Annotated in this window: 107 protein-coding genes, 1 tRNA gene and 3 pseudogenes (1 of these 111 running past the window's edge); 64 read left to right on the top strand and 47 right to left on the bottom strand. The window is 38.2% G+C overall.

The window, feature by feature from the left end:
- The 4 genes from dnaB to rpsF all read right to left on the bottom strand — a co-directional run.
- Window positions 1-1,117 carry the 5' portion of a replicative DNA helicase gene (gene dnaB / locus AC1M9J_RS00555; protein WP_481951682.1) on the bottom strand. Its footprint begins 329 nt before the window's first position, so the window shows 1,117 of its 1,446 coding nt (coding positions 1-1,117); it begins with the start codon at window positions 1,115-1,117; the stop codon falls past the left edge of the window.
- A gap of 203 nt (window positions 1,118-1,320) precedes the next feature.
- Window positions 1,321-1,767 (bottom strand): 50S ribosomal protein L9, encoded by a 447-nt coding sequence (rplI, locus tag AC1M9J_RS00550; protein WP_035267617.1) that lies wholly within the window; start codon window positions 1,765-1,767, stop codon window positions 1,321-1,323.
- Window positions 1,768-1,776: 9 nt separating this feature from the next.
- On the bottom strand, window positions 1,777-2,004 hold the full coding sequence (gene rpsR, locus AC1M9J_RS00545; protein WP_004719336.1) for a 30S ribosomal protein S18: 228 nt from the start codon (window positions 2,002-2,004) through the stop codon (window positions 1,777-1,779).
- A gap of 11 nt (window positions 2,005-2,015) precedes the next feature.
- Entirely contained in the window at window positions 2,016-2,402 is a 387-nt protein-coding gene (gene rpsF / locus AC1M9J_RS00540) for a 30S ribosomal protein S6 (RefSeq protein ID WP_035267614.1), read from the bottom strand.
- Window positions 2,403-2,655: 253 nt separating this feature from the next.
- On the opposite strand from rpsF, the gene AC1M9J_RS00535 reads away from it, so the two are divergent.
- Window positions 2,656-4,674, top strand: coding sequence for a prolyl oligopeptidase family serine peptidase (locus AC1M9J_RS00535; protein ID WP_481951681.1), 2,019 nt, complete (start codon window positions 2,656-2,658; stop codon window positions 4,672-4,674).
- A 138-nt stretch (window positions 4,675-4,812) separates the two neighbouring features.
- Here AC1M9J_RS00535 and cyoE read toward each other — a convergent pair whose 3' ends face one another.
- The 7 genes from cyoE to ppsA form a co-directional block, all read right to left on the bottom strand.
- Entirely contained in the window at window positions 4,813-5,691 is an 879-nt protein-coding gene (gene cyoE, locus AC1M9J_RS00530) for a heme o synthase (protein WP_035267056.1), read from the bottom strand.
- A 10-nt stretch (window positions 5,692-5,701) separates the two neighbouring features.
- Complete coding sequence (gene cyoD / locus AC1M9J_RS00525; RefSeq protein ID WP_171076771.1) at window positions 5,702-6,034, bottom strand: cytochrome o ubiquinol oxidase subunit IV; 333 nt, start codon at window positions 6,032-6,034, stop codon at window positions 5,702-5,704.
- The gene (gene cyoC / locus AC1M9J_RS00520) at window positions 6,031-6,648 is read right to left on the bottom strand and encodes a cytochrome o ubiquinol oxidase subunit III (protein WP_035267060.1); all 618 of its coding nucleotides are present in this window, start codon (window positions 6,646-6,648) and stop codon (window positions 6,031-6,033) included. Before cyoC ends, cyoD begins: the two co-directional genes overlap by 4 nt.
- Before the next feature lie 4 nt (window positions 6,649-6,652).
- Window positions 6,653-8,641, bottom strand: a complete 1,989-nt coding sequence (gene cyoB / locus AC1M9J_RS00515; protein ID WP_035267062.1) for a cytochrome o ubiquinol oxidase subunit I — start codon at window positions 8,639-8,641, stop codon at window positions 6,653-6,655.
- Window positions 8,642-8,644: 3 nt separating this feature from the next.
- Window positions 8,645-9,709 (bottom strand): ubiquinol oxidase subunit II, encoded by a 1,065-nt coding sequence (gene cyoA, locus AC1M9J_RS00510; RefSeq protein WP_035267063.1) that lies wholly within the window; start codon window positions 9,707-9,709, stop codon window positions 8,645-8,647.
- Window positions 9,710-9,998: 289 nt separating this feature from the next.
- Window positions 9,999-10,760 (bottom strand): RDD family protein, encoded by a 762-nt coding sequence (locus tag AC1M9J_RS00505; RefSeq protein WP_481951680.1) that lies wholly within the window; start codon window positions 10,758-10,760, stop codon window positions 9,999-10,001.
- 81 nt (window positions 10,761-10,841) lie between these two features.
- Window positions 10,842-13,220 carry a phosphoenolpyruvate synthase gene (ppsA, locus tag AC1M9J_RS00500; protein WP_035267067.1) on the bottom strand — a complete coding sequence of 793 codons (2,379 nt, stop codon included), beginning with the start codon at window positions 13,218-13,220 and terminating at the stop codon, window positions 10,842-10,844.
- Between the two features lie 155 nt (window positions 13,221-13,375).
- Between ppsA and ppsR the strand changes: the two genes are divergently transcribed.
- Complete coding sequence (ppsR, locus tag AC1M9J_RS00495; protein ID WP_035267069.1) at window positions 13,376-14,212, top strand: posphoenolpyruvate synthetase regulatory kinase/phosphorylase PpsR; 837 nt, start codon at window positions 13,376-13,378, stop codon at window positions 14,210-14,212.
- 163 nt (window positions 14,213-14,375) lie between these two features.
- Here ppsR and AC1M9J_RS00490 read toward each other — a convergent pair whose 3' ends face one another.
- The 5 genes from AC1M9J_RS00490 to AC1M9J_RS00470 form a co-directional block, all read right to left on the bottom strand.
- Window positions 14,376-14,936, bottom strand: coding sequence for an NAD(P)/FAD-dependent oxidoreductase (locus AC1M9J_RS00490; RefSeq protein ID WP_481586989.1), 561 nt, complete (start codon window positions 14,934-14,936; stop codon window positions 14,376-14,378).
- Between the two features lie 20 nt (window positions 14,937-14,956).
- Entirely contained in the window at window positions 14,957-15,886 is a 930-nt protein-coding gene (locus AC1M9J_RS00485; protein WP_035267073.1) for a hypothetical protein, read from the bottom strand.
- Window positions 15,887-16,175: 289 nt separating this feature from the next.
- Window positions 16,176-17,180 carry an LLM class flavin-dependent oxidoreductase gene (locus AC1M9J_RS00480; RefSeq protein WP_481608389.1) on the bottom strand — a complete coding sequence of 335 codons (1,005 nt, stop codon included), beginning with the start codon at window positions 17,178-17,180 and terminating at the stop codon, window positions 16,176-16,178.
- A 131-nt stretch (window positions 17,181-17,311) separates the two neighbouring features.
- A complete protein-coding gene (locus AC1M9J_RS00475) occupies window positions 17,312-17,818 on the bottom strand; it encodes a hypothetical protein (protein WP_092766182.1) in 507 nt (168 codons plus the stop codon).
- A 202-nt stretch (window positions 17,819-18,020) separates the two neighbouring features.
- Window positions 18,021-18,449 carry a glycine zipper domain-containing protein gene (locus AC1M9J_RS00470; RefSeq protein WP_481951679.1) on the bottom strand — a complete coding sequence of 143 codons (429 nt, stop codon included), beginning with the start codon at window positions 18,447-18,449 and terminating at the stop codon, window positions 18,021-18,023.
- A 401-nt stretch (window positions 18,450-18,850) separates the two neighbouring features.
- Between AC1M9J_RS00470 and prfA the strand changes: the two genes are divergently transcribed.
- Together prfA and prmC are read left to right on the top strand one after the other, a co-directional pair.
- Window positions 18,851-19,939 carry a peptide chain release factor 1 gene (gene prfA / locus AC1M9J_RS00465; protein WP_035267080.1) on the top strand — a complete coding sequence of 363 codons (1,089 nt, stop codon included), beginning with the start codon at window positions 18,851-18,853 and terminating at the stop codon, window positions 19,937-19,939.
- The gene (prmC, locus tag AC1M9J_RS00460; RefSeq protein WP_481595469.1) at window positions 19,939-20,757 is read left to right on the top strand and encodes a peptide chain release factor N(5)-glutamine methyltransferase; all 819 of its coding nucleotides are present in this window, start codon (window positions 19,939-19,941) and stop codon (window positions 20,755-20,757) included. Before prfA ends, prmC begins: the two co-directional genes overlap by 1 nt.
- A gap of 37 nt (window positions 20,758-20,794) precedes the next feature.
- On the opposite strand, the pseudogene AC1M9J_RS00455 reads toward prmC, so the two are convergent.
- The 3 genes and pseudogenes from AC1M9J_RS00455 to AC1M9J_RS00445 form a co-directional block, all read right to left on the bottom strand.
- A pseudogene (locus AC1M9J_RS00455) lies at window positions 20,795-21,496 on the bottom strand (ABC transporter permease); the annotation flags it as partial.
- Between the two features lie 116 nt (window positions 21,497-21,612).
- Complete coding sequence (locus AC1M9J_RS00450; RefSeq protein WP_481951778.1) at window positions 21,613-22,563, bottom strand: aliphatic sulfonate ABC transporter substrate-binding protein; 951 nt, start codon at window positions 22,561-22,563, stop codon at window positions 21,613-21,615.
- 314 nt (window positions 22,564-22,877) lie between these two features.
- On the bottom strand, window positions 22,878-23,231 hold the full coding sequence (locus AC1M9J_RS00445) for a hypothetical protein (RefSeq protein ID WP_481951678.1): 354 nt from the start codon (window positions 23,229-23,231) through the stop codon (window positions 22,878-22,880).
- A 281-nt stretch (window positions 23,232-23,512) separates the two neighbouring features.
- Between AC1M9J_RS00445 and AC1M9J_RS00440 the strand changes: the two genes are divergently transcribed.
- Window positions 23,513-24,277, top strand: a complete 765-nt coding sequence (locus AC1M9J_RS00440) for a 3-hydroxyacyl-CoA dehydrogenase (RefSeq protein ID WP_481951677.1) — start codon at window positions 23,513-23,515, stop codon at window positions 24,275-24,277.
- 58 nt (window positions 24,278-24,335) lie between these two features.
- Here the strand turns inward: AC1M9J_RS00440 and AC1M9J_RS00435 are convergent, their stop codons facing one another.
- Window positions 24,336-25,262, bottom strand: a complete 927-nt coding sequence (locus AC1M9J_RS00435; protein ID WP_481608391.1) for an N-acetylmuramoyl-L-alanine amidase — start codon at window positions 25,260-25,262, stop codon at window positions 24,336-24,338.
- A gap of 240 nt (window positions 25,263-25,502) precedes the next feature.
- Between AC1M9J_RS00435 and AC1M9J_RS00430 the strand changes: the two genes are divergently transcribed.
- The 5 genes from AC1M9J_RS00430 (at window position 25,503) to AC1M9J_RS00410 (ending at window position 29,227) form a co-directional block, all read left to right on the top strand.
- Window positions 25,503-26,282 (top strand): HesA/MoeB/ThiF family protein, encoded by a 780-nt coding sequence (locus AC1M9J_RS00430; protein WP_481951676.1) that lies wholly within the window; start codon window positions 25,503-25,505, stop codon window positions 26,280-26,282.
- Between the two features lie 39 nt (window positions 26,283-26,321).
- Complete coding sequence (locus AC1M9J_RS00425) at window positions 26,322-27,620, top strand: ABC1 kinase family protein (RefSeq protein ID WP_481591181.1); 1,299 nt, start codon at window positions 26,322-26,324, stop codon at window positions 27,618-27,620.
- A gap of 119 nt (window positions 27,621-27,739) precedes the next feature.
- Window positions 27,740-28,120, top strand: coding sequence for a dihydroneopterin aldolase (gene folB, locus AC1M9J_RS00420; protein WP_481591180.1), 381 nt, complete (start codon window positions 27,740-27,742; stop codon window positions 28,118-28,120).
- A complete protein-coding gene (locus tag AC1M9J_RS00415; protein WP_373683270.1) occupies window positions 28,077-28,532 on the top strand; it encodes a 2-amino-4-hydroxy-6-hydroxymethyldihydropteridine diphosphokinase in 456 nt (151 codons plus the stop codon). Before folB ends, AC1M9J_RS00415 begins: the two co-directional genes overlap by 44 nt.
- A gap of 146 nt (window positions 28,533-28,678) precedes the next feature.
- Entirely contained in the window at window positions 28,679-29,227 is a 549-nt protein-coding gene (locus AC1M9J_RS00410; RefSeq protein ID WP_481951675.1) for a DUF2799 domain-containing protein, read from the top strand.
- Between the two features lie 26 nt (window positions 29,228-29,253).
- On the opposite strand, the gene coq7 is transcribed toward AC1M9J_RS00410, so the two are convergent.
- Together coq7 and AC1M9J_RS00400 are read right to left on the bottom strand one after the other, a co-directional pair.
- On the bottom strand, window positions 29,254-29,889 hold the full coding sequence (gene coq7 / locus AC1M9J_RS00405) for a 2-polyprenyl-3-methyl-6-methoxy-1,4-benzoquinone monooxygenase (RefSeq protein ID WP_481591178.1): 636 nt from the start codon (window positions 29,887-29,889) through the stop codon (window positions 29,254-29,256).
- Between the two features lie 4 nt (window positions 29,890-29,893).
- Entirely contained in the window at window positions 29,894-31,213 is a 1,320-nt protein-coding gene (locus tag AC1M9J_RS00400; protein WP_481595464.1) for an MFS transporter, read from the bottom strand.
- Between the two features lie 176 nt (window positions 31,214-31,389).
- On the opposite strand from AC1M9J_RS00400, the gene AC1M9J_RS00395 reads away from it, so the two are divergent.
- The 10 genes from AC1M9J_RS00395 to gltS all read left to right on the top strand — a co-directional run bounded on the left by AC1M9J_RS00395 (window position 31,390) and on the right by gltS (window position 47,366).
- Window positions 31,390-34,146, top strand: a complete 2,757-nt coding sequence (locus tag AC1M9J_RS00395; RefSeq protein WP_481595463.1) for an autotransporter assembly complex protein TamA — start codon at window positions 31,390-31,392, stop codon at window positions 34,144-34,146.
- Window positions 34,147-34,189: 43 nt separating this feature from the next.
- A complete protein-coding gene (locus AC1M9J_RS00390) occupies window positions 34,190-38,713 on the top strand; it encodes a translocation/assembly module TamB domain-containing protein (protein WP_481595462.1) in 4,524 nt (1,507 codons plus the stop codon).
- A 118-nt stretch (window positions 38,714-38,831) separates the two neighbouring features.
- Window positions 38,832-39,266, top strand: a complete 435-nt coding sequence (locus AC1M9J_RS00385; protein ID WP_481595461.1) for an I78 family peptidase inhibitor — start codon at window positions 38,832-38,834, stop codon at window positions 39,264-39,266.
- Between the two features lie 73 nt (window positions 39,267-39,339).
- Complete coding sequence (locus tag AC1M9J_RS00380) at window positions 39,340-39,717, top strand: hypothetical protein (RefSeq protein ID WP_035267099.1); 378 nt, start codon at window positions 39,340-39,342, stop codon at window positions 39,715-39,717.
- A 142-nt stretch (window positions 39,718-39,859) separates the two neighbouring features.
- Complete coding sequence (locus tag AC1M9J_RS00375; protein WP_481951674.1) at window positions 39,860-40,129, top strand: hypothetical protein; 270 nt, start codon at window positions 39,860-39,862, stop codon at window positions 40,127-40,129.
- A gap of 290 nt (window positions 40,130-40,419) precedes the next feature.
- Window positions 40,420-43,059, top strand: coding sequence for a bifunctional aconitate hydratase 2/2-methylisocitrate dehydratase (locus AC1M9J_RS00370; RefSeq protein ID WP_481951673.1), 2,640 nt, complete (start codon window positions 40,420-40,422; stop codon window positions 43,057-43,059).
- A 121-nt stretch (window positions 43,060-43,180) separates the two neighbouring features.
- Window positions 43,181-45,298, top strand: coding sequence for a hypothetical protein (locus AC1M9J_RS00365; protein WP_481951672.1), 2,118 nt, complete (start codon window positions 43,181-43,183; stop codon window positions 45,296-45,298).
- Window positions 45,291-45,557: a hypothetical protein gene (locus tag AC1M9J_RS00360; protein WP_481606988.1), complete on the top strand. Its 267-nt coding sequence runs from the start codon at window positions 45,291-45,293 to the stop codon at window positions 45,555-45,557. The genes AC1M9J_RS00365 and AC1M9J_RS00360 overlap by 8 nt, the downstream gene beginning before the upstream one ends.
- A gap of 220 nt (window positions 45,558-45,777) precedes the next feature.
- Window positions 45,778-46,020 carry a hypothetical protein gene (locus AC1M9J_RS00355; protein ID WP_481951671.1) on the top strand — a complete coding sequence of 81 codons (243 nt, stop codon included), beginning with the start codon at window positions 45,778-45,780 and terminating at the stop codon, window positions 46,018-46,020.
- Window positions 46,021-46,142: 122 nt separating this feature from the next.
- Window positions 46,143-47,366 carry a sodium/glutamate symporter gene (gltS, locus tag AC1M9J_RS00350; protein ID WP_481587009.1) on the top strand — a complete coding sequence of 408 codons (1,224 nt, stop codon included), beginning with the start codon at window positions 46,143-46,145 and terminating at the stop codon, window positions 47,364-47,366.
- A gap of 49 nt (window positions 47,367-47,415) precedes the next feature.
- Here the strand turns inward: gltS and AC1M9J_RS00345 are convergent, their stop codons facing one another.
- Together AC1M9J_RS00345 and AC1M9J_RS00340 are read right to left on the bottom strand one after the other, a co-directional pair.
- Entirely contained in the window at window positions 47,416-48,267 is an 852-nt protein-coding gene (locus AC1M9J_RS00345; RefSeq protein ID WP_481951670.1) for an alpha/beta hydrolase family protein, read from the bottom strand.
- 120 nt (window positions 48,268-48,387) lie between these two features.
- The gene (locus AC1M9J_RS00340; protein WP_092766204.1) at window positions 48,388-48,840 is read right to left on the bottom strand and encodes a DUF441 domain-containing protein; all 453 of its coding nucleotides are present in this window, start codon (window positions 48,838-48,840) and stop codon (window positions 48,388-48,390) included.
- A gap of 123 nt (window positions 48,841-48,963) precedes the next feature.
- Here AC1M9J_RS00340 and AC1M9J_RS00335 point away from each other — a divergent pair, with 123 nt between their 5' ends.
- Window positions 48,964-49,686, top strand: coding sequence for a pseudouridine synthase (locus AC1M9J_RS00335; RefSeq protein ID WP_481596916.1), 723 nt, complete (start codon window positions 48,964-48,966; stop codon window positions 49,684-49,686).
- 56 nt (window positions 49,687-49,742) lie between these two features.
- Here AC1M9J_RS00335 and AC1M9J_RS00330 read toward each other — a convergent pair whose 3' ends face one another.
- The 3 genes from AC1M9J_RS00330 to AC1M9J_RS00320 all read right to left on the bottom strand — a co-directional run bounded on the left by AC1M9J_RS00330 (window position 49,743) and on the right by AC1M9J_RS00320 (window position 51,640).
- A complete protein-coding gene (locus AC1M9J_RS00330) occupies window positions 49,743-50,186 on the bottom strand; it encodes a GNAT family N-acetyltransferase (RefSeq protein WP_035264628.1) in 444 nt (147 codons plus the stop codon).
- A 121-nt stretch (window positions 50,187-50,307) separates the two neighbouring features.
- Window positions 50,308-50,610 (bottom strand): type II toxin-antitoxin system RelB/DinJ family antitoxin, encoded by a 303-nt coding sequence (locus AC1M9J_RS00325; RefSeq protein WP_092766206.1) that lies wholly within the window; start codon window positions 50,608-50,610, stop codon window positions 50,308-50,310.
- A 106-nt stretch (window positions 50,611-50,716) separates the two neighbouring features.
- On the bottom strand, window positions 50,717-51,640 hold the full coding sequence (locus AC1M9J_RS00320) for an RluA family pseudouridine synthase (RefSeq protein WP_481951669.1): 924 nt from the start codon (window positions 51,638-51,640) through the stop codon (window positions 50,717-50,719).
- A gap of 116 nt (window positions 51,641-51,756) precedes the next feature.
- Between AC1M9J_RS00320 and tsaE the strand changes: the two genes are divergently transcribed.
- The 4 genes from tsaE (at window position 51,757) to hfq (ending at window position 55,738) form a co-directional block, all read left to right on the top strand.
- Window positions 51,757-52,224: a tRNA (adenosine(37)-N6)-threonylcarbamoyltransferase complex ATPase subunit type 1 TsaE gene (gene tsaE / locus AC1M9J_RS00315; RefSeq protein ID WP_481595451.1), complete on the top strand. Its 468-nt coding sequence runs from the start codon at window positions 51,757-51,759 to the stop codon at window positions 52,222-52,224.
- Between the two features lie 8 nt (window positions 52,225-52,232).
- Entirely contained in the window at window positions 52,233-54,185 is a 1,953-nt protein-coding gene (gene mutL / locus AC1M9J_RS00310; protein ID WP_481951668.1) for a DNA mismatch repair endonuclease MutL, read from the top strand.
- 6 nt (window positions 54,186-54,191) lie between these two features.
- Window positions 54,192-55,136, top strand: coding sequence for a tRNA (adenosine(37)-N6)-dimethylallyltransferase MiaA (miaA, locus tag AC1M9J_RS00305; RefSeq protein ID WP_481951667.1), 945 nt, complete (start codon window positions 54,192-54,194; stop codon window positions 55,134-55,136).
- A gap of 89 nt (window positions 55,137-55,225) precedes the next feature.
- Window positions 55,226-55,738: an RNA chaperone Hfq gene (gene hfq / locus AC1M9J_RS00300; protein WP_481951666.1), complete on the top strand. Its 513-nt coding sequence runs from the start codon at window positions 55,226-55,228 to the stop codon at window positions 55,736-55,738.
- Between the two features lie 99 nt (window positions 55,739-55,837).
- Here the strand turns inward: hfq and AC1M9J_RS00295 are convergent, their stop codons facing one another.
- A complete protein-coding gene (locus AC1M9J_RS00295; RefSeq protein WP_481951665.1) occupies window positions 55,838-57,136 on the bottom strand; it encodes a peptidylprolyl isomerase in 1,299 nt (432 codons plus the stop codon).
- Complete coding sequence (locus AC1M9J_RS00290) at window positions 57,136-59,610, bottom strand: LPS-assembly protein LptD (RefSeq protein ID WP_481951664.1); 2,475 nt, start codon at window positions 59,608-59,610, stop codon at window positions 57,136-57,138. Before AC1M9J_RS00290 ends, AC1M9J_RS00295 begins: the two co-directional genes overlap by 1 nt.
- Window positions 59,611-59,729: 119 nt before the next feature.
- On the opposite strand from AC1M9J_RS00290, the gene AC1M9J_RS00285 reads away from it, so the two are divergent.
- The 26 genes from AC1M9J_RS00285 to pyrF all read left to right on the top strand — a co-directional run bounded on the left by AC1M9J_RS00285 (window position 59,730) and on the right by pyrF (window position 80,802).
- Complete coding sequence (locus AC1M9J_RS00285) at window positions 59,730-60,746, top strand: aminoglycoside phosphotransferase family protein (RefSeq protein WP_481611415.1); 1,017 nt, start codon at window positions 59,730-59,732, stop codon at window positions 60,744-60,746.
- Window positions 60,743-61,432 (top strand): N-acetylmuramate alpha-1-phosphate uridylyltransferase MurU, encoded by a 690-nt coding sequence (gene murU / locus AC1M9J_RS00280; protein WP_180027674.1) that lies wholly within the window; start codon window positions 60,743-60,745, stop codon window positions 61,430-61,432. Before AC1M9J_RS00285 ends, murU begins: the two co-directional genes overlap by 4 nt.
- Before the next feature lie 85 nt (window positions 61,433-61,517).
- Window positions 61,518-62,150 carry a 16S rRNA (guanine(527)-N(7))-methyltransferase RsmG gene (gene rsmG, locus AC1M9J_RS00275; RefSeq protein ID WP_481595447.1) on the top strand — a complete coding sequence of 211 codons (633 nt, stop codon included), beginning with the start codon at window positions 61,518-61,520 and terminating at the stop codon, window positions 62,148-62,150.
- 23 nt (window positions 62,151-62,173) lie between these two features.
- Window positions 62,174-62,956, top strand: a complete 783-nt coding sequence (locus tag AC1M9J_RS00270) for a ParA family protein (RefSeq protein ID WP_035264598.1) — start codon at window positions 62,174-62,176, stop codon at window positions 62,954-62,956.
- A complete protein-coding gene (locus AC1M9J_RS00265) occupies window positions 62,953-63,843 on the top strand; it encodes a ParB/RepB/Spo0J family partition protein (RefSeq protein WP_035264597.1) in 891 nt (296 codons plus the stop codon). The genes AC1M9J_RS00270 and AC1M9J_RS00265 overlap by 4 nt, the downstream gene beginning before the upstream one ends.
- A gap of 233 nt (window positions 63,844-64,076) precedes the next feature.
- Complete coding sequence (gene msbA, locus AC1M9J_RS00260) at window positions 64,077-65,801, top strand: lipid A export permease/ATP-binding protein MsbA (RefSeq protein ID WP_035264595.1); 1,725 nt, start codon at window positions 64,077-64,079, stop codon at window positions 65,799-65,801.
- Window positions 65,802-65,804: 3 nt separating this feature from the next.
- Window positions 65,805-66,815: a tetraacyldisaccharide 4'-kinase gene (gene lpxK / locus AC1M9J_RS00255; protein ID WP_481588355.1), complete on the top strand. Its 1,011-nt coding sequence runs from the start codon at window positions 65,805-65,807 to the stop codon at window positions 66,813-66,815.
- Between the two features lie 9 nt (window positions 66,816-66,824).
- Window positions 66,825-67,586: a 3-deoxy-manno-octulosonate cytidylyltransferase gene (gene kdsB, locus AC1M9J_RS00250; protein WP_481591157.1), complete on the top strand. Its 762-nt coding sequence runs from the start codon at window positions 66,825-66,827 to the stop codon at window positions 67,584-67,586.
- A 13-nt stretch (window positions 67,587-67,599) separates the two neighbouring features.
- Window positions 67,600-68,577 carry a DNA polymerase III subunit delta' gene (locus tag AC1M9J_RS00245; RefSeq protein ID WP_481951663.1) on the top strand — a complete coding sequence of 326 codons (978 nt, stop codon included), beginning with the start codon at window positions 67,600-67,602 and terminating at the stop codon, window positions 68,575-68,577.
- Window positions 68,578-68,602: 25 nt separating this feature from the next.
- Window positions 68,603-68,944 carry a PilZ domain-containing protein gene (locus AC1M9J_RS00240; protein ID WP_481587020.1) on the top strand — a complete coding sequence of 114 codons (342 nt, stop codon included), beginning with the start codon at window positions 68,603-68,605 and terminating at the stop codon, window positions 68,942-68,944.
- A 31-nt stretch (window positions 68,945-68,975) separates the two neighbouring features.
- Window positions 68,976-69,749 carry a TatD family hydrolase gene (locus tag AC1M9J_RS00235; RefSeq protein WP_035264578.1) on the top strand — a complete coding sequence of 258 codons (774 nt, stop codon included), beginning with the start codon at window positions 68,976-68,978 and terminating at the stop codon, window positions 69,747-69,749.
- A gap of 45 nt (window positions 69,750-69,794) precedes the next feature.
- A complete protein-coding gene (locus AC1M9J_RS00230) occupies window positions 69,795-70,409 on the top strand; it encodes a TetR/AcrR family transcriptional regulator (protein ID WP_035264575.1) in 615 nt (204 codons plus the stop codon).
- Window position 70,410: 1 nt separating this feature from the next.
- Window positions 70,411-70,971: a pilus assembly FimT family protein gene (locus AC1M9J_RS00225; RefSeq protein ID WP_481951662.1), complete on the top strand. Its 561-nt coding sequence runs from the start codon at window positions 70,411-70,413 to the stop codon at window positions 70,969-70,971.
- Entirely contained in the window at window positions 70,958-71,350 is a 393-nt protein-coding gene (gene gspI / locus AC1M9J_RS00220) for a type II secretion system minor pseudopilin GspI (protein WP_481588351.1), read from the top strand. Before AC1M9J_RS00225 ends, gspI begins: the two co-directional genes overlap by 14 nt.
- The gene (gene gspJ / locus AC1M9J_RS00215) at window positions 71,347-71,994 is read left to right on the top strand and encodes a type II secretion system minor pseudopilin GspJ (RefSeq protein WP_481595443.1); all 648 of its coding nucleotides are present in this window, start codon (window positions 71,347-71,349) and stop codon (window positions 71,992-71,994) included. The genes gspI and gspJ overlap by 4 nt, the downstream gene beginning before the upstream one ends.
- Window positions 71,995-72,009: 15 nt before the next feature.
- Complete coding sequence (gspK, locus tag AC1M9J_RS00210; RefSeq protein ID WP_481595442.1) at window positions 72,010-72,966, top strand: type II secretion system minor pseudopilin GspK; 957 nt, start codon at window positions 72,010-72,012, stop codon at window positions 72,964-72,966.
- A 161-nt stretch (window positions 72,967-73,127) separates the two neighbouring features.
- Window positions 73,128-73,724 (top strand): 6-pyruvoyl trahydropterin synthase family protein, encoded by a 597-nt coding sequence (locus tag AC1M9J_RS00205; protein WP_180027682.1) that lies wholly within the window; start codon window positions 73,128-73,130, stop codon window positions 73,722-73,724.
- A 28-nt stretch (window positions 73,725-73,752) separates the two neighbouring features.
- Window positions 73,753-74,466, top strand: coding sequence for a uracil-DNA glycosylase (ung, locus tag AC1M9J_RS00200; protein ID WP_179998212.1), 714 nt, complete (start codon window positions 73,753-73,755; stop codon window positions 74,464-74,466).
- The gene (locus AC1M9J_RS00195) at window positions 74,463-75,584 is read left to right on the top strand and encodes an enoyl-CoA hydratase/isomerase family protein (RefSeq protein ID WP_481606969.1); all 1,122 of its coding nucleotides are present in this window, start codon (window positions 74,463-74,465) and stop codon (window positions 75,582-75,584) included. Before ung ends, AC1M9J_RS00195 begins: the two co-directional genes overlap by 4 nt.
- A gap of 2 nt (window positions 75,585-75,586) precedes the next feature.
- Window positions 75,587-76,111: a tRNA adenosine(34) deaminase TadA gene (gene tadA / locus AC1M9J_RS00190; protein WP_035264563.1), complete on the top strand. Its 525-nt coding sequence runs from the start codon at window positions 75,587-75,589 to the stop codon at window positions 76,109-76,111.
- Between the two features lie 75 nt (window positions 76,112-76,186).
- The gene (locus AC1M9J_RS00185) at window positions 76,187-76,618 is read left to right on the top strand and encodes an SRPBCC family protein (RefSeq protein WP_180027685.1); all 432 of its coding nucleotides are present in this window, start codon (window positions 76,187-76,189) and stop codon (window positions 76,616-76,618) included.
- A gap of 18 nt (window positions 76,619-76,636) precedes the next feature.
- Window positions 76,637-77,317 carry a (d)CMP kinase gene (gene cmk, locus AC1M9J_RS00180; protein ID WP_481595439.1) on the top strand — a complete coding sequence of 227 codons (681 nt, stop codon included), beginning with the start codon at window positions 76,637-76,639 and terminating at the stop codon, window positions 77,315-77,317.
- Window positions 77,318-77,433: 116 nt separating this feature from the next.
- Window positions 77,434-79,110, top strand: coding sequence for a 30S ribosomal protein S1 (rpsA, locus tag AC1M9J_RS00175; RefSeq protein WP_035264556.1), 1,677 nt, complete (start codon window positions 77,434-77,436; stop codon window positions 79,108-79,110).
- Between the two features lie 162 nt (window positions 79,111-79,272).
- Entirely contained in the window at window positions 79,273-79,578 is a 306-nt protein-coding gene (locus tag AC1M9J_RS00170) for an integration host factor subunit beta (protein WP_035264555.1), read from the top strand.
- A gap of 20 nt (window positions 79,579-79,598) precedes the next feature.
- Window positions 79,599-79,964, top strand: a complete 366-nt coding sequence (locus AC1M9J_RS00165) for a lipopolysaccharide assembly protein LapA domain-containing protein (RefSeq protein ID WP_035264552.1) — start codon at window positions 79,599-79,601, stop codon at window positions 79,962-79,964.
- Window positions 79,965-80,103: 139 nt separating this feature from the next.
- Window positions 80,104-80,802 carry an orotidine-5'-phosphate decarboxylase gene (pyrF, locus tag AC1M9J_RS00160; RefSeq protein ID WP_179998209.1) on the top strand — a complete coding sequence of 233 codons (699 nt, stop codon included), beginning with the start codon at window positions 80,104-80,106 and terminating at the stop codon, window positions 80,800-80,802.
- A 207-nt stretch (window positions 80,803-81,009) separates the two neighbouring features.
- On the opposite strand, the gene dapC is transcribed toward pyrF, so the two are convergent.
- The 5 genes from dapC to AC1M9J_RS00135 form a co-directional block, all read right to left on the bottom strand.
- On the bottom strand, window positions 81,010-82,179 hold the full coding sequence (gene dapC / locus AC1M9J_RS00155; RefSeq protein WP_481951661.1) for a succinyldiaminopimelate transaminase: 1,170 nt from the start codon (window positions 82,177-82,179) through the stop codon (window positions 81,010-81,012).
- 31 nt (window positions 82,180-82,210) lie between these two features.
- Complete coding sequence (gene glnD, locus AC1M9J_RS00150; RefSeq protein ID WP_481951660.1) at window positions 82,211-84,877, bottom strand: [protein-PII] uridylyltransferase; 2,667 nt, start codon at window positions 84,875-84,877, stop codon at window positions 82,211-82,213.
- A 23-nt stretch (window positions 84,878-84,900) separates the two neighbouring features.
- Entirely contained in the window at window positions 84,901-86,118 is a 1,218-nt protein-coding gene (gene purT / locus AC1M9J_RS00145) for a formate-dependent phosphoribosylglycinamide formyltransferase (RefSeq protein ID WP_481951659.1), read from the bottom strand.
- Between the two features lie 185 nt (window positions 86,119-86,303).
- On the bottom strand, window positions 86,304-86,645 hold the full coding sequence (gene ygaH / locus AC1M9J_RS00140) for an L-valine transporter subunit YgaH (protein WP_179998205.1): 342 nt from the start codon (window positions 86,643-86,645) through the stop codon (window positions 86,304-86,306).
- Window positions 86,642-87,370 (bottom strand): AzlC family ABC transporter permease, encoded by a 729-nt coding sequence (locus AC1M9J_RS00135; RefSeq protein WP_180027874.1) that lies wholly within the window; start codon window positions 87,368-87,370, stop codon window positions 86,642-86,644. Before AC1M9J_RS00135 ends, ygaH begins: the two co-directional genes overlap by 4 nt.
- A gap of 125 nt (window positions 87,371-87,495) precedes the next feature.
- Between AC1M9J_RS00135 and AC1M9J_RS00130 the strand changes: the two genes are divergently transcribed.
- Window positions 87,496-87,978, top strand: a complete 483-nt coding sequence (locus AC1M9J_RS00130) for a hypothetical protein (protein ID WP_481951658.1) — start codon at window positions 87,496-87,498, stop codon at window positions 87,976-87,978.
- 66 nt (window positions 87,979-88,044) lie between these two features.
- Here the strand turns inward: AC1M9J_RS00130 and AC1M9J_RS00125 are convergent, their stop codons facing one another.
- Window positions 88,045-88,737 (bottom strand): Crp/Fnr family transcriptional regulator, encoded by a 693-nt coding sequence (locus AC1M9J_RS00125; RefSeq protein WP_035264515.1) that lies wholly within the window; start codon window positions 88,735-88,737, stop codon window positions 88,045-88,047.
- Between the two features lie 100 nt (window positions 88,738-88,837).
- Between AC1M9J_RS00125 and AC1M9J_RS00120 the strand changes: the two genes are divergently transcribed.
- On the top strand, window positions 88,838-89,392 hold the full coding sequence (locus tag AC1M9J_RS00120; RefSeq protein ID WP_481951657.1) for an Mpo1 family 2-hydroxy fatty acid dioxygenase: 555 nt from the start codon (window positions 88,838-88,840) through the stop codon (window positions 89,390-89,392).
- Between the two features lie 59 nt (window positions 89,393-89,451).
- Here the strand turns inward: AC1M9J_RS00120 and ychF are convergent, their stop codons facing one another.
- The 8 genes from ychF to AC1M9J_RS00080 all read right to left on the bottom strand — a co-directional run bounded on the left by ychF (window position 89,452) and on the right by AC1M9J_RS00080 (window position 97,965).
- A complete protein-coding gene (ychF, locus tag AC1M9J_RS00115) occupies window positions 89,452-90,543 on the bottom strand; it encodes a redox-regulated ATPase YchF (protein WP_035264512.1) in 1,092 nt (363 codons plus the stop codon).
- A gap of 123 nt (window positions 90,544-90,666) precedes the next feature.
- Window positions 90,667-91,326: a methionine ABC transporter permease gene (locus AC1M9J_RS00110; RefSeq protein ID WP_092766235.1), complete on the bottom strand. Its 660-nt coding sequence runs from the start codon at window positions 91,324-91,326 to the stop codon at window positions 90,667-90,669.
- Window positions 91,307-92,377 carry a methionine ABC transporter ATP-binding protein gene (locus AC1M9J_RS00105; RefSeq protein WP_481612539.1) on the bottom strand — a complete coding sequence of 357 codons (1,071 nt, stop codon included), beginning with the start codon at window positions 92,375-92,377 and terminating at the stop codon, window positions 91,307-91,309. Before AC1M9J_RS00105 ends, AC1M9J_RS00110 begins: the two co-directional genes overlap by 20 nt.
- Window positions 92,378-92,388: 11 nt before the next feature.
- Window positions 92,389-93,222 carry a MetQ/NlpA family ABC transporter substrate-binding protein gene (locus tag AC1M9J_RS00100; RefSeq protein ID WP_481591139.1) on the bottom strand — a complete coding sequence of 278 codons (834 nt, stop codon included), beginning with the start codon at window positions 93,220-93,222 and terminating at the stop codon, window positions 92,389-92,391.
- Window positions 93,223-93,231: 9 nt separating this feature from the next.
- Window positions 93,232-94,074 carry a MetQ/NlpA family ABC transporter substrate-binding protein gene (locus tag AC1M9J_RS00095; RefSeq protein ID WP_481951656.1) on the bottom strand — a complete coding sequence of 281 codons (843 nt, stop codon included), beginning with the start codon at window positions 94,072-94,074 and terminating at the stop codon, window positions 93,232-93,234.
- Window positions 94,075-94,099: 25 nt separating this feature from the next.
- Window positions 94,100-95,530 (bottom strand): LLM class flavin-dependent oxidoreductase, encoded by a 1,431-nt coding sequence (locus tag AC1M9J_RS00090; RefSeq protein ID WP_481951655.1) that lies wholly within the window; start codon window positions 95,528-95,530, stop codon window positions 94,100-94,102.
- Window positions 95,530-96,753, bottom strand: coding sequence for an SfnB family sulfur acquisition oxidoreductase (locus AC1M9J_RS00085; protein WP_481951654.1), 1,224 nt, complete (start codon window positions 96,751-96,753; stop codon window positions 95,530-95,532). The genes AC1M9J_RS00090 and AC1M9J_RS00085 overlap by 1 nt, the downstream gene beginning before the upstream one ends.
- Before the next feature lie 9 nt (window positions 96,754-96,762).
- Complete coding sequence (locus AC1M9J_RS00080; protein ID WP_481951653.1) at window positions 96,763-97,965, bottom strand: SfnB family sulfur acquisition oxidoreductase; 1,203 nt, start codon at window positions 97,963-97,965, stop codon at window positions 96,763-96,765.
- 373 nt (window positions 97,966-98,338) lie between these two features.
- Here AC1M9J_RS00080 and AC1M9J_RS00075 point away from each other — a divergent pair, with 373 nt between their 5' ends.
- Both AC1M9J_RS00075 and AC1M9J_RS00070 read left to right on the top strand, forming a co-directional pair.
- Window positions 98,339-99,103, top strand: a complete 765-nt coding sequence (locus AC1M9J_RS00075; RefSeq protein ID WP_481587043.1) for a glutathione S-transferase family protein — start codon at window positions 98,339-98,341, stop codon at window positions 99,101-99,103.
- 113 nt (window positions 99,104-99,216) lie between these two features.
- On the top strand, window positions 99,217-99,687 hold the full coding sequence (locus AC1M9J_RS00070; protein WP_035264497.1) for an Lrp/AsnC family transcriptional regulator: 471 nt from the start codon (window positions 99,217-99,219) through the stop codon (window positions 99,685-99,687).
- Between the two features lie 82 nt (window positions 99,688-99,769).
- Here the strand turns inward: AC1M9J_RS00070 and AC1M9J_RS00065 are convergent, their stop codons facing one another.
- Together AC1M9J_RS00065 and AC1M9J_RS00060 are read right to left on the bottom strand one after the other, a co-directional pair.
- The gene (locus tag AC1M9J_RS00065; RefSeq protein WP_035264495.1) at window positions 99,770-100,519 is read right to left on the bottom strand and encodes a YebC/PmpR family DNA-binding transcriptional regulator; all 750 of its coding nucleotides are present in this window, start codon (window positions 100,517-100,519) and stop codon (window positions 99,770-99,772) included.
- 107 nt (window positions 100,520-100,626) lie between these two features.
- Window positions 100,627-101,193 (bottom strand): 1-acyl-sn-glycerol-3-phosphate acyltransferase, encoded by a 567-nt coding sequence (locus AC1M9J_RS00060; RefSeq protein WP_171076734.1) that lies wholly within the window; start codon window positions 101,191-101,193, stop codon window positions 100,627-100,629.
- 328 nt (window positions 101,194-101,521) lie between these two features.
- On the opposite strand from AC1M9J_RS00060, the gene AC1M9J_RS00055 reads away from it, so the two are divergent.
- Window positions 101,522-101,598: transfer RNA gene (locus AC1M9J_RS00055), tRNA-Ile, on the top strand.
- Between the two features lie 175 nt (window positions 101,599-101,773).
- Here the strand turns inward: AC1M9J_RS00055 and AC1M9J_RS00050 are convergent.
- Complete coding sequence (locus AC1M9J_RS00050; RefSeq protein WP_481591135.1) at window positions 101,774-101,986, bottom strand: MerR family transcriptional regulator; 213 nt, start codon at window positions 101,984-101,986, stop codon at window positions 101,774-101,776.
- A gap of 180 nt (window positions 101,987-102,166) precedes the next feature.
- Window positions 102,167-102,595 (bottom strand): hypothetical protein, encoded by a 429-nt coding sequence (locus tag AC1M9J_RS00045; protein WP_481591134.1) that lies wholly within the window; start codon window positions 102,593-102,595, stop codon window positions 102,167-102,169.
- Window positions 102,596-102,731: 136 nt separating this feature from the next.
- On the opposite strand from AC1M9J_RS00045, the gene AC1M9J_RS00040 reads away from it, so the two are divergent.
- From AC1M9J_RS00040 to AC1M9J_RS00005, 8 genes and pseudogenes are all read left to right on the top strand, one after another.
- Entirely contained in the window at window positions 102,732-102,938 is a 207-nt protein-coding gene (locus AC1M9J_RS00040) for a helix-turn-helix domain-containing protein (protein WP_481591133.1), read from the top strand.
- A gap of 400 nt (window positions 102,939-103,338) precedes the next feature.
- Window positions 103,339-107,007, top strand: a complete 3,669-nt coding sequence (locus AC1M9J_RS00035) for a DUF262 domain-containing protein (RefSeq protein WP_481591132.1) — start codon at window positions 103,339-103,341, stop codon at window positions 107,005-107,007.
- A gap of 263 nt (window positions 107,008-107,270) precedes the next feature.
- Window positions 107,271-107,525, top strand: coding sequence for a hypothetical protein (locus tag AC1M9J_RS00030; protein WP_481951652.1), 255 nt, complete (start codon window positions 107,271-107,273; stop codon window positions 107,523-107,525).
- A 76-nt stretch (window positions 107,526-107,601) separates the two neighbouring features.
- Window positions 107,602-108,075: pseudogene (locus tag AC1M9J_RS00025) on the top strand (transposase family protein).
- 505 nt (window positions 108,076-108,580) lie between these two features.
- Window positions 108,581-111,823, top strand: a complete 3,243-nt coding sequence (locus tag AC1M9J_RS00020) for a hypothetical protein (RefSeq protein WP_481951651.1) — start codon at window positions 108,581-108,583, stop codon at window positions 111,821-111,823.
- A gap of 164 nt (window positions 111,824-111,987) precedes the next feature.
- Window positions 111,988-113,121 (top strand): annotated as a pseudogene (locus tag AC1M9J_RS00015) (IS3 family transposase).
- A gap of 646 nt (window positions 113,122-113,767) precedes the next feature.
- Window positions 113,768-114,925, top strand: a complete 1,158-nt coding sequence (locus tag AC1M9J_RS00010) for an amidase (protein WP_481951650.1) — start codon at window positions 113,768-113,770, stop codon at window positions 114,923-114,925.
- Window positions 114,926-115,230: 305 nt separating this feature from the next.
- On the top strand, window positions 115,231-115,343 hold a 113-nt coding region (locus AC1M9J_RS00005; RefSeq protein ID WP_481592536.1), incomplete at its 3' end, for a hypothetical protein.

The following is a 115,343-nucleotide window of genomic DNA, read 5'->3' as shown; positions in this document are numbered from 1 at the left end:
TTCGAGAAATTTCACCAATTTCACCCACACGGTTATCACCCATACCTGGTACTTTCATTAACTGCAGGTAATCGACCATGATGCAACCGAGTTTACCACCGTGTTGTTTGGCTATACGTCTTGCACGTGCGCGCATTTCAGTCGGTGGAAGGGCAGAAGAATCATCAATATAGAGATGCTTCTCTTGCAGTTGAAGAATCGTTCCTGTGACCTTGTTCCATTCTTCGCCATCTAATTTGCCAGATCGTAAATGTCCTTGATGCACTTTACCAAACGAGGAAATTAAACGCATGGCAATAGAGTCAGCAGGCATCTCCATGGAGAATACGAGAGCAGGAAGGTTGCAATTGAATAGCACACTTTCGACTAAATTCATTGCGAAAGTTGTTTTACCCATTGATGGACGGGCAGCAACGACGATCATATCTCCAGCTTGCATACCTGATGTTTTATTATCAAGCTCCACAAATCCTGTGGTCAAACCTGTAATATTCCCATCAAGTTGTGATAATTCGTTGAGTTTATCGAATACATCTGCGACAACGGTATTAATTGCTTTTGGTCCTTGAGCTTTAGCATTGTTATTGTGTTGTTCAGCCAAAGAAAAGATACTGGTCTCAGCTAAATCTAAAATTTCACTGACTTCTCGACCTTTCGTGTCATACGCATTTTGTAGAATTTCATTACCAACTTTGATCATATTTCTCAAAGTTGCAAATTCACGTATTTTATTGGCATAAGTTTCAAGGTTATAAAAGCTTGATGGAGAATCCGCCATCAATTGCATTAAATATTCTTCACCACCAATCGCATCAAGCAGGTTCTGTTTGATTAACCAATCATTGACCAATACGGCATCATAAGGTGAACTTTCTTTAGAAAGCTTTTCAATTGCTCTAAAAATATATTTATGTCGAGTCGCGTAAAAATCATTCTCGGTTAATATATCGCTGACCTGTTCGAATGACTCAGCTACTGTCATGAGTGCGGCAAGAACAGCCTGTTCAATAGCAAGATTGTGCGGAGGCGTACGAAACTCTTTGAGTGCTGAAGATTCACTCTTTAGCAAATCTAACTCAGTGTTATTCGTATTTTTTTTGACAGTCGCCTGAGACATATAAAACCTTGATTTACAATAATTACGAAAATGAATAGGGGAGACTTATCTTAATGCAAAATGCACAAGCAAGACAGTGCAACAAATAATATCGATAACAAATAAAAAACTAAGTCTAAATTTCAGCTTGCTAAATCAAATTTTATAATTATTAGGGATAAAAAAAGAGCATGCTGATGCATGCTCTTTTTCTTTGCATAAAATTACTCAGATACGATAGTAACGAGAACTTCAGCAACAACATCGTGGTGCAATTGGATTGCGATGTTGAATTCGCCAGTGTGACGAAGTGCACCGTTCGGTAAACGAACTTCAGCACGGTCAACTTCAAGACCAGCATTTGTCAACGCGTCAGCGATGTCACGAGTACCGATAGAACCAAATAGTTTACCTTCGTCACCAGCTTTCGCAGTGATTACGATATTTACTTCGTTCAATTGGTCAGCACGTGCTTGAGCAGCAGCTAATACTTCAGCTTCTTGCTTCTCAAGTTCAGCACGACGAGCTTCGAATGCAGCAGTGTTAGCTTCAGTAGCAGCAACTGCTTTACCTTGAGGGATTAAGTAGTTGCGGCCGTAACCAGCTTTAACTGAAACTTTATCACCTAATTTACCAAGGTTCTTAATGCGTTGTAATAAGATAATATCCACAGCTCAACCTCACTTATGATTGTCAGTGTAAGGAATCAACGCTAAGTAGCGAGCTTGTTTGATAGCAAGAGCTAATTGACGTTGGTAACGAGCTTTAGTACCTGTAATACGGCTAGGAACAATCTTGCCGTTTTCAGTGATGTACTGTTTTAAAGTATCGATATCTTTATAGTCGATATATGTAACGTTCTCAGCTGTAAAGCGGCAGAACTTACGACGACGGTAGAAACGTGCCATTGATGTTCTCCTTATGCTTCAGCAGAGTCTTGAGCTTGTTGTGCTTCTTCACGTTGAGCTTTACGCGCACGTTTTTCTTCAGCACTCTTAGCCAATAAAGACTCTTCAGTGATTGCGTTTTCACGACGAATAATAACGTTACGAAGAATAGCATCGTTGTAACGGAATAATTCTTCCAATTCATTAAGCGTAGTTTGGTTACATTCAACGTTCATTAAAATGTAGTGCGCTTTGTGAATTTTGTTAATTGGGTAAGCCAATTGGCGACGGCCCCAATCTTCAAGACGGTGAATTTGACCTTCAGCATCTTTAATGTGAGAGATATAGCGTTCTACCATACCTACCACTTGATCGCTTTGGTCTGGATGTACCAGAATTACGATTTCGTAGTGACGCATTGTCAGCTCCTTACGGTTTTATGCAGCCTCTAACGCATTTGTTAGAAGCAAGGAGTCACAGCTGAATGTAAACAAACAGTGTGTCGCAAAATTTGCGAAGGTTGGATTCTATGTGTTTTGAACCTAAATTTCAAGTCAATGAGTTGAAATACGAAAATTTTCTGCATTACATATATTCAATGACAGTCTGCTAGATCATTACAATGATTCTAAATACAGTGATGTCTAAATAATTTGCTTAAATAAGAACATAATGACTGATCAATTTTTATATCTTGAAGAGATAAACAGCAAAAAATCATTGGATTGGGTACAGAAAGAAAACACATTAACATCAGAAAAATTAACTCAAAATCAATTTTTTAAAGAGACATATGTTGGTTTGGAGAAAGTTTTATTCGAAGCACTAGCACTTCCATACATTTCTAAAATAGGTGCTTATGTTTATAACTTTTGGCAAGACCACATTAATGTACTAGGAGTTTGGCGTAGAGCATTATTGGAAAACTATCAGAAAGAGGATATTCAATGGGAAACGTTGATTGATTTCGATCAGTTAAGTGCCGATGAGGGCGTGAAGTGGTTTTTTGGTGGCGTTGAAAGGCTAGAGATTGATGATCAGTATTGTCTCGTGTACCTATCAGAAAATGGAGCTGATTCAGTTCAAATTCGAGAATTTAATCTTGCTGAAAGAAACTTTGTCGATGGTGGATTTTTTATTGAATCTGCTAAAACACAAGTTCGCTGGATTAGCCAAAATGAAATATATGTGATGACAGACTTCGGAGACGGCAGTTTAACTTTATCTGGTTATCCAAAAATCGTTAAGAGATGGAAAAGAGATACACCGTTAAATGAAGCAAAGACTGTATTTGAAGTTTTTGATCAGGATTTGTCGGCATTTGCATTTCTAGATCATTGTAAGGATTATGAAAGACATGTCTTTACTCGAATCATAAACTTTTACGAGAGTGAGTATTTTGTCGGGGAAGAGCAATTTAAATTAAATGTGCCCAAAGATGCGCGTGTTTCTTTCTACCGTAACTTAATGTTGATTGAGTTGAAATCCCATTGGGATATTTCGGCTGATTATCTAGCGGGTAGTTTAATGTGCATAGATTTTGATGCATTTAAAAATGGAGATCGTGAGTTTGATGTGATTTTCAAGTCTTCTACTTGTAAAACTCTAAGTAATTATACGTTCACTCAGGATTTCCTGATTTTAGACATCATGAAAGATGTGTCCAATTATCTGGAAGTGTATGATATTCAATCAGGGATAAAATTAGTCGACGCAATCTATCCAGATGAGGCATATTCGCAAATAACCATAGATTCAGTCGAAAATTTTAATAACGATGTATTGATATCGATTCAGAGTTTTATAAATCCACCGACACAATATTTGGTTGAACTTGAATCAATGAAAAAACAAAAATTGAAGTCTAAGGCTCATTCAATTGATCAATCACAATATCGAGTTGCGCAACATTTTGCATTGTCAAAAGATGGTACCAAAGTTCCATATTTTCAAATTTCTTTAGAACAATCTCAGTTGAATCACTTACCAGTTTTGATTGAGGGATATGGAGGTTTTGAAGTTTCACTTACACCTAGGTTTTTGGAAAAAGAAATTGAATCGTTAATATCTAAAGGTGTTGTATATGTCATAGCCAATATTAGAGGGGGAAATGAGTATGGCCCTGATTGGCATCAACAAGCATTAAAACATAATCGACATAAGTCATATGAGGATTTTTCTGCAGTTGCACAACACCTTATAGATCGAGGCGTGACTATAAAAGAAAAGCTAGCTGCTATTGGTGGTAGTAATGGTGGATTATTAATGGGGAATATGCTGATGCAATACCCAGATTTATTCAGTGCAATTGTTTGTGAGGTTCCTCTACTCGATATGTTGAGATTTACTCAAATAGGGGCAGGTTATTCGTGGATTGCCGAATACGGAGATCCTTTAGATAGCCAAGATGCAAAATATTTAAAAACCATCTCGCCTTATCATTTGTTGGACGAATATTTTGAAAGTACAGCTAAATTACCCGCTGTGATATTTTATACCACAACTACCGATGATCGAGTTACGCCTGCGCATGCCAGAAAAATGGCGGCTAAAATGAAATCTATGAATATTCCAAATATATATTTTTATGAACAAGTTGATGGTGGGCATAGCATTTTTGCAAATAAGAAACTGAGCGCATTTCATTCAGCTTTAGTCAGTTCATTTTTATTTGAAGTTGGTTTTAGGTGATGAATTAATATTTTCGATTTTAATTAATTTATGGGTATTCAGTGGAAACTAAATAATAAAGAATCCTTTTTTTGTGTTTATTCTTATTTTAAATGAATCTGTATCAAAATAAAAAAAAGATAGAGGCTTCTCTATCTTTTAAAAAATGACAAGATTGTTTATTGGTGCAGTAGCAGTAAAACTAAAGCAAATACTGATAATCGTAATTAGGAGAACAGAGAATAAGAAATATTTCTTTGCCCATAATTGATCATTTTCAGCTTTAAATCCAATGATATTTAAATATAGCCAATAAACTGTCAATACATTGAGAATTATACAATAAAGCCAATTTGCATAGCCAAATACAAATAAAGCGTTCATTGAAATTGCAAATAGCACAATGTAAATCAGCGATTCGATCTTGGTGCGAACAATCGAGCGCGCAACAGGAAGAATCGGAATACCTGCATTTTTATAATCATCAAAACGATAAATTGCAATTCCCCATGAGTGAGGCATTTGCCAAAATGCATAACCCAAGAAAATGAGTAGCGCACCTAAATCGAATTGATTCGCGACCGCTGTATATCCAATGACAGGGGGGGCTGCACCAGAAATACTACCGACCACAGTTTGGTGGATCGTTGTTCGTTTTGTCCATAAGCTGTAAAAACCAACATATACGACAAAACCAATAACAGCGAATAAAAAAGCGTACGCATTTACCCAAAACCATAAAATACCAAAACCGAGTATGCCTAACAGCAAAGCAAAAGCTAATGCAATTTGAACAGAAATGGTTTTCTTAACTAACGCACGATTTTGAGTGCGCTGCATTTTTTGGTCGATGTCTTGATCAATAACGTTATTAACCACACATCCAGATGCAACTACGAGGGTAGTGCCAATGAGGGTAAGAAGCAGGAGAAGGAAATCTACTGAACCTTGGGTAGCTACAAAGTAGCCACCCAAAGTGGTAACAAAGTTACCAAAGAGAATTCCTGGCTTAGTCAGGAATAAGTACTTTTTAAACATGACAATCAGTTTAGATCATCATGTTTGAATGTAAGTAGTTCATGATCCATACAGAACCAACTAAAAGAACAGCAATAGTTAGAATTGTATAGATAAATGCAATCACGTTCCAACGTTGCTCTGAAGATGAGTTCATGTGCAAGAAGTAAACTAATTGTACAAGTACCTGAGCAACAGCTGTAATACCGATAACAGCAATAATTGCACCACGGCTGAAGCTATCAGTATTCATTGCCATGTAGAATGGAACTACAGTCAATAAAACAGAAAGTACAAAACCGATTGTGTATTGCTTTACGTTACCGTGTGATGCACCAGCAGCATTATGATCATGACTCATTATAATACTCCCATTAAGTACACTACGCTGAATACGCAGATCCATACGATGTCAAGGAAGTGCCAGAACAAGCTTAGGCAAGCAAGACGACGAGTATTGATTGTAGTCAAACCATATTTTTTGATTTGAATCATCAACACGATCATCCATACCAAACCAGAAGTAACGTGAATACCGTGCGTACCAACTAAAGTAAAGAACGCAGATAAGAACGCACTAACGCTTGGTCCATGACCAGCATGAACTAAATGATTAAATTCATAAAGTTCCATGCCGATGAAGATTGCACCGAATACAAATGTAACTGCTAACCAAGCTAGAACTTGACCAACATTTTTCTTGTAAGAAGCAAGTACTGCAAAACCAAATGTCACTGATGAAATCAAAAGTGCGAAAGTTTCAGTTAAAACGAAACCTAAAGAATCTGCAAAAAGATCCTTTGCACTTGGAGTGCCAGGTGGAATATGACTGCTTAATACAGCGAACGCGATGAAGAGTGTACCGAATAAAATCAAGTCACTCATCAAGTAAGTCCAAAAACCAAAGACCGTGATGTCTGTATCATCGTGATGATGTTCATCATGCTCGTGGTTTTCGTGATGAAGTACTTCAGCCATATCCTTAGTCCTTCTTCAAGTGTTTTTCGAGTAACGCATAACGTTCGTTTTCAATACGTTCTACTTCAGCAGCTGGAACATAGTAATCCACTTTCTTCGTGAATGAGCTCCAGATAAAGCCGATGATTGCAGAAACGAAAGAAACAATCGCTAACCACCAAATGTGCCAGATAAGTGCAAAGCCCATAACAGTGATGATCAGTGCAATAAGTACACCCGCAGCACGGTTAGTTGGCATATGAACATCTTCATATTTAGCAGGACGTGCGTAAGCTACACCATTTTCTTTGTCAGTCCAAAAGCGGTCGATACCGTTCGCTTGAGGCAATACTGCAAAGTTATAGAATGGAGCTGGAGATGAAGTCGCCCATTCAAGTGTACGTGCATCCCATGGATCGCCTGTAACGTCACGAGTTTGTTCGCGTTGTAAGAAACCAACAATGATTTGCATGATGAAACAAGCAATACCAATTGCGATTAATACAGCACCGAATAATGCGATACCTACATATGGATCCCAGTCTGGATTGTCATACGAGTTTAGACGACGAGTCATACCCATGAAACCTAGGATATACAATGGCATGAACGCGAAGTAGAAACCGAAGAACCAGAACCAGAAGCATGCTTTGCCCCAGAATTCACTTAACTGCCAACCGAACATTTTCGGCCAGTAGAAAGTAATACCAGCAAACATACCAAATACAACACCACCAATAATTACGTTATGGAAGTGAGCGATTAAGAATAGTGAGTTGTGTACAAGGAAGTCCGCAGGTGGAACCGCCATAAGTACACCAGTCAAACCACCGATACCGAAAGTCACTAAGAAGCCAACTGTCCAGTACATTGGTGATGTGAAGGTAATACGACCCTTATACATTGTGAATAACCAAGAGAAGATTTTCACACCTGTAGGAATCGCAATAATCATGGTCATGATACCGAAGAACGCGTTAACGTTGGCACCTGAACCCATTGTAAAGAAGTGGTGTAACCATACTACGAATGCAAGAACTGTAATCGCGATCGTTGCATATACCATTGATTTGTAACCAAACAATGTCTTACGAGAGAATACAGAAGTAATCTCAGAGAATAGACCGAATGCAGGTAGGATCAAGATATAAACTTCTGGGTGACCCCATGTCCAAATCAAGTTTACATACAACATTGGGCTACCACCCATGTCATTTGTAAAGAAGTGGAAACCGAAGTAACGGTCAAGCGTTAACATTGCAATTGTTGCAGTCAACACTGGGAATGATGCGATGATCAATACTGCAGTACATAAAGATGTCCACGTAAAGATCGGCATATCCATAAGACCCATGCCAGGAGCACGCATTTTAATGATGGTAACGAAGAAGTTAACACCAGTAAGAAGTGTACCAAGACCAGAGATCTGAAGTGCCCAGATATAGTAGTCAACACCAACACCAGGAGAGTATTCGATACCTGAAAGAGGAGGGTAAGCCATCCAACCAGTTGCCGCAAACTCACCAAGCGCAAGAGAAACCATCATCAAACCAGCAGCACCAGCGAATAACCAGAAGCTTAAAGAGTTTAATAATGGGAATGCTACGTCACGCGCACCAATTTGTAGTGGAACAGAAATGTTCATCATACCCACTACAAGACCCATCGCTACGAAGAAAATCATGATTACACCATGTGCGGTGAAAATCTGGTCGTAGTGTTCAGGGTGCAGATAGCCTTCGCCGCCGCCTTTTGCAAGGAACAATTGAAGACGCATCATAATCGCATCCGCGAAACCACGTAATAACATGATCACAGAAACGATAAGGTACATAATACCAATTTTTTTATGGTCTACAGATGTGAACCATTCGTTCCACAAGTAGCCCCATTTTTTGAAATAAGTGATGCCAGCAAATACTGCAATACCACCTAAAATCATCATTAACACTGTTACCTGTACGATTGGATCGTACGGGATAGCATCTACACTTAACTTACCTAAGAAGCTCATGTCTTATTCCCCTACAACTGAAGAAGCAGGTTCAGCATTTACATCAGCAACTACAGCATGACCTTCAGCTTTAGCTGAGTGATCTGCACCGTGGTAGTTTGCCATGTATTTGTTGATAATTGATTCAAACAAGCCTTTTTCAACAGAAGAGTAGTAAGTCACAGGATGAGGATGTGCCTTATATGGACCTTCTTTTTGAGCAATTTCAGCTTGTTGCTTCTCTAGATCGGTTTTAGCGTTACGAACCATCGCAGCGATTTGTTTCTCTGAACGGTTACCATCACGCAAGGTTGCAAATTCAGCTTGGTCTAAAACTGTTTTTTGAACAGCTTCAGGGTTAATTGAAGTACCGTTACCAGCTTTTACTGCAGACACCCATTCAGCGAACTTAGCTTCTGAAACAGAATGAGCTTGGAAGCGCATTTGTGTGAAACCATAGCCTGAATAGTTCGAAGAGAAACCACGGTATACACCTTCATTATCAGCAAGGACGTGAAGTTGAGTTTGCATACCCGCCATTGCATAAATCTGACCCGCTAACTGAGGAATGAAGAAAGAGTTCATTGTGAAGTTAGAGGTGATATTGAAATTAATCGGAGTTTTTTCTGGGAAACGAACTTCGTTAACTGTTGCAATTTCTTGTTCAGGGTAAACAAAAACCCATTTAAACTGTTCAGCAATAACTTGAATAGTTAAATGTGATTTCTCTGATTCTAGCGGACGATAAGGGTCATACTTGTGTGAGCCCCACCATGTTAAATACGCTAAAATACCAATAATAATACACGGGATACCCCACACTACGATTTCAATAATAGTAGAGTGTGCCCATGTAGGTTTATAGTCTGCATCTTTATTTGACGCACGATATTTCCAACTAAACCATAAAGCCATCAATGCTGATGGAATTACTACCAATAGCATGAGGTAGATCGCAGTCATCATAAGATCAGACTGACCTTGTGCTACTGGACCTTTTGAGTTTAGAAGTACCATATCACCGCCACACCCTGTTAAGAGCACGGCAAGCGTTGATAAAGACAATACAGCTAAAATTGTTTGTCTCATTTTACAACCTCGGTGAAGAGTCCCATTCCCTAATAAAATTATGGGATAGCGATTATAGTGTCACATGATTGAAAAACAGAAAATTACATTTACTGAATTTCAGTCATATGACACCGCTACGTTGTAGGGCATTATGCCCTATAACGACCAACTAAGCTATATGTAAAGTGCCTTTAAATATAAGGATTAAACCCAATTTGTTTGGTCGGAATTGGTTGAAGAATTGATTACTTTTGATGTGAAAACAGAGGCAAAACAAAGGGGAGCATTTGCTCCCCTAAGATAAAAATTATCGTTTTATGACTTTAGTCTTTGCTAATTTATCGTGCAAAGTTTGTCTTTTTTGACTTAGACCGAAGGCATGATCAATGATGGTAATGAATGGCATAAAGAGTAAATTCAATATAATAAAAATCACACTACGCAATGTGAATGCGCGCATTAAGTTCACTTGCTGTCCATTTTCAGCATCAACAATTTGAATTTTTGCTACTTTTTTACCTAAACTCTGACCACTTTTCGCAATTAAAAATGCTTGAGCAGCTAACATTAATACAATGTAAACCAACATTGCTTGCCAAGCTTCCATTGGAATAAGTGTAAATAACTGTTCCTGTAATTTGATTGCTTGATCTGATGAGCTAGCATTCTTCATTTTTTGCTGAAGCTCAGTCAATTGAGCAACTTGTTCTTCTTGCATAAAGAACGAAGGAATCACCATGGCAGGCAACCAAAGCGCCAGATCAACGAGTTTAGCTAAAAATCGAGATCCAATTGAGGCAAGTTTTTGCTGAGCAGTATTTTTTTGAACATTGACACTCGAAATAGAAGCATTTGGATAGCTTTGTTGCACTGGTGGATTGGGTTGATAGCCTTCAGGTTGGTAATATAATTTTCCTTGAGTGAGTTCACCTAAAGCTTTCCATTCAGTCATACCTTGATGCCAGACCAAGTCTGTGAGTAAAACTTGTTGGCTCGAGAGCATTTGATTTAACTGCTCTACCGTATACGGTCCAGCTTGTTGATTATTTCTCGCCAAGTAAATTTGCATAAACCTAATTTCTCAAAAATTACTAAAAAATAATGGGGTAAAAAAAAGACCCATGAATGGGTCTTTTTTTAACATAGTTTATTAAGCTTGTTTAGTCTTTTCTTCAGATAAGAAGAACCATGTATCTAAAACAGAGTCTGGGTTGAGTGAAACAGATTCGATACCTTGTTCCATTAACCAGCGAGCAAGATCTGGGTGGTCTGATGGTCCTTGACCACAAATACCCACATATTTACCTGCCTTACGACATGCATGAATCGCCATTGAAAGAAGAGCTTTTACTGCTGGATCACGTTCATCAAATAAATGAGAAACGATACCTGAGTCACGGTCAAGCCCAAGCGTTAACTGAGTTAAGTCATTTGAACCGATTGAGAAGCCATCAAAATGCTCTAAGAATTGTTCAGCAAGTAGAGCATTGGTTGGTAATTCACACATCATGATCACTTTAAGACCATTTTCACCACGTTTTAAGCCATTTGCAGCAAGAAGTTCAATAACACGTTTTGCTTCAGCAACTGTGCGGACGAATGGGATCATGATTTGAATGTTAGTTAGACCCATTTCATCACGAACTTTCTTCAATGCACGGCATTCTAATTCGAAGCAGTCACGGAAGTTGTCAGAAACATAACGGCTTGCACCACGGAAGCCCAACATCGGGTTTTCTTCTTCAGGTTCGTATAACTTACCACCGATTAAGTTCGCATATTCATTTGATTTGAAGTCTGACATACGTACGATGACAGGTTTATCAGCAAATGCAGCAGCAAGTGTAGAAATACCTTCAACGAGTTTTTCAACGTAGAACTCGATCGGTGAAGAGTAACCTGCAGTACGGGTCATCACAGCTGCACGTGTTTCGCGAGGTAAGCTGTCAATATTGAGTAATGCTTTAGGGTGAACACCAATCATACGGTTGATGATGAACTCTAGACGTGCAAGACCAATACCTTCGTTTGGAATTTGAGCGAAGTCAAATGCACGATCAGGGTTACCAACGTTCATCATGATTTTGAACGGAAGTGTTGGCATAGATTCAATCGAGTTACGTTGAACTTCGAAATCTAAAGCGCCTTCGTAAATGAAACCTGTATCGCCTTCAGCACATGAAACAGTTACTTCTTGACCATCAACAAGTACTTCTGTTGCGTTACCACATCCAACAATTGCTGGAACACCGAGTTCACGTGCAATAATCGCGGCATGACAAGTACGACCACCACGGTTTGTAACGATCGCAGCAGCACGTTTCATAACTGGTTCCCAATCAGGATCGGTCATGTCAGAAACAAGAACGTCGCCATCTTGGACTTTGTCCATTTCTTTGATTGAATTAACAATACGGACTTTACCAGAACCGATACGTTGACCGATTGAGCGACCTTCACAAAGAACTGTACCTTTTTGTTTTAATAGGTAGCGTTCCATTGTGCCGACATTCTCACGGCTTTTCACAGTTTCAGGACGTGCTTGAACGATGTAAATTTGACCATCATCACCGTCTTTCGCCCATTCGATATCCATTGGCGCACCATAGTGTTGCTCAATGATTAACGCCTGCTTAGCAAGTTCTTGTAATTCTTGATCATTTAAAGCAAATTGTTGGCGTTCAGTTTTTTCAACATCCACAACAACAACTGATTTACCTGCAGAGCCTTCTTCACCATAGATCATTTTTTGGTGTTTAGAGCCGAGGTTACGACGCAATACTGCGTGTTTACCTGCATTTAAAAGTGGCTTAGATAAATAGAATTCATCAGGGTTTACAGCACCCTGTACGACCATTTCGCCTAAACCGTAAGATGCAGTAATGAATACAACGTCACGGAAACCAGATTCAGTGTCCAGTGTAAACATTACACCAGCAGCACCAGTTTCTGAGCGAACCATACGTTGCACACCAGCAGAAAGAGCAACGATGTCATGATCGAAGTTTTGGTGTACACGGTAAGCAATTGCGCGGTCGTTATAAAGTGAAGCAAAAACTTCCTTAATCGCGATTAAGACGTTGTCAATACCGCGGATGTTTAGGAAAGTCTCTTGTTGTCCTGCAAAAGATGCGTCTGGTAAATCTTCTGCAGTCGCAGATGAACGAACGGCAACCGCGATCTCAGGGTTGCCGTTAGAAAGAGTTGCGAATGCATCACGAACTTCTTTTTCAAGTGCTGGAGTAAGCGGAGTATCAACGATCCATTGACGAATTTTAGCACCAGTTTCAGCAAGTGCATTTACGTCGTCAACATTGAGTTGTTTGAGCTCGGCTGAAATTTTGGCATTTAGACCACTTTGCTCAAGGAATTCACGGTAAGCTGCAGCAGTTGTTGCAAAACCACCTGGAACTGATACACCAGCATTTGCTAAATGGCTGATCATTTCGCCTAGAGATGAGTTTTTACCGCCCACGATTTCTACGTCGTGTTTACCTAATTTTTCCAGACCGATTACGCGTGCTTCCAAAGTTGTTACTCCACTTTTGCAGTATTAATCACTATCTTGGCATGATATTTTTCTGTGAAAACTTAGCAAACTTTCATTACTAAGCGACAGTCATGTAAGATCGGTTTACTATAAAGATTATATAGTACTTAGACAAATATTTGAGGATTAATTTAATGGCAGAAAGTAAAGATATTAAACGAAGTGTTTTTTTTATTTCCGATGGTACTGCCATTACGGCTGAAACACTCGGGCATTCTTTATTGGCTCAATTTCCTCATGTCGATTTTGATATTCATATCATCCCGTATATCACTACAGAAGAAGCTGCAATGAACGTCGTTGCAGAGATTAACGCGCGCGCAGAGTCTGATGGCCAACAACCTCTTGTCTTTGATACTCTTGTGGATCCCTATGTTCGGGATATCATCAACACGGCAAATGCGGTTAATTTAGATGTGTTTGAAGGGTTAATTAGTAAGCTATCTGAGGTGCTTGGAACAGCCCCTACAACTTTAGTCGGACAAACGCATGCTGTGACTGATTCTGAGTCTTATAAGGCACGTATTGATGCTGTACATTTCGCGCTGGATAATGATGATGGCGCACGTACAAGACACTATGATAAAGCGGACTTAATTTTGATTGGAGTGTCGCGTTCTGGTAAAACACCAACCTCAATTTATTTGTCATTACAATTTGGTATTCGAGTTGCGAACTATCCGTTAACTGAAGAAGATTTGGATGACAACCGTTTGCCAGCAGTTTTACGTCCACATAAGCATAAATTGTTTGGATTAATGATTGATGCTGATCGTTTGGTGGCAATTCGATCTGAACGCAAAGCCAACAGTCGTTATGCAAGTTTTAGCCAATGTCAGATGGAATTGCGTGCAATCGAAGGTATTTATATTTCTGAAGGGATTAAATATCTAAATGTTTCAGAAATGTCGATTGAAGAAATCTCAACACGAGTATTGCAAATGACAGGCTTGAAACGCCGGATTGGTTAAATCGGTAAATCTAATTTAAAAAAAAGAAGCACTAGCTGTGCTTCTTTTTATTAAGAGATTAATCGTCATAAATACTCATAAAATTCAAAAATTATATAATTCAAGTGTCTATAATTTCATCATAAAATGTAATTTAGAATCGCATTTATCTACTAAATGATGGTTATTTTTCGTACGTTGTAATAATAATATCTACTAAGTGTTCGATTCCTTCCATACTTTGAACGGCATTTTCAGTAATTTTCACGACTGGCCATGTGATCAATTTACAGTTTTCTCGCTGTAAGGCGCTGTAATAATGATCGGATTTAAAAAATATTTTTTGCGACGAAGCTGGATTTGGCATCAATTGTCTTTTTAACCAAGTATCTGAAATCTGAGAATCTAAATATCGTATTGCCAATGTCGTCTTAATTCGCTGATTAAATAATCGTTTATTTTTAGCGATGAGGGGATGAGCAATAATTTTTTGAATCCCTTTTTCTGTGTGTGGCAAAACGAAATGAGGTGTCATTTGAAATACTTTGACGAATAGCGCATTTTGACAAACCACATCTAAATGTGAAACTGACATTTGATTGGCACCAATAATCGCGACCTTTAATCCTGAAAAATCGGTTTGTTTGATGTCCTCAGCTGAGATAATTTTTCCTTTAAAGTTGGAAAAATACTCAGCTTCATTATGAAAGAACGAATCCGTGTGGGCTTTATTCCTTTTTTTCATTTCTGTACCTAATTATTGTTTTAGTGGGTTGCTTTTGGTTCTGCAGTTAATTCATATATCCAAGATGGGATTTTAGGTAAAGATTTTTCTGGAATCTTATCAGTCATTTTTACCATAGTGTCGACAGGGATATGAAACCATTTATTACGTCGGTTCATGGCACTTCGTGCATGGAAGTTAATAATTTGATACCAAGGATTACGACGACCTTCTGCAGTACGTCCACCTATTCGAGCAAATTTGTGCATCGCTGCATAGAGCTTTTCTTCTGGCAGACCTAGTTTAATCACATTATCACGCATTTTATTAATGAGTGGTAAGTAGGCAAGAATACCAAGTAATAAACGTGGATCTACAACTCGCGCTGCCATTTTAGAAAGCTCAATAAAGGTTTTATTGTAGCCTTGATCTTCCATGACACTAAATCCAACACCTAAATGACGAGCTTCATCACCATTAATTAGTTCAAAAGCTTGATGACAAACTGGGTCTTCTACAGTATCCAATAGGAATGTACAAAGTGCGCCATCAAGAGCGACTTCCAGCATCGGAATGACAGCACCTAGAATATAGAAGGGCATTTCATCAGCATAAGTGTCGAGCCATTCGATGATCAGTCTTAAATTTTTATTGGGTTTAGGAATATCGCCTTCAAGCATACCCCATCTTTTCATCAGTGCCATTTCGGCATTGGCGTGACGCTGTTCCTCAGCGTGGAAAATGGCATACATTTCGCGAAGCGTATCTGTCGGTGCTTTTTTTGACATCGCAGAAAATGCACGAGCACCTACATGTTCGATCCACATTAGATCAGCCATAAAATCTTTAAGCTTGGGCCACTGTTCTGCGGTGACTAATTCTTTGCCAGGAGCATCCCAGTCAATATCCGAGAGTGTCCATTGAGTATGTTTTACTTTATCCAACATTTTTTCTAAGTCGATAGAGGCCATGTTATACATCCGTATTTATTTTTTAATCATGAAATTTTATCGCTTAAAAATGTGATGTGTTTTGCAGAAGTGCTTATTTTAGTTTGATATAAAATGCCAAATTTTAAGTATTTGATTATGAATAATTAATATTGTTGGTTAAAAGAATTTTTTCATTGGAATAGTCTTTTAGGGACATTTGATGTCATTTATTGCCAATAGTTGTTTGACAAACTCAAGAAATGAAAGAGTAATTAATTATAGATTTGAAATCAAAACCATTACTCAATCATTTCAGGATTTTTTTGATCTAAGCATTTTGCTTAATTTGCATTAAATACTCAAAGTTTTGAATGCGTTTGTCTGTATCGTAGATATCACAGGTAAAAATAAACTCATCTACATCATAAGGCACCAGTAGTTGTTCAAGACCTTGTTTCACTGTTTCTGGTGATCCGATTTGAGCCATTGCGTAAAAACTGTCAACTGACATCTTTTCTGGAGCAGACCAAATTCCATCCATTGATTTAACTGGAGGTTTGAGTTTTAAGCTTTGCCCACGCATTAAGCCTAATACACGTTGATAAGCGCTAGTAGCCAAGTATTCAGCTTCTTCATCAGTATCAGCTACAACAGTTGGAACGCCCATAGATACATAAGGACGATCCAAATATTCAGAAGGTTCGAAGTTTTCTCTGTAAAGTTGAATCGCTTGACCCAGCATACGAGGGGCAAAGTGAGAAGCAAAAGAATAAGGTAAGCCAAGTTTAGCAGCCAATTGTGCGCTAAATAAGCTAGAACCTAACAGCCATACGGGAACATGTGTTCCTTGACCTGGTGTCGCTTTGATTCTCTGATGTGGCGATGGTTCCCCCAAATAGCTCAAAATTTCGAGCACGTCTTGTGGAAATTGATCTTCAGTCTCTTGACGACCTCGGCGTAAGGCACGCATGGTCAATTGATCTGTACCTGGTGCGCGTCCTAGTCCGAGCTCAACTCGATCAGGATAAAGCGTTGCTAGTGTTCCAAATTGTTCTGCTACAACAAGTGGTGCATGATTAGGCAGCATGATTCCGCCAGAACCTACTTTTAAAGAGGAGGTGTTAGCAAGGATATAGCCTAATAACACAGCTGTAGCTGAGCTAGCGATACCATCCATATTATGGTGCTCTGCAAGCCACAGTCGTTTAAAACCCAATTGTTCGATTTTTTGTGCTAACTCCAAAGCATGCTGTAGTGAAAAAGCAATCGTTTTATCATCACGTACAGGAGCGAGTTCCAATACTGAAAACTCGATATCTTTTAAGCTTCGCATAACTTTCTACTCTTTTGAACACTCATAAAGATGTTAATACGAACTCGAGTATTTGTATATTGAAAAAAAACGATATAAGTGTAAATAAAAAAGCGCTCTAGGTTGAGCGCTTTAATTTTAAGAGTTTGGAATTAGCGTTTACCGTTTTTATACCAGCCTAAATGACGACCATTGTCACTTCTGTAATTACGGTCATTATAACGATAGTTTGAATTGCGATAACCGCTTTCACGGCGATCATAACGATCTCTATAGTCATCTTCGCGACGATCTTCAGCCACTTTTTTACCTAAAACTGAACCACCAGCTGAACCTAATGCAGCCCCAGCATAACCAGCATTTGTTCCGCCCATATTATTACCAACGGTGTAACCACCAGCACCACCTAATGCAGCACCAATTGCAGCAGCATTACGATCTTTTTTGTTCGCTGATGCAGCTGCGCCACCAGCACCACCAATCGCTGATCCGATCATTGCTCCAGTCGAGCCACCCATTTGTTGACCAATCGCAGCACCAACGACTCCACCTAAAGCAGATGTGAGGGCAACTCTAGACGAACTATCAGCATAAGCAGTTGTTGTACTCAAGGCCGCAGTTGCGATCGCAGCAGCAAATAACTTTGAATTGAATTTCATGGGGAACTCCTTGTCGAAGTCTTATATTTGATGGTTTTAATTTAATCCAAATTTCTGCAATCATTTGGGAGAGCAAGTTGCTGGTTTGTATTTTTCTCTCCCTAATTTATCCATAATTAATTTGTTGATAAAAAAAATGCGCCCTAAGGCGCATCGAGGTGAATACAGAGTATTCAAAGGGGAAACGATCAATCAGACTATATTAACGACGGCTACGTTTTTTCTTTTTCCATTTACGATCTTGACGTGAATCATATGCTTTGTCTTTCGCAATTTTGTTACCAAGAGCAGCACCACCAGCAGCACCTAAAGCAGAGCCGATATAACCGCCATTGGTTCCACCCATACTATTACCTACGGTATAACCCGCACCGCCACCTAATGCACCACCAATAGCAGATTCAGTACGGTTACGTTTATTACTAGCAACAGCGGCACCACCAGCACCACCAAGTGCTGCACCTAAAGTTGCACCTGTTGTACCACCCATGTTTTTACCAATTGCTGTACCTGCTACACTACCTAAAGCACTCGCAGCAGCGACACGCGCTGTACTGTCTGCATGTGCAGATACCGTGAACATTGATGCAGTGGCTAAGGTGGCTGACATTAATAGGGTATTCAATTTCATGTGTGACTCCATGTCCTTGTTCGTGGACGAGTAATAATTCGTTGAGCACAATGTAACAAGAATTGAAGCGCTAAATATGTAGAAGTTAACCTAGAGTTTTACATTTTGGTTGCACAATGTTGTTTTTATATTACAGCTGATCATTCAATCTGCATTATTGGGCTGATTAAGAAGAAACTATGGAGAGTTGATTCAGTAAACATTTTTTAAACTTGGCAGTTATGGAGCTAATTTTTGATTATCCATTAATTGGGTGTGACAAGGATCGAACAATGGTTTTGCAAAGTCATTCTATATAAATATGTTAATTGAATGTCAGAGTCGTTAAACTACTCGCAATTTTAGAAATATTAATTTAAGGCAGTCCTTAAGTTAATCCAGTATTAGAGATTTTATTTAACATGAAAGAATCGTTACGTTTACGATTAGACCAACTTTGTGATCGTCATGAAGAATTAGAAGCGCTATTGGCTGATGTTGAAGTCATTTCCGACAATAAGCGTTTCCGTAATTTGTCACGTGAACACAATGATTTGACTGAAATCACCACTGTTTGGAAAAAATATACCCAAGCGGAAGAAGATATTGTAACGGCTGAAGCAATGTTGTCAGATCCTGACTTTAAGGAAATGGCACAAGAAGAAATTAAAGAAAATAAAGCATTAATTGAATCTTTAGAGGCAGAATTGAATATTCTGATGATTCCGAAAGATCCAAATGATGCGAACTCTGCATATCTGGAAGTACGTGCAGGGACAGGTGGCGATGAAGCTGCGATTTTCTCTGGTGATTTATTCCGTATGTACAGTAAATATGCTGAATCACAGGGTTGGCGTGTCGAAATCCTTTCTGAAAATGAAGGTGAACATGGCGGTTACAAAGAAATTATTTGTTTAATTAATGGTGAAGGTGTTTACGGACGCTTAAAATTTGAAAGCGGTGCTCATCGAGTTCAGCGCGTTCCTGCAACTGAATCACAGGGGCGAGTTCATACTTCAGCTTGTACCGTTGCAATTCTTCCTGAAATTGATGTTGATACGACTGTAGATATTAACCCTTCAGACTTGCGTATTGATACTTATCGTGCATCTGGGGCGGGTGGTCAGCACGTCAATAAAACGGATTCTGCTGTACGAATCACGCATATTCCGACAGGTACTGTTGTTGAATGTCAGGAAGAGCGTTCACAACATAAGAACAAAGCAAAGGCAATGGCATTATTGGCATCTCGTCTTGAGAATGCTAAACGTGCAGCAGCTGATGCTGCGACATCTGAAATGCGCCGTGATTTGGTGGGTTCAGGTGATCGTTCAGAACGTATTCGTACCTATAATTATCCTCAGGGTCGTATGACTGATCATCGTATTAACTTAACTTTATATAAGTTGGATGCAGTGATGGAGGGAGATTTGACTGAGCTTTTAGATAGCTTACATCGTGAATATCAAGCGGATCAATTGGCAATGCTTGCACAGCAGAATGGTGGTTAATGAACATTCAACAAGCGCTTGCACTGCGTGGTGAGCCTGAAAGTTATGAGCGTCAAGAAAATGCTTGGTTGCTCGAACATATCACTAAAATCGATTCATTCGATTTGGTGATGAAGAAGGATAAAGAGCTCACTGCAGAACAAGAGCAGGCGTATCGAGAGGCGATTGCTCGGATTGAAGCAGGTGAGCCTTTAGCTTATGTCACAGGTTCGCAACCTTTTTGGACATTGGACTTAAAAGTGACGTCCGATACTTTGGTGCCTAGACCGGACACCGAAGTTTTGGTGGAGACAGTTTTAAAGTTAGAGTTGCCTGAGGATGCGCGCGTTGTAGATTTAGGAACTGGGACAGGCGCCATTGCATTGTCACTCGCTTCAGAACGTCCTAATTGGTCTTTAACAGCAACTGATATTTATGAGCCTACATTGGAAGTCGCTAAATTTAATGCTGAGCAACATGACTTAGATCAGGTTCAATTTGTACTAGGCAGTTGGTTAAAACCGTTTGGGCGTCAATTTTTTGATGTCATTGTATCTAATCCGCCTTATATTGATCCAGCAGATGAACATATGCACAATTTGGCGACCGAGCCTCAACGTGCATTAATCTCTGATAAAAAAGGTTTAGCTGATCTTGAGCAAATTATTTTGCAAGCCAAGAAGCATCTGACTGTTGAAGGTTGGGTGGTACTTGAACATGGATATAATCAAGCAGACGCTGTTCAGCATCTATTCCGTCAAGCAGGGTATAAGAAAGTGAGAACCGTTAAAGATTATGGTGGTAACGATCGCGTGACTTTAGCACAATGGCCTCATTAGAAATAAAAAAGCGACTTTAGGTCGCTTTTTTATTGATTCATCTTTTGATGACATCACGCCATAACAATAATTTTGATTCAAATACTTTCATTATGGTATCCGTGATTTTTCCCAATATTGCCAATAAAATAATAGCAATGATCACAATATCTGGACGCGATGTTTCACGTCCATCACTTAATAAATATCCAATACCTTGCGTTGCTGCAATGAGTTCAGCGGCAATCATGAACATCCAAGCTAAACTCAAACTATTGCGCAAGCCTGTAAGGATAGATGGAGAAGCTGCGGGTAAAACGATTTGGTAGATTTGTTGCCAGCGATTCAGTCTATACACTTGAGCCAACTCAATCAATTTTCGGTCGACACCATGAATACCAGCCACAGTATTGGTATAGGTTGGAAAAAAAGCACCAATCGCAATAAGGGTGATTTTTGAGGATTCATCAATACCAAGCCATAACAAAAGGAGAGGAATCCACGCAAGACTAGGAATTGACTTAATTGCAGAAAAGGTCGGTTCAATAAACTCTTCTGCATGGTGATTGAGTCCTACCAAAACTGCAAAAAATAGTGCTAAGCCACTACCAATAGCAAACCCTAAAAACACTCGCCATGTACTTGCCCAAATATGTTGACCTAAATCATTCTTAGCAAGTTCTTGCAGGGAAACTAATAAGCTACTTGGTGCAGGTAGCAGATAAGGTTCAACTACACCACCTCGAACCAAAATTTCACACAGCAATACCAGTAATACAGGGAGGAAAATACCTTTCAACCATTTATTCCCTTTTGTCGACAGTTGTGAATGGACATCGATATTCCGATGTTCAATCGCTTTTTCACTGATCGCCATTATTTTGTCACCACTTTTTGAGCGAATGAGGCATTAAATAACTGTTGAACAACTTGATTTACATTTGTTCCTTTACGAACTAAGTCTTCTTCAGTCAAGATTTTGCCGGATTTTTGTAGTGCATTAATGTGTTGGGCTGTAGGAATGTTTTGATTAAAGTCAGTACGCTGAAGCTGAAGTTTTGCAACCTCTAAAGGTAGTTTAGCTTCAGTGGCGAGTAACTGCGCCAGTTTATCTGGATTGGCTTTTGCCCATTTACGTGCTTGCTCATACGCTTTAATTACGGCTTCAATTGCTTCTGGGCTAGATTGAGTAAATGGCTCTTTGACGCTTAACACGCTATAACTATTAAAGCCTACATTACGATAAAGCAGTTTTGCACCCGACTGAACTTGAGCTGATGCCATCAAAGGGTCTAAGCCAGCCCAAGCATCCACTTGCTTACGCTCTAACGCCGTTTTGCCATCTGGATGTTGCAAATGAACAAGCTGTACATCTTTTTTATTCAATCCAACGGTATCTAAAGCTTGTAGCGTGAATAAAAATGGGTCAGTTCCTTTTGTTGCGGCAATTTTTTTACCTTTTAGATCTTTTAAGGATTTAATCGGGGAGTCTTTTGGCACGACTAAAGCTGTCCATTCAGGTTGGCTTTGGATATAAACTGTTTTAACAGAGCTACCATTGGCACGACTTAATACAGCGGCAAGACCAGCTGTTGAAGCAAAATTAACACTGCCGCTATTGAGATATTCTAAGGAGCGATTACTGCCTTGACTAAATACCCATTTGATTTTGGTATTGGGTAAAGCCTTTTCTAATAGCTTTTGATTTTTAACCACTAAGCTCGTAGGAGCATAATAGGCATAATCCAGTTTAATTTCCTTAGGAAGTGCGGCATTGGCTCCACTATGAACAACAATAATTGCTAAACCCAACAGCCCTAATTTCAATGGAGATATTGATTTTTTCACTAAAGTACCTGATTTAATTCGCTAAATTTTCGATATAAATAGCCTTTCAGGTGATTTGTGAGAAAAAAGAAAATGAGATATTAAAAGAATAAATTTTGATAAAGTTAAAATTTTGAGTTAACACATTGAAATCAAATCAATATTTTATAAATATTGTGGTTTTGTGAAAATATAGTGATTTATCAGAACTTTATATAAATTAATGCAATGAGATGAAGGTCACATAATTTAATATAGCAAGGCTAAGAGTGAAAATGAGACCAAACCATATCAGTTTGATCTCAATACTTACATTATACGAAATACTCAGTTGAAATATCGCTCACTTCAAGAAGGTCTAATGAGTCTGACTCCAAAGCCAAGCATAGCGCTACTACCTTTAAAGTGTCCGAAATTTTTGAAGCATCTTTTAACGCAATACCAGATTTCAGTTCATTAAGACGCTCAGTTGAAATATCTAATGCAAGTGCAGTTTCACTTGCATCTTGAGTGTCTAGGAATTGATTGATTGCATTTTTTAAATCTATTTCGGATGCATTCAGAATGCTCATTTGAAGCTGCTCTGAAATTTGATCTGAATCTTGATTAAGTGCATGGGTGAAAGTTTGAGCAAAATTTTGCTCTAAGACATCGATCATTTTAAACATGATTGAACCTTTAGGAGATATGGCAAAATGCCGAAATGAATAAGATTAAAATAGTCTAAATATTAGCCGAATTCAAAAGAATGTCGATGACTGCATGGTTTTTAAATCATGTCATTAAGGCAAAAAAAATTGTCATGGGTGATTTATTTTTATATAAAATAAATATTAAATTATATCTATTTTGAATTATTTAGACCAATTGGTCACTGAATAAATTGAATCCGTATTGGAGGAAGATTACCCTAAAGCCAACCTAAAACTAAAAATGGATAATGGGATTTATGAATATTCAAGGAAAAGTGATTGTTGTTACAGGTGGCGCTTCTGGGTTAGGTGCGGCGACAGCAGCTTATCTTCAACAGCAGGGTGCTCGAGTCGTAATTGTTGATATGAATGCATCTTTGGGCGAGCAAACTGGTCAAGAAATTGGTGCAGAATTTATTCAACTAGATGTAACTGATGAAAAAGCAGTTGAATCATTCTTTGCACACATACAAGAAAAATATGGACAATTAAATGGTTTAATCAACTGTGCTGGTATTGCACCATCAGCTAAAGTGCTTGGTCGTGATGGCCTGCATGCCTTAGATATGTTCCAATCAGTACTGAATATCAACGTCAGTGGAACCTTTAATATGTTGCGATATGCTGCGCAATTAATGTCGCAGTATGCGCTTTCGGGGGAAGAGGAAGAACGCGGTGTCATTGTGAACACGGCTTCAGTTGCTGCTTTTGATGGTCAAATTGGTCAGGCTGCATATTCTGCATCTAAGGGCGCTGTTGTTGGTATGACTTTGCCATTGGCGCGTGAGTTAGCACGCGAAAAGATCCGTGTTATGACTATTGCACCTGGGATCATGGAAACTCCGATGCTTAAAGGTCTTCCGCAAAATGTGCAGGATGCATTGGGACAGATGGTTCCATTCCCACCACGTTTAGCTAAACCTGAAGAATTTGCGAAACTGGTTGGACATATCTTTGAAAATTCGTATTTAAATGGTGAAGTGATTCGATTGGATGGCGCAATTCGTATGGCGCCAAAATAATATATGAAAATCAGTTTAGTCTTCACTTAAATAGACGACTAAACTGATCTCAGATGTTTTAGGGTGAAATCGCCGGACGAGCTACATTTCGATACTTCTCAAGTAATGCATCAAGGCGGGCTACAGTTTCAATATCCGCCATACCATCATATTTCTCAGGATAAAAATGCATTTGAAATGCAGATACAACATTTTGAGTGACTTGATCATATTGACCTGTGACAGGAACGTTATAACCGTATAATGCCAATTTGCTTTGTAACGAAGCAATATCATTCTTCCAAGGATGATAGGTACGATAATAATTTACAGTGTCGTTATCGTACCAAGCACCAATGTTATAGTCTTCATATAAACGTTTCCAAGGAAATAGTGGACCTGGATCAAATTTACGACCTGGAGAAATATCACTGTGCCCCAAAATTCGGTCGGGTCTGATCTCGTATTTTTTAGTAATTTTTAAAATAATATCTGCAAGGACTTCGATTTGTTGTTTTGATGAAAATGGATACCATCGACGTTGCATCAAAGGGAGTTGTTCATCGTCTGCAGGGAAACCGAGATTTTCAATTTCAATGCCGATACTTGAGGCATTCAAACTACTGTTGGTCTGCCAAGAACTCGTGCCAGCATGCCAAGCTCTTTTATCATCAGGCACAAGACGGTACACAGTAAATTTACCATTGGTTGGTAATTCGGGTACAAAATAGTGACTACTGGCAGGGAAATTAGGATCTTTAAACAAAGCCAATGTTTCGTCTTTAGATACTGCTGTGTAGTGCAGAATCAAGAACATTTGCCGATTGTCTTGATTGGGTGAAGCATTCTCTTCGTCCAGATCATAAAGCGTGCTTTCTATATATTCTGGTTGGGTATCCGAACCTTGATTGACATATGTAATGTTGGTGATCTTTTCATCTTTACATGCCGTCAGGAATAAACTCGAAACTAATAATGTAGCGAGTGCAAAAATTTTTTTATTCATAAGTATGACTGTCATTTATTGGAGTTAGATGTTTTTAAAATTAATTGCTAGTGAAGCAATTATTGAGATTATGTTTATTAATAGTACAAAATAAAATAAGAAAAATTAAACAAACCTATTCGAATTGTAACAATAAGGTACAGATCTTCTAGGGTAAAAATTATCTTCAGAATTGTATGAATAGACTGCTTATTTATTCGGTATCATAGGCTTATACAAGCATGTAATCAGGGTGTTTAGGTGAGTGATAGCATTGAACTGAGTGATGTTGAGCTACAGTTGTACGCAAGACAAATATTACTAGAGGATTGGGATATTGATGCACAAGAAAGATTAAAGCTGTCCAATGTGCTTATTATTGGTTGTGGTGGAATAGGGTGTTTGACTGCAGAGTTATTGGCGAGAGCAGGCGTGGGTAAATTGACACTCATCGATGCTGATACTGTAGAAATTAGTAATTTACAGCGACAAATTGCCTTTGATCATCATGATGTGGGTTTTTACAAAGCTGAAGTGTTAGCCAAGAAAATTTCTCAAATTAATCCATATATTAAGATTGAATACATCACTTCAAAAATTGATTTTAATAATGCTGCCGCACTGATTACACAGCAAGATCTTGTGTTAGATGGTTGTGATAATTTTGAAACCCGTTATTTAGTCAATCAAATCTGTAAGGATGCGAATGTTCCACTCATCAGTGCATCTGCGATTGGTTTGCAGGGGCAGTTATTTATGGTGGATGGTGAATCAGCGTGTTATGAATGTCTTTTTCCAAAACAAGATCATGCAGATGAGAGTTTGAGGTGTGCAGATTCTGGAGTTTTAGCAACAACTCCTAACGTGATGGCAAGTATGCAAGCACATCATGCGCTATTATATCTGGGGTTAAATTTAACACCATTAAAACAGAAGATCCTTCTATGGAATGGAATGAACATGCAACAGCGAATTTTGAATTTTGACAAGGATAAAGAATGTCAAATCTGTCACAGCAGTCAATCCGCAAAGACAATTTAATTTGCTACACTCAACATATCGAAATTTAATATCGACATTATGAAAAATAATATTTGGTTAGATGGTTTACGCTCAGTGGCCCGTGTAGGTGAAACTGCGGTCATTGCTGCGCGAGCAGGGATTAAATACGCGACAGAAAAACCGAGTAATGCGAAATTAATGCGCGAAACTTTCGAGTCACTTGGTTCAACGTATATTAAGTTGGGACAGTTTATTGCCAGCACGCCTTCATTATTTCCACGTGAATATGTTGAGGAATTTCAAGGGTGTTTAGATCAGACACCTAAACTCCCATTTAGCTATATTGAAAGTGTTTTGAATGCTGAGTTTGACGGTCGCGATTTAGGTGAAATTTTCGCATCTATTGATGAAACGCCATTAGCTTCTGCTTCGATCGCACAAGTGCATGCTGCTAAATTGGTGAGCGGCGAAGATGTCGTGATCAAAGTCCAAAAACCTGGTGTTGAAACCATCCTTTATACGGATTTAAATGTCCTACATTGGGCGACCAAGATTCTAGAGAAGGCAGTTCCTAAAGTTAAATTTGCTTCACTTGCGGATATTGTTGAAGAAATCAAAACACGTATGGTTCGTGAAGTTGATTTTATTGAAGAAGCAAAAAATATTGATGATTTTGTTAATTATCTGCACATTACTCAAAATACCAAAGCGACTGCACCAAAGGTATATCATCAATATTCTACACGCCGTGTTTTGACAATGCAGCGTCTGTATGGCGTGCCGTTGACGGATTTCGATGTGGTTCGTCAAGTTTCCAAAGACCCATCACAGGTTTTGATTACTGCCATGAACACATGGTTTGGTAGTTTGATGATGTGTGAAAGTTTCCATGCAGATTTACATGCTGGCAACCTCATGCTTTTGGATGATGGTCGCATTGGATTCATTGATTTTGGGATTGTGGGACAATTAAAGCCTGAAGTATGGACTGCATGTATTGCTTTCATGGATGCATTGCAAAATACCAATTATCCATTGATGGCAGAAAATATGCTGAAAATGGGCATGACCAATATGCAAATTGATACAACAGTTTTGGCAAACGATTTAGAACGATTATTCAGTGGCGTACTCACCGCTGATCCTCAGCAAATTCTGTCATCTAATCCAGCCGACTTAAATGACATCATGATGGATATGGTGGCTGTAGGTGAGCGTCATGGCATCCGTTTTCCACGGGATTTCGCATTGCTGTTTAAACAAATGCTTTATTTTGATCGTTTTATGAGAATTCTTGCGCCGTACACTGATATTTATGCAGATCAGCGCTTACAAATGGTACAAACAATCGATCCTAATCTTTTGTTGAAACATTAAATCTTAAACAAGTGTTAAAATATCATAGCAAATCCTCAATAGAAGAGGATTTGCTTTTATCGCCTCCCGTCAAGCGTGCTATCACTGTTTGATAGTTTACGAAAAGGTCATGATTGAAGATGGATTCCATATTAATTGAAGGATTGAAAGTTGAAACAGTCATCGGATGTTTTGACTGGGAACGGCAAATCATTCAACCATTATTGCTTGATCTTCATATTGCGACTGATTTAGAGCAGGCATCAAATTCAGATCTTCTCGCTGATACTTTAAATTATGCTGAAATTTGTGAAATCGCGACTCAGACGATTCAAAAAGCTCAACCTGAATTAATTGAATTTGCTGCAAAAATTGTCCTCAAAGCTTTGTTTGAACAATATCCAGCAATTGAGTCTATCCAAATTACTGTGCGTAAGCCTGCTATTATTCCACAAGCTAATTCAGTAGGAATTCGTCTTGAAAGACACCGTAATGATTTACGCGCTAGCATTGGCGAGTAATAGCCAACCGCATAATCATCTGGTGAATGCATTAAAACAAATTGCGTCATTAGGTTGTATTACGCGTTCTCCCATCTATGTCATACCTTGTCGAGATGGTGTTGGACAAGATTATTGGAATGCTGCATGTTTATTAGAATCAAAGCAGCAAGTCAATGAAATTACCAATCTTTTAAAAGCGCTGGAAAAAGCTTCTGGTCGAGTCCGTCCGTCACATGATATCTCTTTGGATGTAGATCTCATTGCATGGGGAAATACGCTCCAAAATATGCAATTTAATCCAAAAAAAATGCCACTAGCCTTAGATGTTAAAATTCCAATGTTTGATATTTGGGAAAATCCATTATTTGAGCATGAAGCTCATCATTTTCCTCAAGTGTCACTAGATGGTTCATTTTCTAAAATAGGATGAGTTTCGCCGAATAGTCCATCGGTAGTATTGATCAAATATGTCTTTGATACGCAAATAGGCTCTGATGTAACAATAATCGGCTTCTTTTGAATGGACTAATTTTTATAATACGGCACTTCAAAATAAATAAGCTCCATATCAAGAAGATGTATAAAATTATTGTGTTAAGCGCAATTTTGGCGTTCCTTTCAGGTTGTGCAACGCTCTCCCCTCAAGAGTGTCGAACTGCTCAATGGTCGGAAATAGGTGAAAAAGATGGAAGCAGTGGTTATTCGAATCGCATTGTTAAACATCAAAAAGCCTGTTCAAAAGTGAATATTGAACCTGATCACAAGTTATATGAAAAAGGTTACCAACTTGGGCTTCGTTCATATTGTCAACCCGAAGTTATTTTCGATGGAGCTTTGGATGGAAGAGGTGGGTATAGGGTTTGTCCATCAGAGTTACATGCCCAATTAGCACCCTTTTATAATGTGGCCGATCAGTACTATCGTTCTAAGAAAGACAAAGATGCTAAAGATAAAGAAATTGAAACTTATCGAGACTACTTACTGGATGACAAAATCACCAAAGAAAAGCGGGAAGAGTATCTTAAGAAAATAAAGTCCTTAAAGCAGGATAAATTGTGGTTAGATTTGAATTTCAATCATGCTGAGCGTGAATTAAATAAGTTTAGACGATTCCATCATCTATAAAAAATGCGGCCCATGAGCCGCGTTTTTTAAATATAATAACTTGTTTTGGTCATGAGTTTGGATATACCCGTCATTGCGATTTTGACCGCAGCTGGTAATTCCACACCACCTGCATTTAGTGCAGTATCTCGATGCTGAAGTTCATCCTGATTCATCTGTGTCAAAATTTGACGTGAGCGGGCATCATGTGGTGGGAGTTGATCGAGATGGTGTTGCAGATGCAGACTTACTTGACGTTCAGTTTCTGCAACGAAGCCTAAACTGTATTTGTCACCAGCAATACCTGCAATCGCACCCATACCAAAAGAAAGACCATACCATACAGGATTAAGTAGACTTGTATGACTATCTAACTCTTTTAAACGATCTTCACACCATGCTAAATGATCTTGTTCTTCAATCGCGGCATGCTCCATTTCACGACGAACATTAGGCAACTTAGCTGTCAATGCTTGACCGTGATAAAGCGCTTGAGCACAGACTTCACCACTGTGATTAACACGCATGAGTCCAGCAACATGCCTTGCTTCGCTCACTGCGAGATGAGTCTCTGCTTGACTTGCTGGATTTTCACGTTGTGAGGTGGTGGTGCCTGGCACCAAACTACGCAGTGCTTGATCAAATGAATGGATAAATTTATCTAGACCTGTGTAGTGACGCATAACCTTAATCCTCTAAATCAATTTGAGCATTTTTTAACATTGGTTTTAAGCGTGTTAATAACCAAATCGTGTACAGAGCACTCAATATCGCTGTAATACTGAATAGAATCTTAATATCAATACTTAAGATACTTAAAATAATAATGGAGAATATAGCAGAAGACACCATGAATACTGCATTCATAATGTTATTAGCAGCCACTACGCGAGCACGATGTGAACACGGTGAATAGGCTTGCATCATGGCATACAGCGGAACAATATAAAAACCACCACTGATCCCCAATAAAGTAACTGCAATCATCACATGATAATAAATCATACCAGAATTAAACATGTCTGATATGCCAATAAAATCGCCAGTCCTTTCAGGAACAAAGGCTAAACTTGCTGCTAAATAGAAGGCGAAAACGGTTAAGCCTACTGCACCAATAGGCACCATTTTAATATTGACCTCTGAGCCACCAATTTTTCGGCATAACAATGAACCTACACCAATACCTACAGAAAAAAAGGTAAGGAGGAGGCTAACCACATTTTCATTGGCATGCAGATTTTGCTGAGTCATTTGAGGAATTTGGGTTAAATAAGTAGCGCCATAAAACCAATACCAAGAATTACCCAATAAAATGGTAAAGATGAGGGGTAAGCTTTTTGCATAACGTATGGTTTGGAAACTGGTTCGAAAGAAATTCCAATCGACATTGATATGATTTTCACGGACTTTTTGTTTGAGAATGAAGCGACTACAAATATAACCAAGTATCGCGATGGTCACGACCGTCAGGCTGATCCAAACTAAGTTGCCTTCAGAGTTTGAAATCACTACACCACCCAAGATCATCCCCATCAATATTGCAATGGAAGTACCTGACTGGAATAAAGCATTACCTGACATCAATTCATTCGGTTTTAATATTTCAGGGAGAATGGCGTATTTAATCGGTCCGAAGAAGGTACTGTGTGTACCCATGAGGAACAATGCAAATAACAATAGCCATAAATTGCCGAGTAAAAATCCAGCAGTACCAATCAGCATAATCAAGATTTCAAGCAATTTGATATTACGAATCAAGAAAGAGCGTTCGTATTTGTCTGCAATTTGTCCTGCAGTCGCTGAAAAAATGAAGTAAGGTAGAATAAAGAGAAGTGCTGCTAGATTATTCAGTGTGCTTACGCTTGCGGTCTGTTGTTGAATCCAACCATAGGTAATGACGAGCAATAAGGATTGTTTAAAGACATTATCGTTTAAGGCCCCAAAAAATTGAGTCAAAAACATAGGTAAAAAACGGCGCGAACTCAGTAGATGCTCTTGTTTTTGCATGACAATTCAGCTTTTTTAAAAATTATTAAGAAATGTGATGATTTAGTAACAATATCGGAAAATCATGTATCATATTTTCATCCTAAAAATTTCGAAAATACTAGAAATTTGATTCAGTTAGCTTGAGTGAAAAATCCGTATTTTCTATTTAAAATATAAAGTATTCAGAGCGCAGTATGCCATCGAAAACACAATTTAAAAAATCATTACTTTCCCAATGTGTACAGCACACATGGATATCAAATGATATCAATAAATGGTTATATGCAAGTGTTTTTTTAGGTGCGCTTTCTTCACCTGTGTTATTTGCAGCTGACACAGTGGTATCAAGTCAGGAGCTTGAGCCTGCGACATCCGTACAAGCCATCGAAAATAATAAACAAAAAATTGAAAACGTTGCGCAGCAACAGGGATTGTCAAAAGAGAAAATTGAAAGTATTGATCAAAAAATAGATCAGTTGAGTGGGCAAGATGATTTTAATAGTTATGAAATGCTTCAGCAGCAAGAGCAATTGAGTCCACAAGAGCAATTCAAGCCGATAGAATTTGATGATTTGGAGTTGCTGCCTGAGGAGAGTGTGGACCCTCGACTTGCCAATGAAATTTTATCAGTCGCTGAAGAAGCCAAGCAGGAAGCGCAAAATTTCAGATCGGGATTGACGACTCCAGCCATTCAAGTACAAGATCTACCTGCGATTGACATTTCAGAGGCTGAGTTAACAAAAGCGCCAGTCAACATTGATCAGTTGATGCAAAATATTCAGTCTGATCGTCAGATTGAGGTGTCTGAAAATGTGGAAGGACGTTCATTATCCGTTCAAACCCAAGAACCTGAAAATAAAGAACCAGAAAAAGTAAATGTGTTTAAACGCATTTTCTACAAAATACGTCCTCCACGTCTTAATCAGCCCGCTGCTGTGCCACGTATTACCGCAGATGTTACGGGCGCACCAAAACCACTCGCGGACAATATCAAAGCAAAGTTATCATCATTCACTGTTGAGTCATTTTCAGATTTCAATGCTGCCGTCCCGCAACTCCGTAATATGACTGTCCAAGCTGCACAAGCCGTAGGTTATTACGATGCTGAATTTAAGTTTGAAAAAGTCAGTGATAACCGAGTAAGTGTCAATGTCACACCTCATAATCCAGTAGTGGTGCGAGAACAAAATATTGAATTTACTGGGCCTGGGCAGAATCTTGCTCAATTGCAAGTGATTCGAGTGCTTCCTGATTTGGAGGTGGGTGATATTTTCGATCATGGTAAATATGAAGCGACAAAAGCTCGAATCATTGAAGCGGCGAATAACAATGGTTTCTTTGATTATTATTGGCGAATGCACGATGTCATGTTGGCCCGCCCTCAAAATCAAGCAGATATAAATTTGAAGATGGAAACAGGTGAACGTTATAAGCTGGATGATGTGCAGTTTAGAATGAGTGATCCATCAAAAAAATTACCGATTCGTGAAGATATTTTAAGAACCTTAGCTCCTTGGCAAGAAGGTGCAGACTTTACCGCATGGCGTGTAAATGTATTAGCCAACAACTTAACCAATTCACGTTATTTTAACTATAGCCTTGTTGACGCTGTTAAACCTGATCCAATTATTAAGCCGCTTGAACTCGCACCTGATTTGCAGGCTTTAGTGGATGAGCAAAAAATTGATAGAAGTTTATTAACAGGTCAAGAAAAGGCTGAACAACAGGCAAGTTCATCAGAAGAAGTCACGCAGAATGTGGCAGATGAAACTCAATTTGCGGGTGGAAATGAACGTCGTACTTTGCAAGAGCGTAATGATGCTGATAATCAAGCGCAAGCCAAGCAGGAAGAAACTGAGCGTTTACAAGCCTTAGCACGTGAAGAGAAAAAAATCCCTGTCATCGTGACATTGAATGCGGATAAATTAAATAGTGTTGAAGCGGGTATTGGTTATGGTACTGATACAGGTGTACGCTTACGAAGTCAGTACCGCCGTTCTATTGTGAATGATCGTGGTCATTCGTTTGATGCAAACTTAGAGTTGTCACAAGTCAGACAATCAATTGATGGTCGTTATAATATTCCATATAAACACCCATTAAATGATTATGTCAGTCTAGTTGGTGGTTACGAGCGTGAAGATCGTGATGAAATTGGGAATGGATTAAATCTCATCGTGGAATCCGCTGTTGCCGGAGCTGACAGAATTATTAAAGGAGCGCGTCGTGATTGGCAGCATATTTTTGGTGTGCGTTATCGTCTAGATCGTATGACGATTGAAGGTGATATTCCTGAGACACTTGACCCAGATACCAATTGGGATGAAATCCCAGAGTTTGTCGTTGCAACGGGTAATGATGAGCAGCAATCTTTATTACTTGGTTATGAAGCCACTAAAGTCACCAGTGATAATCGATTGAATCCGACTAAAGGATTTAAACAAAACTACAAAATCCAATTGGGGAGTGAGAGCCTGCTATCCGATGCTGATATGGCGATTGTAAATGCGAACTGGAAATTTTTATATTCATTAGGCAGTAACAATGATCATCAATTCATTGGTGGGGCAAACCTCGGTTATATCATCACAGAAGATTTTCAAAAAGTGCCCTATAACTTGAGATTCTTTGAAGGGGGTGACCAAAGTCTACGAGGCTTTGACTATAAGAGTTTGTCCCCTGTGGAATTTGGATATAAAGTCGGAGGTCAAGCGCGTGCGATTGGGACTTTAGAGTACAATTACCAATTTAAAGAAGGCTGGCGCGCCGCGTTATTTAGTGATTTTGGTAATGCTTATGATGAAAAATTTACCAATGATACTGAATATAGCATAGGAGCAGGAATCCGCTGGAACTCTCCAATTGGTCCAATTCGTCTAGATGTGGCATCGGGGATATCTGATCCTGGTAAACCTATTCGTCTACATTTCTTTATCGGGCCGCAACTTTAATATTTAAGATAATAAAAGTACTCAAACATTTTTTGGAATAAGTATGGCTGAAGACATCGAGCAGCAACCAGAGCAACAACCTGATCAAAACGTGACGCCACAGCGAAGTTTATTACGCCGTGTATTGCTGATCATTTTATTTATTCTGATCTTTTTTGTGGCTTCGCTTGCCGTAATGTTTTCAACAGACAAAGGCAGTAAATTCTTACTTGACCGTGCTTTGTCCACTCAACAGATTATTCAGTATGAATATGAAGGTGGAAATTTACTTCAAGGCATCATTCTAAAAAATGTATTGGTGACGCTGAAATCAGTTGATGTGAAAATTGATAGAGCTGATGTCACTTTGGGTTGGCGTGCCATATTAGATAAAGAAATTCATTTGAATCGTGCCGATGTCCGAAATTTGCGTGTCATTAACAAGTCACCGCCAAGTGATGAGCCATTTAAGTTTAGTGAAATTAAACTCCCTTTTGTTTTACGTGTTGATCAAGCCGATATCGATCAATTGGTCATTCAGACTTCAAGTTCTAAAGTACAATTTAATGACATTATCCTAAACGAAGCACTATGGTCAGGTACTGAGCTTAAGTTTGAAGATTCACAGTTTGATATGGGTTATTTGTCTGTAAAAAAAGCAACAGGTCAGATGGATTTTAAAGGTAAATATCCGTTAGATGCGCAAGCAGTTGTAAGACTCCCATCTTTAAAGTCGATCAACGTTGAGGATATTTATCTCCATGCAAAAGGCTCTTTAGATACCATTCAAGCGGGCATTGCCACGCGTACCCCTGATTTATTAACAGGTTGGGCAGTGGTACATCCAGTTCGCAAAAATGTACCGATGCAAGGTGCTTTAAACTTTAAAGATTATCACTGGCCTTTAATGCTAGAACAGGAGCTCTTATCTAAACAAGGAGTTGCTAAGTTTTCTGGAGATATCCAACGTTTGAATTTGGATATTAATACCGATATTTCTGGTAAAAATATTCCTCAAGGACAATATACTGCGCTGGCGCATACAGATCTCGTCAATGAATTGAATATTTCAAACCTGAATGGTCAATTGATGAATGGGGCGCTGAATCTTGCGGGTGTCTTAGGATGGAAGGATAAAGTCACTTGGGATGTGCAAGGTCGCTTAGATAAAATCAATCCTAAAGATAAAGTGATTCCACAGGTGGTGCAAGATTTTCTGCCAGAACGTTTGGATGCCAAAATTGCCTCAGCTGGGTCGTTAGAGGAGGGATTAGCTCTCACAGCACTTATTGATTTTGACCAATATGAAACATGGAATTTAAATCTTAATCAAGCTGAACAAAAAAATAATAAACCGAATCCAATGTTGCTAGATGTCGCTTGGAAAAATATTGATCGTGCTGTTCCGTACATTGGTTGGTTAAGTAGTGAATCTGGGGATGTAAAACTTGCTTTAGTTGAAGGTCAACAAAATATTCATGTGGCAACCGTAGTTGGTGCAAATGAAAAAGGAACTTTACCTGCTGGCAAATACAATGCCCAATTAGACCTTAAAGGTAATGATCTTCATGTTCCTTCATTTATCTATCAAGCAGATGGAAAAGGATCTTTACAAGCAAATGCCAAGGTTGAATTACCATCTGATCAAAGACAGTTGAAGTGGAATGCGGTGCTTAATGCAAAAGACTTTAATCCGCAAACCATCAGTTCTGCTGCTCCTGTAAATTTATTAAATGGACAAATTCAAGCGAGTGGCTTTGCTCGACCTAACCAGCAAATTATTCAGTTAAATCAGATCAATCTTTCAGGTCAACTTGCCAATCAAAATCCACCGGAAACAATTAAGCTGACTGGCTCAAGTACAGCAGCCATTCTTCTACATGATGAAAAGTCGGGTGGTGGCTTTAAAGGCTTCGCAGTCAATTATGATGGTGCATTACATGCAAGCCAACTGCCACAAGGGGATGGTCAGCTTAAAATACGTGTAGCAGGCACACCTCAGCGCATCAATATTTCCGAATTTAAACATCATGGTGCTGCGGGTCAGATCAATGCCAATGGTTTAGTCAATTTAGCCAATGGAATCGGATGGGACATTAATGCTTCTTTAATACGCTTTAAGCCTCATTATTTTGTTTCAAGTGTTAAAGGGGAAATTTCAGGTAATGTCAAAACGGATGGTGTTTGGTCAGATCGTTTGAAAAAAATTAATATTGATCGACTCAATCTCGCTGGCATGATCAATAAAAAACCGCTGAGAGCAAAAGGTAATCTTGCTGTAATTCTTAATTCGAATCAGACAGGTTTCTTGCCACAACAGTTTGAAGCCAATAATTTGTATTTGGTGTATGCGCAGAATCAGATTCAAGCCGAAGGGAATGCTCAGAATCTTCGCGTTAAGATTGACGCGCCTGCATTATTTGAGCTTTATCCTGGTTTACGTGGTCGTGCGCAAGGTTTTGTTAATGTGCAGTCTCAACCGAGATTGTCAGCAACTGCGAATGTGAAGGTGAATAACTTTGGTTTCAATGATCTTGTCAGTATCAAATCACTCAACATCCAAGGGGAATTACCAACTTCAGATACAGTGCCTACTGCATTAACTGCAAGAATGGACAGTTTAAGAAGTGGCAATCGTGAGATTCAAAACGCTGAAGTCTCGATTGCTGGCACGCGAAAAGCACATTTATTGAAAGTCCAAGCCGCGAACAAGCTGTCTAAATTTTATGTACAACTGGCAGGTGGATTTAATCCTGCGAATGATTGGTTAGGTCAAATTCAAAAAGGTGACTTTGACTCAGCACGCGCGCATTTAAAACAGGCCCAACCTGCACCTGTGATTTATAATACTGCGAAAACAGAATTATTTGTGGGTGCTCATTGCTGGACCAGTAATCAAAGCCAACTTTGCTTCGATCAGCCCTTACGTGTGAGTAAGACCAAAGGTAGCGCCTCATTTGTGAGTCGGAATTTAGATCTTGGTGACTTTGCCGCATTTATGCCTGAAGGTTTCGCAATTACGGGTAAAATGGATGGTTATGCTAAAGCGTCTTGGGGGCAAGGCATTCAACCAAAAATCGATGCCAAACTTGTTACGCGTAATGGTGTTGTCGGTCTAGCAGCTGCCGATCCAGATGATATCAGCACCACGATGAACTACGATGAAGTAAGTCTTATTGCACGAAGTATTCGTGAAGGATTATTACTTCGTGCTGATTTGAAAGCTCCGAATATTGGGACTGGATATGCAAATGTTGTGGTGAATCCATTTGTTGATTCGAAACCAATGCGTGGTGAAGTTGCTCTGAGTCAAGTACAACTGAAAATTTTAAAACCATTCATTTCGGATGTGCGTAAAATCGATGGTAATTTATCCCTTGCGGGTAAAATCAGTGGGACATTGACTCAACCGTTATTTAACGGCGAAATGCGACTTAAAAATGGTTCAATCAGCATGATTTCGTTACCTGTTAATCTCACGAATATTCAGCTGTATTCATCTATTCGTCAAAACCAAGCGACGATCGATGGCGCTTTCAATAGTGGTCGAGGTGTGGGCAAGTTAACGGGTGATATCGATTGGAAAAATGATCCTAGAATTCGTTTAAAACTCAAAGGTGATAATTTATTTATTCGCCAAGCACCATTAATCACAGCTGTTCTGAACACTGAAATGGATTTAGATGCACGTCCTATCAGTAAGCAGTTAACTTTGAATGGTAAAGTTGAAGTTCCGCGTGCGCTGATTTCAATGCCAGAATCGAGCGCGTCCGTAGTGCCTTTATCAGCCGATGTTCGAGTGGTACGTGAAGGTGATAACCAACTCGCGGTACTTAAGGCTGCAAAGCCATGGGATATCCGCGCTGACTTAGAATTAAATTTAGGAAACCAAGTAATTTTCCAAGGCTTTAATAGTCGTATTCCATTACTTGGGCGAATTTATTTAACGCAACGCGGATTAGAAACTGCCATGCGTGCCAATGGTGCGATTGGTGTAAGTAAACGCGTTACCATTGAAGCTTATGGGCAGTCTTTAGAATTAAGTCGTGCAATTGCACGTTTCAATGGCGCATTGTCCAACCCAACCCTTGAGGTTGAAGCAAGTAAACTCATTTCAGGCAGTACAGTTGGTGTGCGTGTTACTGGAACTGCAAGCAGTCCAAATATCCAAGTCTTTAATGATGCCGGGTTGTCTGAACAAGAAGCAATGAATGCCTTAATTACAGGTCGAATCAATGAAGGTTCAAGTAGCTTGAGTCAAGCAGAAGGCTTTAAGTCAGATGTGAACAATACCATTGCTGCAGCGGGGATTAGCTTAGGGCTTGGTGGTACACGTGCTTTAACCAATCAAATTGGACAGACATTTGGGTTAAGTGGTCTTGCTCTTGATGCGCAAGGAACAGGCGATGACACTCAAGTGAGTGTGACAGGTTATCTGACCCCTGATTTATATATCCGTTATGGTGTTGGTGTCTTTACGCCAGTCAATAAATTGACGCTACGATATCAGATGAACCAAAGACTCTATCTGGAAGCAAGTCAGTCTTTAGAAAAAGCCATTGATATTTTCTACAATTGGAGATTCTAAAAGGTAAAAGGGCTTCAATCGAAGCCCTTTTTAATTCACTGTATAAACCGAAATTAAATTTAAGCCCTATTGTTAAAATGCTAGACTTAAAATTTATCGGACAAGAAAGATTTAAAAAATGAAAACAATTGCAATATTCATCGCGATGATAGCAGCAACACTCATGGCGGGCTGTCAAACCACTCAAACTGAGCAACTTACTCCAAAAATTGGAATGGCTAATCCTGCAAGCAAATTTTGTGTTCAACAAGGTGGAAAATTAGAAATACGTGATGAGGCAAATGGTCAAGTGGGTTATTGCCAGTTGCCAGATGGTGTTGTGGTAGAGGAATGGGAACTATTTAGACATCATCAAAATATTTGCAAGCCTGAAGAAGCGAAAAAATTAGTCGGTATGCATAATCTTGATGATCAACAGATTTTGAATAAAACCAAAGCCAAAATTATTCGCCGTGTCGGACCAAATGATCTGGTTACTATGGATTATCGAAATGATCGTATTACAGTAACCGTGGATGATCAGAATAAAATTATTCGCTCAAGCTGTGGCTAATGAACGAGAAATGTCATTACACGATTTCCTATTCGGTTTAACTCGATTATCATAGCCGCAACAGGAGAGATGTATGAACAAATTCGTGATTCTGGGTGCTGTACTTGGTTCAGCCGTTTTGCTCAGTGCTTGTGAAGAAAAAAAACCACTAACCCCTGAAGAAGTCTGGCATGGTTACTGTACCAGTATTGGTAATGCTGCACGATCTATTTTGCTAGACCGTCAAAATGGTATCGAGAAAACTGCGGCGGTCGAACATGCTTCTAAACTGACCGATCCGACGACGAAGAAATTTGTAGATGCTCAAATTGAGAAGGTCTATGCTTATCCTGCGAATCAATTAGAAGTGGATCGTGATGCACTAATGGCTAAATTCAAAAAAGAAGCAACGGATGAGTGTTTAGCCACTCCTTACGATAAAGATAATCTGCCTGACTACAAACAGTTTTAAGGCGCCACAATAAGATCGACCATAAATAAGAGGGAAGCGTAAGTTTCCCTTTTTTTGTCGAAATTAATTACAAATTTTGATTAGCATTAAAATAGAAAAGCTTATATAAAAATAAGATAAATAAAACAAAAGGAGCGGAACAATGGAAGTGGTCGCATACTTGAATAATGCCGATCTTCTGCTTGAAGATGAGAATGGTGTTGCTGTAATTAATGGCAGCCATTACGTCCTAAGTTTAGGGGATCGAGTCTATCTTAAAAATATGATCAATGAACATGCCAAAATTTATCAGGTACACATTAGTTTTGCCTGTGCCGAACACCGCATGCTACATGATGATGAAATTCTGGTCAGATTCGAAGGAACACGAGAAAGTCTGCAACAATATTTAGATCGCACGACTGTCCACTAAGGTTGAATAGTCAAAAAAGAATTTAAAAGGCAACATCTTGTTGCCTTTTATTTATTTCAGATCCGTAAAAACTTCATGTTAATGTCAGAATTGTTCGATAAAACAACATATTGAGCAATGAGTAATCAGAAGAGAGATCATTTAGTAAGAAAATAATGGTCATCACAAAGAAACACTCTTCTTGCATTAACTTTTAACCGGAATTTTAGTAAAATTTAGCAGTCCATATTATTTGCAGGCTTTATAAGCAGGATATTGCAAGTAATTTTTTAAAGAAGAGGAATAACACCGTGCTAGAAGCTTACCGCCAACACGTTGCAGAACGTGCCGCACTCGGAGTCCCACCGAAGCCACTTGATGACGCTCAAACAGCTGCATTAGTTGAATTATTAAAAAATCCACCAGCTGGCGAAGAAGCATTCTTAGTTGATTTGCTTGAAAACCGTGTTCCAGCAGGTGTTGACCAAGCTGCTTACGTAAAAGCTGCTTTCTTGGCTGCTTTGGCGAAAGGTGAAGCGACTTCTCCATTAGTTTCTAAAGAGCGTGCGGTTTACTTACTAGGTACTATGCTTGGTGGTTACAACGTTGCTCCTTTAGTTGAATTATTAGAAGACGCAGCGCTTGGTGCTTTAGCTGCTGAAGCGCTTAAGAAAACACTTCTTGTTTTCGATGCGTTCCATGACGTTGCTGATAAAGCAAAAGCAGGTAACGAAAACGCGAAAGCTGTTCTTCAATCTTGGGCTGACGCTGAATGGTTCACTAGCCGTAAAGACGTTCCAGAAGAAATCAAACTTACAGTTTTCAAAGTTACTGGCGAAACTAACACTGACGACTTGTCACCTGCACAAGACGCTTGGAGCCGTCCAGACATTCCGTTACACGCGAATGCAATGCTTAAAAACGTACGTGATGGTATTAACCCAGAAGTTCCTGGTGAAGTTGGTCCATTAAGCCAAATCAAAGACTTAATCGCGAAAGGCAACCAAGTTGCTTACGTGGGTGACGTTGTTGGTACAGGTTCTTCTCGTAAATCTGCTACAAACTCTGTGCTTTGGTTCTTTGGTGACGAAATCGCTCACATTCCAAACAAGAAAGAAGGCGGTTACTGCTTAGGTTCTAAGATTGCTCCGATTTTCTTCAACACTATGGAAGACGCAGGTGCGTTACCTGTTGAGATCGACGTTGCAAACATGAACATGGGCGACGAAATCACGTTAAAGATTGACAAAGCGACTGCAAAAGTTACAGCGTTCAAAGATGGCGCTCAAATTGCTGAAGCTGAGTTAAAAACTCCAGTACTTCTAGACGAAGTACGTGCGGGTGGTCGTATTAACTTGATCATTGGTCGTGGCTTGACTACTAAAGCACGTGAAGAATTGGGTCTTCCTGCTTCTGACTTGTTCCGTACTCCAGTTCAACCAGCTGCAACTGGCAAAGGCTTCACGCTTGCTCAGAAGATGGTTGGTCGTGCTTGTGGTCTTCCAGAAGGTCAAGGTGTACTTCCAGGTACTTACTGCGAACCTAAGATGACAACTGTTGGTTCTCAAGATACAACAGGTCCAATGACGCGTGACGAATTGAAAGACTTAGCTTGCTTAGGTTTCTCTGCTGACCTCGTAATGCAATCTTTCTGTCATACTGCTGCGTATCCAAAACCAGTTGACGTTCAAATGCAACATACGCTTCCTGATTTCATCATGAACCGTGGTGGTGTATCACTACGTCCAGGTGACGGTATTATCCACTCTTGGTTAAACCGTATGCTTCTTCCAGATACAGTAGGTACTGGTGGTGACTCGCATACTCGTTTCCCAATCGGTATTTCTTTCCCAGCGGGTTCTGGTCTTGTAGCGTTCGCTGCAGCAACTGGTGTTATGCCACTTGATATGCCTGAATCAGTTCTTGTGAAGTTCAAAGGTAAAATGCAACCTGGTATCACTTTACGTGACCTAGTACATGCGATTCCTTACTACGCAATTAAAGAAGGTGACTTAACTGTAGAGAAGAAAGGTAAGAAAAACATCTTCTCTGGTCGTATCTTAGAGATCGACTTATCAGAAATGGAAACTGACTTAACTGTTGAGCAAGCATTCGAACTATCTGATGCTTCTGCTGAACGCTCTGCTGCTGGTTGTGCGATCACACTTTCTGAAGAGAAAGTTGCTGAATACCTTCGTTCAAACATCACGATGTTGAAGTGGATGATCTCTGAAGGTTATGGCGATGCTCGTACTATGGCGCGCCGTGTTGAGAACATGGAAAAATGGTTAGCTAATCCATCACTTCTTAAAGCTGATGCTGACGCTGAATACACGAAAGTGTATGAAATCGACCTTGCTGACATCAAAGAACCTATCCTTTGCTGCCCGAACGATCCAGATGATGCAAAACTTCTTTCTGACGTTCAAGGCGACAAAATTGATGAAGTATTCATCGGTTCTTGTATGACTAACATCGGTCACTTCCGTGCAGCTGGTAAACTTTTAGACAAAGTACCTGGTGGTTCTTTATCTACTCGTCTTTGGTTAGCTCCTCCAACTCGTATGGACGAACGCCAATTGATGGAAGAAGGTTTCTACAATACTTATGGTAAAGCTGGCGCGCGTACAGAAATGCCAGGTTGTTCATTATGTATGGGTAACCAAGCACGTGTAGCTCCAAATACAACTGTTGTATCTACTTCTACGCGTAACTTCCCGAACCGTTTAGGTCAAGGTGCAAACGTTTACTTGGCTTCTGCTGAGCTTGCATCTGTTGCTGCGGTACTTGGTAAGTTGCCAACTCCTGAAGAATACCAACAGTATGCTGCTCAAATCGACAGCATGTCTGCGGATATCTACAAGTACTTGAACTTCGATCAAATGAACGACTATACAGACGCTGCTAAAGACGTTGATACGAAGAAAATTGCTGCTGCTCAATTGTCTTAATGAGCTAGGGTAAAGAAAAGCCGAAAGGCTTTTCCCTAGCGCAAGAGTAAATCTATGATTTGCTTGAAAATTAAGCGTTAAGCAATATAAGATAAGGGCTGATTTATCAGCCCTTATTTTTATGCAAAATTATTATGAAAATAAATTCGATGCTTTGTTTTTGAATTTTGGTCCAGAACTAGCAAAAGAAAAAATTGTACAAGAACTTTTGTATAAAAGTTCACAACCCAAACATGGAGTTTTTAAAAATAAATTTGATATGTTCTGGCAATCAAGTTTTATTAAATTACTCACTGTTGATGATATAAAAAGTCAAAATTATATTCTCGCATTAAGTCAATATATTCGTTTAAATTCGATTGATAAAAATATTTGTCTAAATTATTTAAAACTTGATGTTCAAAGTTTTATTTTGGCAGTACGTTATTCAGGGATAATACTTCATTCTGCTCATTATTCATGGTGTCTACTAAGGGAAATTGAACAAGAATTTACAAATGAAACCCTTACTAGTTTTTTTCAGACTGTAGAGTATTTACAATCACAATATACGCATCGATTAGAAATTTATGATGATATTAAGAATAGGCTGAATATCGGTCAAATTACAGCTATGGCTTTTGGCAGTTTATATGCTTATGAGTATTTGATTCCAAATCAAGATTACTTTGATTATTTGCCTTATCAATTTGATAGAAATGAAAATAATTCGGCACAAACAGTGTGGAATGCTTTTGATGAAATTGTTAAAACATCAAAAAAAAATACTAAAAAATTATCTGAAGAGTCAATTGCTTTAGCATTAAAAAATAAACTTATGCCTTTGTTGATTGAAGACGGGATGACACCACAGCTTCTACAGCAATATGAATTATATAAAAAACTTGTGGCAATAAAAGTTGAGATTATTAACTACCAAAGAAATGTACTTGAGTCATTTTGTTTTGACGAAGATGTAAATTATAAATTCAAAAATTGTGAACTAATTTATACAAATGCAAAAAAAGATAAAGATGTTTGGTTTAAAAAACACTCTTTATTATTAAATTATTGGCTAAGTATAGGTACTAAAAAACTTTTAAACTCAGATGTTGTGTATAGCATTATAAATACTGGTGAGAATTTAGAAGCTAATGCAATTGCTTTATCAAAAGCATTTGGTATCCAAGAACAATTAGATCACGTCTATGGGATTGTAGACTTCAGTATTAACAATCAAAAACTTGATGCGTATGAAACCATGATTACCATGACTTTATCGCAAGCCCATTATTTAAAAGATCATATTGAAAAATTTATAAGTTTTTTACCTCATTCTCAAAGTAATTTGCAAGCCTTAATGCGACTCACTATGCATGGTTTTATGATCGGTGAAAATAGAATGCCTTTCACATTTGCTAGGCAAGAAGACAAGATTAAAAGAATGTCATCTTGGATAAAAGGTAGTTCAAATTCTGTCAAAAAAAAGAAAATGGAACAAATCTTGAATTTTTGGACTTGTGACTTGTACAGTGAAGATGATTATTCCACATTTCAACAAAAACCATTTTACAAAATTGATGATTTTGTTTTTCAATTTCCATGGCTAACTGCATTTCAAAATGTAAATTCGATGATGATTAATTATGTGCGCAAGCTACATAAAAATCGTTTGGAGCTTAAAAATGAAACAGATAAGATTGAATTAAACTTAGCTGAGAAATTTAAGAATGTTGGATTTAAGGTAATTTGCCAATATCAACCTCTAGATAGAGAAGTTGGCGAAATTGATCTAATCGCAATATATGAAAATTTTGTCATTGTTGCAGAAGTAAAATCAACTTATATTAAAAGTAGTATTCAAGAAATCTATGAATATCGAAACTTCACGTTAAATAAAGCAGCTTATCAACTATCTAAAAAAGTGACCTACATTAGAAATGAATTTTTGAAGCAATATTTTGAAAATTTAGATGATGTAAAAATTCATTCTTGGATTATAGATACAACATTAGAATTTGATCACCAATATTTTGAAAATCATTTAAAAATATCTATGGATGAAATCATTATATCTTTAAATGGAAAGGCTGATTTTATGAACTCCTTCATAGATGATTCATTTGATCTAGAGAAAGAAGCGAATCCTGTTGATGTTGTACAGTTTATTGATGATATTGAGAATGATAGATTTTGGAAAAATCAACTTGGGAATTATGATAATTATATGAATAGTATGCTGAGTAAATTGAATGTTTAAACACCCCCGCTTCCTCTGTATCGGTGGCTTCCTCAACGGAACACAAATTAAAGACCAAGGCGACAGCTTTGTTTGTATGACCAACGGAAAGAATGAAACTTATACGAAGAAGGTCATTTTCCATCAAGAAGCATGGGATCATGACTACTACGTGTTTGAAAACATCACCGACCAACAAGCCAAAGAGTGGGTGTTTCAAAAATATGGAGAAACCGTCATCTACCGAAAAAGAAAGCCCATGAAAAAGCCCCGTAATTAAAAAATTAACGGGGCTAGTCGTACCACTCACGTGATACTCATATAAGGCTCATCTCATACTGCCTGCATTAAAACACATTCAAATAGATTCGTCATGCTGAATCGAATATAAATTCAAATCGACTACTGCGAAAATCTTACAAGCACGTAACCATAAATAAAACAGACAGCAACAATCTAGAAAGGTGAAATAAATAGAATAAGCAAAAAATGAACACAGCATGAATATGAAAAGCCTACTTACATTAAGTTTAATCAGTCTATCGCTCATTGCATGTTCAAGCGTGGAGATTAAAAATTCTGATTCAGAAGAAGACGCACGTTATCAGAGATATAAAGATGAAACAGTAAACATGTCTGAATACGATAAACAGCGCTATTACAATCAGCACCACCTAGGTGTAGTCGAGCCAGATCGAGTTCGCGAATCAATTCGAGAACAAAGAAGAAAACAATCGCAATAAACCAACAGTGCAGTACAAATAAATGTACTGCCTATAAATCATTGAAAAATTACATTTCAGTAGCTGAATAAAGCAATAATCTTTGTGAAAATTGATTAAAATTAAAATATTAGGGAAATACAATGAATTTTGAAGTTGATGCCTTTGGCACCATCGTGATTGCCGTATTTTTTCTATTTATTGGGCGATACCTTGTCAACCGAGTCCAATTCTTTAAAAACTACAATTTACCTGAACCTGTGATTGGCGGTTTGGTCGCAGCAATTACAGCATTCATCTTATTTAAATTCTTTAATATCAGTGCCACATTTGATGCGCAAATTCAAAGCATTTTAATGCTGATGTTCTTTACCTCTGTGGGCTTAGGTGCAGATTTTGTTAAATTAAAAGATGGCGGGAAAGCCCTATTTATATTTTTGTTCTGTGTGATCGGATTTGTGATCGTTCAAAATATTGTTGGGGTGAGTTTAGCGACGGTTTTAGGCTTAGATCCTCTTATTGGTTTAATTGTGGGTTCAATCACCTTAACGGGTGGTCATGGCACGGCAGGTGCATGGGGCCAAGTGCTTGAAACCCAGCATGGCATTCAAGGTGCTATTGTATTGGGTATGGCAAGTGCGACCTTTGGTCTGATCATTGGTGGTATCGTTGGCGGTCCAGTTGCTAAATTTTTAATTAAACGTCATCAACTGGCTAACAAAATTGACAATGATCAAAACGAATCACAATTGGATGATCAGTTAAAATCTGCACCATTTGAATATCCAAAAAAGACACGCTTAATTACTGCAAGTAATGCGGTTTCGACCCTTGGTATGTTTGCACTTTGTATATTCACGGCAAACTTAATGACAGATTTTAGTCAGGGTAAATGGTTTGAGCTTCCAACCTTTGTTTGGGCGCTAGGTTCAGGTGTGATTTTGAGAAATCTGCTTGAACATGTATTCAAAGTAAATATCTTTGATCGTGCGATTGACGTGTTTGGAAATGCATCTTTATCACTTTATTTATCTATGGCATTGTTATCACTACAACTGTGGTTATTAGCAGATTTGGCAGGTCCGTTAGTCACGATTCTGATTGTGCAAATGCTGGTATTGATTTTATACACTGCTTTTGTGACATTTAAGGTGATGGGGAGCAACTACGATGCTGCGGTTTTATCAGCAGGTCATTGTGGTTTTGGTATGGGTGCGACGCCAACGGCTATTGCCAATATTCAAGCAGTAACCAATACCTATGGTCCTTCACACAAAGCATTCTTACTCATTCCACTGACAGGTGCATTTTTCATCGATATTGTAAATGCGATAGTGATCCAGCTCTCCATTGGGATATTGGGATAGAGCAAGTTTAAAAAAACCGCCTTAAAGGCGGTTTTTTACTTATGGAGACTTATATATGCAGTTGAGATTCGATCATCGGCCAAATATTTTGATGCGACTGTTTGAACATCATCATGTGTCCAATCGCTTTATGGCCAAGCTCTTTGGGTTTGAGTTCGATCGCTTCAGTAGGTGCATTAGGATACAAACGAAGTAAATCCTGAACATTTGCTTCGGTTGCAATCTCATCATCACTTGCCCAAATGGCCGTGACAGGAATTCGTATCTCTTTGTGATAATCTTGATCTAGGGTAACCGTTTTGCCAATTGCATTAATAACATAGCCTGGTTGACTACAAAATTGAGCCCAGTCACGTGCAACATCTTTCGGTAGATTTTCCCCCATACCAATGGCTTGGGTAGGGCCGTAACCGAGCATCATACGTGCGAGAGGAAAAATACCTTTAAACATCACAGGGGCAAGTAGTTTCGTACGACCTTTGAGCCCTTTTACATGCCCAGTCGAACCTGCAATTGCAACGACTTTTGCAACTTTATTATGATTTGGGGTAATCCCAATGAGTTGTCCGCCGGCGCTGTGACCAACAAGAATAACTTGCTTGGCATGGGTAAGTTGTAAGAGTTGATCAATCGCAGCGGGAATATCTAACTGTCCCCATTGCACAATACTTGCTTTGGATTGCTTCAATGGGCCATAAAGAGAAGCACCAATACCACTAAAATCAAACACCATTACGGCATAGCCTTGTTGGTTAAGCCATTCGCAAAATCGATGATAAAACTTTTGAGTAATTCCAGTGGCAGGGCACACCAAGACGGGAAGACGCTTTGAATGCTCGGCAGGAAAAAAGGTAGCAGCGAGTTCGTATTGATCCTGACGAATAATTTTAATTTTTTGCATAATTTAAACTGTGCATGTATCCGTAATCAAAATACTTTACTGCAGTTCTAAAAGATCAAACCAACAAATAATGACTGTTGCGTTTGTGAAATGACTGTTCAGTCGTGAAAGCAACCTGTTTCAAGAAGTGCCAATAATAATGGAAAGTATTCCTGCTGCAATTAAAGGTCCAACAGGGACGCCACGTAAAATAGCCACACCTGCTACAGTACCAATCAGAAGTCCAGCGACAATATTTGGCTGATTCGCCATAAGCGTTACGCCACGACCACCTAACCATGCCACCAGTAACCCGATTCCAATAGCTAAAATTGAGTTTAAGCTCAAGAATGATTTGAGGATATCTTTACCCGGAATGGTGCCACTGGCAATTGGCGTGAGTACGCCAATGGTGAGGATAATAATGCCGATATTTAAACCATGCTGTTGAAGCAATGGAAAATACTCGTTTAAAGGGGTGATACGAAAAACAATAAGTACTGCGACTGCAATTGTGACAGCTGTATTTTGACTGAATATTCCACATGCCAATAAAATGATTAGAACGATTAAATTGAGGTCTAATTGAGACATAAAGAAGATCCAGTGCTTATCAGGACAGTACTTGAAAGTTATAATAGTTTAACTGATTTAAAGTCTGCATTCAGATGGCATCCTTTAAATTTCAACGAATATTGTAAGTAATGGAAGTGATTCATGGTTCTGGAAAAAATGTTACAGTCTCAAGGCTTTGGATCACGAAAATATTGTCAACAATTAATTAAAGCTGGTGCAGTGGTCATTGATGGTACTGTGATCACGGACCCGAAATATAAACTGAAGCTTCAAGGTCTTAGCTTCCACGTGTATAACGATGAATATACTTATCGTGAAAAAGTTTATATAGCACTCAATAAACCTGTAGGCTATGAATGCTCGCATCAAGCGACGCATCACTTCAGCGTGTTTGAATTAATCGATGACATATTGTTGCAAAGGGGAGTGCAAACAGTCGGACGTTTAGATCAAGACACGACTGGTATATTGTTACTTACAGATGATGGACAATTTCTGCAAGCGCTGACTCATCCTAAAAAACATGTTCCTAAAGTTTATCAAATGCATACAGCAGATCCAGTCACTGAGCAGCAAATCATTCAATTGGGTCAAGGTGTAGAGCTTCGCAATGAAACAGGATTGTTTCAAGCAACAGACATTCAACTCATAAGCGAACAACACCTACAATTTACAGTGCATCAAGGTGTTTATCATCAAGTTAAACGTATGGTTGCTGCTGTGGGAAATCGTGTTGAATCATTGCATCGACTGCAAATTGGACAATTAAAATTAGATCAGCTTGCTGAAGGTGAATATTGCTATCTCACTGAACAGCAAATACTCGCCGCAAAAAATCAAAGTCCAGATGCTCAACTCCTTTAGATTTAAATCATCAATGCTAAAGACTCTATTCTCAAGACGATATGTTATGTAATGCCTTAAGATAGAAAGCAATGATAGGTTTGGAATTCATTGTCTTTGACGAAGCCCATCTTTTCGTAAAGTTGGTGAGATTGAAAGTTACTTCGTTGTGTTTCTAATGAAATTCGACTGGCTTTTTCGGATTGTGCAAACAAAATTGCAGTGTCAATGAGTTGTTTAGCTGAACCTTGTCTTCTATAAATTGGAGTGACATATACATCATCTAAAATGTAGTAGCTTGAACAAGCATGGGACGAAAAACCTAGATAAAGAATCACGAACCCAGTGATTACATCATTTTTGATGTGAATAAAAATAACACTTTGTTGGTTTTCGAATCGCTGTTTTAGAAAATCATAGGATTGTTGAATATTGGATGATGCACCATAAAACTGTCGGTATTCATCAAAAAGTACAGCGAGTTGATTGAGATCTTCTGTTGTGGCTTTCCGTACTATCACTGTTGAGCTCTCCTCAGATCATTATTTTTAATCTTGTTATGATGAAGAGCTAAACATATTTGCGCAGGGCGCTGTAAATTAAATTGTTTAGAAATACGACAAAGTTAACTTATGTCAAAAATTAATCTTTATCGCTTTCACCCAAAAGTGCATTCAATTCTGCAAAAAAATCGTCGTCATCTAAACTCGAAGTTGTAGTATTGGAATCTTGTTGTTCTTGCTTAAGCTTTTTGAGTTTCAACAATTGATCCATGTTGATCGTTTGATTTTCGATTGCAAAAGGAATGGACTTTGTCAGTACAACTTGTTTGAAAAATAAACGCACTGCTTGCGCTGGTGTAATCCCCAATTGCTTAAAAACTGCAAAGGCTTGTTTTTTTTCTTGTGAGTCAAGTCGGACTTGATAAACTTCTGTTTTTCTCATGAATTAAAACCAAACGACTCTAAATTTAAGTGCTTATTTTAATCTAAGTAAATGTAATTTCAATGTCTGAACGTGAAAATTATATAAATATGTCATTACAATGAATCTACAATGTCAGTGTTTGCGTGCTTTTAAAGTGCATTTCAATATTTAATATCGGATCAATAAATTGAAGCTCATCAGCAAGTAATTGCAACGGAGCACTGAAATCATCCTCAGCTTTATGCGCGATTAGCGGATAAAAAGGATCATTTTTGATTGGAATGTTGAGCGCATTGAGGTGAACGCGGAGTTGATGTTGCTTACCGGTCAGTGGTTTCAAAATATATCGTCCCCACTGTGAATTGTGTTCTATCAGGTCAATTTCAGTGACAGAGTTGGTGACGCCTTCACATACTTTCATTATATAAAATGGATTTCCCTTTTCCATGCGCAATTCAACTGTTCGTGGAAAGACTAATTCTTTTGAGTAAGGTGCGATGGCTTGATATGTTTTGGATACCTTTCGATCTGCAAAAAGTTGTTGATAGACTCCGCGACTTTCGACTTTTTTTGAAAATAAAACAACACCTGCTGTTTCGCGGTCTAAACGATGAATCGGTGTGAGATGAGGATTATCAGTGAACTGCTTTAATCTCACCAATAAGGTTTCTTGAACATATTGACCTGTCGGACTCATGGTTAAAAAATGAGGTTTATCCACCACGAGCAGTTCATCGTTTTCGTATAAAATTTTTTCCTTAAACGGAACATGAATTTCGTTTGCTAAAAAACGATAATAAAAAATATGAGAATTAGGTTGATACGCCGAGTTGATTGAAAGTTTATTGCCATCTGCATTATAAATAAGACCATCTTGAAAACGTTGTTGCCACTCCAGTGCGTCTATATGAGAAAAGGCTTGAATGAGAAAATCATAAATCGTAATTGGGGAGATTTGTAGATTTGGAAGAAATACTTTGCTGGCTGTTACACCATTGATCATCGGTGGCGTAAAACTTGGGGCACTTTCTGAATTTGATTTTGGCATAACAAGACAACAGAATAAAAAAATGATCAGATGAATGAGTTTTTGAACAAGTCTAGATAGGCACTGTTCAGGAGCATGCTATTATACCTCTTCAACAGATGTCTAATGTGATCCAGATGCAATATTCTTTTCAACTCAACTTAAATGATGAAGCAGATACTCAAAAATTAGCTGCATGTTTAGGGCAGTGTATTGAAAAGGGTGTCATATACCTCATTGGAGATTTGGGTGCGGGTAAAACCACCCTGACGCGTTATTGGCTGCAAAATTTAGGTCATCGTGGTGCGGTTAAAAGCCCGACTTATACACTGGTTGAACCCTATAAAATCAATCAGCAGGATGTCTTTCATTTTGATTTGTATCGTTTGAATGATCCTTATGAACTTGAGTTGATGGGTCTTCGTGATTATCTGGATATTGCTGATGCGCTATTCTTGTTTGAATGGCCCTCTAAAGGTGGTGACGAAATTCCAAATGCAGATGTTATCTTGAATATTGAGAAATCTGATGATGAATCAGTACGTCATGTCACGATTTCTTCAAATGATGAAGCTTTACTCGCAAAATTAAAGACACAGTTTTAAATAATTCTATGGCGTATGATCTTAGCTTGAATCGAATTCAAACCTTATCTCCTGCATTAGCAAACCAAATTGCTGCGGGAGAGGTAATTGAACGTCCTGCATCAGTGGTGAAGGAACTTCTAGAAAACTCCATTGATGCAGGTGCGACTGAATTAATCATTCGAGTCGAACAAGGCGGTAGTACGCTGATTGAGATTATCGATAATGGCAAAGGAATTCATCCTGAGGATCTGCCGCTTGCGGTCATGCGTCATGCGACCAGTAAAATTCAAACTGCTGAAGATTTACATGCAATTATGAGCTTAGGTTTTCGCGGAGAAGCCTTGGCTTCCATTGCTGCTGTTTCGCGCTTGACCTTGACCAGTAGTCGTGATGATTCAGGAATTGGTTATCAGGTCGAAGTAAACGGCACGGCCTTTGATCATCAAGAGATTCAAGCTGTTGCTACTCAGCAAGGCACACACATACGTGTACAAGATTTATTTTTTAATGTGCCAGCAAGACGAAAGTTTTTAAAAAAGCCAAATACGGAATTTGGTCACATTGAAGAAATCGTACGGCGCTTAGCCTTAACGCATTTCGATATTCGGATTGTGCTGGAACATAATGGTGCTATTCGTTTAAATTTGCCTGTCGCAGACAGTGGTCAACTCAGATTTCAACGTGTACAGCAGCTTTTAGGTCGACAATTTACGGAAAATGCGTATTGGATCGATGCTGATAGTGTCAATATGCGCTTATCAGGATGGTTAGGTCATCCTTCTGATGCTCGAGCACAAAGTGATTTGCAGTATATGTACGTGAATGGTCGTATCGTAAAAGATAAAACAATCTCTCATGCTTTGCGAATGGCCTATGATGGCATCTTGCATGGGCATCAACATGCAGCTTATTTGTTGTTCTTAGAAGTTGATCCTGAATTTATTGATGTGAATGTGCATCCGACTAAACATGAAATTCGATTTTTGAATCAACGTGAAGTACACGAATTTGTACGTCATTTTGCCAAAGAAACTTTGTCGCAATTTCAAACTGCGACTGCGGATTTAGCCCAGGCTTTAAAGCTTGATCAAGATGTCATCGCACCATCAGTACAGTTACCACGTTATCAAGAGCAATTTAATCTGCATCAAAATGCTCCAGCATCGCCCCCTATGTCCCAGACGTTGCAGGAATCGAGTCATGAGGGCTATTTAACAGATTTTAGTGTTAAACAGCCTCAGTCAGTTCAATATAGTGCGCCGAGCCAGCCTTATTTAAATTCTAATATCAGTAATGCACTCAAATCTTATTTGGCACCTTTGAAAGAAACGTCATCTAATTTTGAAGTTCCTCATGATGCTGAGATAGAATCAACATCGTCTAGAGTTGATGAGTTCCCCTTGGGGATTGCAATTGCACAACTTCATGGAATTTATATTCTGGCGCAAAATTCTGAAGGTTTGATCATTGTGGATATGCATGCTGCGCATGAGCGAATCTTGTTGCAGCAAATGAAATCTGCTTGGGATAAACCTGAATTTTGGACATCACAGCAGTTGCTTATTCCAAAAGTGATTTCAATTACACGCATGCAAGCCACGCGTATCGAAGACCTTAAGCTTCAGTTGGCGCGGCTTGGTTTAGAAATTGATCAATATGGCGATGAGCAAGTGATAGTGCGAGGTGTGCCTGCTATTTTGCACAAAGCTGATTTTAATGCATTAATCCCAGAACTTTTGAATGATCTTGATCCCAATGATGAGGCCAGTGCTTTACAACAAAAAAGAGACCATATCTTGGCAGGGATGGCATGTCATGGCGCAGTGCGTGCGCATCGAATGTTAAGTATTTCTGAAATGAATGCACTGTTGAGGCAGATGGAACAAACTGAGTTTGCAAGTCAATGTAATCATGGACGACCGACTTGGAGAGCTTTTCCACTTAGTCAATTAGATAAATTATTTGCTCGAGGAGAGTAATTGTACATGTCAAATCAAATGCCAGTCATCAACTTAATGGGGCCGACTGCGAGTGGGAAAACTGCTTTGGCATGCGAGCTATATGAGCGCGGTAATTTTGAAATTGTTTCAGTGGATTCTGCGTTAATCTATAAGGACATGGATATCGGTTCGGCAAAGCCATCAAAAGAAGAGCAGGAACGATATCCACATCACTTGATTGATATTATTACACCGCTCGAGGTTTATTCGGCAGCTCAATTCGTTGAAGATGCATCGCTGCTGATTGATGAAATACATTCACGCGGTAAGACCCCAATTTTGGTGGGTGGGACGATGTTGTACTACAAAGCACTGTTGGAAGGCTTGGCAACGAATCTCCCTAATGCTGATGAAAAGGTACGTCAACAAATTGAAAATGAAGCCATGGCATTGGGTTGGGAGAGCGTCTACGAAGAGTTAAAACGTGTCGATCCTATGGCAGGTGAGAAGTTTAAAGTGAGTGATCGTCAGCGTATTATACGCGCGCTAGAGGTCTATCGTCTGACAGGTCGACCTATTACTGAGCTTCAAGCTGAACAGCCTAAAAAACAGCGATATCGTTACAATTTTCATAATTATGCGCTATTACCTGATCGCGTAGAATTACACAAAAGAATTGAACTGCGCCTAAAAATAATGTGGGATATCGGTTTTTTAAATGAGGTGGAGCACCTGATTGAAAAATACGATTTAAACGATAATTTGCCATCGGCGAGATCTGTTGGATATCGCCAAGCTTTAGATTTTCTTAAAAATAGTGATAGAAGTCTCAAATCTAAGCAAGATATGGAAGACAAGTGTTTGTTTGCAACACGACAACTGGCTAAACGTCAATACACTTGGTTACGTTCTTTGCAAGAAGCGCACAGTTTTCAAACTTTTTTGACGATAAAGCAAGCTCAAGAAGACTTGCGAAACTTATATGGATAAAGCAAAATTTACTCACTATCTTTTTTATAAATTTTAATTGAAAAATAAAGATAGTTTTTTTGCGCTGATTTTATTTTTTGGAGTATAACATGTCTAAAGGTCAAACTTTACAAGATCCGTTCTTAAACTCTCTCCGTAAGGAACGTATTCCAGTTTCAATCTTTTTAGTCAACGGTATTAAATTACAAGGTCATATCGAATCATTTGACCAATACGTTGTATTATTAAAAAACACGGTAAGCCAAATGGTTTACAAACACGCTATTTCAACAGTTGTACCTGCACGTAATCCACGTCCTGCTGGTGCTCCTGCTGGCGCTCCTGCTGGTGCTCAAGGTGGCTTCGGTGGTCAACAAGGCGGCTTCGGTGGTCAAGGTGGCTTCGGTGGTCAAGGCGGCTTCGGTGGTCAAGGTGGCTTTGGCGGTCAAGGTGGCTTTGGCGGTCAAGGTGGCTTCGGTGGCGGTCAAGGTTTTGGTGGTCAAGGTGGCTTTGGTGGTCAAGGTGGCTTTGGTGGTCAAGGTGGCTTTGGTGCGACTTCTACACCAAACTTTGATGGCGAAACAAAATTTGATGATGCTCAAGAAGACGAAAACAATCGTTAATTTTTGAGTAATCAAAAAGGCACCTGATGAAGGTGCCTTTTTTATGTGAACAGCCAAAAAATTAAAGCCCCCATAGTGGAGGCTCTTAATTAACAAAAATTAGTTTTGGTTGGGTTGTTTAATTTCAACGTATGTACTTGCGCGAAGCTCTCTTAACCAGCCATCTAACTCTGCATCAAATTGACGGTCACCAAGAATTTGGCGCGCTATGCGTTTTTGCTGTTCCTGAGTCATGTCTTGCTGACGTGCATCAGTAACTTGCAAAATATGCCAACCAAACTGTGTTTCAAAAGGTTCACTGACTTCGCCAATTTTCGCAGTCTGCATTTTTTGATCAAACTCTGGCACCATCATCCCTGGAGAAACCCAACCTAAGCTACCACCATCACGTGCAGAGCCTGGATCATTTGAATAAGTTGCAGCAAGGACTGCAAAATCATCACCTGCCTTTACACGGCTATAGATACTGTCAATAGTGTGTTTTGCATTTTCAGGGCTCACCACTTCAGAAGTCTTAATCAGAATATGGCGAGTTTGGTATTGTGGCACAATTGTCTTTTTCTCATTTGACTTGCGCTCTAAGAGTTTCAACAAGTGGATGCCATCTCGAGCCTGAATTAAATCAGTAGTATTACCTGGTGAAACTAAAGCGATACTCGATGCAAGTTCTTCTGGAATATCTGCGATTGAGCGCGAGCCCATATCTGCACCTTCAACTTTAATTGTAGATGTAGAAAATTGTTTCTGTATTGCGTCTACATTATTGGAAGTCTGAAGTGCATCTTGAACTTGTTGCGCGACTTGAGTGAGTTCTTGTTGAGAGGCTTCACCAGAAATTCTGAAGTGAATCACGTGAGCTTGAGTACCCACAGCAGCTTGACCTTCCGGTGATTTGAGGAAGTTTTCAACATCTTGGTCGCTGATTTTAATGCGTGACATCACTTGTTGTTGACGTAAGCGCTGAATAGCAAGATCATCAGCGACTTTAGCACGTAGGTTTTCATAAGTGCCTGGAGCCATACGGTCAAGCTTTTGCTGGAAGTCTTCTAGGCTATTACTGTTCGACTGGCGAGCAACATTAAGTACAGCATCATTTAAAGTTTTTTCATCAACTTGAATGCCATAGCGTTTTACTTGTTCAAGTTGCGCATTTTGGATGATAAGTTTATTCAGAGCTTGATTTTCAAGTACCTGAAGTGGTGGTACATCCTGTTTTTGAGCTTTAAGCTGATGTTGTAGCTCAGCGACACCTTGTGCAATGTCACTTTTTAAAATGGCGCTTTTGCCAACAATAGCAACGATTTGATCTGATGGGTTTGCATAACTTGACACTGATGCAGAAATAACAAGTGCTAACGCTGAAGCTTTAAAGAGTTGTTTTAAATTTTGCATCTTCATTAATTCGTCCAATTTTGTTTAACTTTATCGAAACCCAAGATTCGATTTTCCAGTAAAGAGCTTAACTTACTGTTTAAGCCACCAAGTCCTTTAAGTGTAAACTCTGCCATTACAGCACGTTTTTGTTTGGTGTCTGGTGCATTAACATCATCTAAGTCATTGTAATAAGAGCGACCATAGACCGAAACACCCCAGCAGCACGACTCATAATTAATCCCTAAAAGGTACTCGCGTGCAACACTGTTGTCTAGATCATATTGCATATGACCCATCAAATTCCAATTACCTTTCACAGGTTGTATAAAGGATGCTGTAACTTGGTCATAGTGGTCTTGACGATCTTCAAGTCGCTTACGATTAAAATAACCAAAGTTGTATAGGTTACCTTGATCACCTGTGTAATACACTTGTAGATCACGTTGAGCATTATCTCCGTTAGACATCCACATTGAGTTTGCATTCACAGTAAAGTTCTGAGAAAGCTGGCTGGCAATGCTGATCACAGGACCAGTTTGACGCTCAGTATTAAATGGGTCATTTTGACTATTATTCAAAGTCACCTTACGGTCTTCAAAATAGTAACTTTGTCCGATGCTGGCACGTAAACGTTCTAATCCGATTGTATCAAAGAGGCTGTAACTTACCCCGAGTGATAAGAAGTTATTATCTTCTAGGCGGTCGTGGCCATAAAAGCGACGTGGATTAAAGAGTTGATCGTAATTCAGGGACGCTGCGGTTGAGTCAAAGTTCGGTGAACTGTTTTGATTTCTGTGTGGTGCATAAGCATAGAATGCACGTGGTGTGATGGTTTGTAAGAATTTTCCATCTTTTTCAAAGATAAGACCTGCATCCAAAGTAAACTCTGGAACTATAACTGCATTGTCTTTGGTATTTTTTCTTTGTTCTTCAGTGATACGATCAATCGTATTTTGATCAAAGAAAGTATTTATAGAGCGAACTGATGCTTGTGGTATAAAGAATGACCACTGATTGCGGAAATTATATCGAGCAGAAAACTCATTATAAAGACGTGTACCACTTGGTTGATAAATGGTGTCCATATTTGAGTTGTCTGAAGCATTTAAGTCATTAATATCTTTTTGGAAATATGCTGTATCGTTATTAAATTCGTATTCCAATCCTTGCGGGTTGCCAGTGATATAATTGACGAGCAATTGCGGTAGTCGCGCATAGGGGCGATCAACATCATCAACATCAGGGTCTAGCGTCTGGAAGTCTTCAACTTTGAGTTGCGCGCGTAACCCTGGAATTCCATTGGCGTAATTAAGATCCCAAGCGCGGCGTTGGTTTAACTCTGTTCTTGTATTCGGATTGCTGTCTAGATCGGCAAAGAAGTCTTTATCAGAAACATAGTTGTATTCTAAATTGGTCGTCCATTGGTCATTGATTTTCCAATTGTGCAAAAGGTGTAAATCTTTACGATCTTCATCATCATATTTACGATCTTGTGCTAAATAACCACCCCAAATACGACCGCCACCATATTGTTCAGTCAGATATCTGAACTCACCCTCAGCCATCAATCCACGACCGCCAATGAAACGTGGGGTTATAGTCGCATCATAATTGGGTGCTAAATTGAGATAAATTGGCGCTTCAAGTTCTAAACCACCATCGTTGGTATAGCCAAAACCTGGGTTTAATAAGCCAGTGGTACGACGATCATCAATAGGGAAATTGAAATATGGAACAGCCAGCACTGGTGTGTTTTTAATATATAGTTTAGTGCCTTTGGTCACGCCACGCCCAGTGTCTTGATTTAACTCAATCGAATTGGCTTGAATCTTCCATGTTGGGCTTTGCTCAGGTGGACACGTGCTATAAGTTGCATTCTGAAGGAGTAAAATATTGGGTGAGGTGCGCTCAATATTTTCTGCACGACCATGCCCATGTGTCGCTTCTGAAATATAAAAGCTGTTATTGAGGCGTCCCGTTTGGGTTTTTAAATTGTAGTCAATTTGATCACTTTGAGCCAATAAACCCGCTTGTGCCAACTGTACATTGCCAGAAGCTTTGGCATGAGTTTGAGTATTGTCAATTTTAATTTTATCCGCACGAACCATACGACCTTGTTGATCGATGATGACATTACCTTCTAATTCTGAATCACCATTTGGATTGTAATATGCACGATCAGCGGTGATGATCGATGTTGCTTGTTCAGGATCAATTGCTTTGGTATCAGGGCTGATTGGTGTCAACCAAGTTTGAGCACAAAATTTCGAGCTTGGGGAGAGCGTGCTACGTTGTTGCGCTTCGGCTGAATTTTTATTGACATAATATTGATCAAAGAAGCGCTGACCAGGGTAGCTTTCTTTAATTGCAGTTTGAAGTGCTTGATTGTCCACCTCAGTTGTACTGTCTTTAGAGTCGGCATAACTTGAGACTGTGCTACCACACAATAAGGTTAAAATAGCAGTCGCCAAAGGGCTGAAAGTAAACTGATGCTTCATTTATATCATTAACCAAGTATGCAAATTGCAATTAATTATTGTCGCATCATAGAGAAAAAACGGATTAGTGGCTACACTTAGCACTTTAAATATTCAGCCTGTACTAGAATTTATAGCAAATGAATACACAACGTGAACAATTGATACATACGTGGGTGCAATCTGTACTTCAATCAGAGCAGTTCGAAATAAAATATTTAGCAGGCGATGCCAGTTTCCGTCGCTATGCGCGAATCACCTTGAATAATAAATCATTTATGTTGATGGATGCACCTCCAGAAAAAGAAGATTGTGTACCTTTTGTGACGATTGACGAATTCTTCGATCGTCATGGTGTTCGTGTTCCACATATTGTTGCAAAGGATTTAGATCAAGGGTTATTGCTTCTAGAAGATTTTGGGGATGAGCTTTTAGCAAACCATTTAAATGATGACACGGTAGATCAGCATTATTTACAGAGTTTTAAACAACTCATTCAATTACAGTCTATTCATGGTGTGGATCAGTTTCCAGAATATAGTTACGAAAAATTAATCAGTGAAATGGAGTTATTCACAGATTGGTTGCTTCCATCATTAAATATTCGATTAAATGCTGATGAACAAGGTTTGATTAAGCGCACTTTTGCGATATTGGCAAATGCGGCTTTAGCTCAACCACAAGTGATTGTTCATCGAGACTTTCACAGTCGTAATCTCATGCTGTTAAGTGATGAGCAAGAGCAAGGTGTAATTGATTTTCAAGATGCGGTAATCGGTGCGGATACCTACGACTTGATTTCAATTACACGTGATGCATACGTGCAATGGCCTCCAGCACGTGTAAAACAATGGTTTAAAACCTTCTATGAATTATTACCAGATGATTCAAAAATTGATCGTGATTTAGAGCGCTTTATTAAAGATGCTGACTTCATGGCGATTCAACGCCATTTAAAGATTTTAGGTATTTTTGTGCGATTGTTTGAACGTGATGGAAAGTCGGGCTATTTAAAAGACTTGCCTCGTGTCATGTGGTATTTACTCGAAGAGTCGAAGCCTTACGCTGAACTCACTCCATTTATTCAATGGGTTGAAGATAAAGTGCTACATGCATTTGAAGCCAAGTATGGTCACTATGAGGTAGTAGCTGCATGAAAGCCATGATTTTAGCAGCGGGTCTGGGTAACCGTATGCGTCCCTTGACGCTTTATAAACCAAAGCCACTGTTGGAAGTGGGTGGAAAGCCTTTAATTGTATGGCATATTGAAAAATTAAAGTCGATTGGTGTTAGTGAAATTATTATTAATTCGGCATGGCTGGCAGACAAATTGATCGGTGCTTTAGGCGATGGTTCTCAGTTTGGTGTGAACATTCGCTGGACGCGTGAAGATGAGGGTTTGGAAACAGCTGGTGGAATCATCAATGCTTTGCCCTTGTTGGGTGAAGAACCATTTATCCTCGTCAATGGGGATGTGTGGACTCAGTTTGATTTTGCTCAGTTGCTTGAGCTTGATTTACAAGAAGATCTGGCACACTTGGTACTTGTACCAAATCCGCTACAACATCCTCAAGGTGATTTCACACTATTAGATGGCCGTGCTTATACTTTTGAGCAAGAAAAAGAGGGCGAAAATCTGACTTATAGTGGTATTGCGGTGATTCATCCTCGTTTATTCGAAGGTCTAGAATGGGGCAAGCGTCCTTTAGCACCTTTGCTTAAAGATGCTATGCACAACCACAGAATTTCTGCTGAAAAAATGGCTGAAACGTGGGTGGATGTGGGTACACCAGAAAGGTTGATGCAGTTAGATCAGCAAATTCGAGAAGGACAATTTAACTAACTGAGTATTCACTAAGCGTTAAATAGTGTTCCACGATGCATAAAACGGTATACTTTGATTAATTTTATTGAGATGTTTACTGTTTATGCATCCTTTTTTTCATGAGTTACAACAAGGTAGTCAAAAACTAGGTTTATCACTCAGTGATGAAGCGTTGAATTTATTATTAAAATATCAAGATGCGCTTGTATTGTGGAATAAGGCGTACAACTTGACCGCAATTCGTGATCCTAAAGAAATGTTAGTTAAACATTTGTTGGATAGCCTCAGTATCTTGAAAGACTTGCCTGAAGGGCGATTGCTTGATATCGGTACCGGTGGTGGTATGCCGGGGATGATCATCGCGCTATGTCAACCTGCGCGAAGCTGTGTGCTTCTGGATTCGAATGGAAAAAAAATTCGTTTTCTCAAGCAGTTTATTGCTGATCTAAAACTAAAAAATGTTGTGGCAGTTCAAACTCGAGTAGAGAAAGAAGAGAGTATTAATGAACTGGGTAAATTCGATGTAATTACCAGTCGTGCTTTCGCCTCACTGACAGATTTTATTACTGCTTCTCGTCCTTTTATGCATAAAAACAGTGTTATTGCTTCTATGAAAGGTTTAATTCCTGCTGAGGAAATTGAAAACCATAAAGATGAGTTGAGTTGCGAAATTATTGAGCTTCACGTTCCTCGTTTAGATGAACAACGTCATTTATTGCTACTTAAACAAATTTAAAAATTCTAGGGATTGGGGTTACCATGGCTCAAATTATTGCTATTGCGAACCAAAAAGGTGGCGTAGGTAAAACCACGACTGCTGTAAATTTGGCTGCATCATTAGCAGTGCTTAAAAAGCGAGTATTGTTGATTGATATGGACTCTCAAGGCAATGCCACTATGGGTTCAGGTATTCAAAAGAATGATCTCTTATACTCAGTAACTGATGTTTTACTGGGTGAAGTGCCAATTGAAACAGCCATCACTAAAGCTGAAGTTGGATATCGCGTACTTGGCTCCAATCGTGATTTAGCAGGTGTTGAATTAGCCATTGCTGAGCAAGACGGTCGTGAATTTATTCTGCGTGATGCGATCCAACAAATTGAAGATAAGTTTGATTACATCATTGTGGATTGTGCACCAAGCTTAAGTTTGATCACGGTAAATGCATTGGCTGCTGTTAAAAGCGTGATCATTCCAATGCAGTGTGAATATTATGCCTTGGAAGGTTTGGCGGATTTAACACAAACGATTGATCGTATTCAACAAGCGTTAAATCCTGATTTAGAAATCATTGGTGTATTGCGTACCATGTACGATGCTCGAAATGCGCTGACACGTGATGTGTCGGATGAGTTGGAGCAGTATTTTGGTAAAAAATTATACGAAACGGTTATTCCTCGAAATGTGCGTTTAGCGGAAGCGCCAGCACATGGGTTGCCGATTATTTATTTTGAAAAAAGTTCTAAGGGTGCAGTGGCTTATTTGAATCTTGCTGCTGAAATGTTAAAAAAAACCAAAGTGAAAAAAGGAAGTAAAGCATGACCGTGAAGAAAAGAGGCTTAGCAAAGGGTCGTGGCTTAGATGCGTTATTGGGCTCTATTCAAAAAGAAAAATTACAATTAGAAGCACAGTCATTAGATCATGGTCAGCTCAAACAGGTAGATGTCAAACTTCTTAAACGTGGTAATTATCAGCCGCGACGCTTTATTCATGAAGAAGACCTTCAGGAATTAGCATCTTCTATCAAAAAGCATGGCATCATGCAGCCGATTGTCATTCGTCCAATTGAGGATGATGTACATCAATATGAAATTATTGCAGGGGAGCGCCGTTGGCGAGCAGCTCAAATCGCTGGACTAAATGAAGTTCCTGCAATTGTTCGTGATTTGTCAGATCAAGTTGCAATTGCGTTGGCATTAATTGAAAACATTCAACGCCAAGATTTAAATCCAATTGATCAAGCTATGGCATTGCAGCGTTTTCATGAAGAGTTTGGATTAAGTCACCAAGAAATTGCTGAAACGGTGGGCAAGGCACGTACTACAGTAAGTAATTTATTGCGCTTATTAAGCTTAGCGGATCCGATTAAAGACCATATCCAACAAGGTCAATTAGATATGGGGCATGCGCGTGCAATATTGACTTTGCGTGCAAAAGACCAAATTGAAATTGCAAAAATTGTCATTGAAAAAAACCTTTCTGTTCGTCAAACAGAACAGTTAGTGCGTGATTTTAATGCACCAAAACAGGATAAGCCAAAACCATCAATTTCAGCTGATTTAGAGCAACTGACTCAGCGTCTTTCTGAACGTTTCAGTGCAGATGTTAAAATTGATCACAATAAGCAAGGTAAAGGTAAGCTTGTGATTCATTACCATTCACTTGATGAGTTAGATGGTATTCTAAATATCTGTTTAGATGAAAAATAATTAATTTAAAAGCAGTAAATGTGATTTATTTAGATGAGTTTGAGATTTAAGTCATTTAGGTCTCAATACTCCAATTGAGCTAAGGTTTACTTTGATCATTCCATACAATCAGGTCATTGATTTTAGAGTGGGGCAGACTTTAGCATTCGATGTTCGAATTATGTATGATTAAATTGCATACGTGCTGAATCTGTTTAGGTGTTTAAGGATACCGTACCAATTAGAGGTTGTGAGTGAAGCAAGATTTTAAAGTTTATATGCGTTTGTTGAGTTACTTAAAACAGTACTGGACGATTGCATTGATTGTTGTATTTGGTTTTGTGCTGAATGCCGCGACTGAAGTTTCTGTTGCGAAATTATTAGAGCATATTATCAATGCCATTCAAGAACAGGATCGAAGTTTCACGAACTTATTCCCATTTTTGGTTGTGGTTTTGATGTTTGTACGAGGAGTGGGGCTATTTCTAGGTGGATACTACACTTCGGTGATTTCTCGAAATCTAATTTTTAATATTCGCCAAGAAGTTTTTGCTAAATTAATGCGATTGCCGTCGCAATATTATTTAGATAACACTAGTGGTCATATTACTGCCAAAATTATGTACAACGTTGAACAGCTGACTGCTGCCTCAACGGAGTCATTAAGAACCTTATTACAACAAGGTTTGATCACCATTGCGCTGTTAGGATATTTGTTCTATTCCAACTGGCGCTTGACTTTATGTATTTTGATTTTTGCGCCATTAATCGGTTTGTTGATTAGAAAAGCTGCTAAACGTATGCGTAAGCTGTCTACTCAAGTGCAAGATACGATGGGTGATGTAAACCATGTAGTGCAAGAAACCGTGAATGGTAATCTGGTTGTTAAAGGGTTTGGTGGACAGGCATACGAGCAAACTCGTTTTAAAGAAACCTCACTCGAAAACTTGCGTCGTGGTTTAAAAATGGTTGCAGTACAACAATTAAATAGTCCTGTTGTACAACTTATTATGGCGATCGCTTTAAGTATTGTGATTTGGATTGCTTTAAGACCTGAGATATTACAGGATACTTCAGCGGGTCAGTTTGTTGCGTATATTACTGCAGCCGGTATGTTGAGTAAGCCGATTAAAGCTTTAACCGATATCAATGAAAAATTACAGCGAGGAATGGCTGCAGCACATTCAGTATTTGAATTATTGGATATGCCTGAAGAAAAAAATGAAGGGCAGTTAAAACCACAACTCAAAGGCAATATTGAATTTAATCAGGCAAATTTAACATATAGCGATGGTTTTCATGCCATTCATGATTTCAATTTAAATGTTAAAGCTGGGCAGACTGTAGCGTTGGTGGGGCGTTCGGGGGCTGGTAAGTCTTCTTTAGTTAACTTATTGGTTCGTTTTCAAGAATTAAGTTCAGGGTCAATCAAATTCGATGGCCATGATATTCAAGATATCGAAGTAACAGCGTTACGCTCACAAGTGGCTATGGTCAATCAGCAAGTCGTGCTGTTTAACCGAACTGTTCGTGAGAATATTGCTTATGGTCAGTTACAAGATGCTTCGGAAGAGCAGATTATTGCTGCTGCGAAAGCTGCTTATGCCCATGACTTTATTATGGCACTGCCTCAAGGCTATGACACACCATTAGGTGCTCAAGGTTTAAATTTATCTGGCGGACAAAGACAGCGTATTGCAATTGCTCGCGCAATCTTAAAAAATGCTCCAATTTTAATTCTTGATGAAGCGACAAGCGCATTAGACAATGAGTCTGAATACTTTATTCAGCGTGCTTTTGATGCAGCTATGCAGGATCGGACAACGATTGTCATTGCACATCGATTATCAACGATTGAGAATGCAGATCTTATTGTGGTAATGGATAAAGGTCGGATATTAGAGCAGGGAACCCATCAGGAATTACTCGATTTGCGTGGTGCATATTTCCAACTGCATCAACGTAATTTTGAGGAATAAGTTATGTCTATTGCGCAGGTCATTCAAAACGCTTGGAATAAGCAATCCAAGTGGTTGATTGTATTGCGACCCCTGTCATTGCTTTATCGATTAGGATTTTTCCTAAACAAAGCCTTGTATCAACGTGGTATAAAACCTATTTATACTGCACCAGTTCCTGTCATGGTCATTGGCAATATAACGGTAGGTGGCAGTGGTAAAACACCGTTATTAATTCAATTGGTTAAATATCTTCAACAAAAAAATATTCGAGTTGGAGTAATTAGTCGAGGCTATGGTGGTAAAGGTCCTTTTCCTGCAAGCGTGAATCTCGATTCTGAGCCAAATGAAGTGGGTGATGAGCCCTGTTTAATTGTGCAATCTACTGGCGTGCCGATGGTCGTAGGTGGGCAACGACAGAAAAGTATAGAGTTACTTCTCTCTCAGCATCAACTTGATTTGATCATAAGTGATGATGGTTTGCAACATTGGGCACTTGATCGTCAATTAGAATGGATTGTGCTGGATAACAATCGTGGTTTGGGCAATCAGAAACTGTTGCCAGAAGGCTTTTTGCGTGAGCCAGTAGCACGGTTATGCAGTGGTACAGTAATTGAGCATGCTGAACAACCAAGTTCAGATCTGTATATGCAATTACAAGTCGCAGCGCCGTACTTGTTAAATCCAGTCGAAGATCAAGTTGAATATTTTGCCACTGATTTGAATTATTATGCGGTCGTAGGTATTGGGTTCCCGCAACGGTTTTATAAAACCCTTGAAAGTATGGGCTTAAAGCATTTTCAGTGTCATGAATTTCCTGATCATTATGATTATCAGATTGATGATTTACAATTTGAAGATTCAAATCCAATCATCACCACTGAAAAAGATGCTGTGAAACTCCTCCCTTTGTTAAAACAACATCCAGAATTTAGTCGTGAAATTTGGGTGGTTCCTGTTGAAGCAGCTTTATCATCAGCTTGTTATGATTTGCTGGATCAACAGCTTGCAAAACTTGGTATCGTAAACACATAAGGAATATCCATGAAACATATTGTAATACCTGCTCGCTTTGCAAGTTCGCGGTTACCTGGAAAACCACTCCTTAAAATACACGGGCGTGAAATGATTTTACGTGTGGTAGATCAGGCGCGAAAAGTGACTGGGTTTGATGATTTATGTGTTGCTACTGACGATCAAAGAATTGTTGATCTTTGTAAGGCAGAACAAATTGATGTTGTGTTGACCAGTGCAGAACACCCTTCTGGAACCGACCGATTGAGTGAAGTTGCACGAATCAAAGGTTGGGCGAGTGAAGATATTATTGTAAATGTGCAAGGTGATGAACCATTATTGCCTGCATCTTTAGTCCAACAGGTTGCTTCTTTGTTAGAGCAAAAGCCTGAATGTTCAATGTCCACTTTGTGTGAAGTGATCCAAGAATTAGAAGAGTTTAAACGCGATAGTATTGTCAAAGTCGTCATGAGTAAGTTCAATGAAGCGCTTTATTTCAGTCGTGCAACCATTCCATATGATCGTGATGGATCAAAGCAACAACCTCAGATACTACATCGAAAAGCCTACCGACATCTTGGTTTATATGCCTATCGAGTGAAGTTGCTACAAGAGTACGTGACATGGGATCAGGGAGATCTCGAGGTTTTAGAAAGCCTTGAGCAACTGCGTGTTTTAGAAAATGGTCATCGAATCGCAATTGATGTGGCAGAGGTGAGCTTACCACCAGGTGTGGATACGCAACAAGATTTAGACCGTCTTAATGCAATGCCTATTTCTCATTTCCAATAGTACAGATTAGTCAATGACTCAGACTCAGCATGTTTATCCTTGGCAACTTAACGTATGGAGCACACTGACTCAGCGGTTTCCTCAAGTAGGTCATGGATTACTTTTTTATGGCAAAAAAGGCTGTGGTAAAGAAGCTTTTACCCAGCAATTTGTTACTTGGCTGCTATGTTTAGATAAGCAGCCAAATCAACCTTGTAGTCAGTGTTCAAGTTGTTTGTGGCTAAAATCAGATACTCATCCAAATTATGTTTACGTCACGACGGATGAGGACAATAAGAAACAAAACGCTAAAATTAAAATTGAGAAAATTCGTGAATTACAGCCATTCGTGCAACAAACCGTCGATGGTTGGCGGGTTATTGTGATCGAACCGGCGGAAGCGCTCAATATCGCATCGTCAAATGCTTTATTGAAAACACTTGAAGAACCAGGTGAGCGTGTTGTGATTATTCTTTTGGCGGATCATTATTTAAAATTACCAGCCACTATACGAAGTCGCCTACAACATTACGCCTTAGATCGGCTGACTGATGATCAAGCCAATGCATATTTGAATGAACATTTGAATGCAGAGCAGCAGACTTTGAGCTCACTGTTGCTTAACCTTTCGAATGGTATGCCTTTAGCTGCTATTGAGTTGGCCTCAAGTGAATGGTTAACTCTGCGAAGTGCGTTTATAAATGATTGGTATCATTTAGTCAGTCAAAAAAATATGCCAATGCAGTACGCCTCTAAATGGAATAAGCAACTCAACTTTTCCGAGTTGATTGTTATGTTTGAGTACTTATTAGCTGATCTTGTTGCCTATAAAATGGAACAAAATGTAAAAAATAGCGATTTAGACTTTAGTTTGTTGGCTGAGCAATATCAATTAGAGCAATTATTTGATATTTATAATGATGTGCATCAAGCAAAACAAATGGTTGAGCAGAATGTTCAATCAAATTTAATTGTTGATCAGCTTTTTATAAAATTAATGAATGTTCAATAATCATGTTTGAATACAGGGGATAGAGATGCAGCCACGTCCGGGCGGTTTATTACAAGTCAATATTAATGATCGCGAAACTCTGCAATCCAGTTATATGCCTTTTGTTGAGGGTGGTGGATTATTTATTCCAACCAAACATCCAGTCAAAATGGGTGAAGAGATTTTTATCTTGGCAACACTTCCTAATCAAACCCAAAAAATACCGATTACGGGTAAGGTGATTTGGATTTCCTATAAGCAATCGGGTATTAAACCACAAGGTTTTGGATTGCAGTTAACTGGAGATAAAGGAGCCTATTACAAAATGGAAGCAGAAAAAATACTCGCTGGAAGTATGTCAACAGCACGCGCAAGCTTTACAATGTAGGCTCTGACTTAAAAAATTAAAAGGTGTCCTTGTGTTTGTAGATACACACTGTCATTTAAACATGCTCAATCTTGAACCTTACGAGGGAAATATCGATTTAGCAATTCAGCAAGCGATTGATGCTGGTGTCACAAAAATGATGGGGATATCGGTTGATTTGGATGATCATATTATTCTGTCAGAAATTGCAGCTCGACACGAAGGAGTGGGTTACAGTGTTGGGGTGCATCCATGTGAAGATCCAGCAGTCATGCAGCGTGCTACTGTTGAAACTTTGGTTGAATTGGCGAGTATAGATAAGGTCTGGGCAATTGGTGAAACGGGTCTAGATTATTATCACAGTACTGAATTTGTTAAAGAACAAAAAGAATGTTTTGCACGACATATTCAAGCTTCACAGATGGTGAAAAAGCCAGTGGTCGTACACACACGCTCATCTAAAAAGGATACGATAGATATTATAAGAGCTGAAAAGTCGACACACGGAATTTTGCATTGTTTTACTGAGGATTGGGATACGGCAAAAGCGGTTCTAGATTGCGGTTATTACATTTCATTTTCAGGAATAGTATCGTTTAAAAATGCTCAGGATTTACGTGATGTGGCCAAGCAAGTTCCATTAGATCGACTATTAATTGAGACTGATAGCCCTTATTTAGCACCAATGCCATATAGAGGAAAGTCTAATGAACCAAAGTATGTCCCATATGTAGCCAAAGCATTAAGTGATGTATATGATAAGTCAGTCGAGGAGATTGCCTTTATTACAACGCAAAATTTCGAGAATCTTCTACGAATGCAGTAAAAATTTAATACGGAAAATAGAAAGAAGAGAGTTTATAGAGTGAAGATGGATCGTCAGGCTCAGTTTAGAGCGAGAGAAGCATTAATATTTCAGGTCGCAGAACAACTTCTTTTGGAAAACGGCGAAGCGGGCATGACATTGGATGCATTGGCCGCTGAGTTAGATTTAGCAAAAGGAACACTCTATAAGCACTTCCAAAGTAAAGATGAATTGTACATGTTGCTCATTATTCGTAATGAGCGCATGTTATTAGAAATGGTTCGAGATACTGAAAAAGGATTTCCTGAACATTTAGCTTTTTTTATGTTGCACCATTTGCATCATCCAGAACGTACTGTACTCTTTCATCAAATTGAAGAGCGATTGTCTACAACCGGTCAAGGTATTAATCATTTGTTTAATGAAATGTATCAGATTCGCAAAAGTAGACTCAGAATTATCATTCGTATGACAGAAAATCATCTAGCATCCATTCAAAGTAAGATGAGTTCTCGGGATTATTTAGCATCCATTTGGTCGATTACTCATGGTGGTGCTGCGATATTAAACTCGAGTTTCTATCAACGCTATTTAGGCTGTCGAGATACGTTAAGGGTTGCTTTAATTGATCAAGCGTTGATGATGCCTAAACAGATTAATTTGACAGAATCAGTGGCCTAATATGCAATCTCTAGATCACCGTCAAGGCGGATTTACTTTAATCGAATTGATGGTGGTCATTGTGATCATCAGCATCATGGCGGCATTGGTGGTGATGAATATTGGTGGGATTGATCAACGTAAGGCAATGCAAGCTAGAGAAGCTTTAATATTAGATTTAAAACGTATTCAACGAGAGGCTGTTGATCAATCGTTAGTGGTTGCATTGGTACCACAATGGAATGGTGATCAGTTTCGCTATACACTTCAAAAATATAATGATTTAACTCGTCCTGAGCAGACGCTTGTATCGAACAATAATCGTCAACCTTCCACTTGGGTTGAAATGCCAGAGTTTTCTGCGAGAGAGCTACCTGCTAAGGTTTCATTTCAGATCGAAAGTAGCGACTATAGTTTTGAAAATGCAACTAATGCAGACTTGATGAATAATAATGCACCGAAATTAATTTGGTTGGGCAATGGCGAGGTTAAACCTGTCACAATTCAAATGTATTATGAACAAAAAGCAATTGGTGATCTTATTCAAATAGATTACTTAGGTAAAATCGATGCGGGCGCTTAAAGGATTTACCTTGATTGAGGTTGTGGTGGCTTTGGCTATTTTCGCTGTAGCAGCAATGTCATTGACGAAGGTAGCTATGCAGTACACACAGGCGACTGCGAATGCAATTTTACGAACAAAAGCACAATTCGTCGCACAAAATGAAGTCGCTGCAATGCAAATTAGTGGTGAATGGTTAGAGGGAACTCAATCGAAGCAAATTACCTCTCAAGGGTTAAGTTGGCAAATTGATAAAAAATCAGAAGCGACTATTAGCCCAGATGTTCAGAAAATAGAAGTGCAAGTGAGTCTATATAACAATGATTTAGGTAAAGTTGAATCAGGTGTCACCACCATGGTGTTTTATAACTATCCTATCAGAGAGCAATCCAACTCATGATCAAGAGTAAACAACAAGGTTTTACCTTGGTAGAGCTTTTGGTTGCCATAGCCATCTTTGCAGTATTGTCTGCTTTAGGATGGAAAATTTTTGATTATTTAAATAAAGTCAAAGATCGCAATGCGGTGCATGAACAGCAACTTCTCAGTTTGCAAGATAGTTATTTACAAATGCAAAGAGATGCTTTGCAAATTGTACCGCTGACTGCAAATATCGCAGGACAAATCCAACCTGCATTTTTACTGGATGATCAGTCTGTACAATTTAGTAAGGCAGGGGTCACAGACCCGCTGAAACAGGGTTTGTCTCCATTTGAGAGAATAGAATATCGTTATAATGCGCAAGATCGAAAAGTTTATCGTTTAAAGTATCCCAATCTGAATGTTCTTCAAACAACTCAACCTTTATCCAGTGCGATCCTAGAAAATGTGGATGATTTTCAAATCACGATTTTGAACCCGAATGAATTGAATTCGTGGCCGGAAGCATCAACAATAAGTTCTAATAGTAATGATGCTCAAGATGGTGTTGCTCGACTATTGCCTAAAGGTATGCGAATTAGATTTAAGCAACAAGATGTTGAATACGAGTGGATTTTCAGTTTGCTTAATACTGACTATTTAAAACCGACATCTAATCAATAATCATTAGGAAAATGCATGAAGCAGCAAAAAGGAATCGCCCTGATTACGATTTTAATGTTAGTCGCTTTGGCAACTATCATTGCTGCCACGATTGCCCATCGTCAATATAATACCAGTGAAAATACGGCCTATGTGATTCGTCAAAACCAAGCACTGTATTATGCAAAAAGTGCTGAAGCTTTTTTCTCAGAATTATTGGTTCAAGATGCTAAATCCAATTCAAAATCAGATAATCTTCTAGAAACTTGGGCTCAACCGATGCCACCATTCCCAATTGATGGTGGTTATGTTGCAGGGCGAATTATTGATGAAACGGGTAAGTTTAATTTAAACAGTTTGGTCAAAGATGATGGTGTGCCGAATGATAATGCGGTGAATTACTTTAAGGGATTATTATCAAAGCTTGGTTTACCAGAAGAATTGAGTGAAGCGGTAATTGATTGGCAAGATCAAGATGATTTGACGATTGGCGCGATGGGGGCAGAGAGTAATTATTATTTAAGTTTAACGCGTCCTTATTTGCCAGCGAATGGTCCTTTTCATAGCGTGGAAGAGTTGAAGCAAGTGCGAGGATTTGAAGGTGATAAGTTTTTATTGATAAAACCTTATGTTACAGCGATACCTTTAAAAGAAATTAAAATTAATATTAATACAGCACCAGCGATGATTATTGCTGCTATAGACCCAAGTTTGGATGTGCAAAATGTACAGCGTGATTTGGATCAGAAAAAAGCCAATGGTGAATTTTTTGAGTCCGTAGATCAGCTATGGGAACTCAACACTCTAAGTCAGTTAAGTGGAGAAGCAAGAAGCACAGCAAAAAATAATTTTGATGTTAAATCTGCATTCTATCGAGCAGATATTGAAATCATGCTATCTGATCGAAAGCGATATTTTTCGAGTTATCTGATGCGTGATGAAGATAAGGTTTATGTCTTCTCAAGAAGTTTGGCACCTCTTCAAACCAATTGATTAAATTGCTAAACTATTAATTTAAACAAATTGAATGATAGCTTTTATTTTTTTTGTTTTTAATACGTTTTGCCAATTGCTTAAAACGTTAAAATTAATGATGAGTTGTGTGAATATGCACTATAATCATTTTAATCCATGATTTTTTATTGCTCTGACATATGTTAATTCGAAAATTATTTAAGTTTGAAAACGCGCATATTGTGCGAAATTGCACATCAGACCGCTGTAAGCGTTCAATTCATGGTCATAGCTATAAAGTCGAATTATTATTGAAAGCCTCAAAGCTAGATCATGGTCAAATGGTCTATGATTTTGGTTTGCTGAAAGGTGTGATCAAAGAACTTTATGATAGTTTTGATCATGCGATTTGTTTTTGGCAAGAGGATTCAGCTGAATATATTCAAGCATGTAAAACTTTTAGTGCGCGTTGGGTTTCATTGCCAGTTTCACCTTCTGCTGAACAATTTTCTCGAATTTTCTTTTATTTGGCAGAACAAGTACTGAAATCAACTATCACGCAAAATGGTGAAGGTGATGTCGAAGTCTATTCAGTGATCGTGCATGAAACTGACACAGGCTATGCGCAAAGTTTTGCTGAAGATATCGTAAATGAACAAATGGGCTTATTGGCGCTTGATCAAATCGTATTCTCAGAACAAATTCAAAATGAATGGTCTGATCCTAAAATGTACGAACAATTGAAACAAGGATTCACTTTTAAGAACCCAAGTGTAGATTTACAAGTAAAACTTTAAAGCTGTGATTGATTTAGGGATGAACACAATGCAACTCACCGAACAAGAATTAAGTCAACTGAATCAAGTTCGGTTAGAGGATGGTTGGAAGTATGCTTTAGCAGATTTTCTGCTCAGCGATAAAATGGATCAGCTGAAAGCTTTTCTCAAATCTGAATTACAGGCGAATAAGGTGATATACCCACCTAATTCCCTTATATTTAATGCGTTCAACACTACACCCTTAGATCGTGTAAAGGTTGTGATTCTCGGTCAAGATCCTTATCACGGTCCAAATCAAGCACATGGATTGAGTTTTTCAGTGCAAAAGGGTGTTGCATTACCGCCGTCTTTGCGTAATATCTATCACGAACTCAGCACTGACCTTGGAATAGCGCCTGCCAAGCATGGTGATTTAACCCAATGGGCTGAAGAGGGTGTCTTGTTGCTGAACAGTGTATTGACTGTTGAAGCGGGCCAGCCGACTTCACACCAAAAGAAAGGTTGGGAAGATTTTACCGATGCTGCGATAGATGTTCTAAATGAGCAACGTGAAAAGATCGTTTTCATTCTTTGGGGTGCGTACGCGCATAAGAAAGGTCAACGAATTGACCAAAATAAGCATTTGGTCTTAAAAGCAGCACATCCATCACCGTTGGCAGCAAACCGAGGTGGTTTTTTTGGGTGTAAAGTTTTTTCAAAAACAAATAATTATCTTAAACAAAATGGCATTGAGCCAATTAAATGGCAGCTGGAAGCATGACAATATCTCCTGAGACGAATCAATATCATCCTGACTTAATTGTTGAAGAAGCACAGAATGGATGGAGAGTGGTTCGATTAAATCGTCCAAAATCTTTACATGCACTTGATGAATCTATTGTGACGGCTTTATTGGCTGTTTTTGAAAAGTTTCATCATGATGATGCCGTTAAAGCGATCTGGTTTGATTCAACAACACCTAAAGCTTTTTGTGCCGGTGGGGATGTGCGCAAACTCCGTCAGTTGGTCATCAATAATGAAGTTGATGCGGCAAATAAATTTTTTGAACAAGAATACGCGCTAGATCTTTTGTTGCATAACTACGCTAAGCCGATAGTCGTTTGGGGTGAAGGTTATGTGATGGGTGGTGGGCTTGGCTTATTTATGGCTGCACCATTCAGACTGGTTACACCTTATTCGCGTCTTGCAATGCCAGAAGTGAATATTGGTTTATATCCAGATGTTGGTGCTAGTCGTTTCTTGGCAGATCGTGGTCCAATTGGTCTATTTACAGGTTTAACTGGATCGATCATGACTGCGGCAGGAGCTTATGGTATCGGTTGGGCGACTCATATTTGTGATGCTCAGCGTGATGTTGTTTTACAAAAGTTGATCAATATCGATTGGGATCATTATCCTGCTGGCGATTTTAGGGCATTAGATGACACTTTAAATAGTTTGCATCGACCAGTTTCTCCAGGGCCACTGCAAATCTCGTTAGATGTGATTCACAGTGTCTGTCGCGGTGCAAACTTTGAAAATGACTACGAAGCAATCATCGGGTTAAGTGATGCACGAAGTGATTGGCTAAGACAAGCCAGTGAAAATCTGGCAAAAGGCTCACCGAGTACGGCTGCGATTACTTGGTTGTTATGGCAATGGGGGCGTCAAGTTCATCCTTGGCAAGAAGTATTTGAACTTGAAACTCAAATTTCTGATTGGAAAATTAGACATCCTGATTTTGTTGAGGGCGTGCGTGCGCGTTTAGTGGATAAAGATTTATCTCCTGAATGGACACCTGCAGAGTCTATGTCCTTAAAAGGAATTTTAGGTGCGCACCCACCAGTTACAAATATCGAGAGCTGGAATAACTTGTTAAAACAGTACGGTATTATCTAATTTTGACTGAAATCCAATTTGATACTGAAGATCTAAAATGGATGCAGCGTGCCTATGAGCAGGCTGCATTCGCAGCTCAATTGGGAGAAATCCCTGTTGGAGCTGTCATTGTGAGTCAGGGAAAAGTGATTGGTGAAGGATATAATCAACCCATCCTGAGTCATGATCCAACTGCTCATGCAGAAGTGGTCGCACTTCGCCAAGCATGTAATCAAATTCAGAACTATCGTCTACCAGAAGATGCAACCCTTTATGTAACCCTTGAGCCATGCACGATGTGTGTGGGGGCTTTAATTCATGCTCGAGTTCACCGTGTTGTATTTGGTACTTTAGAGCCGAAAGCGGGTTCTCTGGTCAGTGCGCGACAGCTATTGAATAATCAAGGTTACTACAACCATATATTTGAATTTGAAGGGGGCTGCATGCAATCAGCGTGTGCTCATCAACTTTCAGAATTTTTTAAATTCAGACGAGAACAAAAAAAACAACAGCGTGTACGACAAAAAATAGAAAATAATCAGGAATGATTGCTATTGTTGATTGTGGAAAAATTGACATAATGTATTGTCAGTATGAAGCGGACTCAATGAAAAGGAATAAAAATGAATTCAATCCAAGTTAAACAAGAATTTAACCAGCCTATAGATCGTGTATTTGAAGTTTTGTCAAAACATGCGACTTATAATGATGTATTTGCACCGATTCAGGTTGTACGCATTAAAGATGCAGCTGATCCGAGTCGTCCTGATGGGATTGGATCAGTACGAAAAATGGGATTAGGCCCAATAAAGCCAATTCAAGAAGAAATTACTGTACTAGAGCCAAATAAGCGTATTGAATACAAAATTATCAAGAATCCATTAATCAAACATCATCTTGGAATTATTGAATTTAAAGAGCTTTCAACAGCTAAAACTTTAGTCACATACACGATCGAATTACAGGCAAGAGCACCATTTGTGAGCAAATTAATTCTTGCACAACTCAAACTTGCTATTACACTTGGTTTTAAGAAATTAGCAAAACGCCTTTAAGGCGAAGTTGGTAAAGTAATGACAATTCAAATTATCACGATCGATGGACCAAGCGGTTCAGGCAAAGGAACTTTGGCAGCAAAATTGGCACAGCATTACCAGTTTCATTTACTAGATTCTGGCGCTTTGTATCGTTTGTTGGGATTGTCATTACATCAGCTGAATTTAATTGATTCAATTCACAATCCAGATGTGTTGGTTAAATGCGTAGAAATAGCGACTCATCTCGATATTCAATTTGTTAGTGATCATTTAAAAACAAAAATTTTACTTAACGGGCATGATGTAACGGATGAAATTCGCACTGAAAAAGTCGGTGAGTTTGCATCCAAGGTTGCAGTTGTACCTGAATTAAGACAGGCATTATTCGAAAGACAACGTGCATTTGCTCAAGCACCAGGTCTTGTTGCCGATGGCCGTGATATGGCGACTTCAATCTTCCCAGAAGCCCAAGCAAAAATATATTTGACGGCTTCTGCTGAGTCTCGTGCTGAGCGACGTGTAAAGCAGTTGCAGGCTATGGGGCAAAATGTTAAAATGAGCGACATTTTATCTAATATCCAAGCACGTGATAAGCGTGATATGGAAAGAACCGTTGCGCCGCTTAAGCCGGCTGAAGGTGCTTACATTATCGATAGTTCAGATCTGGACATTGACGCTGTATTTAACCTGATGACCGCATATATTGATGCGCAATAAGATAAATTAATGAATATTAGTGGAAGCATAGCTTGATCAGTTCTATATGGACTATGTCGATACTTAACTAAACCGGCCTTGTCTGATCCAAGACCGCTGACTTTTCTAGGTATATCATGACCGAATCTTTTGCAGCCCTCTTTGAAGCAAGCGAATTAAACCTCAACGTTGAAAAGGGTGCAGTCATCCAAGGTATCGTTGTTAGCATCGATTCTGACTGGGTAACTGTAGATACTGGCCTTAAATCTGAAGGCGTAGTAGCTCGCTCTGAATTCTTAAACGAACAACGTGAACTTGAAGTTAACGTTGGTGACACAGTTGACGTAGTTGTTGAAGCGCTTGACAACGGTATGGGTCAAACAGTTTTATCACGTGAAAAAGCTAAACGTGCTGAAACTTGGACTAAACTTGAAAAAATCTTTGAAGACGGCGAGATCGTTACTGGTGTTATCTCTGGTAAGGTTAAAGGCGGTTTCACTGTTGACATCGGTCCAGTACGTGCGTTCTTACCAGGTTCTTTGGTAGACACTCGTCCTATCCGTGACACGACTCACCTCGAAGGCAAAGAGTTAGAGTTCAAAGTTATCAAACTTGACGCTAAACGTAACAACGTTGTTGTATCACGTCGTGCTGTTATGGAAGCTGAATCTTCAGCTGACCGTGAAGCTCTTCTATCTCAACTTGAAGAAGGTCAAACAGTTACTGGTACAATCAAAAACCTTACTGACTACGGTGCTTTCGTTGACCTTGGCGGTATTGATGGTCTTCTTCACATCACTGACATGGCTTGGAAACGTATCAAGCATCCATCAGAAGTTGTTGAAGTTGGTCAAGAAGTTACTGTTAAAGTACTTAAATTTGACAAAGAGCGTAACCGTGTATCATTAGGTCTTAAACAACTTGGTGAAGATCCATGGTTAGCGATCATGAACCGTTACCCTAAAGGTTCTATCGTTAAAGCGCGTGTAACTAACTTAACTGATTACGGTTGCTTCGCTGAAATCGCTGAAGGCGTTGAAGGCTTAGTACACGTTTCAGAAATGGACCACACAAACAAAAACATCCACCCATCTAAAGTTGTTCAGATTGGTGATGAAGTTGATGTTATGGTTCTTGAGGTTGATGAAGAGCGTCGTCGTATTTCTCTTGGTATCAAACAAACTCGTGCTAACCCATGGGAAGAGTTTGCTAAGGCTCACGACAAAGGTGAAAAAGTTTCAGGTACAATCAAGTCTATCACTGACTTCGGTATCTTCATCGGTTTACCAGGCGGTATCGATGGTCTAGTTCACTTATCTGACATTTCTTGGAACGAACAAGGCGAAGAAGCGATTCGTCGTTACAAGAAAGGTGACACTGTTGAAGCGGTTATCCTTTCTGTAGACGCTGAAGGCAACCGTATCAGCCTTGGTATCAAGCAAATGAACAGCGATCCGTTCAACGATTTCTTAGCTGCTAACGAACGTGGTGCTCTTGTTAAAGGTACTGTAGTTGCAGTTGATGCTCGTGGCGCAACAATTAAGTTGGCTGACGAAGTTGAAGCTTCTCTTAAAGCTTCAGAAATCAACCGTGACCGCGTTGAAGATGCAACTAAATTCTTAGAAGTTGGTCAAGAAGTTGAAGCTAAGATCATCAATGTTGATCGCAAATCACGCGCAATCAACTTGTCTATCAAAGCGAAAGACGAAGCTGAAGAGAAAGAAGCTGTTGCTAACTTGAAAACGGCTTCTGCAGGTCAAGACAACGGTCCTAAGACAATTGGTGATTTGATCAAAGCTCAAATGAACCACTAAGTCTTTCGTGTTCAATGTATTGTTAATGTAATTTAACTAATACTTTTTACACAAATACTGTAAACGGTAGCGTAGTATTGACTTACTGCGCTACCGTTTTGTATTTAAACAGGTTATTATCTCGCTATGCACAGAGTAGCTTGATAATTAAAGAGGTCGCAGATGACTACTGAAGCACTTAATAAGTCTGACTTAATAGAACGTATTTCTATCAAAAATCCTCATTTGGCTGAGCCATTGGTCGAAGAAGCTGTTAAAATTATGATCGATCAAATGATTGAGTCATTATCAGCTGATAATCGTATTGAAATTCGTGGGTTTGGAAGTTTTGCTTTACATCATCGCGAACCGCGAGTTGGACGTAATCCTAAAACAGGTAAGTCAGTTGAAGTGGCTGCTAAAGCTGTACCTCATTTCAAACCAGGTAAAGCACTAAGAGATGCTGTAAATGAATCAGCAGGAAAATAATAAATTACTCAGGGGTGGTTATGCGTTACGTATTAGTTGCACTGTTAGTTGTAATCTTCGGATATGCATTGGCATTGGTTCTGCAAAATGGTACAGAACTGACTGTTGATCTTCTCTTCACTCAAGTACCGGCAATGAGATTAGGTTTATTGCTTTTGTTGACTTTGGCACTTGGGATCATCGTTGGATTATTACTCGGAGTTCAAGTTTTCCGTGTATTCCAAAATAGTTGGGAAATTAAGCGTCTTCGCAAAGATATTGAATATCTTCGTAAAGAACAAATCCAAAATGCTCAGTTAGCTGCTGCTGAAGCTGCTGCAAATGTACGTCATGAAAAGACAGTACTAGATGTGCATTCAGATCCGCGTAACTCAAATCCGCTGTAATTTATAAATATTTAAAAAACCTCTAAAATTTATTTTAGAGGTTTTTTTTATTGAAAATAAACTGTTGAATTTTAAGCTGAGTTTTTTAAAGTTAATTTTGCAGCTTAAGTTGAACATCTTTATAATGACGCAACTTTAGATGGACGGAAGAACAACCTTGAGTATCATTGTTGCTTTAGATGCAAAAAGCCAATACGACGCATTGAAAATGGCTGAAAATTTGGATCCTAAACTTTGTCGTGTAAAAGTGGGTAAAGAACTTTTTACACATGAAGGTCCGACTGTTGTAAAAGCATTGCATGATCAGGGTTTTGAAGTATTTTTAGATTTAAAATTTCATGATATTCCAAATACTACAGCACAAGCCGTTTGCGCTGCTGCAGATCAAGGGGTATGGATGGTTAATGTTCACGCATCTGGTGGACGAAAAATGATGGAAACTTGTGTAGAAAGATTAAAATCAGGTAACTATCAAACACAGTTGATTGCAGTCACCGTATTAACTTCAATGGGGCGAGAAGATCTACGTGATCTTGGTTTGGATATTGAGCCTTTTGAACATGTAAAACGTCTAGCGACCTTGACTCAAGAAAGTGGCTTGGATGGTGTTGTATGTTCTGCGCAAGAAGCAAAAATGTTACGCGAAACTTTAGGTCAGAACTTTGCTCTCGTCACTCCGGGAATTCGTCCGGAAGGTTCAGCAGCTGATGATCAAAAACGTATTGTTACACCTAAGCAAGCAATGTTAGATGGTTCTACACACTTGGTGATTGGTCGTCCGATTACTAAATCAGAAAATCCAAATCAGACTTTAAGAGACATTTTAGCGACTTTGTAATTTTCCAATTACAGTCATTAAATATTTTAAAACGCCATGAATGTTCATGGCGTTTTTTGACTAGTTTTTAAAATGAATGATGTTTTCAAAGTTAACCTTACATTTTCTTTAGGGGAGCTATAGTCCAATATTTGGACTAGCATTTACTCATCAATAAAATAAATAAGCCCTCTAAAAAGAGGGCTTAAAATTAAAGATCATGCACGATTAGAGAATTGATTTTAAGCGTTTAACAACTTCTTTACATTGGTCTAAATCTGCTACGAGAGCAAGACGAACATGGCTTTCACCTGGGTTTCCTTGTTCAGTATCACGAGATAAATAACGACCCGGTAATACTTTGATATGTGCTTTTTCCATCAGCATTTTGGCAAAAGTTTCATCATTATCGACCTTTAACCAATAATAGAAACCCGCATCAGGCTTTTTCAGTGGTAGCAAATGACCTAATTCTTGTTGGAATAAATCAAATTTAGCACGGTATTGTTTACGGTTTTCTTCAACATGTGCCTCATCATTCCATGCAGCAATCGATGCCAATTGATGTTGTACTGGCATTGCAGCACCGTGGTAAGTGCGGAATTTTAAATAAGGTTTTAATAGACTAGCATCACCTGCAACGAAGCCAGATCGCATACCTGGTAAATTAGAACGTTTAGACAGAGAGTGGAATACGATACAGTTTTTATAGTCATCACGACCTAGTTCAGCACAAACTTCGAGTAATCCTACAGGGGCTTCATCAAACCATAGTTCTGAATAGCATTCATCAGATGCGATGACAAAATTGTATTGATCAGAGAGCGCAATTAATTTTTTGAACTGTTCTTTTGAAAGAACAGCACCTGTCGGATTTCCGGGTGTGCAGACAAAAAGTAAAGCTGTGTTCTCCCATACTTCTGCAGGGACAGTATCGAAGTCACCAAGGTAACCATTTTCTTCAGTACAGTTGATGAAATAAGGTTGAGCGCCAGCGAGTAAAGCTGCACCTTCGTAAATTTGATAAAAGGGATTCGGCATAACTACATAAGGCGCTTCATCACGATTAATCAGCGCTTGTACGAATGAGAAAATTCCTTCACGTGTGCCAGTCACAGGTAAAATATGATCTTCTGCGCTAATAGCATTTAATTTGAAACGGCGTGTGAGCCATTGCGCAATACTTTCACGTAATTCTGGTAAGCCTTTACTGTTTGGGTATGTCGAAAGATGATTGAAGTTATCGACAATAGCTTGTTTTACGAATTCAGGTGCAGGATGTTTTGGCTCACCAATTGACAATGGAATTAACGGAAGATTTGCAGGTTTTACATCCTGAAAAAGTTTATTCAACTTTTCAAATGGATAAGGATGTAATAGGTTTAAACTAGAGTTCATGAAACAGTTACCGTCGGGTTAAATCTAAATTTTAATGATGATTACAGACCTGATTTGAAGCCTCATCTAATGCTGCTTTTAATTGTTCAGCAAAAGCCTGAGCTTCAGTTAAATTCATAGGTTCGCCATTCTTTTTGGTTACAAAGAAAATATCTTCTGCGCGCTCACCCAAGGTGGCGATTTTCGCGGAATGGATATCGAGACCTTGCATCATAAATAAGCCACCGATACGGGCAAGTAATCCAGGCTGATCGAGGGTAGAGATCTCGACCATATTTTGCTGTAGCGCCTCGTTCAACGTAATATCAATTGTGTTTTCGATATCAAAATGACGAAGTTGGCGTGGTATACGGCGTTGCATTAAACCTGGATAATTTTGTGAATCTGTTAATGCGTGCACCAATGATTCTTTTACCGTATTTTCACGTTCTGGATCTGTCACTAATGTGCCAAAACGATCAAGCACCACGTAGGTATCTAAGCTAAAGGATTTAGTTGCTGTAATAATGCGTGCATCTTGTACATCTAGATTCATACGATCTAGAACTGCAACAGTGGTGGCAAAAAGATTAGGTTGATCTTGAGTGTAAATAAAAATCTGCACAGCATCTTGCGCTGATTTACGGTGCGCGCGCATCATCACCAATGGTGCTGAATTATCACCATGATCTAGGATTGCACGTGTATGCCATGCAACTTCATCTGCAGTTTCTTTGAGGAAGTATTCGTCACCAAGTTCTTGCCAAACTTTTTCAACAGCTTCTAAAGCATAATCATTGACAAGTAATTCACTTGCTGCAAATTTGGTATCTTCGATCAGCATTTGGTAATCGACAGGACGTCCCAAACCACTACGAATAACGTCACGAGCATTGGTATATAACTGACGCATGAGCGATGCTCGCCATGTGTTCCAAAGCTTAGGATTGGTTGCGTTAATGTCAGCCACTGTAAGCGTATACAGATAGTCTAAGTGTTCCATATCACCTAGCTTCTCGGCAAAATCTTTTACAACATCTGGATCAGAAATATCTTTTTTCTGCGCAGTCATCGACATCAATAGATGATTTTGGATTAACCACGCAACAAGATTACACTCACGCTCAGTAAAACCGTGCTTGCTACAGAACTCAATGGCATCAACCGCGCCCAATTCACTATGGTCTCCACCACGACCTTTGGCGATATCATGGAACAAAGCAGCGAGGAATACGATGTCTCGGCGCACCAGACGCTGGAATACCGAACTTACGACAGGAAAATCTTTAGCAAATTCTGGCGCTTTAAAACGATTTAAATTACGTAAGAGTAGGAGCGTATGTGCATCTACAGTATAGATATGGAATAAATCGTATTGCATAAGGCCCATGATTTGCCCAAATGCAGGAATATAGTTGCCGAGTACACCATAACGTTTCATCGCAAGCAATGTTTCATATAAGTTATTTGGTGATCGGATGATTGCCATAAACAAGGCTTGATTAACTGGATTGTCTCTATACGCTTGATCAATGCGTTTTGCAGCTAAAGTAAGCAATCGAAGTGTACGAGCTCGAATACCATCAATATCAGGGCGATTTGCTAGGATATAGAAAATCTCAAGGATGGCTGTAGGCTTCTCTGCAAAAATTTTATGGTGTTGAACTGCGAGTTTACCATCCACCAATTTGAAGTTTTCATTCACTTCTTCAATTTTACGCTCATAGTTGGGTAAGCGAGGAGTGATGACTGATTCATTAAAATAGGCGAGTAGCATTTCATTCAGGGTTGAAACCTGCTGAGCTGCTCGATAGTAGCGTTTCATGAACTGTTCAATTGGATAATTGATATGTTCACCTTCGACTTTGTGGTAACCAAATTTTGCTGCGATATCGCGTTGGTAATCAAACAATAGTCGGTTTTCATCACGCTTAGTTAAGCGGTGTAAATGATGACGAATTTCCCAGAGAAAATTCTCAGCATCTTCGAGAACCCCAAGTTCAAACTCAGAAATGAAACCTAAATGTACAAGATCGTATATACGATTTACTCGGAAATGCCGTTTTGCAATCCAACCAATTTGGTTAATGTCTCGAATGCCGCCCGGTGCATTTTTGATATCAGGTTCTAAATTACTTTCAGTGTTGTTGTGCTGAGCGTAGCGTTTGGCTTGTTCTTCCATCTTGGCATCAAAGAAGGTTTTATCCGTCCAAGTTTGTGAAACAACACGACGAGGCCATTTCGCTAAGTGTTCCTTGCCAATAATTAAACGAGACTCAATGAGAGATGTTGCTACAGTTAAGTCATTCATGGCCTGTTCAAAGCACTGTTGAATGGTTCTTACACTTACGCCAGGTTTAAAATTTCCAACATCCCATAGAGAGGAAATAAAAATGGTAATGGCATTTTCTTGTTCTTGTGTAAGATCATCTTCTGAAAGGATCAGAATGTCGACATCAGAGTAGGGCATCATTTCACGACGACCATAACCTCCTACAGCGAACAAGCCCAGATCGGTTTGATCTAACTCAGCATGTTGCCAAAGGAATTTAAGTGCCTCATCAATCAGGTTAGATCGAGTGAGGATGATCTCACGTATCGCCTTACCATTTTCAAACTCATGTTGTAATTGATTTTCAACATCTGAGCGCCATTGATTAATTGCCTTGATGTCGTGATTACTCGAAACATAGTTTGCTAATGGAGACGTATTGATCATGAAATGATGGCCTACCTAATGAATTATTTGTTTTGATTTACAATTACTTTTGAGGCTGCTTCAGTCGCTAATTCGCGTGCAATATCAGTTGTTTCAGCACGTGCAGTTGCGACCCCCATACGGCGACGTTTAAAACCTTCAGGTTTACCAAAAAGACGTAAATCGACATCAGGGTTTTGCATAGCAAGATTTACGCCAGAAAATGACAAATTCGTATCATCAACACCTGCATAGATCACAGCGCTTGCAGCAACACTGTGACGTTGCGTGTTCACTGGAAGACCTAAAATCGCACGGGCATGAAGTTCAAATTCACTTTGATATTGAGATGCAAGTGTGACTAATCCAGTGTCATGTGGACGAGGAGAAACTTCACTGAACCAAACTTGATCACCTTTAACGAATAATTCCACACCAAAAATACCGCAACCGCCGAGCGCTACTGTGACTTTATTGGCAATACGTTTTGCTTCATCAAGGGCAGCTGTGCTCATAGGTTGAGGTTGCCAGCTTTCTACATAGTCACCTGCATCTTGACGGTGTCCAATAGGATCGCAGAAGTGCGTTTCGATTTCTCCTGTTTCAGGATTTTTTGCCCGTACTGTGAGTAATGTAATTTCGAAATCAAAATCAATTTGCGATTCTACGATGACAGTACCTTGATTGACACGACCACCTGTTTGAGCATATTCCCAAGCAGCGTCGACTTCATCAAAAGATTTTACGCGTGATTGTCCTTTACCTGATGATGACATCACAGGTTTTACAAAATTTGGATAGCCAATATCATCACATGCTGCACGGAATGATTCCAAACTATTGGCAAAACGATAAGCCGAGGTTGGTAGCCCTAGTTCCTCAGCTGCGAGGCGACGAATTCCTTCACGATTCATGGTGAGATTCACGGCTTTCGCAGAGGGAATAACTACGGCAGTTTTAGCATCTTCGATTTCCACTAAGACTTCAGTGGCAATGGCTTCAATCTCAGGAACAATTAAATGAGGTTGAACTTGTTCAATCAGTTTTTTTAATTCTTTTGGGTCCGCCATATTCAAAGTGTAGGAATGATGAGCAACTTGCATGGCAGGTGCATTGTCATAGCGATCTGCTGCATGTACTTCTACACCTAATCGTTGTAATGATATTACCACCTCTTTACCCAACTCACCTGAACCCAATAATAGAACTTTAAACGCCGAAGATTGAAGTGGAGTACCGAGTGTAATAAGCATTTGATTCATCCGTGCTTGATATTATGGACTTTTAGCATATCAGAACTAAAACCTCTTGAGCGCGATGAATACAAGAAAAAGCAAGAAATTATTTTGATATCGTTTAATTTTTTTATTGATAAAAATTTATAAGCCTTATCCGAGGATCAGGCTTATAAATTTAGAATCTGAATGAATAATACGCGAGAAATGTTTTAAAGTGGGAAATAGGTATACACCAAACCGTATGTGAGTGCCGCTGTGAGTGTTGCAGGTACAATCTGTTTAAATTTGAAATACAAACCCGAGAGCACAATAAAACCAATTAACATGGCAACGCTCTTATTGGGTGTTTCTAAGAGCGGCGGTAAAGTCGCGACCACGAGCATTGAACTGATTGCTGCAATACCGATAGATCCAAGGGCGATTTTAAGCCAAAGAGCACCGCGTTTCTGGCGACCTTGTTGTAGTTTCTGAATCACAAAAAAAGGACCAAAGCGTGAGGCGAAATTCGCGATGCCGACCAGAATACCGACACAAATAATTTCTAGATTCATGATTGTTCACCTGTGTGCAAAGGATCATGTTGCTTCAGTACATAATGTTTAAACAAACCAGCCAAAATACCAGAGCTTATGCCAATGAATATCGCTGCAGATAAATCGATAAAGTAACACGAAATAGCAGAAACAATAATGGTGATGGTCACGACAAAGGTATGTTTTTTCTCAAATGCAGCCAATAAAAAGCTCAAGAAAAGTGCAGGTAATAGAAAGTCGAGCGCTGCTTGCAAAAATTGGGGGAGATGACTGACTTGATCTGCAAATAAGCCCCCGAGAAAAGATCCAAGTGCCCAAGACAACCAGCTAAACAGACTCAGACCTAACATCCAAGATTCAGACCATTCTTGACGGCGTTGCGAAAGTTTAATCATGCCTGATGCAAAGACTTCGTCGGTCAAGCCCCATGACCAAATTGCTGTTTTTTTCAGATTGAGTTTATCTTGAATTAAGTTTTGTAAAGCAGGGCCATATAACAAATGTCGAATATCAAGTGCTATTACAGTTAAGGCTGTCATCCAGATAGAAGTGCCACTGCCGAGTAAGGCAACCACCAAAAATTGACTGGCACCTGCATACATCGAACAGGATAAAAATAATGCTTCCCACGCTGTAAAACCAAATTGAGTTGCAGATACACCAAACGCGAATGAAACAGGCAAATAGGTGAAAATGATGGCTTGACTATCTTTGGCACCTTGCCAAAAACCTGCCGGTGTCATGTGTGGGGAGCTTGATTGGGTCACGATAAACCTAATTGGAGATTGGAACAAAAGGTATAAAACGAGATTGAGTATTCTACCCGAATTTACTAGCATAGTGCCGAATAGTTTATTAGAGCGATGTCATGTTTGCGATTCAATCTCACTTTAAATTAGCTACATTGACTACATTCCTCATCTTCACTTTGTCAGGTTGTGGTGGTCAGGCAGAAACTGCCGATCAAAAGGTTGAAATTAAAGAAGCACCGAAGTTGACCAATGATGCAACTGAATATGCAAATCATGCTTGGCAATTGATTAATCAGGTTGATCCTATTCTGTATCAAGCCAATAAAGCGCTTATACCATCACAAGTACGCGAGCCTGTGCGTCAATTGGTATTGGATTGGCGTATTAATGTCAAAATGACCGACTCAGTGACTGAAGGGAAATATGCGCTTTGTCGTAAAGCGCTAACAACCATAGATGCTTGGGCACGTGCAATCGTGGAAAATGAGGGTCAGCTCGCACAGCGTCAAGCCAATTATGAACGCGATAAAGCCCAGTGCAAAACTGCAATTGAGCAACCAGAATTAGGAAACACCAAGGCGTATACAAAATTATTTTAAGTGACCCTAGCAACCCCAATATAACGATTAATCCAGATTTTACTGAAGCTCTTCATCTTTAGTCGGTTAAGTTTGATCGGCTAAAACTTTAAGTTGATTGAGATCAATCACCTCAATTTTTTTAAATGCAATTTTAATTGCGCCAATTTTTTCTAAATGCTGTAGTTCTTGATTAATGGTCTGTCTTGAGCAGACCAACATTTGTGCCAATTGTTCTTGAGATAGGTTGATGGTGTTTTTTTCAATCTCTTTGAGATTACCGTATCCATTTAAGATAAAGATTAATCTTTGTGCTAAACGTTGAATAAGGGGTTGTGTTTGAATAGAGACCAACTCCATGAAAGCATAACGGAGTTTATGACTCACCAATTGAGCCAGATAAAACCAAAATTTTGGATATTGTTCTAAAATTAGATCAAGTCCTACACGACTTATTTTGAGGATTTTGGATTTTTTACTGGTAATCGCATGATGAGAGCGGGGTTGTTGATCAATCAACGAAATTTCACCAAACCACATAATGGGATCTGCGATAACTGTCACCGCCTCGCGACCTTCTACGTCAATATGTGCTAAACGAACAGCACCATCAATTACGGCATAAATGCCATCAAATTGATCAGCTTTAGAAAATATCAGTTGTTCTTTGCCATATTCAATGAGCTGTGCATGTTCGAGCATCAGCTGTTGTAGTTCATGATCAAACTGGCTAAACCACCAATTATTTTTTAAAAGATAAACGTATTGATTTGAAAGCAAAATTTTCCCTTTTTATGCTGATTATTTGTCGTCTAGTCGACAACTTATTGGTTTATATTTATATATAGTGAAGGAAATAGTCAGAAAAAGGAATGATAACATGACTCGTTTAGAGAGCTTGCTTGGACAATATGCAGCTTATCACCTAGATCGTAAAAACGTATTTTCGCATTTTATTGGAATTCCCTTGATTGTATTTTCGATCTTGTGCTTTGCAGCCAAAGCGCAATTTACAGTTGCTGGATATTCCATTGATCTTGCAATGTTATTGATCGTCGCATCAGTGACTTATTACTTGAGTTTGGATCTCATTTTTGGTGTGGTAATGGCAGTGCTATTTGCTTTAATTTATCAACCAGCCACACAAGTAGCAGCTTTAGCGACATCCTCTTGGGTATTGGTAAGTGCTGGATTTTTTATTGTGGGATGGATTATTCAATTTATTGGGCACTATTATGAAAAGAAAAAACCAGCTTTTGTGGATGATCTTGTTGGACTCGCTATAGGTCCTTTATTTGTGGTAGCAGAATTTATATTTCTTATTGGTTTACGTAAGAAACTGGAAGAGAAAGTATTGGTTCGAGCTAAACAATTACGCTATGACATGGACCATAAACACGTAAATCACTCGAGTACTTCAACTCAAAATCCATGATCTCAATCTTTTAAATAATCTTTGCAAAAAAACAGCCTTTCGGCTGTTTTTTTAATGACTTAAACGTTGAAACGGAAATGTAAAACATCACCATCTTGAACGACATAAGTTTTACCTTCAAGACGCCATTTTCCAGCTTCTTTAGCGCCAGCTTCGCCGTTGTATTGAACAAAATCGTCATAGGCAATGCATTCTGCTCGAATAAAGCCTTTCTCAAAATCAGTGTGAATCACACCAGCAGCTTGAGGAGCGGTCGCACCGATTTTTACAGTCCAAGCACGAACTTCTTGAACGCCTGCAGTGAAATAAGTTTGTAGGCCAAGTAAGCCATAACCTGCACGAATAACCACGTTAAGACCTGGTTCTTCCATGCCCATCGCTTCTAAAAATTCAGCACGCTCATCATCTTCAAGCAAAGAGATTTCAGCTTCGATTTGGTTGCAAAGCGGAACTACAATAGCATTCTCTTCTGCCGCTAATTTTTTAACAGCATCAAGGTGCGGATTGTTTTCAAAACCATCTTCAGCAACGTTAGCAATATACATTGTTGGTTTAAGGGTTAATAAACCAAAGCCACGAACTAATTTGCGCTCGTCGTCATCAAGATCAGCTGCGCGAGCAGGGCGACCTTCATCAAGTAATGGCTGAATTTTTTCTAGTACAGCTTTTGTTGCAACTGCTTCTTTATCACCACCTTTCGCAGACTTTGCTAAACGTGTAACCGCTTTTGATACTGTTTCTAAATCTGCTAAAGCAAGCTCAGTGTTAATAGTTGCAATGTCATCAAGTGGGTCAATTTTGCCGTTCACGTGAATAACATTTTCGTCTTCAAAACAACGTACTACGTGTGCAATTGCATCAGTTTCACGAATGTTGGCTAAGAATTGGTTCCCTAAACCTTCACCTTTAGAAGCACCAGCAACTAAACCTGCGATGTCTACAAATTCCATTGTGGTTGGAATAACACGTTGAGGTTTAACAATAGCAGTTAATTTATCTAAACGTGGATCTGGAACAGGAACGATGCCGGTGTTTGGTTCAATGGTACAGAATGGGAAGTTTTCTGCAGCAATAGCAGCTTTCGTCAATGCATTGAAAAGTGTAGATTTACCAACGTTCGGCAAGCCGACAATACCGCAATTAAAACCCATGAAAAGACTCACACAGTGTTATTTAAAAATTGTCGGTGATTTTACATCAAAGCCATGACAAAGTCAGGTCATGGCTTGGATGTTTCTCGAAAAGACAGATGAGACTCAATTGAATAGTGTGAATTAGATTTTACGTTTGTCCAAACTATGTGCCAATTGATCACCCAAAGCTTGAATCAGCATGACCAATACGACTAATACAATGATCACCGCCAACATAATTTGCATATCGAAGCGTTGGTAGCCATATCGATAGGCGATGTCACCTAAACCACCCGCACCAATAGCACCCGCAATCGCAGAGGAATTGATCATGGTTACAAGCGTGACAGTAAAACCTGCAACAATACCAGGCAGTGCTTCTGGTAAAAGCACATGCCAAATAATTTGTTTGCGATTACAGCCCATGGCTTGTGCAGCTTCTATGAGTCCATGATCAACTTCTCGTAGACTGACTTCCGCAATACGTGCGAAAAAAGGTGTAGCCGCAATAGTTAAAGGTACAACCGCAGCCCATACCCCATAACTGGTCCCCACAATCAGTCGAGTGAAGGGAATGAGCGCCACCATCAAAATTAGGAAGGGAATAGAGCGCGTAATATTCACCACCCAACCCAAGGCATGATTAATTTTTTTTGACGGATAAATCCCATTTTCTGAGGTATTGACGAGGATCACGGCCATAGGCAAGCCAATGAGAAGTGCTAAAAATGCAGAAATACCGACCATTAATAAAGTATCAATAGTGCCTGTAATTAAAAGATCAATGAGCTGGTTGTGCATAGCCAAGCACCTCGATTTGTGATGTTTTATGGTGGAATTGCTGATGGAGCGTATGCACATCAATATCTAATTGAGGAATACCTACGATGAGTGAGCCAACCAAATGATGTTGAATGGTGTCTACATGGCTTTGATATAAATGCACAGGCAGTGCAATTTTAGAAAGTACATCATTTAAGTTGGGAGGATTTTTCAAATCAGTTGCATAGCTGATTTTCAAAATGGTATGCGTTAAATGTGTAGCTCGCTCTTGATGTAACTGGAATGGCAAATCAAGCTGTTCCAAATTGAGGAGTTCTTGCGTGATTTTCTGCTGGGGACGAGAGAAGACTGACCAAACTTGCCCTGATTCAACGATTTCACCTTGATCAATAACCACCACTTGATCGCAAATTTCACGAATCACCTGCATTTCATGTGTAATGAGAACGATGGTGAGTCCTAATTTTTGATTAATTTCCTTCAGTAAAGATAGAACAACAGATGTGCTTTCTGGATCAAGTGCCGATGTTGCTTCATCGCACAATAGTATTTCAGGTTTACTGACCAATGCGCGGGCAATCCCAACTCGTTGTTTTTGCCCACCCGATAATTGTGATGGATAGTGATGATGCTTTTCAGCTAAACCTACTAGATTTAAAACCTCATCCACACGAGTTTGAATCTCAGCAGCAGGCACTTTTGCGATTTTCAATGGAAGCGCGACATTTTCCCAAACTGTTTTGGCAGATAGTAAATTAAAATGTTGAAAAATCATGCCAATACGCTGGCGTAGGGCGATTAATTCATTGTGATTAAGCTGCCCTAGATCATGTTGATGTATATGAATACTACCATCAGAAATTGTTTCTAACCCATTTAATGTGCGGATCAATGAGGATTTGCCTGCACCACTTTTGCCGATAATGCCGAAAATTTTTCCTTTGGGAATATCCAAATTAATGTTTTTGAGTGCGTGAACTTGTTTTCCTTGTACATCGTAATACTTATTTAAATGACGAATCGTAATATGGGGTACTGCAAATTCAATGTGTGAACCAAAACTCACCATGTTCATTCTCCTTATTTCCAGCCTTCAAACCACAAACCTTGTCCAAAGTCTTTGTCTAGAATCTGACGGACTTTTGCAGAGTTTTGGAAGGTTTCAACCACAGTTTTTAATTTGTCATCCTGATCTTGATAATCTCGACGCGTTACAAACAAAATCGCAAATTTTTTATTAATCGGATCTAATAACAGTGCAGACGTAGGATCAGCAACTTTTGCCATTTTCAAATAATGAGGAAAACCCATAATTAAGTCAGCTTCATTGTAAGCATGCGCCGTTTGCGGGCCTTCAACTTCAATAATCTTGAGTTTTTTAGGATTACTGATAATGTCTCGGGTGCTGGTGAGCTCATTATTAATATCTTTGACTTGAATTAAGCCTGCACGAGCCAGCAAATTTAAACCACGTGCCATGTTAACTGGATCATTCGGTACGACTACTTTCGCTTGATCAGGTATTTCCTGTAGGGATTGATATTTTTTTGAATAAAGTCCGACATGACTGCCTGAACCTTTCGCAAAAGGCACAAGGTCATAGCCTGTTTCACGCACTGCATTCGCTAGAAAAACACTTTGTTGAAAGAAATTAGCGTCAATATCACCATTTTGCACAGCAACATTGGGTGCTTGCCAGTCTGAAAACTCAATCAACTCGAGATGGATTCCTTGTGCTTTTACATCCTCAGCGACACTTTGCAGTAATTCAGCATAGGGTGGGCTAATGCCGATTTTAATCACTTTATCATTTGAGTTTTGACTGATATAACGATATCCCACTAAGGCCGCCAGTACTGCGACGATGATGACTGCAATTTTGATGAATTTAGATGATTGAGTTGAAGTAGACATGAACACTCCTTATTTCCAGCCTTTGAACCATAGTTTTTCACCAATATCCTCATTCAATGCTTGTTTAACTTTGTCTGAGCTTTGATAAATTTGGATAAATTTTTTCAGTTGAGCTGCTTTTTCAGGCTGAGTTTGTTCAAAGTCATCGCGAACAACAAATAAGATGGCATAAAGCGTGTTGTTAATTTCATCCAAAATTAAGGCATCATTCGGATCAATCGTTTGTGCTAAGCGTAGGTACATTGGATAGCTAAATACGAGGTCTGCATCATCTACGGCACGCGCAGTTTGCGGGCCTTCGACTTCAATAAAGTTCAAATTTTTTGGATTGGTTTGAATATCTTTTAAGTTGGATAAATGGTAGTTGGAATCCTTTAGTTGTATTAATCCAGCGTGTTGTAAGAGGAGTAGGGCGCGACCCTGATTCACAGGATCATTTGGCAGTACAACTCGAGCGCCATTTTCAACTTCACTAATCGCTTTATATTTTTTTGAATATAAACCGACATGTGTTCCTGAGCCGATGCCCAAGGGTTTGAGCTTAAAGTTGGTTTCTTTTAACGCATTATTCAAGAAAGGTTGATGCTGAAAATAATTTGCATCAATATCCCCATGATTTAGGGTGATGTTGGGTGTATTCCAATCTGAAAATTCTACCAAACGTACATGAATGCCTTGAGCCTTTGCTTCTTCAATTGCGGCTTGAAGTGGTTTTGCAAAAGGTGGGCTAATACCAATGACAATTTCTTGTTGATCATTTTTTTTCAAAAAGGACCATGCAAACGCTGCAATCACAATAATGGCGATTGCAACGCCGATCCATTTAAGTCGAGAAGACTGAGCTTGTGCCATAGAAAGACCCCTAAATATTAAAAACTTAAGCTGAATGTTGGTGTATAGGATTTAAATTTGATTGTTGTATATCTTGTGTTGAGCTTGGACATCGGAAATGATGTGCAGGATGTGAAAGTGGTAAATGATCTCCCGCATTGAATAGCTTGTGCCTTAAGCTACCCTCAGCATAGGCGGTCTTATAGCGACCACGTTGTTGGAGTTCAGGAATGACATAACGAATAAAATCTTGATGTGACTCTGGAGCGACTGTACGGGCAAGGTTAAAACCATCTAATCCAGAAATATCAATGAATTCGATTAGCTGTTGAGCAACTGTTGCTCCACTGCCAACAAATAAGGGATAACGTCCACCGAGTACATGCTGAGCTTTTAAATCTGCCAAAGTGACTTTGTTTTCCTTAAAGCGCTCATTTACAGAAACGATGCTGTTGGTTTTTTTATATGGAATAGCATCCTCATCTTTTAGATGACCTAAGTCTGTTCCGATTGAGCTTGAAAAATGCGCAATCCCTGCTTCAGGACTTGCATATTGAATATACTCCTGCAGTTTTTCTTGCGCTTGTTGATCTGTTTCAGCAGTAACGACAGTGATACCCGCAAATAATTTAATTGCTGTACCATCACGACCTTGTGAATGGGCTAATTGGCGAATCTTTTGTGTTTGCGACGCAATTTTTTCAGCAGTATCTCCACCAATAAACATGGCTTCTGCATGCCGAGTGGCAAACTCTAGTCCTTTAGGTGATGCTCCTGCTTGATATAGCACAGGTGTACGTTGCACTGAAGGCGAGACTTGGAAGACGCCGTGACTGTTATAGAACTGTCCTTGATGGTGGATCGTATGTACTTTAGTCGGATCGGTAAAAATGCGATTGAGCTTATCTTGGATGACAGCATCATTTTCCCAAGAGCCTTCCCAAAATTTGTAGCAGAGTTCTAAAAAATCTTCAGCTTGTTCATAACGTAAATCATGATCTTTCAGTCCTTGCTGACCGACCAATCGCGCTGCGCTATCCAAGTAGCCAGTGACTATATTCCATCCCAAACGTCCTTGGGTTAGATGATCCAGACTCGCGAAGCGACGAGCAAATTGATAAGGAGATTCATAACTTAAGTTCACTGTAATACCGAAACCCAAATGCTGTGTGACGGCTGCCATTGCAGACACCAGCGTGCTTGGATCATGGCTCGGCAGTTGAATCGATTCTTTCAAGGTTAGATCAATGCCATTTTGATAGACATCGTAAACGCCAGTAATATCGGCAATGAATAATCCATCGAAAAGACCTTTCTCTAAAGTTTGAGCGAGTTCTGTCCAATAACTTAATTCATTAAATCGGTAGGATTGATCACGTGGGTGTGTCCAAAGCCCATGGTTGATATGACCTACACAATTCATATCAAATGCATTGAACAGGATCTGTTTTTGAGGTTTCGATTGAATTTTTGTCATTACAGCGTACCTCGTCTTGGGGGGAATACGCCGTTTAAAACATAATTGGCTATGAAGAAATATTTCCAACGCACTGGATCATGCAAGGTATGAACACGTGCGTTTCTCCAGTATCGGTCAAGATTATCTTGTCGTTGACTTCCACGACTACCAGCCAGTTCAATCAGTTTTGACGAGACTTTTAGTGCAGTCTCGGTACTGTGTGCACGTGCTTTAGCCACTTGAATAGAAGCATGTGCAACTGAATGTTCTGAAGGGGAGACTTTGGCATCTTGAACCGCTTGCGCTGCTTGTTTTAGTAGTAACTCGGTGGCCTTGACGTCTGTTGCAATTCGACCAATTTCGTATAGTGTCAAAGGGTCTTGAGTGGCATGTTCAACTTTTGCATCTATCCAAGGGCGTGCTTGACGAACGCGTATTAATGTTTCTTCAAAAGCAGCTCGAGCAATGCCTGTTTCAATTGAGGCATGAATAATTTGTGCAAATGGACCTGAAATGGTGGCAGTTGAATAAGCCAAATCAAAAGGGACTATATCCTCTGGGTCAATCTGTACATTTTCAAATTTAACAGTCCCACTGCCTGTGGTACGTTGACCAAATCCACTCCAGTCATCTAATAGGCTTAAGCCTTCGCTATCATATGGAACAAAGACTAGAAACTGGCGCTCTTGTTCATCACTAGCAAGGGTTGGAATACGGTGAGCGAATAGACTGCCAGTGCAATAAAATTTTTCTCCATTGAGGACATAACCATTTTCGACTTGCCTTAAAGAGGTATGGCGTTGTGCCGCATTTTTAGTTTTAAACTCAGCCAAGGCATTTCCAAAGCGAGCACCTTGTAAAACTTCAGTAAATAAACGTCTTTTTTGAGCCTCAGACCCAGTATTCCTCAAAATTTCAAGTGCATAGAAATGATTTTGTGGAATTTGTCCGATAGAGCCATCCACACCACTCATTAATGCGATGATTTTTGTCAGTGTATGAATAGAAACATCGGCACCGCCATATTGTTGAGGTACTGTAATGGCCCATAAGCCAGATTGACTGTAAGCTTCGATTTCTTCATGAGGAAGTTCACGATTTAAATCTCGCTCAGATGCACGGTGTTTAAACTTTTCTGCGAGTTCTTGTGCGACTTTTAATGCTTCTTCATCAGAGCGAATAATATGCGCTGGTCTATAGCTGCCTGATTCTTGGATCTCTAAAGCTTGTAAAGATGACATGATGACTCCTTAAATCCAGGCATGACGTGCAGGAAAAGTATGGTTTAAGTAATACGAACCAAGCGCGTGAAGTTTCCAGCGAATAGGATCATGAAGGGTATGTACACGTGCATTTCGCCAGTGTTGATCAAAATTATGGACATTGAGGCTGGCGCGACTTCCTCCGAGCTCAATCAACTTTTCTGAGATATGCAGTGCAGCATCATTGGCATAGACTTTAGCTTCAGCAACTTTGATCGAAGCTTCAGCAATCTGTTCATCAGAGAGTTGTTCAACTACATTGAGTGAATCTAAATAATCAGCTGCTTCATCAAGCAAAAGAATGGCGGCATCTAACAAAACATTAGCTTTGCCAACTTCTTGTAAGGTGAAATACTCATCACTGGCACGCTCAACTTGTGCATCCACAATTGGGCGTGCTTTACGGATCGCAAACAACATGTCCTCAAATGCTGCTTCAGCAATACCAACATCGATAGCCACTTGCATCAGCTGTGAAAACGCGCCTCTAAAATTAGGGACGTCCAATAATTTTCTTTCATCAAAAATCAGTAATGGATCAACTTCAACATGGTCTAAAATCACTGTGCCACTTGAAGTGGTACGTTGACCAAATCCATCCCAGTCATTGATGACTTCGATACCAGTGGATTCACGGTTCACTAAAATTAAAACCACGTGACCTTCAGGGTGTATGGCTTTGATGGCTAACCAATGTGCAAATGAACTGCCTGTAGAATAGAATTTTTTTCCTGAAACTCGATATTTCCCATCCTCTACAACAAGGTGTGTGTCTAAAGTCTTGGTATCTTTGGTATGTCGTTCTGGCCCCCCATTGGCAAGACGCTTACCTTTTAAAATTTCGTTGAAAATAAATTGCTTTTGTTCATCGCTTCCCATGATGTTGATCATATTGAGCAATGCAATTTGATTTTGTGGAATTTGCCCTAAACTTGAATCCGCTTTATTTAGAATACGAAATACTTGGGCAAGGGTACGATGAGATACTTCAGCACCGCCATATACGTGGGGGATGCGTAAGCCTCCTAAACCTTTTTGGCTGAATAATTCAATTTCTGCAAATGGTAAAGCTCGTTGTTGGTCACGCTGATTGCGACCTTCGAGCGCATAATCAGCAACATGATAGGCTGCATGGATGGCATCTTGATCATTTTCAATAACATGAACATTTTCAGTAGTTAAACGAGACATAGATCAATTCCTCTTTGAGGAGATATACGCTACGCTCATACAATATTTTTTTTAAATGCTGATTTTTGTGGAACTATTCAAAAAAATTGCTTAAGACAAATATAGATATCGATTGAAAAATATTAGAAAACTTAAACTATTGATTAATAATGAATTTTAATAAATCATAGTGCTCTAAATACGATGGATTCATTTAGACTTTGCAAAAAAAAAGATAAAGATTTGCTAAACATTTATAATTTAACGGATTCATATTTCCAAAAATAACAATTTAAGTTGCAATTGATGCATTATCACATTGTGTTTTGGCATAGGGTTGCATAAAGTAAGCAAAACAATAAATCCTATGATTGATCAAGACTTCGGAGATTTTATGCGCATCCTTTACCAGTTTCCTTTATCTCACTTTTGTGAAAAAGCTCGCTGGTTACTTGATCATAAGGAATTGGATTATGTTGCTCAAAATATGATTCCGGGCGTACATCGTGCATTCGCAAAATTAAAAACAGGTCAAAACTCTCTGCCGATATTACGTGATAAAGAAAAGTGGATTGCAGATTCAACCCAAATTGCCCTGTATTTGGATGATGTCTATCCAGAGCATTCATTGCTCAGATCAGATTTAAAGTTAAGAAAAAAAGCAATTGAAATTAATGACCTGAGTAATCAATTGGGCGTATCAGTGAGGCGGTGGGGGCTTGCTCAAGCTTTATCTGAAAGTGATGAGCCGCTAGAAATCATGATTGGTGAAAAAGGATATCTGAGAAAATTTCAAAAGATCAGTAAGCCACTTATTAAAACTTTAGTTTCAACCAGCTATCAACTCGATGATGAACAAGTTTCACTTGCTAAAGAAAACATGCATGAAATTATTTTGCAGTTAAATGATCAATTGATTCACAATCAATCTCGATATTTGGTAGGAGATCGTTTAGGTTTGGCAGATATCGCCGTTTGTTCAATGCTTGCTCCACTACTCGAGATTTCTGGTACACCTTGGGAAAGAGAATATCATCAGCCAGTTTCATCTGAATTTGTGGAATATCAAAATCAATTGCTTGATTTGCCGATAGGACAATATGTTAAACGTATTTATGCCAATGAACGAAATGCGCGGGTAGATTGGCGCGGGATATAACAGAGCATATTTTCTGTTATGTTGTCTGATTAGTTAATTTATTTTCATTTGAATCGATATTTTTGAAAAAATAACGCATAATCATTTTGTGCCATGAAAATATTGAGAAGAAGATGGAATTAGATCGTTACGATAAACAAATTTTAGAAATTCTTACGCATGAAGATTTGAATCTGAACGAGCTTTCGGAGCGTATTAACCTGTCTGTAAGTTCAGTGCACCGTCGTATTAAACATCTCATCGAAACCAATATCATGACAAATTTAAAGCGTGATATTAATTATCAAAAATTGGGGTTTAATTTACATGTGTTGTTACAAGTATCATTGAGTAAGCATGACTCAGATACTTTTGCAAAATTTTTAGATGAACTTAAAAGTATTCCTGAAGTGATCAATGCTTTTTTAGTCACAGGGCAATCTGCTGATTTTATTATAGAAGTTGTTGCTCGTGATATGGAAAATTATAGCCAGATTTTGTTACAGCGCATTGGTAAAATTGATCATGTTGTGGCATTGCATTCAAGCTTTGTCATTAAAGAATATGATGTATTTAACTGTCATGGTTTATTGAGTAAAGCATAATTCAAGCAATTACAAAATAAAGACGACCATCAGAATTAAAAAAACGCACCTGAAGGTGCGTTTTTTTAATTCTGAATATGGATTAAGCATCCAATTGCGCTAAAACCTCTTCAGAGAACTCAACGTTGGTATATACGTTTTGTACATCATCTAAATCTTCAAGCATATCAATCATTTTCATGATTTTTTTCGCTTGATCGATATCTGTGATTTCTGCTTTAGTTGAAGGGTTCATCACCACTTCTGCATTGTCAGATTTTAAACCTGCAGCCGCTAAAGCATCTTGCACTGTACCAAAAGACTCTGGTGTGGTGATCACAAGAATTTCATCTTCTGTCACTTCAATGTCTTCTGCACCAGCTTCCAACGCAACGTCCATAATTTGGTCTTCTAAAGAAACATCTTCAAAAGTAATTTCACCACGTTTAGTGAAAAGGAAAGCAACAGAGCCGTTAGTACCTAAGTTACCATCTGTTTTAGAGAAGCAGTGACGAACATCTGGTACGGTACGGTTTAAGTTATCAGTCATTGTCTCAACAATAACGGCTACACCACCAACACCATAACCTTCGTATGTGACTTCTTTTAAATCATCATTGTCTTCACCACCAGCACCACGCTGAATGGCACGGTTGATGACATCACGAGTCATGTTAACGGACAATGCTTTTTCAACAACTGCACGAAGACGTGGGTTGCTCGCTGCATCTGGACCACCGAGTTTTGCAGCTGTAACAATTTCACGAATATATTTTGTGAAAACTTTACCACGACTAGCATCTTGTTTAGCTTTACGATGCTTAATATTGGCCCACTTGGAATGACCCGCCATGCGAAATATGCTCCTTGTAGATTGGCCTTATGCCTAATCAAATCTGCGAAATTCTACCATAAGGGCTTTTTTTTAATAAAGACCCTTATTTTAGCAATTGATCAAGATCAGGCTTTATTCTTCGGTTCAGGAATAATAATGTCTAAACCTGTATGTTCCTTATAAAGTTCCTGAATCAATTTCAAATCATGATCCAACTCTGATGGCATGATTTTGCCAAAAATTCCGCCTTGTTTGGTTTTTTGGTTTACAAACAAGAAAACGATAGGGACGTTTGCGGCTTTTGCGATATGCCAAAAACCGGTGCGGATCGGTTTACGTTGTTCACCATTTTTCGCACGAGTCGCTTCAGGCGCAATCACGAGATTAAATTTGTCATTGGAGTTGAAGAGTTCAACCATTTGCGCCACGATATCTTTATTTGAGTGACGGTCAACTGGAATACCACCAACCCCTTCTAGAATTGGCTTAAAAGGTCCTTTGAATAGTTCTTTTTTAATTAGTGTGTGAATCGGGATATCATGGATTTGAAACAGTGCGATTGAGAGTACAGCATCCATCATCGTGGTATGTTCAAAACCGATAATGACTTGTTTATCACCAAGAACATTCGGTTCAACATGATATTTGACACCAGCAAGTTTAAATGCCATTTCGGCAATGTGTTTTTTCATGATTCACAGAGATATTTGAATTTTATATGGCAGAGTTTCTTACTTCATTTTAAAAAATTCAATCCCTTTAGTAATAAATTATAGAAAAATTGACTACTAAATTTAGATTTTATCTGCAAACTTTACATCCTCGACGCTTACCAAAAATTCATAATTTTTCACATATTTGTGACTGAAATTCTATAGATGATCAAGATCGTACGTGATTTGTAAACTGCGATGAATAAATTTTGGTCAAGCTGAAGATAAAAAAATGAAAAACCTTGTTTTTGAATTTGATATTGGCTAGTATTCTGATTCGAAAATACTTGAGAAATCAGTATTTATAGGGCCTATAGCTCAGTTGGTTAGAGCAGCGGACTCATAATCCGTTGGTCGACAGTTCAAGTCTGTCTGGGCCCACCATATATATCAGGTACTTAGAAAATATTTTTCTATGTGCTTTTATTTGAATTTAGCTAATGTAAGCTATATGTAACTAAAATTATTATTTTTTAATTGGGAAGTGTTGAAAGTAATCTTCAATTCTTGATTAAATTTTTGGAATAGTATCAATCAGCATTGATACTATTCTTAAATACTATACACCAATAAGATCTCTAATATCAGATAACCTCCATCTAGCGCCTTTTTGCGTAAAAATAGGTTTTAAATCTCCACGTCCTTTACAAGCCCAAACCCTTAACGTATTTGGCTTTAGTCCTAATATAATAGCAGCATCTTTAGAGCTCACTAAGCTAACACCAGAATGTATTAATTGATGTAATCTTTCTTCATCCCTAATACTGTTCATAGTTACCTCCAATTTAAATTAAATGGTAAACATCAATGTGATATTTACCTTATTAACTTAAAGTAGAAAAACTATAATTGTAAAGTCAATATTGTCTTAAAATTGTTTGTAAATGTTTGAATATTATATAATATTTAAATAATGGGTTTATTCTAAATTTATTAAATATATTTAATAAAATTAAAGATTACTTATTATTTTGGAGAGTGTTTCTATTTTAATTTCACAATCTATATAATCATTATCTAAATCATTTTTATGATTTAATATTTGATAAGCTAAACTGGGGTACTTGGATATAATTTCATCTGTAAATACTAATTGTGTGGATATTTTCCTCTTGTACTCTTCTAAACTATGTAGATCATTTTCGAGTTCAATCTTATTTAAGAGAAGTTTTCTTTTTTCTTTTAATAAGTTTGTTTCAGTGTAGAGATTAACACCAGGATTTGTTGGAGATTTTTCGTAGGTCAAATAGCCATTTTGGATGAGAGTGCGAATGGCTTGATAAGTTTTCATTTGTAATTCGTATTTATCATACGCATTGTTATCAATAATTTTTTGCCAAAAAAACTTAGCTTCGCATTTGTTAATCGTAAATTCTTTCAAGATGTGTATCAATTGACTATTGAAAGGAGAATTAAGCTCGAACATTGATAAAACCTAACACAATAATGAGGATTATAGTCCGTGGAAAAAGGAATATCAATTGCTGATAGTGCTCTTTTGTTTTTGGAAAATTGTTATGTCTGTTTTGGCGGCTCAGATTGGGGAGAAGATTAGGATACATCGAAAAAATAATAAACTTTCTCAAGAGAGACTAGCCTTAGTATGTAACATAGATAGGAGTTATTTAGGTCGCATTGAAAGAGGTGAAGTAAATCTAACAGTTGAAAAGCTTTATGAGATTGCTAATGAGCTTAAGGTTCCAGTAGCGGATTTGTTACCTTAAAAATAGCTTTAAATCTGGATTTCCATAATTCTGATGTAATGCATTATATTTCTTTTAAAAATTTAAATAATTATCTCAAAAATATCAATTTATTCAAATTGAACCAATAATTTCACAAATCTTGCAACTAAATATCTCGATTAAGTATGTACATCTTTAAATACTCTTACTTTCAATAAAAATATTTAAGAATTTTTTCAAAAAAAATAAAGATTTAGCTTGCTTATTTTGAGTTAAAATTTATGAATAAACTATATTTTTGTGATCATGAGCGCAATTAGGTGCTTGAATTTAGTTTTAAGCAGTATATCTAAGAAGACTATTAAGATATTAAGAATCAATATATTAGTGAGTCTATTGATTAAAATATTGATTTTGAAATGAGTGTAGAGGGTAAAAGATGTATCAACAAATTGGAAGTATTAATGACCTATTACTAAAAGTAGAAGAGGACAAATATATTCTTCCAGCGATTCAGCGTGAATTTGTGTGGAAGCCAGATCAAATTTGCCAATTATTTGACTCCATCATGCAAGGGTATCCTTTTGGTACATTCTTATTTTGGAATATAGAGAAGCAAAATATTAATAAGTATAAATTTTATAAATTTATACTGAATTATGATGAAAAGAATAACCAATATTGCGAGTACTATGAAAATATTCCACAAGAACAACATATCGCTGTTTTGGACGGACAACAACGTATTACATCATTGAATATCGGTTTAAGAGGTTCTTATACCAACCGGTTCGGAAAAGAGACATACCTCTATCTAAATGTGTTTGGACAGCCTAATACTGATGACAATACGGTTTACGATTTTAAATTCTTGACTGATGAACAAGCGAATGTAAAAGATTTAGAAAACTATTGGGTGCGAGTCGGTAAGTTATTGGATGGTAATGAATTTGGGTCTTCTACAGAATATTTAATTGAAATTAATACAGATATCGTAATGTATTTGTCATCTAACTTGCCACAACTCAATGAAGATAAAAGTAAATCTTTAATTGCGGATTGTCGGAAAACACTAAGTAAATTAAGTACTTATATTAATAATGAAAATTCTTTATCTGCTTATACAGAAAAGGAACAAAATATTGAAAAAGTATTAAGCATTTTTATTCGAATGAATAGTGGTGGGACACCATTATCATATTCAGATTTATTGTTATCTTTTACTGTTACGCAGTGGACTAAATTAAATGCTCGTGAAGAAATCAATGAGCTACTAGAAAGTATACGAGAAGACTCTGGTTTTAAATTCGAAAAAGATTTGATTTTGCGTGCAGGGTTGATGTTAGGTGAGGTCGGTAACCTTAGTTTCAAGTTATCGAACTTCAGTAAAGATAACATAGTCTTCATTGAAGAAAATTGGGATGAAGTAAAAGAATCTTTCTTGATGACTACTCAAATGCTCAAGGAGTTTGGAATAGATAATCAGCTATTGATTCATGATGTTGCTATTTTACCTATTGTTTATTACGTATTTAGAAAAATATTGCTGTCTACAGATGGAGCTAAATACAGAATTAGTCCAACTGATAAAACAGCAATGAAAAATTTACTTCTCATTAGTTTACTTAAAAAAGGAATTTGGACAAGTAACCTTGAAAGCCTGTTAGTTCATATTCGTAAGGCAATTAGTGAAGATCTAACAAACTACTCTATTGAAAATATTAAACACGCAATGGCAGATAAAGATAAGTCTTTAGTTTTTAATGAAGAAGATGTGAAAAGTCTATGTGATCTCCGATATGGTAAAGACAATGAAATTAAGTCATTACTTCTTTTGGTTTTCCCAGATTCAAGACTGATGGAAACTCATATTGATCATATCTATCCAAAAAGCATCTTTACAACAGCCAAAATGAAACGTCTGAATATTCAGAATGATGGTACGAATAAGCTGCAGATTTTAGCAAATACGGTTGCGAATTTACAGCTTATCCCAGGCTCAGTAAATATTGATAAAAAAGCGACACAACCTGCTGCATGGTTAAATAATTACTTTGAAGATGAGTCTTCAAAAAGAATGTATATGTCTAGCCAACTCATTGATGATTTATCGAGTGATTTAAATCAATTTGAAAGTTTTTGTATCAGCCGTAGAGAAAAAATTGAAGCGAAATTAAGAAAAATTCTTGAGGTTAAAGAACTAAACACATCTTATAAAAATGATACTGTTCTTGGTGGTTTGAAACTTAATTTAGCTAAGCTATCAAAAACACAAATTAAATTTATGGAAAAAGTAAGTGCTTGGCTCAATATCGCTTCAGAAAATATAAATTTAAATTTCATATTAAATCAGTTGTCGAATCATAGTTTCACCACTAAAGTAGATCGTGAGCCAGCAGAGACGATTAAAAATAGTATTATCATAGATTTATATCGATTGCTTGATAGTTTTGATAAAACGAAGGACATGAAACAACAAGCATATAAAAGTGGCTATTTTAAAGTTGATGAGAGGGATTCACTAACAACTTTTGAATTGGATCAGTATATTTTTGAAGATTTAATGAGTTTCATGACTTATGGTGATCCAAGAGAAATAGAGATTCTGAAACAGAGATTTGGCTTAAATAAAATAAAACCAATGACTTTAGAAGAAATTGGTGAAACCCTAAGTTTGACAAGAGAACGTGTACGTCAAATAGAGAAAAAAGCATTGATTGATTTGCGTAAACGCATGAGAGTGTCAATACCAACCATTTGGGAGAATCTTAATCAAAATGCGACAAGTCAAATGGATCAACTTTATCCTCTGTTAGCTAAAGAATTTAGTGATATTAAACACTTTTTAGCTTTCTTAGACTTATTGTGTGAATTTCAAAAGAATGATTTATCTAAGGTAATTTTCCCTGAAATTAATATTAAAGAGTTAATTGAGGAATGGTGTTTATGGAATACGTTACCAATTACAGTGAGTGAAGCAGTTGCATTAATTCAAGATGGAATGGGGTGTACTGCACAGGTTGCATATAACGCTGTTGACTATAATGTCACTATAGGAGAGCTACGTAAGGTAGAAAATGGGGAGGAGGAAGCGATCATGCCGAATTCATTGTCTAAAATGCCTGCAGTAGTACAAGCTGCTTTACACTTTGAACAGGGTCAAAATTTCAGAGAAATACATCAGAAAGCAAATGAATTAGCAATTTGTACGAGTGTTTTCCCAGAAGAACGACAAGATAATTCTATTATGTTTGCGGTAGAAAAAAACTTCCTCTTCCAAAGTGACCGTGGTGGTTATTCACATATAAAATACTTCCCAATATCTGAAGACTCTTACCCTTCAATTTTTGAAGAAGTAAAAAAAATATTAGAGCGAAACTCTGAGCTTAATACAGCAAATTTACGTATGCAGATTTATGAAGTGAGTGAAATACTTCAACAATATGAGTATTTTACAATTCGTCATCTCATTCGTAATTTTGGAGAAGATTATGGGATTTACTTTAATGGTAAATCTGGTGCAGATACGGTAAGCCTACAAGCGGGTGTGAAGCCACAGGGACAATTACAGACTATTTTAAACTTAATGGTAAGTACAAATAAGCCAGTTACCCGAAATTCTTTAGCTAAGCAAATTAGAAGTGGTTCTGAAAATCATGCTGCTTTTTATTTGAATGAGCTAATGGAGATGGGTAAGGTTGTTAGGATTTCTGCACATGAGTACGCATTAGCAGAAAATGCCTTTAAAGATATCAATATTAAAGACATACTTTCAGAAATCGTTAATATTCTAACTTACTACAAAAAACCAGTTGAAGTTGGGATTATCGCTGAAAAAATTAATGTGAAATTGCATTTTAGCTATCCTAAGGCCTGGTATTTGCATTTAATTAAAAATCAGTCAAAGTTGATGGGGCTGGAAATATTTACTTTCCATAATTTAATTTCTTTAAGTGATATTAATGATCAGTCAATTCAAAAAGTGATCAAAGGACTAGGTGTTGAACTTATAAATTTCGATCAGGTTTACAATAATGTCTTAAAATACATTGTTATTGGTAAAACTGAAGTAAGAAATGCTATGAATAACTTAAGAAATAGTAAGTAATAGTTAAATGTTGGATATAAGGTAAGATCGCCAAAATATTTAGTAAATGCTGAAGTTAATATGAAACTTTATATTTATTTACCTCTTACCATTTGTATCCTCATTTAGCTAAATTTAGTTAGAAAGACTTCTTGAACTAGGCTCTATTTAAACAGCTGCAAAATATATTTTTGTAATAGATCTCTTTCATAAATCAAAAAACGTTCTACCTTTAGCTGCTTATCTGTACCAATGAATCTTAAATATTCATGCATAATTTGTAGATGAAATACATCGATTTAAAAAAGCTTTATGAGACAGAATTTAAGCGATATACAGGCATCTCATGGTCAACTTTTGATTTAATGGTTGAACAACTGAAAATGCAGATCCCTGCTAAAGGTAGACCGCCCAAATTGAGCATAGAAGATCAAATCCTTCTGTGCTTAAGTTATTGGCGTGAATACCAAACATTGTTCCATGTAGTAACGAGTTTGGTGTGCCAGTGCCCACTGCTTCAAGAATTGTCCACCATGTAGAGAACTTCTCATTAAGTCAAATCTATTTAATTTACCGAAGGATTTACCTGAAGGCGAAGACATAGACTGGAATGTAGTGATTGTAGATGCCACAGAAATTCCAATACAAAGACCTAAAAAACAAAAGAAAAGCTATAGTGGCAAGACAAATGCGCATACTTTCAAAGTTCAAGCCATCATCCATTATAAAACTTAGCTAATTCTGAGAGTATGCACCGGTCGTGGTGCTGTACATGATTTTGAACTCTTCAAACGCAACCTGAATCAAATTCCTAAAGGGTCTTTTATCCTTGCAGATAAAGGCTATCAAGGGATTTATACGGTGTATCCAAATGGTCTATTGCCATTAAAAGCAAAAAAGCACTGTAAACTAGAACCTGAGCTAAAAGTTTACAATCAAGAAATCAATAAAAGAAGAATTGGGATTGAGCATGTATTTGGGACTTTGAAGACCTTCAAAATCCTTGCCGAACGATATCGCAACCGTGGTAAAAGATTGGGATTAAGATTCAGTTTAATCGCAGGGATTTATAATTTAGAACTGAGTTAAAAATGATTTATGAAAGAACCCTATTATTTTGGAATATAGAGAAGCAAAATATTAATAAGTATAAATTTTATAAATTTATGCTGAATTATGATGAAAAGAATAACCAATATTGCGAGTACTATGAAAATATTCCACAAGAACAACATATAGATGTTTTGGACGGACAACAACGGCTTTAATGTATATATTAAAATATGGAATTATTTCATAACATACTGTTATTTAAGTTAAAATTAGAAAAAATACCTAAAATAAAAATACTAAAAAAATCCATATAAATTTTATAAAAATTCATTTTTGATATCAAAAATTCCATATGTGAACGTAATTTTTAAAATATACTTAACATGAATATTTTAGGAACAGTGAATTAATATCTTCTAGAAATATTGTATATTTTTTATTAAGATCTAGACCAAAAAATTGTTTCTTTCATCTGTTACCAATTGATTGAAAATCAATCTAAGTTATTATAAATTAAATAAAATTTAAAATTTGGTGTGTGATGCAATATTCAAAAGAGTTTTCTGCCAAAGAATTTTTAAAAGATAGAAGACCAGAAGAGTTTTCTAGCTCTATTGTAGTTGAATCTGGAACATTGGATAGGGTTCAGTTAGAGCATTATCTAGCTACACTTAATATACGTAGCCAAGAACTAGAATTTGAAACATTTGCAAAAAAATTATGTGAAAAAATTATTTGTCCAAATCTTTTGGAACAAACAGGACCTGTTGCTGGTGGTGATGGAAAAACAGATACTCAAACATTTCCTGTATCATCACAGAACCAACTATTGTGGTATGAGGGGTTAAATGAGGGTGCTCACAAGGAGCGTTGGGCGTTTGCTGTAAGTACCCAAAAAGACTGGAAATCCAAGTGTAAAAAAGATGTTAAAAAAATTATCGAAACATATAGAGGTTATTTAAAAATCTTCTGTATAACAAATCAATCAATTAAAGCTGATCAAAGAAGTAAACTAGAAGATGAATTAAATAAGCAATATTCAATAGATATACGTATTTTGGATTTAAGTTGGATATTAGATCAAATTTATAAAAATCAGTTAGAATTTCTAGCAATTGATACACTAAGTATTCCCACGTCTTATAAACGGGAAATTGAGTTAAGTGCTGATGATTATCAGAAACAAAAAGAATTAGATAGACTTACTAAACTCATTAAAGAAACTGTAGACCCATCTAAAATTTCATTGGAGCAGGTAGATTATTTCCTAGAGGTAGCTATTCTGAGTAAGGAATTAGAATTAGCTATAATTGATACTCAGGGTTTATTTGATAGGGCTATACGAGTTGCGAAGAAGTTCGGCACATCGAATCAACTATTAGAAGCTCATTATCAGTATGCTTGGGCTGCTCATTGGTGGTTTGAAGATTATTCAATATTTGAGGATAACTTAGAGCTAACCTTTGAAAATCTTAATGGTAATACAAACTCAGAAAATTGGGAAAAGCTAGTAAATTTATTAACAATTTACTATGGAAGATATAGTTACTCAGATGATATACAGCGCAATGTAGATATAGACAATATTTGTAAACATACCATCAGCGTATTGGATCAGATATCAAAAGATGAAAGTCGTCCAAGCAATTCATTGATGGCATCTATTCACTTAGATTTATTACAGTTAATTTTTAAATTCCAAGATGATAAATATTGCAAAGAATTATTAATAAGAACTCTTAAAAATTGTCAATTAGGAAGTAATTTAATAGGTTTCCCTTTTGATAAATTTTTTAATCTATTTAAACAGTTAGATATCATTTTTGATAAATATGAAGAGTACGAAGATCTTTTAGATTATTTCACTGAGCAAGCAGGTTTACGACTTAGTGAGGTCAAAAAAGCGGAATTGCAACTTAACCGTGGTTTAAAGCGATTAAAAGATAATAAGCCTTACCTAGCGATTAAATTTTTAGGTAAAGCTTTTGCAGGTTTAAATAAAAGAGAAACATATGATGAAATGGTTTATGCAAATATATTATTGTCTGAAGCATATTCAGAAGTTGGTCTTAAATGGGCAAGTAGAGGAAGTTTATTATTTTCTGCATCCCTTCTAGCGAATTATTTTCATAAAGAACAATTGATCTTACCCTCAGCTATAAAAGTGTATTGGCAACTTGCATGGAAAGAGTTGGAGTTGGGAAGGATTCCCCAATCCTTGCATTGGGCAGAATTAGCCTTCTTAAGCTCAAATGCTATTGATGATAATTATATTAGTCCGGATAAAATAACTATTTTTGATGGTTGTATTGCACATTTATTATTAAATTGTTCATTGGAACAAATTAAAGAATTTGAATATTTACCTGATTTCCTAGATAAGCTTGGTTTTTTCTCTTCATATGGAGTCTTAATCTACCTTTTAGGTTATGAAGATAAATTCAAAGAAGAGTTTGAAGTTTCAGATATTGATGATCATGAAAGTACTCTTATATTGATAAGAGATGCAGATATTGAGCATCCTACATCCAAAGTTTTACCTACATTAGGAAAGTCTAATGTTTACACAACAAAAGTAGCAGGATGTGAGTTTAAAGTTCATTTCCCTAATCGCTCTCCTTATATTGAATTATCAGAATCTATTTTGACTACAATCGAAAATTTTTTTTCGACAAATCCAATTGAGAATGTTCTTACAAAAATTAGCTCGTTAAGCATAAATATTATTGGGGACGATGATGAAAATTGCACCATAACACATCAGTTTAATAAATCTCCGAAAGGATGGGTTGTAGATATTTTCTGTTCTTCTTTTCAATGGGGTTATTTAGATAAAAATAGGGAAAAGATATTTTTTGAATGGTCTGTCCAATTCATAATAGAATGTTTGCTCAAGATCTATCATATTCCTAATATTGATGATTTTTTAGAATCATCTTTTAAAAATGACTTATCAATTACAAGATCAATTGCTTTTAGTACATGTTTTGGTGCGATTTATAATGTTATGGGAAGAGATGCTCATAAAAATTTCGTAGATTGCCTCAATGGTAATAAAGGAACTAGATTCGAACTAATTAGAAAATTACCATGGGATGAGAAAAATCCTAAAAATATACAAAACGAAGCTAAAAAAATTCAGATGGGGGACCAAAAAAATGCTCCAAATTTCGAAAACTTAGATTCTATACGCCATGATCAAATTGCTATTACTACTCTTATAAAACCTGAATTATGGGATGAAGCAGGATGGTACGGTTTAGCTTTTATGTATTTCGTTGATAGTCCTCCTATTATCTTTTTGATTTTTAAGAAAGCAGGAGGAGAAAATGTCTTTATGGATTTATACGAGCAATTAGGTCAGGTTGATAATTTGGAAAGACTTAGATTTTCTATAATAAGGGGGATATCTAAAGATAATCCATATCATTATAGAGTTTTGATATCAGAAAATATTATGACTAATGATAAATATAAACTTATGACTATGCTTAGCCGTATTCATGAAATGACGCCATCTACAAATCAAAATTGGAATAATTTTGAAAAAGAATATAAGAAATATGGCTCATATAAGTTAAGTTTTGGTGCATTTTTTAATAATCAATTCTATCCATATCCTGAATTTGAAAAGTTTTCTATTAAGAAGAAAGAGCTTATTATTAAAAATGCTTGGGAGGTTGGGGTTAATGATATCGAAAGAATAGCATTAAGACCTGATGACGAGCCTTTAATTCCAAGAGAGGTTGAATATATTCCTTTTTGTGAACTTTTTGAAAAGTGAATATAAAGTTATTGGACTGTATTTAAATATGCATGAAGTGTACTAGATAAAACTTGATCTGGCAGTTACCCATTTTTATTGTGCCTGTCAGATCAAGTCTCACTGGACTGCCACCACTCTCCTAGACAAATATCGTCTATTCTTTTTACATAGGAGAGAACATTATGAGTGGACAACGATACACCCCAGAGTTTAAAGATGAAGCTGTTAAATTGATTACTGAACGTGGATATTCTGTCACTGATGTCGCAGAACGTTTAGGCGTATCACAACACAGCATTTATAAATGGCTAAAGGCAGTGCAACCTTTACGCAACAGCCCTGATGAACATGAATTGCTCGAGGCAAAGAAAGAAATCCTTCGCCTTAAAAGTCAGCTTAAACAGACTGAAGAGGAACGGGACATCTTAAAAAAGGCCGCAAGGTACTTTGCAAGCCTGCCCGAGTAAAGTATCAGTCTATTCTGGAATACAGCCATCAATTTAAGATTAAAACGATGTGTCGAGTTCTTAAGATTGTTCGTGCTGGCTATTATGCTTGGCTACATGAACCCGAATCAGGCAGAACAATTGAAGATAGATGGTTATTACAACTAATCCGTTCTTCTTATGATGCCAGTTATGGCATCTATGGTTATCGTCGCATTACGCTGGATCTTAAAGAGCTAGGTGAAAGCTGTGGACCTAATCGTGTGTTGAAGATCATGAAAGACAATGGCATTACCGCTGTTCGAGGATATAAGAAGCATAAAAGTTATGGTCGTGGTCGTCCTCAGATTGTGCCACCTAACCATTTAAATCGAGAGTTTGTTGTAACCTGATACCTCGTGGGTAACTGATATTACCTACATAAGCACCTGGCAAGGCTGGTTATATCTGGCGGTGGTTCTCGATTTATATTCAAGGAAAGTCATCGGTTGGTCAATGAAACCTACGCTTGCCAAGGATATCGTTTTAGATGCACTTCTTATGGCGGTATGGCGACGCAGACCCAATGAACCTGTGATCATACACTCAGACCAAGGCTCACACTACAGCAGTGGAGACTGGCGGAAATTCTGTCAGAAGCATAATTTAGTTCCAAGTATGAGTCGTCGTGGAAACTGTTGGGACAATGCTGTTGCAGAATCCTTTTTTAGCAGCTTAAAGAAGGAAAGAATTAAAAAGAGGATCTATAAAACACGAGAAATAGCGCGTGCAGATGTGTTTGATTATATCGAGATGTTTTACAATCGAATCAGGCGTCATTCACACCTCGACGGAATGAGCTCAGAAGCATTCGAGGCAGCTTCAAAATGAGGCTGTCTCGTGTCTAGGATACTGGGAGCAGTCCAACCTTCAGTTCAATTTCTGTTTTCACAGAGATGACCTTATACATGAGATATACAATTGGTTATATTGATTGAATTAAAATTTATTTATTTCAAATACTTATTTTGATTTAGGCTGACGCTATCATAAATTAATTGAATTTTTTTTAAACTAATTTAAGTCTTAAATATATGAACTAAAGATTACAGTAGTAATCTTTAGTTTATTAAATGAAATTTAGTGAAGTAAATGTGCAGTTAGAAGGAAGTATTAATGATTGAATAACAAACACTTTGGTAAATACCTGATAATCAGATATGAACTACTCCTAGTCTCCAAGGCGAATTTCGTCTTTTCTTTAAAAGTGTTTTCAGAGCTTGTTGTACTACATCCACTCGTGATTTACAGGATTTGTAAGCAGTCCAGTAAAACTAATCTAAAAGTATGATTCCTAGTTTTCTTGGGTATTTCAATATTCCTTAATTTGATCAGTATTAAATTTATATCGCTAATAGTATTTGGACATATATAAGCATCACTAATTTGTGATAATCGAAGGGCATGTATATAACTTATAGAAAGTCAAGTTTAGGTCTGTAGTGATCTGAAATCGTACATCATAGGTTGAGAAAATATGACATCTTTGGTTCAAAATCTTCATTTAGGGATTGGAGAAATAAAAGTCGTCATTAAAGACACAATTGATATTCAGAAATATCCTACATGTGCTGCTAGTTCGACTTTAGCAAATATATCTGCAGCAATAAAGCACGCTGATGTAGTAGAAAATATTTTAGAACATGACTGTGAAATTATAGGTAAAGCTAATTTACATGAACTGGCATTTGGTATTACAGGTTTAAATGAGTATACAGGTAGTCCGATAAATCCTAAATATCTCCATTTAATTCCTGGAGGTTCTTCTAGTGGATCTGCCACAGCTGTTGCAGAGAAAATTTGTGACTTTTCAATAGGAACAGATACTGGCGGATTTATTCGATTACCAGCGGCTTGTTGTGGGGTTTGTGGTCTTAAACCAACATATGGACGAATAAGCCGCAAAGGCGTATTACCGCAATATTCTAGCTTAGATTGTGTTGGGCCTTTTGCTAATAATATGAATATGCTTATTCAAGCTATGCAAATTATTGACCCAACCTTTGACCTTTCTAAGGTTCAGCATAATCAAGTGCATATACCTAGAGTTGGTATTTTACGTGTCGATGCGGATGACCTGGTTTGGGAGTGCATTAATAGACATGTTTCTCAGATCAATGACATTCACTTTGAAGAGATGGAGCTGAGTCATTTTAATGCTGCATATGAGGCAGGTATGACTTTAATCAGCTATGAAAATTGGCATTCATTTTCACATTTGCTAACCACAGGTAAATTGGGTACAGACATTCGAAAAAGATTATTAGCAGCATCTCAAATTACCATTGAACAATATGAAAAAGCACAAGATGTGCAGCATTTATTTAAAGCTGAACTAGATCTATTGCTGAAGAAATACGATGCTTTGTTACTACCTACATTGCCTACAGCGCCGCCACTACTAAGTGAAATAAATGATCCGCTTAAGCTATTAAATTTAACTGCATTAGTACGAGCATTTAACGTTTCTGGTCATCCGGCGATTACCCTGCCTCTAGAAACGGAGTTAGGCACACCGGTTGGTTTGCAACTAGTTTCAGGGCATAACAAAGATGAAAAATTATGCCTAATTGCAAAAATCTTTGATCCAAATAAATCACATCAGTTTAAGAAGCAGATGGTAATAGACAAGTAACTATGTCTCCACAAGTCTTATTCACAATTTAGGCAACTTAGAACTTACTTTCTATTCTCGTAATCTAGGTGGTTTGTAAGACTGGATACAAGAACTTTAAGACTATGGGGAGTCGTTTAAATTCAAGGCTTTAAAAATGAATGAGTTATTTCGATTATAAATTCAATTTAATACTCTAATTAATTGAATTTAATATTAAATCTTCAACTAGAAAATAGTCTTAGTTGATTAATTAATATAGGTTATAAACAGGTAATTTATTAGTAAGAAACATGATCTTTTAAAGATAGTAATGAGGGCAAATTATGGATAATGCAATCCAAATTAAAAATATCGAAATTGATTACAACGAACTGGTTCAAAGTGACCGTGTACATACTTCGCTGTATAAAGATTCAGCCATTTTTGAAGAAGAAAT

It is taken from the genome of Acinetobacter sp. ANC_7588 (assembly GCF_056783995.1).
The sequence above is the reverse complement of the archived record's forward strand: the minus strand, read 5'-3'. Positions and strand labels throughout refer to the sequence as shown.

Bases quoted from the DNA above. Each gene is read 5' to 3' on its own strand.
- rpsR (WP_004719336.1), bottom strand. From the start codon at position 2,004: ATGGCACGTTTCTACCGTCGTCGTAAGTTCTGCCGCTTTACAGCTGAG.
- rpsF (WP_035267614.1), bottom strand. From the start codon at position 2,402: ATGCGTCACTACGAAATCGTAATTCTGGTACATCCAGACCAAAGCGAT.
- AC1M9J_RS00535 (WP_481951681.1), top strand. From the start codon at position 2,656: ATGACTGATCAATTTTTATATCTTGAAGAGATAAACAGCAAAAAATCA.
- cyoE (WP_035267056.1), bottom strand. From the start codon at position 5,691: ATGTTTAAAAAGTACTTATTCCTGACTAAGCCAGGAATTCTCTTTGGT.
- cyoC (WP_035267060.1), bottom strand. From the start codon at position 6,648: ATGGCTGAAGTACTTCATCACGAAAACCACGAGCATGATGAACATCAT.
- cyoB (WP_035267062.1), bottom strand. From the start codon at position 8,641: ATGAGCTTCTTAGGTAAGTTAAGTGTAGATGCTATCCCGTACGATCCA.
- cyoA (WP_035267063.1), bottom strand. From the start codon at position 9,709: ATGAGACAAACAATTTTAGCTGTATTGTCTTTATCAACGCTTGCCGTG.
- AC1M9J_RS00505 (WP_481951680.1), bottom strand. From the start codon at position 10,760: ATGCAAATTTACTTGGCGAGAAATAATCAACAAGCTGGACCGTATACG.
- ppsR (WP_035267069.1), top strand. From the start codon at position 13,376: ATGGCAGAAAGTAAAGATATTAAACGAAGTGTTTTTTTTATTTCCGAT.
- AC1M9J_RS00490 (WP_481586989.1), bottom strand. From the start codon at position 14,936: ATGAAAAAAAGGAATAAAGCCCACACGGATTCGTTCTTTCATAATGAA.
- AC1M9J_RS00485 (WP_035267073.1), bottom strand. From the start codon at position 15,886: ATGGCCTCTATCGACTTAGAAAAAATGTTGGATAAAGTAAAACATACT.
- AC1M9J_RS00480 (WP_481608389.1), bottom strand. From the start codon at position 17,180: ATGCGAAGCTTAAAAGATATCGAGTTTTCAGTATTGGAACTCGCTCCT.
- AC1M9J_RS00475 (WP_092766182.1), bottom strand. From the start codon at position 17,818: ATGAAATTCAATTCAAAGTTATTTGCTGCTGCGATCGCAACTGCGGCC.
- AC1M9J_RS00470 (WP_481951679.1), bottom strand. From the start codon at position 18,449: ATGAAATTGAATACCCTATTAATGTCAGCCACCTTAGCCACTGCATCA.
- prfA (WP_035267080.1), top strand. From the start codon at position 18,851: ATGAAAGAATCGTTACGTTTACGATTAGACCAACTTTGTGATCGTCAT.
- prmC (WP_481595469.1), top strand. From the start codon at position 19,939: ATGAACATTCAACAAGCGCTTGCACTGCGTGGTGAGCCTGAAAGTTAT.
- AC1M9J_RS00445 (WP_481951678.1), bottom strand. From the start codon at position 23,231: ATGTTTAAAATGATCGATGTCTTAGAGCAAAATTTTGCTCAAACTTTC.
- AC1M9J_RS00440 (WP_481951677.1), top strand. From the start codon at position 23,513: ATGAATATTCAAGGAAAAGTGATTGTTGTTACAGGTGGCGCTTCTGGG.
- AC1M9J_RS00435 (WP_481608391.1), bottom strand. From the start codon at position 25,262: ATGAATAAAAAAATTTTTGCACTCGCTACATTATTAGTTTCGAGTTTA.
- AC1M9J_RS00425 (WP_481591181.1), top strand. From the start codon at position 26,322: ATGAAAAATAATATTTGGTTAGATGGTTTACGCTCAGTGGCCCGTGTA.
- folB (WP_481591180.1), top strand. From the start codon at position 27,740: ATGGATTCCATATTAATTGAAGGATTGAAAGTTGAAACAGTCATCGGA.
- AC1M9J_RS00410 (WP_481951675.1), top strand. From the start codon at position 28,679: ATGTATAAAATTATTGTGTTAAGCGCAATTTTGGCGTTCCTTTCAGGT.
- coq7 (WP_481591178.1), bottom strand. From the start codon at position 29,889: ATGCGTCACTACACAGGTCTAGATAAATTTATCCATTCATTTGATCAA.
- AC1M9J_RS00400 (WP_481595464.1), bottom strand. From the start codon at position 31,213: ATGCAAAAACAAGAGCATCTACTGAGTTCGCGCCGTTTTTTACCTATG.
- AC1M9J_RS00395 (WP_481595463.1), top strand. From the start codon at position 31,390: ATGCCATCGAAAACACAATTTAAAAAATCATTACTTTCCCAATGTGTA.
- AC1M9J_RS00390 (WP_481595462.1), top strand. From the start codon at position 34,190: ATGGCTGAAGACATCGAGCAGCAACCAGAGCAACAACCTGATCAAAAC.
- AC1M9J_RS00385 (WP_481595461.1), top strand. From the start codon at position 38,832: ATGAAAACAATTGCAATATTCATCGCGATGATAGCAGCAACACTCATG.
- AC1M9J_RS00380 (WP_035267099.1), top strand. From the start codon at position 39,340: ATGAACAAATTCGTGATTCTGGGTGCTGTACTTGGTTCAGCCGTTTTG.
- AC1M9J_RS00375 (WP_481951674.1), top strand. From the start codon at position 39,860: ATGGAAGTGGTCGCATACTTGAATAATGCCGATCTTCTGCTTGAAGAT.
- AC1M9J_RS00365 (WP_481951672.1), top strand. From the start codon at position 43,181: ATGCAAAATTATTATGAAAATAAATTCGATGCTTTGTTTTTGAATTTT.
- AC1M9J_RS00360 (WP_481606988.1), top strand. From the start codon at position 45,291: ATGTTTAAACACCCCCGCTTCCTCTGTATCGGTGGCTTCCTCAACGGA.
- AC1M9J_RS00355 (WP_481951671.1), top strand. From the start codon at position 45,778: ATGAATATGAAAAGCCTACTTACATTAAGTTTAATCAGTCTATCGCTC.
- gltS (WP_481587009.1), top strand. From the start codon at position 46,143: ATGAATTTTGAAGTTGATGCCTTTGGCACCATCGTGATTGCCGTATTT.
- AC1M9J_RS00345 (WP_481951670.1), bottom strand. From the start codon at position 48,267: ATGCAAAAAATTAAAATTATTCGTCAGGATCAATACGAACTCGCTGCT.
- AC1M9J_RS00340 (WP_092766204.1), bottom strand. From the start codon at position 48,840: ATGTCTCAATTAGACCTCAATTTAATCGTTCTAATCATTTTATTGGCA.
- AC1M9J_RS00335 (WP_481596916.1), top strand. From the start codon at position 48,964: ATGGTTCTGGAAAAAATGTTACAGTCTCAAGGCTTTGGATCACGAAAA.
- AC1M9J_RS00325 (WP_092766206.1), bottom strand. From the start codon at position 50,610: ATGAGAAAAACAGAAGTTTATCAAGTCCGACTTGACTCACAAGAAAAA.
- AC1M9J_RS00320 (WP_481951669.1), bottom strand. From the start codon at position 51,640: ATGCCAAAATCAAATTCAGAAAGTGCCCCAAGTTTTACGCCACCGATG.
- tsaE (WP_481595451.1), top strand. From the start codon at position 51,757: ATGCAATATTCTTTTCAACTCAACTTAAATGATGAAGCAGATACTCAA.
- mutL (WP_481951668.1), top strand. From the start codon at position 52,233: ATGGCGTATGATCTTAGCTTGAATCGAATTCAAACCTTATCTCCTGCA.
- miaA (WP_481951667.1), top strand. From the start codon at position 54,192: ATGTCAAATCAAATGCCAGTCATCAACTTAATGGGGCCGACTGCGAGT.
- hfq (WP_481951666.1), top strand. From the start codon at position 55,226: ATGTCTAAAGGTCAAACTTTACAAGATCCGTTCTTAAACTCTCTCCGT.
- AC1M9J_RS00295 (WP_481951665.1), bottom strand. From the start codon at position 57,136: ATGAAGATGCAAAATTTAAAACAACTCTTTAAAGCTTCAGCGTTAGCA.
- AC1M9J_RS00290 (WP_481951664.1), bottom strand. From the start codon at position 59,610: ATGAAGCATCAGTTTACTTTCAGCCCTTTGGCGACTGCTATTTTAACC.
- AC1M9J_RS00285 (WP_481611415.1), top strand. From the start codon at position 59,730: ATGAATACACAACGTGAACAATTGATACATACGTGGGTGCAATCTGTA.
- murU (WP_180027674.1), top strand. From the start codon at position 60,743: ATGAAAGCCATGATTTTAGCAGCGGGTCTGGGTAACCGTATGCGTCCC.
- rsmG (WP_481595447.1), top strand. From the start codon at position 61,518: ATGCATCCTTTTTTTCATGAGTTACAACAAGGTAGTCAAAAACTAGGT.
- AC1M9J_RS00270 (WP_035264598.1), top strand. From the start codon at position 62,174: ATGGCTCAAATTATTGCTATTGCGAACCAAAAAGGTGGCGTAGGTAAA.
- AC1M9J_RS00265 (WP_035264597.1), top strand. From the start codon at position 62,953: ATGACCGTGAAGAAAAGAGGCTTAGCAAAGGGTCGTGGCTTAGATGCG.
- lpxK (WP_481588355.1), top strand. From the start codon at position 65,805: ATGTCTATTGCGCAGGTCATTCAAAACGCTTGGAATAAGCAATCCAAG.
- kdsB (WP_481591157.1), top strand. From the start codon at position 66,825: ATGAAACATATTGTAATACCTGCTCGCTTTGCAAGTTCGCGGTTACCT.
- AC1M9J_RS00245 (WP_481951663.1), top strand. From the start codon at position 67,600: ATGACTCAGACTCAGCATGTTTATCCTTGGCAACTTAACGTATGGAGC.
- AC1M9J_RS00240 (WP_481587020.1), top strand. From the start codon at position 68,603: ATGCAGCCACGTCCGGGCGGTTTATTACAAGTCAATATTAATGATCGC.
- AC1M9J_RS00230 (WP_035264575.1), top strand. From the start codon at position 69,795: ATGGATCGTCAGGCTCAGTTTAGAGCGAGAGAAGCATTAATATTTCAG.
- AC1M9J_RS00225 (WP_481951662.1), top strand. From the start codon at position 70,411: ATGCAATCTCTAGATCACCGTCAAGGCGGATTTACTTTAATCGAATTG.
- gspI (WP_481588351.1), top strand. From the start codon at position 70,958: ATGCGGGCGCTTAAAGGATTTACCTTGATTGAGGTTGTGGTGGCTTTG.
- gspJ (WP_481595443.1), top strand. From the start codon at position 71,347: ATGATCAAGAGTAAACAACAAGGTTTTACCTTGGTAGAGCTTTTGGTT.
- gspK (WP_481595442.1), top strand. From the start codon at position 72,010: ATGAAGCAGCAAAAAGGAATCGCCCTGATTACGATTTTAATGTTAGTC.
- AC1M9J_RS00205 (WP_180027682.1), top strand. From the start codon at position 73,128: ATGTTAATTCGAAAATTATTTAAGTTTGAAAACGCGCATATTGTGCGA.
- ung (WP_179998212.1), top strand. From the start codon at position 73,753: ATGCAACTCACCGAACAAGAATTAAGTCAACTGAATCAAGTTCGGTTA.
- AC1M9J_RS00195 (WP_481606969.1), top strand. From the start codon at position 74,463: ATGACAATATCTCCTGAGACGAATCAATATCATCCTGACTTAATTGTT.
- AC1M9J_RS00185 (WP_180027685.1), top strand. From the start codon at position 76,187: ATGAATTCAATCCAAGTTAAACAAGAATTTAACCAGCCTATAGATCGT.
- cmk (WP_481595439.1), top strand. From the start codon at position 76,637: ATGACAATTCAAATTATCACGATCGATGGACCAAGCGGTTCAGGCAAA.
- rpsA (WP_035264556.1), top strand. From the start codon at position 77,434: ATGACCGAATCTTTTGCAGCCCTCTTTGAAGCAAGCGAATTAAACCTC.
- AC1M9J_RS00170 (WP_035264555.1), top strand. From the start codon at position 79,273: ATGACTACTGAAGCACTTAATAAGTCTGACTTAATAGAACGTATTTCT.
- AC1M9J_RS00165 (WP_035264552.1), top strand. From the start codon at position 79,599: ATGCGTTACGTATTAGTTGCACTGTTAGTTGTAATCTTCGGATATGCA.
- pyrF (WP_179998209.1), top strand. From the start codon at position 80,104: ATGGACGGAAGAACAACCTTGAGTATCATTGTTGCTTTAGATGCAAAA.
- dapC (WP_481951661.1), bottom strand. From the start codon at position 82,179: ATGAACTCTAGTTTAAACCTATTACATCCTTATCCATTTGAAAAGTTG.
- glnD (WP_481951660.1), bottom strand. From the start codon at position 84,877: ATGATCAATACGTCTCCATTAGCAAACTATGTTTCGAGTAATCACGAC.
- purT (WP_481951659.1), bottom strand. From the start codon at position 86,118: ATGAATCAAATGCTTATTACACTCGGTACTCCACTTCAATCTTCGGCG.
- ygaH (WP_179998205.1), bottom strand. From the start codon at position 86,645: ATGAATCTAGAAATTATTTGTGTCGGTATTCTGGTCGGCATCGCGAAT.
- AC1M9J_RS00135 (WP_180027874.1), bottom strand. From the start codon at position 87,370: ATGACACCGGCAGGTTTTTGGCAAGGTGCCAAAGATAGTCAAGCCATC.
- AC1M9J_RS00130 (WP_481951658.1), top strand. From the start codon at position 87,496: ATGTTTGCGATTCAATCTCACTTTAAATTAGCTACATTGACTACATTC.
- AC1M9J_RS00120 (WP_481951657.1), top strand. From the start codon at position 88,838: ATGACTCGTTTAGAGAGCTTGCTTGGACAATATGCAGCTTATCACCTA.
- ychF (WP_035264512.1), bottom strand. From the start codon at position 90,543: ATGGGTTTTAATTGCGGTATTGTCGGCTTGCCGAACGTTGGTAAATCT.
- AC1M9J_RS00110 (WP_092766235.1), bottom strand. From the start codon at position 91,326: ATGCACAACCAGCTCATTGATCTTTTAATTACAGGCACTATTGATACT.
- AC1M9J_RS00105 (WP_481612539.1), bottom strand. From the start codon at position 92,377: ATGGTGAGTTTTGGTTCACACATTGAATTTGCAGTACCCCATATTACG.
- AC1M9J_RS00100 (WP_481591139.1), bottom strand. From the start codon at position 93,222: ATGTCTACTTCAACTCAATCATCTAAATTCATCAAAATTGCAGTCATC.
- AC1M9J_RS00095 (WP_481951656.1), bottom strand. From the start codon at position 94,074: ATGGCACAAGCTCAGTCTTCTCGACTTAAATGGATCGGCGTTGCAATC.
- AC1M9J_RS00090 (WP_481951655.1), bottom strand. From the start codon at position 95,530: ATGACAAAAATTCAATCGAAACCTCAAAAACAGATCCTGTTCAATGCA.
- AC1M9J_RS00085 (WP_481951654.1), bottom strand. From the start codon at position 96,753: ATGTCATCTTTACAAGCTTTAGAGATCCAAGAATCAGGCAGCTATAGA.
- AC1M9J_RS00080 (WP_481951653.1), bottom strand. From the start codon at position 97,965: ATGTCTCGTTTAACTACTGAAAATGTTCATGTTATTGAAAATGATCAA.
- AC1M9J_RS00075 (WP_481587043.1), top strand. From the start codon at position 98,339: ATGCGCATCCTTTACCAGTTTCCTTTATCTCACTTTTGTGAAAAAGCT.
- AC1M9J_RS00070 (WP_035264497.1), top strand. From the start codon at position 99,217: ATGGAATTAGATCGTTACGATAAACAAATTTTAGAAATTCTTACGCAT.
- AC1M9J_RS00065 (WP_035264495.1), bottom strand. From the start codon at position 100,519: ATGGCGGGTCATTCCAAGTGGGCCAATATTAAGCATCGTAAAGCTAAA.
- AC1M9J_RS00060 (WP_171076734.1), bottom strand. From the start codon at position 101,193: ATGAAAAAACACATTGCCGAAATGGCATTTAAACTTGCTGGTGTCAAA.
- AC1M9J_RS00050 (WP_481591135.1), bottom strand. From the start codon at position 101,986: ATGAACAGTATTAGGGATGAAGAAAGATTACATCAATTAATACATTCT.
- AC1M9J_RS00040 (WP_481591133.1), top strand. From the start codon at position 102,732: ATGTCTGTTTTGGCGGCTCAGATTGGGGAGAAGATTAGGATACATCGA.
- AC1M9J_RS00035 (WP_481591132.1), top strand. From the start codon at position 103,339: ATGTATCAACAAATTGGAAGTATTAATGACCTATTACTAAAAGTAGAA.
- AC1M9J_RS00030 (WP_481951652.1), top strand. From the start codon at position 107,271: ATGAAATACATCGATTTAAAAAAGCTTTATGAGACAGAATTTAAGCGA.
- AC1M9J_RS00020 (WP_481951651.1), top strand. From the start codon at position 108,581: ATGCAATATTCAAAAGAGTTTTCTGCCAAAGAATTTTTAAAAGATAGA.
- AC1M9J_RS00010 (WP_481951650.1), top strand. From the start codon at position 113,768: ATGACATCTTTGGTTCAAAATCTTCATTTAGGGATTGGAGAAATAAAA.